Here is a 113,608-nt window from a genome sequence, read left to right as displayed (position 1 = left end):
CGAGCGCAGCGCGCGATAGAGGCTCAGCGGGGACTCGGTGTAGCGCTTCTTCAGCCGCTGGCCGAAGACGATCTGCATGCAGTCGCCGGCGGCGATGTAGGCCTTGGCCTTGTCGACCGACGCGAGGAAATCGGCTTTCGCGAACTCGCGCTCCACCGGATGCGCCTGCGCCCGCGCGACGCGCGGCGCGGCGACCGAGTAGCCCAGCTTGTCCTTCAGTTCGGTGAGGCGCTTCTTCGCCTTGAAGTAGGCCTCGGACTGGCCGGGGTCGGCGTACACGATCAGGTAGAGCTTGCCCGACAGGTTGTCGATGACGGCCAGTTCCTCGCACTGCAGCAGCATCACGTCGGGCGTCGGCAGGCCGCCGTCGGGCGTGGAGTCCGCCAGGCGCGGTTCGATGTAGCGCACCGCGTCGTAGCCGAAGTAGCCGGCCAGGCCGCCGCAGAAGCGCGGCATGCCGGGTCTGAGCGCGACCTTGAAGCGCTGCTGGTAGGCCTCGATGAAGGCGAGCGGATCGCCCTCGTGGGTCTCGATCACGGCGCCGTCTCGGATCACGCGGGTGACGGGGCCTTCGCTCTTCAACACGGTGCGCGCGGGCAGGCCGATGAAGGAGTAGCGGCCGAAGCGTTCGCCGCCAACCACCGATTCCAGCAGGAAGCTGTGGCGGCCCGGGCCGTTGCCGGCGCAGAGCTTCAGGTAGAGCGAGAGCGGGGTCTCGAGATCCGCGAAGGCCTCGCTGATCAGCGGGATGCGGTTGTAGCCGTCGGCGGCCAGGCTTTGGAATTCCAGTTCGGTGATCACGTCGTCAAACCTCTTGTCGAATGCGGCGTGTCGTCAGTGACGCAGGGCATCACGACGCGCGCGCAAGCGCTAACTCAGGTCGCCTGTTGGACCTGCCCCGTACGGTAGGGTGCAGAGGATGTGTGACGGTTCCCGCGTCCGGGGGATAGGGGTGGACGGCGGGCGGCAAGCAGCAGGCGGCTTCAGGTGAAGTCGAACCAGGATCGCCAGGGCCAGGCTCCCCGGTCGTTCGACCCCTTGATGTGCTTGCGCGTGATAAACATGGTGCGGATCAGTGTAGCAGGCGGCGTGGGCAGGAGGATTCCCGGGGGGCCTGCTTCGCATGCCTGGCGGATACTTCGCCCCAGAGTCGACCGTGGAGTCGGCCGACCCCTGGAGGGAAAGAGACAACATGTCCAAGCGCAAAGTCCTGATGGCCGCGGGCGTGCTCGCGGCCGCGACGCTGACGCCCTTCGTGGCGTCGGCCCAATCGACGCCCCCGGCCGCTTCCGCGGCCGCCGCGGCGGCGGTCACGGCACCGATCGAGGTGGCCGGCGTCAAGTACGACGGCACCGCGGAGGTGGCCGGCCAGAAGCTCCAGCTCAACGGCGCGGGGATCCGCTACAAGGCGATCTTCAAGGTCTACACGGCCGGCCTGTACATGAATGCGAAGGCGGCCACGCCGGAAGCGGTGCTGGCCAACACCGGCCCCAAGCGCATCCACATCCAGATGCTGCGCGACATCGACGGCGAGGAACTGGGCAAGCTCTTCACCAAGGGCATGGAGCAGAACGCGTCGCGCGAGGAATTCGGGCGTTCGATCACCGGCGTGCTGCGCATGTCGGAGATCTTCGTGCAGAAGAAGAAGCTCAAGACGGGCGAGAGCTTCGGCGTGGACTACATCCCCGGGACGGGCACGGTGGTCTTCGTCAACGGCCAGTTGATCCCCGGCGACCCGATCAAGGGCGAGGACTTCTTCAACGTGCTGCTGAAGATCTGGCTGGGCAAGTCGCCGGCGGACAGCGACCTGAAGGTGGCGCTGCTGGGCGGCGGCAAGGCGGCGGCAGCGGTGACCAGCAACCGCAACGCGGCGGGCAGCAGCCGCTGAGCACGGACCTGATCCCGGTCCCCCGGGGCCGGCACCCGCCGATGCGCCGTTCCGCCTGAACCGGACGGCGCATCGTTGCTTTCAGCCGAGCAGTTCGTCGAGCCGGTCGATGTAGCGCTCGGCGGGCACCTCGCGGATCGGCTGGCCGTGGTTGTAGCCGTAGCTGACGAGGGCGATCGGGCAGCCGGCGGCATGCGCGGCGCGGGCATCGTTGCTGGAGTCGCCGATCATCCAGGTGGTCGCCGGCGCTGAGCCGAGCGCCTCGCAGGTCTTCAGCAGCGGCATCGGGTGGGGCTTCTTGCGCTCGAAATCGTCGCCGCCGAAGACGCGGTCGAAGTAGCGGTCCAAGCCCTTGCGCTTGAGCAGTTCCCGCGCGAACGCGGCGGGCTTGTTGGTCAGGCAGGCCATCGGCAGGCCGAGCGCCTTCAGCGCGTCCAGTCCTTCGACGACACCGGGGAACACGTCGGCGTGTTCGCCGTTGAGCACCTCGTAGTGGCGCTGGTAGAGCGCCCAGGCCTGCTCGTAGTGCTCCTGCGACGCACCGACTTCAGCCAGCACGCTGCGGATCAGGTGCTCGCTGCCCTGCCCGATCGTGTGTTCGACGAAGTCACGTTGCACGGCAGGCAGCGACATGTCGGCCATCACACGGTTCAGCACCGCAACGAAGTCGCCCAAGGTATCGACGAGCGTGCCGTCGAGGTCGAGCATGAAAGCGGTGGGCGTCGGATCGAGTGCGGGCATGCCGGCATCCTAGCTGCGCCTCAGGCCTGCTTCGCCGAGGTCCCCTCACCTTGCGCTTCTACTTCGGCCGCCACTTCCGCCACCAGCGCCCGCAACCACCGGTGCGCCGGATCGTCCCGGTATCTCACATGCCACGCGATCTCCACCGGGAAGGTCCCCAGATCCACTGGCGACGGCAGCACCTTCAGGCGCTTGTCTGAGGCCAGCTTGCGGCAGATCTGCGCCGGCAGCGTCGCGCAGTAGTCGGTCACCGCGACCACCTCCGGCACCGCCAGGAAGTGCGTCACCGACACCGCGACGTCGCGCTTCAACCCCTGCTTCTCCAGCGCCTGGAACAGCCCCACGCGCAGCCGGCCCGGCGGCAGCACGTTCACGTGCTTGAGTTGCTCGTACTGCTTGCGCGTCATCTTCCGGTCCACCGTCGGATGCCCGCGCCGCACGATGCAGGCCAGACCGTCGTCCATCACCTTCTGCACCACGAGGTTGTCCGGCGGCTCCACGACGCGTCCCAGCACCATCGCGGTCGAGCCGGAGACCACGCCCGTCTCCGCCAGGTCCGTGCCGTAGGGCGTCAGCCGCACCGTCATGTTCGGCGCCCGCTCCCGCAGCCGAGCGACGATCGCCGGCACCAGCACCAGCTCGACATAGCTGTTGGGCGCCAGCGTCACCAGTTGCGTCGACTTCGCCGGGTCGAACTCCCGCTGGCCGAGGATCGCCGTGTCCAGGCTCGCCAGCGCGGCGGCGATCACCGGCGCGAGTTCCTCCGCCTTCTGCGTCGGCTGCATGCCGTAGCGCTCGCGGATGAAGAGCGGATCCATCAGCATCGCCCGCAGCCGCGTCAGCGCGTTGGACAGCGCCGGCTGCGTGATGCCCAGCCGCTGCGCCGCGCGGGTCACGCTGCGCTCCTCCATCACCGCCAGGAAGACCGGCAGCAGGTTCAGGTCGTATCGCATCCAGCCATGTTGCCCGAGGCATATCTGTTGTTCAACGGATAAATTGGATGAATGCGACGGCAATGACCAGACTTCGTCCTGTCATCGAGCCGCCGACACGGATCCACAGGAAACAGACGGCTCACCTTGTCCCCGAATCAACGCCCTGAACTCCCTGGAAGGAACCGTCATGTCCGCTCACACCGCCCCCCTCGATCAACCCCTCTTCGCCCCCGGCCGCATCGGTGCGATCGAGGTCCGCAACCGCGTCGCGATGGCGCCGCTGACCCGCTCCCGCGCCAGCTCGGACGGCGTGCCGTCGCCGCTCGCCGTCGAGTACTACCGCCAGCGCGCCTCCGCCGGCCTGATCGTCGCCGAGGCCACCAACATCTCCCGCCAGGGCCGCGGCTACGCCTGGACGCCGGGCATCTACACGCCCGAACAGGTCGAGGCCTGGAAGCGCGTCACCGACGCCGTCCATGCCGAAGGCGGCAAGATCGTCCTGCAGCTGTGGCACGTCGGCCGCATGTCGCATGTGAGCCTGCAGCAGGACGGCGCCGCGCCGGTCGCTCCGTCCGCCCTGCAGGCGGGCACGGTCGTCTTCACCGAGGCCGGTTTCGAGCCGCCGTCGGCACCGCGCGCGCTGGCCCTGTCCGAGCTCCCCGGTCTGGTCGAGGACTACCGCCGCGCCGCCGTCAACGCGAAGCTCGCGGGCTTCGACGGCGTCGAGATCCACGCCGCCAACGGCTACCTGCTGGAACAGTTCCTGCGCGACAGCACCAACCGCCGCACCGACCAGTACGGCGGCTCGATCGAGAACCGCGCCCGCTTCGTGCTGGAGGTGGTCGACGCCGTGACCGAGGTCTGGGGGGCCGACCGCGTCGGCCTGCGCCTGTCGCCGCTCTCCACCGCCATCGGCGACACGCCGGTCGACAGCACGCCGGCCGAGACGCACGGCTATCTGGCCCGCAAGCTCGGTGAGCGAGGACTGGCCTATCTGCATGTGGTGGAAGGTCAGCTGCATGCCGGCAACGGTGCCGACGCCTTCGATGTCGAGGCGCTGCGCTACGCCTTCGGTGGCGCCTACATCGCCAACAACGGCTACGACCGCCAGCGCGCGCTGAAGGCGACCTCGTCCGGCCACGCCGACATGGTCGCCTTCGGCAAGCCCTTCATCGGGAACCCGGATCTCGTCGAGCGCCTGAAGGGCAACCTGCCGCTGTTCGAGGCGCCGCAGTCCGCGTACTTCGGCGGCGGCGCGGAAGGCTACACGCAGTTCAGCGAGCAGGCGGCCGCCTGACCAAGGTGAACCCGATCTCCGTCTTGCCGTCCGACGAATCGACGAAGGTCTCGCCCCCGTGCATGCGGGCCACCGCGCGCACGATGGCCAGACCGAGGCCGAAGCGGTCTCCCGCCTTCGAGCGCGACGATTCGCCGCGCCAGAAGCGGTCGAACATGCGCCGGCGGATCTCGTCGGGGATCGGGTCGCCGGGGTTGACGACGATGACCTTCGCGCCGTCGACATCGTCCCCGCCGCCCTTGACGCCGCCGCCGTTGCTGCCGTCGCGCAAGTCCTGACCCTCCGGCACACGCTCGATCCGCACCGTCAGCGTCGCGCCTTCCGGCGCGTGCCGCGAGGCGTTGGTCAGAAGATTGACGAGCGCGCGACGCAGCAGCGCGCGGTTGACCGGCAGCCGATGGTCGCCCTCGACCGCCAGGCGCTGGTGCTTCTCGTCGAGCAGGATTTCGACGAACTCGCCAACGCCCAGCGCCTCGTCGCGCAGCGACAGCTCGACGAGGTCGGCCGCCGCGTCGCCCTGGTCGGCGCGCGCGAGGAACAGCATGTCGTTGATCATCGACGCCATGCCGCGCAGTTCCTCCAGATGGGACTCCAGCACGTCGCGCATCTCGGCCTCCGGCCGGTCCCGCGACAGCACCACCTCCGCGCCGTTGATCATGATCGCCAGCGGCGTGCGCAACTCATGCGCCACATTGGCGTTGAAGCCCTCGAGCTGGTGCCAGGCCTCCTCCATCCGCGACAGCACCTCGTTGAAGCGCTGCGCGAGTGGCATCAGCTCGGCGCTGTCCTCGGGCAGCGTGAGCCGGCGCGACAGCGCGCCGGGCTGGATCACCTCCGCCTCGCGCGACAGCGCCGACAGCGCACGCAAGCCGCGCCGCGTCGCGAGCCACGCCAGCGCGATCGTGCACAGCACCCCGGCCAGGCCGACCATCAGCCCCGCGTCGTCGTAGGTCGCCAGCATCTGCTGGCGCGGCCGCGGGTCCATGCCGATGAGCACCTGCGCGTCGGGGAAGACCGCGTGATCCGGCAGCAGGAAATGCGCGCCGCGCAGCTCGACGCCGTCCTGCCGACGCAGCCAGACCTTGTCGCCGTCGCGCTGCACCGACGGCGGCATCGGCTCCGCGCCGTACAGCAGCGCGCCGTCCCGCCCGACCAGCCACACGTTCCAGCGGAAGCGCCCGCCGACGCTGGTCGCCGCCAGATGGCGGCGCAGCATCGGCAGGTCGTCCATCGAGCGCGCTTCGCCGATGAAGTGCTTCACCACCTCCGTCTTGCCGAGCAGGTCGGCACGCTCGTCGGCGATCAGGACCTGCTCCAGCGCCTTGTGCAGCAGGAAGCCGGCGGCGGAGAACACCACCACCGCCACCAGCGCCAGCATCAGCACCAGCCGCGCCGAGATCGATCCGAGCCGGCTCACGCTCATCGGGACCCCTTCGTCGACAGGATCGGCTTGACCGGCTTTCTCATGACGCGGGCGCCTCCAGCACGTAGCCCATGCCGCGCACGGTGCGCAGCATCTTGATCTCGAACGGATCGTCGACCTTCGCGCGCAGGCGCCGCACCGCGACGTCGACGACGTTGGTGTCGCTGTCGAAGTTCATGTCCCAGACCTGCTCCGCGAGCACGGTGCGCGAGAGCACCTCGCCGCGACGCCGCATCAAGAGAGCGAGCAGCAGGAACTCCTTGTTGGTCAGATCGATGGACTGCCCGCCGCGGAAGGCCTTGCGCCGCGCGAGGTCGAGCTGCAGGTCGCCGAGCGTCAGCATCGTCTCCGATGCGCCGCCCGTGCCTGTTCCCGCGCCCGATCCCGATCGCACGCCGCGGCGCCGCAGCGCGGTCAGCCGCGCGAGCAGCTCCGAGAAGGCGAAGGGCTTGACGAGGTAGTCGTCGGCGCCTTCCTGCAAGCCATGCACGCGGTCCTCGACGCCATCGCGCGCGGTCAGCATCAGCACCGCCACGTCCTTCTCCGCCTTGATCGCCTTCAGCACGCTGAAGCCGTCGATGCCCGGCAGCATCACGTCGAGCACGATCAGGTCGTACTCGCCGTTCAGCGCCAGGTGGCGGCCGTCGATGCCGTCGGCGGCCACATCGACGACGTAGCCGTTCTCCGTCAGCCCCTTGCGGAGGTAGCCCGCGAGCTTCGGTTCATCTTCGACGACGAGGACACGCATCTCTGCTCCTTGGACGCCGCCGCCGGGCGCCATGCCCTGTGGCGGCACGGACGTCACGTCGCGGATTATCGGCAGCAAGTCAGCGCTGGCCCTGAGCGGCCTTGACGATCAGGTCGGCGACCGCCTGCGGCTGCGACAGCAGCGAGACGTGGCTGGCGTTCAGCTCGATCGTCGCGGCGCCCATGCGCTGCGCCATGAAGCGCTGCAGGTCCGGGTTGATGGTGCGGTCCTGCGTCGACACGGCATACCAGCTCGGCTTCACGCGCCACGCGGCGACCGTCGTCTTGCCGCTGGCCACGGCGCGCGCGAAGGGCTGCTGCACGGCGAAGTAGCTGAGCGCTTCGCTGGCGGGCAGGTCACCGGCGAAGTCCTTCAGGAAGGCGTCCTGCGACAGGCTGCCCCAGTCGCCGTTCCACTTCAGGCCGGCGGCGGCGGGCGCGGTCGGGAACTTGCGGGTCAGCGCGGGATAGTCCTCGCCGGCGTCCGGCGCGCGCGCCGCGATGTAGACCAGGCCGCTGACCTTGGGATCGGCGCCGGCCTCGGTGATCACCATGCCGGCGTACGAGTGGCCGACGAGCAGCGTCGGACCGTCCTGCTGCGCCAGCGCGCGCTTCACGGCGTCGGCGTCGTCCTGCAGGCTGGTCAGCGGGTTCTGCACCGAGGTCACGTGCAGGCCCTTGGCCTGCAGCAGCGGGATCACCTTGCCCCAGCTGGAGCCGTCGGCGTACAGGCCGTGCACCAGCACGACGTTGTGGACGGCGACCGGCGCGGACTTGGCCGAGACCGGTGTCGACTGCGGCGCGGACGGCGCGGCATCGGTGTCGGCATGCGCGGCACCGATGGACACGGTGGCGAAGAAGGCGGTGGCCATCAGCTGGCCGAGGAAGGTCTTGCGGTTCATGAGGCTCTTTCGCGTGGAGGGAGCGCCGCCATGGGCGTCCTGGTTATCGGGGAGACCCGGGGAGATCCGGGAAGGTCCGCAGCGGCTGGTACCGACTGCTTGGAATGAACTGTAGAAACCGGGCTCCCACGCGAAACGCACAGCCACATTACAAGTTTGAAATCTTCGTCAGGGCGATCCGGTCCCGCCCGCGCCGTTGACGTGTCCCCTCGCATGTCCCGTGTCCATGCGGCATCCGGGCCGTCACCCCCAACTTGGCAGATTGCGGCCCGCCGCCACGAGGCCTAGGCTCAACGCTCCACACAGCGGGAGACCGCCATGCCCTTCGACCATGACGCGCGCACCAGCGGCATCGCGCTGGCACTCTCGGGCGGTGGCTTCCGCGCCGTGCTGTTCCACGTCGGGGTGATGTGGCGGCTCAACGAGCTCGGTGTGCTGGGCAAGCTGGCCCGCATCTCCAGCGTGTCGGGCGGCTCGATCGCCTCGGGCTTGCTGGCGGTGCGCTGGCCGCGGCTGGCGTTCGGCGACGACGGCCGCTCCGCGCATTTCGAGGCCGAGGTCGCCGCGCCGCTGCGCGAGTTCTGCTCACGCAACATCGATGTCGCCTCGGTGCTGTCGGGCGCGTTCAACCCGTTCCGCTCCGCGGGAGAGGCCGTCGCCGACGAGTACCGCAAGCGCCTGGGTCTCGACGCCTCCTTGCAGTCGCTGCCGGATGAACCGCGCTTCGTGTTCAACGCGACCAATTACGCGACCGGCGTCAGCTTCCGCTTCTCCAAGCCCTACGCCGGGGACTACCGCATCGGCCTGATCCCGAAGCCGCGCTTCGACGTGGCGACGGCGGTCGCCTGCTCCAGCGCCTTCCCGCCGGTGCTCGCGCCCATCGAGCTGGACGTGCGACCCGAGGACTTCACGCGGGTCGAAGGCGCCGATCTCTACGACCAGATCGACTATCGGCGCCGGCTGATGCTGGCCGATGGGGGCGTCTACGACAACCTGGGCCTGGAGACGGTCTGGGGCCGCTACGAGACGGTGCTGGTCAGCGACGCCGGCAAGCCCTTCGACATCGACGCCGGCATCGGCACGATGGCGCCGCGACAGCTCATGCGCACGATGGACATCGGCCTGAACCAGGCGCTGGCGCTGCGCAAGCGCATGCTGATCGCCGCCTACGCCCGCGGCGACGCGAAGGGCGCGTTCTGGGCCATCGACACCGGGATCGCCGACTACCCGGCGACCGAGGAGGCGGCGCTGCCCGTCGACCCGGCACGCGTCGCCGACCTCGCGGCGATCCGCACGCGGCTGGACCGCTTCAAGGAGCAGGAGCAATGCGAGCTGATCAACTGGGGCTACGCCGTCAGCGATGCGGCGGTGAGGTCGCGCTCGCCGCACGTGGCCGTGCGGCATCAGACACCGGCCTGGCCCTATCCGAAGCATGCGCTGAACTGAGATCGAATCTTCGACGCGCCCCCTGACGCCACTCCACTGACGCCGATCCACGGACCTTGCTCGACGCAAGCCGCCAACGAACGCCGCGCGATGGCCGACATCTTCCGCATCGAACTGCTCCCGGCACGCCACGGCGACTGCCTCCTGCTCGAGTACGGCGACGCCTCGCGTCCGCATCGCGTGCTGATCGACGGCGGTCCGATCGGCGCGTACGGCGCGCTGTCGCATCGGCTGGCCGCCCTCCCTGCCGATCAGCGTGAGCTGGAACTGCTCGTCATCACGCACGTCGACGGCGATCACATCGAAGGGTGTCTCAAGCTGCTGAACCACCGCGAACTGGCCACCTTCCGCGACATCTGGTTCAACGGCTGGCCTCACATCGCGCAACCGCTGAAGGAACCGCCGCCGCCGCGGCCCGGCGCCACCAGCGCGATGGGCGCGACCGGTGAGACGGGCGGCCAGGCTGCCGCCGCTGTCAACGCTCAACGCAGCGCGCTGCAGGGCGCGATGATCAGTGTCCGCATCGAGGACCGTCAATGGAATGCGGCCTTCCAGGGCGCGCCGATCTTCGTGCCGGCGATCGGTCCGTTGCCGGTGCGCGAGTTGCCCGGCGGTCTGCGCCTCACGCTGCTGTCGCCGACGCTGGAGAAACTCGAGAAGCTGCGCGCGGCGTGGGATCGCGCGCTGGAGCGCGCCGAGTTGGACGCCACCGATGACGCCGCGCTGAGCGCGCGCCTCGAAGGTCGCGCGGCATTCCGCTCCGGCGGACTGCGCCGGCGCCCGAAACCCGAGGAGATGCTGTCCTCCGCGGCACTGGCGCTCGGCCCGATCGACAACGCCGTGGCCAACGGCTCCAGCATCGCCGTGATCGCCGAGTACCAGGGCCGGCGCATCGCGCTGCTCGGCGACGCGCATGCGCCGACGCTGACCGCCGCGTTGCGACGCCTGGCCGGCGCCGCGGGCGAGCCGCGCCTGCGGCTCGACGCCGTGAAGATGGCGCATCACGGGTCCGCCGCCAACCTGAGCGAGGACTTCCTCAGCCGCATCGACTGCAAGACCTGGCTGGTTTCGACCGACGGCAGCATCTTCAACCACCCCGACGACGAGGCGATCCACACCGTCGTGAGGCACGTGCCGGGCGCGCGGCTGCTCTTCAACTACCGCTCGGCGCGCACGGCGCCGTGGGACGCGCCTGCCCTGCGCGCCGCGCACGGCCATGAGGCGATCTATCCGGCGGACGCGGCGGCGGGTCTCTCGCTCGACCTCATGACAGGGCTCCCGACGTGACCAGCATCGCCGAGGCCCACGCGTTGTCCTGCCCTTCGTAGCGGCGGTAGAGGCGCCGCCGCGCGTGGCCGAAGGCGGCGTCCAGCGAGCGGCTGCGCTGCAGCATCCGGTAGAAGAGCAGCGCCTGCACCGCCGCGGTCCGGTCGTTGACCCGGCAGCGGTAGCCGAGCACGGCATGGATGCCGGCCTCGGCGGCCAGCGTCGCGAAACCGGAGTTGCCACTCTCGCAGCTGCTCAGGTAGACGAAGCGCGTGTCACGCAGATAGCTCAGGATGTCGCCGAAGTCGACGCACTCCGGCTCTTCCTTCGGGCCGACGAACAGGAACCCGGTGCCGCCCAGCTGCCGCGCACCGGCCGGCTGGAAGCAGGTGTGGCCGGCGAAATGGATCAGGTCCCAGCCGCCGTCGCCGAGCGCGGCCACGAGGCTCTCGCGGCTGAGCGGGCCGTCGAGGCCGATGACGGTGACGTTGCGCTCGTGGAAGAGCGGCTGGCCGCTGCGCGGATCGGGCCGCGTCAGCAACTTCTTCACGCGCGAGCATTCGCGACGCACCGCCGTCAGCGGCGCCAGTTGCAGCGCGCCGCCCTTGAGCTGGTCGTCGTAGGCCGTGCCGTGCGTGTCGGCGCAGATCAGCAGCGCGCGGCGGGCCGCCACCGGGCCGGCGAACAGGCTGCTCTGGCTCTCCTTCGAGGCCGCGAGCCGCCGCGACATCGACGCCGCCTTCGCCAGCCAGGGCACTTCCTGCGAGGGCTCGAACATGGCTTCCAGCAGCAGCGGATAGCAGTCCTCCGACACCTCGAAGGTGATGCGGTCCGTCACGTCCTTGCCGGCGTCGCCGAGCTGCTGGAAGGCCTTGAGCCGCGCGTTCTCGCGCTGCAGGCGGAAGCTCTCCTGGTCCTCGCACAGGGCGATGCGGATGCTCTTGCCGATGCGGGAGAACTCCTTGTACCAGTCCGGTTCATGCATGTACTGGGCCTGCCAGTCGAGCCGCGCCGACTTGCTCACCGTCAGCGGCCCCGCGCCCTGGAACTGGAAGTCGATGCCGTGCATTTCGAAGCGCCAGTTGTCCGCGATGGCGGAGACACGGATGTCGAGACACGGATTCGGCGCCGTGATGCGAGCCCGTCCGCTGCGACCTGCCAGCGCGCCGTTCCCGGCGCCGCCGCCGGTGCCACTCGCGTCGGCGTCCGCGCCGGGCGATTCCAATCCGAGCAGTTCGAGCGCGAAGCTGCCCGCCGACGCCGGATCCGCATGCAGCGTCACGCGCAGGCGGATGCAGGCCATGTTCAGCTCGGTGGTCATGGCCGGCGCCAGCAGCATCATCGGCGTGTTGCCGAGCACGCGGACCTCGCGGCAGAACGCCAGGCCGCCGTCCTCGGCGACGACCGCGCCCGCGTCGTCGGCCAGCTGGCTGCCGACGATGATGTAGTCGAAGGGCTGACCGGTCAGCAGCTCCAGCCCGGTCTCGCGGTTGGTCTCTTCCTGGATCGTGTGACGGCCCAGCTGCCGCAGCTGCTTCTTGATCTGCGGGCCGAGGCTGCCCTGCTGCTGCGGGCTGAGCACGAGCAGGATGTCAGCCATGGGCCCTCCTGCGCAGGAAGCTCAGCACGAATTCGGTGTCGCCGTCCGGCAGCACGCCGGCCTTGAGCGCGCCGCCCTGGTTCTTCATCAGCTTGCCGAGCAGCGGATTGGCCAGGCGCAGGTCCGCCTGCGCCGCCTCGGGCGCGGAGAAGCGCTCGCCATGGCGCCGCGCCGGCGGCAGCCGGCCGCGCAGCCGCAGGAAGACGAAGTCCTCGTCCGGCACCAGCGTCAACCGCACCATCGCCGTCTCCGGCGCCGCGCGCAGCAGCACCGACAGCAGGCTCTCCACGACGATGTGCATCTGCATGTGGTCGGCTTCGACCTCCACCTTGCGCGCCGCGGTCTCGAACACGACCTTGCGCCGCTCCGACGCCGCCAGGCTGGCGAGCAGCGCATCGATCTCGCAGTCGAGCCGGATCGTGCTCGCGACACGCGACGCGACGCGGGCCTCGCGGTTGTACATGGCCAGTCGCGTGAACGCGTGCTTCACGCGCCCGAGTTGCCGGAGCACGGTCTGCAGCTCGCGGCCGCGCGTCTGCTCCCGGGCCGCGTCCGAGCGGAACGCGGCTTCGAGCTGATCCTCCAGGCACGACATCGCCATGCCCAGCGGGGCTTGCGTCTCGACGGCCAGTTCGTAGGCGGTCTCCTCGAGGAACTCCAGCTGCACCGAGCGCCGGATCGGCCGCAGGTCACGCGCGATGAAGACGTGACCGCCCAGCTTGCCCGGGAAGTCGCGCCGCGTGATGAAGACCGGTTGCCCGCCGGCATCGGCGCCGGACGCCGCTGCATCGGACATGGCGATGGGCGCTGTGTTGGGCGCCATGTCGGGTGCCGCATCGGGCGCCTCATCGATGGCGGCGCCCAGGCGGCACACACGCATCTCTCCGATGCGGTCGCCGGCCTCGGTGCCGTCGAGCAGGGCCGCCAGCGGCTCCGGGTTCTGGAACAGGTCCAGCAGGCTGCGCCCTTCCAGCGCCTTGCGCCCGGCGCCGAACAGCGCCTCCGCCGCAGGATTGACGCGGCGGATCCGCAGCTTGGCGTCGGTCGCGATGATCGGGTCGGAGACGTTGTTGACGCACTCCGTCATCAGCGTCAGGTCGCTGATGCGCTCCATCGCACCGGCCACTTCCTGCGCGATGTCGGCCAGCTGCCGCACGTGCTCCCGCGAGAACGCGCTCACCCGCGGATCGTCGACATTGACGATGAAGCGCACCCGCTCGCCTTCCGAGAAAACGATCGGCACGGCCAGTTCCGAACGGATGGGCTCGCCGTCCGGCGTCTTGACATACTCGGCGTCGCGCGTCACGTCGGGGATCTTCTGCGGCTGCATCGTCCGCACGACCCGGCCGAGGATGCCCTGGCAGATGCCCTGCGCGTAGTCGCCCCAGGACACGCCGGTGTCCACGGCGAGCCCGTCATCACCGCGGCGGGCCGAGGCCACGCGCACGATCGCGTCCCGCGCGCTGTCGATCCGGAACAGCGAGACGTGCTGCCAGTCGAAGATCTCGACCAGCGCATCGGACAGGCAGCGGCAGGCGCCCTGGATGTCGACGCAGCGGTTGAGCTCGCGGAACATCTTCAGCTGCCGGCGGTCGCGCACGCGCTCCGCGTGGTCCAGGCTGCACAGCACCGCCTCGACCAGCGGCAGCTGGTTGAACAGCGCCAGGTGCTGCTCGTCGTAGGCGCCGCGCTCGCGGCTGAGCAGCGTCATGATCGCGACGGTCCGCTCGTCCTCGCCCTCCCCGCGCGTGATGCGGCGCCACATGCTGGACTTCAGGTCCATGGCGTGCATCTGGCGGCTGATCGGCTCGTCGGCCATGTCCGACCACGGCGGCTCGCCCATCACCGTCTCGAAGTCGTGGACGCCGCCGTCCTGACTCTCCATGAAGGCACGCTGCGCAGCATTCAGCTCGTACCAGGCCGTCGGCACGTCCTGCCGGAACGGCGGGTGGTTGAAGACGATCTCCGACTCCCAGGCGCTGTCGTCCTCGACGACGCGCGACACCAGCATCAGGTCGAACGGCAGCTCGCGGCGCAAGGCCTCAGCCACCAGCGGCAGCAGGTCCGGACGGCCGGCGTGGCTCAGCGTCAGTTCGCGCACCTGGTCGGTCAATACCTGGTGCTGCAGGCTGCGGAAGAAGCCGAGCGATCCGACCACCGTGCCGCGCTCGTCCATCAGCGGCAGGCCCGTGACCTCGACGGCGACCTGCCGTTCCGGATCGTCCTGGCAGGTCAGGGTGACGCGGTAGGCGCCCAGCTCGCGGTTGCGGCGCCCGCGCGTCTCCTCGTCGAGCACCCGGCCGGCCTCGCCGGCGAAGAGCTGGTCCAGGCGCAGCTGGTCGACGTGTTCGACGCCGCTCATCACCAGCGCCGCAGCATTGGCGTAGAGCACGTTGTTGTCGAGGTCGCGCTGGATCACGGCGATGCGCGAGCCGTCGAAGACCGCCCGCTTCATCTGGCCCAGCATCGCGGCCGCCGCCGCCGAGGTGGGTCGTTGTGCGGAGTCTTGCGCGGAGTCATCCATGAGGCCGCCTCCTGGCCATCCCTGGCCCTCGTTCCCTGCCGACATCACTTGCCGGCTTCCCTTGCCGACGGCCTGAAGGCTACGCCGATTGACGGGCCGACGCGCCCGACAACATAGGGGTTCGAGGCCCGGAAGGCCCCATTTCATCGGTATTCCCCCGATGTCGGACGACATCGGACCGGCATTCCGTGGCCGCCGCGCCACGCGATGCTCGCGAACTGTGCTCCTTTCCGCCGGTCCGAACTGCATGCCCCACCGGGTGGTCCCGCTCTTCACCATGGAGGCCGGAGTGCGCAACCGCCTGGAATCCCTGGAGTCCCCGATGAGCAAGATGCCCCCCCGCCCCCGCCGCGAAGTGCCCGGTGTCCGTCGCTACGACGGACCCGCCGGCGGTTGGGGCGCGCTGCGCGCCACGGCGCAGGCGGTGCGCCAGCAGATGGAGATCGTCGAGGCGCCCATCGTCCTGATGCGCACCAACCAGCCCGCCGGCTTCGACTGCCCCGGCTGCGCCTGGCCGGACAAGGAGCACAAGTCCACCTTCCAGTTCTGCGAGAACGGCGCCAAGGCCGTCACCTGGGAGGCCACCAGCAAGCGCGTGACGCCGGACTTCTTCGCGCGGCACACGGTGTCGTCGCTGCTGGCGCTGTCCGACCACGAGCTCGAGAACTTCGGCCGCCTGACGCACCCGATGGCCTATGACGCGGCCACGGACACTTTCCGCCCCGTCGAATGGGACGCCGCCTTCGCGCGCATCGGCGAGGTGCTGCGCGGCATGGACTCCCCGGACCGCGTCGAGTTCTACACCTCCGGCCGCGCGTCCAACGAGGCCGCCTACCTCTTCCAGCTCTTCGCCCGCGAGTACGGCACCAACAACTTCCCCGACTGCTCCAACCTGTGCCACGAGGCCACCAGCGTCGGCCTGCCGAGGTCCATCGGCATCGGCAAGGGCACGGTGTCGCTGGCGGACTTCGAGTCGACGGAGCTGATCCTGTCGATCGGCCACAACCCCGGCACCAACCACCCGCGGATGATGGGCACGCTGCACGAGTGCGCCCGCCGCGGCGTGCCCATCATCGTGCTGAACCCGCTGCGCGAGCGCGCGCTGGAGCGCTTCGCCGATCCGCAGGACGTCGTCGAGATGGCGACCTACCGCTCGACCGACATCGCGTCGACCTACCTGCAGGTGAAGGCCGGCGGCGACGCGGCCGCGCTGAAGGGGATCATGAAGGCGCTGCTCGCGCTGGACGCCTGGGCCGGCAAGGGCGCTGGCATCCTGGACCGCGACTTCATCGCCGAGCACACGAGCGGCTTCGATGCGCTGGTCGAGGACCTGTACGCGACGTCCTGGGCCGAGATCGAGGACGAGTCCGGCCTGCGCCGCGCCGACCTGGAAGCGGTGGCGCAGGCCTACGCGAAGTCGAAGGCGACGATCGTCACCTACGGCATGGGCGTGACGCAGCACAACACCGGCACCGCCAACGTGCGGCTGATCGCGGACCTGCTGCTGATGCGCGGCAACATCGGCAAGCCCGGCGCCGGGATCTGCCCGTTGCGCGGACATTCCAACGTGCAGGGCAATCGCACCGTCGGCATCACCGAGAAGCCGTCCGAGGACTTCCTCGATCGGCTCGAGGACGTCTTCGGCTTCACCCCGCCGAAGGCGCACGGCCACGATGCGGTGAAGGCGATGCAGGCCATGGAGACGGGCAACGCGAAGGCGCTGATCTGCCTCGGCGGCAACTTCGCCGTCGCGCTGCCCGACCCGGCGCGCTGCTTCCCGGCGATGAAGTCGCTGGCCCTGAGCGTGCACCTCGGCACCAAGCTGAACCGCTCGCACCTGCTCGTCGGCAAGGAGACCTTCCTGCTGCCGGTGATCGGCCGCACCGAGCTCGACCTGCAGGCGGGCGGCCCACAGTCGATCACGGTCGAGGACTCGATGTCGATGGTGCACGCATCGGCGGGACGGTTGCGGCCGGCGTCGGCGCAACTGCGCTCGGAGCCGGCGATCGTCGCGGGCATGGCGCGCGCGACGCTGCCGCACAGCAAGGTCGCGTGGCACGCGCTGATCGAAGACTACGACCGCATCCGCGACCTGATCGAGCGGACCATCCCCGGCTTCGACGACTACAACGCCCGCATCCGCACGCCCGGCGGCTTCCGCATGCCGCTGCCGCCGACCGAGCGCCGCTGGCCGACGCCGACCGGGAAGGCGATGTTCTCGGTCTTCCGCGGCGTGCGCGAGCGCTACGAGCCCTGGGCCGAGCACGCGCTGCGCCTGGTCACGATCCGCAGCCACGACCAGTACAACACGACGGTCTACGGCCTGGACGACCGCTACCGTGGCGTCTTCGGCCGGCGCGACGTGCTCTTCATGCACCCGGACGATCTCGCCGCGCAGGGCCTGGAACACGGCGACGTCGTCGACATCGAGACCGTCGCGGAGGGCCGCTCGCTGCGGCTGCCCGGCATCACGGTGATCGAGTACGAGATCGCGCGCGGCTCGGTCGCCGCCTACTACCCCGAGGCCAACGTGCTGGCACCGCTGGACTACATCGACCAGGACAGCGGCACACCGTCGTACAAATCGATCCCGGTGCGGCTGGTGAGGACGGCGACGGTGCTGGCCGCCATGACGCCCGCGACGTCCGCAGCGCCGGCGATGTCCGCCGCGTCGGCGGCTTGAACAGAGCCCCGCGATGATCATCCGACCCAAGCAGAGCTGGTTCCGGCTGCTGTTCGTGTGGCACGGCTCGGTACTGCCGTCCATCCTGCCGCAGCTGGGATTCATGGCGGCGGTGAGCGTGCTGGCCGTGGCGACGCACGGCCAGGTCTTCGGCGAGAAGATCCCGCTGAACGCGACGCTGATGACGCCGTTCGGACTGACACTGGCGATCTTCCTGGGCTTCCGCAACAACGCGAGCTACGAGCGCTTCAACGAGGCGCGACACCTCTGGGGCAACTTGCTGATCGCCTCGCGCGCGCTGGTGTCGGAGCTGCTCTGCTACCTGCCCGACAAGGCAATGGCACAGCCGGCGACCGATCGCCTGCTGGCGGCGGTCTACGCGCTGAAGCACGAGCTGCGCGGAACGGACCCCGAGGAGGACCTGGTGCGCCTGGTCGGCCGTCGCGAGGCCTTCCAGCTGCGGCGCGATCCGCAGGCCTCCAGCGCGGCGCTGCACGCGGTGCGCGAGCGGCTTTGCGCGCTGCAGGACGAAGGCCACCTCACCGACGCGCGCTTCTGGACGCTGGACACGCAGCTCACCGAGATCGGCAAGGCGATCGGCGGCAGCGAGCGGATCGCGTCGACGCCCATCCCCTTCGCCTACGGCGTGCTGCTGCATCGCACGGTCTACACCTACTGCTTCCTGCTGCCTTTCGGCCTGGTGGATGCGACCGAGTTCTTCACGCCGCTGCTGTGCGTGTTCCTCTCCTACACGCTGATCGCGCTGGAGGCGGTGGCCAACGAGGTCGCCGAGCCCTTCGGCCTGGCGCCCAACGCGCTGGCGCTCGATGCGATGGCGCGGGGCATCGAGCGTTCGGTGCTGGCGCTGAGCGGGCGCGCGATGCCGGAGCGGGTCACGCCGACCGAGGCCTTCCAGTTGACCTGACCGACACGTCTGTCAGAGCTGCGCGACATGCCTGGCCTGCGGGCATGTCAAGGCGGCCTACCGCCGGGCCCGGCGGCTCAGCACTCCTGTCGTGCGCAGGTTGCTGCGAGCTTGCCGACGGTGATCACCGCCTGCTCGATGTCCTTCGACCACGGCGTGCTGTAGTTCAAGCGGATGAAGTGCCGGTAGCTGTTGCTCACCGAGAACATGTAGCCGGGGCCGATCGTGATGCCGCGTTCGAGCGCCAGCTCGTAGAGCCGCAGCCCGTCGATGGCTGGCGGCATCTCCACCCAGAGCACGTAGCCGCCGACGGGCGTCGAGACGCGCGTGCCTGCGGGAAAGAAGCGCAGCACGATCGCGCGCATCAAGTTGGCCTGCTGCGCGAAGGCCTTGCGCAGGCGGCGCAGGTGCGCCTCGTAGCCGTCGCGTTCGAGGAAGCGCGCGATGGCGACCTGCGGCAGCGGCGGCGTCGTCAGCGTGTTGAGGAACTTCAGCTTCTCGACCTCGTCGCGGTAGCGGCCCGGCAGCGCCCAGCCGATGCGGAAGTTCGACGCCAGCGTCTTCGAGAACGTGCCGCAGTGCAGGACCAGTCCGCGCGTGTCGTAGGCCTTGAGCGTGCTCGGCGGCACGGCGCCGTAGTAGAGCTCGTTGTAGACGCCGTTCTCGATCAGCGGCATGTCCAGCCGCGTCGCGAGCGCGACCAGCGCGCGCTTGCGCTCGTCCGGCATCTGGAAGCCGAGCGGGTTCTGGAAGTTCGGCATCACCATGCAGGCGGCGATCGGCTGCGCCGCGGCGATCGCCGCCAGCGCGTCCACATCCAGGCCGAGCACCGGGTCGGTGGGGATCTCCAGCGCGCGCATCCCCAGCCGCTCGATGGCGTGGAGCATCGCGTAGAAGGTCGGCGTCTCCACGGCGATCACGTCGCCGGGTTTCGCCACGGCCTGCAGGCAGAGGTTGAGCGCCTCGGTCGCGCCCATCGTGATGAGGATCTCGGCCGGATCGACGGCCTGCCCCTTGTCGAGGTAGCGCCGCGCGATCTGTCGGATCAGCAGCGGATGGCCGGGCGGCAGCGCGTCCTTGAGCGTGCGCAGCGCCGGGTCTTGCCCGGCGGCGAAGGCGTAGCGGTTGAGCTTCTCGAAGGGGAAGCTGCCGGTGTCCGGATAAGGCGAGCCGAGCGGCACCGCGTCATGCGCGGCGATCGAGCGCAGCGTCGACAGCACGAGCCGGCTGACGTCGACCGAGGACGAGACGGCGATCGGCTGAGGCGTTGACGGCGCGTCGACCTCCGCGTCGCCCGGCTTGAGTTGCACGTAGTAGCCGGACTGCGGCTTGCTGACGATGAGTCCGCGGCTCTCGAGCAGCACGTAGGCTCGGATGACGGTGGTGACGCTGAGCTGGCGCTGCTTGCTGGTCTCGCGCACGGACTGGAGGCGGTCGCCGTGGCGGAAGACGCCGCCGCGGATCTGGCGTTCGATGTCGTCGGCGAGCGTCTCGTAGAGCTTCATGGAGCGCAGTTGAGAGTGTCCACCGCAGGTTTCGGTGGGTGCGCTAGTTTATGAGCGGCAGTGCCGCTTGAAAGTCCACCAATCCGAGAGCGCTCCGTCGCTGGCGTGGCGAGTCCGGCCCCCATAGAGTGACTGCCCTCCCCGCGAAATTCCGCAGTGGAGCAGCCACCCAGAACAGAGCGATTTCAATGCATAACTTTTCCCAAGTGATCCGACGCGGACTCAACCGGGCGGCGCAGGCGGACGACGAGCGCCACAAGATCGCTCGCCTGTTCGAGGCGATCAACAGTGCGATCCGGCATGAAACCGGCGGTCTCGTGGAGCTGCATCTCGATCAGTCCGACAACGAACCCTTCAGCGAGCTTCACAACAACCTTGCGTGCAGGACCAGGATCACGGTCAGGTCGGTGGCCGAGCCTTCCCGAACGACCGTGCTGGCTCGTGGCGGCGCAGCCGCGGATGGCGGCCTCCCCTACGAGCTGTCGCTGGAATATGAGTGCGTCTATTGCAGCGATTTCGGAGCGCTGGAGTCCCGCCTCTGCGAGGTGCTCGGCTCCGCAGAGGCAGGAAAGGCGATTCGCGATCTGATGCATTGAAGCCCATGGGCGGCGGCCCCCAAAAGACGAAGGCGGACATCCTTTCGAATGTCCGCCTTACCCATTGACGTCCGGCTTGCGCCTCTGCGGATCCACCACCAAGAAACCCTGGACCGCATGAACGAAAGAATACGCAGCGTCACAGGACCCCGAAAGGCGGGTTCACCCCATCGCGGCTTCGGTGGATCACTGATGCGCGCGTGAGGCGATGCCCTACGCGGGCCCATACCGCTTTGCCCTGCGCTGCTCTACACGTCGGACGACCTGAGCAGCCGGTACAGCGTGTTGCGCCCGATGCCCAGCCGTCGCGCGGCCGCGGAGTGATTGCCTTCGCATTCTTCAAGGACGCGTCGTGCGTGCACGCGGGATTGGTCTCGCAGCATCGCGGGCGCGGAATCCGTTGCGGCCGTCCTCTGCGACGACGGGCCCGATCGGCCCGGTGCCGAGGTCGAGGCCGTCGTGCGCGCCTGGATCGGAATGAGGACCGGGATGGCCATCGGTTCGTTCTGGTCCAGCTCCTCCACAAGGTCGTCCGGCAGGTGTCCGCGGCGGATCACCGACTCGCCAGGCTCCATCAGCGCGCAGGCGATGCGCAGCGCCTGCTCCAGCTGGCGCACATTGCCGGGCCAACGGTAGGCCGACAGCTCGCGCGCCAGCGGCGGATCGAGCATCACGCGCCGCCGCGGCTCCAAGGCCGCGAGCAGGCGCTCGACCAGCAGGGGCAAGTCCTGACGCTCCCGCAGCGGCGGCAGGCTCAGCGTCAGGCCGTTGAGCCGGTAGTACAGGTCCTCGCGGAACAGGCCCTGCGCGACCAGCGGCCGCAGAGGACGGTGACTCGCGCCGATCAGTTGGAAGTCCACCGGCACCGACGGTCCGCCGCCCAGCGGTTGGACCAGCCGGTCCTGCAACACGCGCAGCAGCCGCGCCTGCAGTGGCAAGGGCATGTCGCCGATCTCGTCGAGGAACAAGGTGCCGCCGTGCGCCTCGCGCAGTCGCCCTTGCGCCCCTTCGCGAGAAGCGCCGGTGAACGCGCCGGGCCGGTAGCCGAAGAGCTCCGCCTCGATCAGCGTTTCGGGCAGCGCCGCGCAGTTCACCGCCACGTAGGGTCGTCCGCAGCGCGAGCCGCTGTCGTGCACCGCGCGGGCGAACAGATCCTTGCCGACGCCCGACTCGCCTTGCAGCAGCAGCGGGATCGGCTTGTCGAGCACCCGTCGCGCGCGGAGCACCGCCTGGTGCATCGCGGCGTCGCCGAGATCCAGCGCCTGCAATGCATCTTCCACCGCCGGCGCGCAGGGCGACAAGCTCGGCAGGACCTCCGCTTCGACGATCGTCGAATACGAGCTCGAGCTCGTGCTCGTGTTTGCGTTCGACACGGGCGGCGCGGGACGGCGCCAACCGCGCGGCGCATCCAGCCGCAGCCACAGCGGCGGCGCGTCCTCGCGATGCAGCAGCCGCGCGCCTTCCCCGTCCTGTCGCGCCCAGTCCATCAATTCGGCCCACCGCAGCGGCAGCACCGATTCGAGCGGACTCGGTCTCGCCGCGTCCGTGCCAAGCCACGCCTGAGCCGCCGCATTGCAGCCGAGGATCCAGCCGTCCTCGCTCAGCGCGAGCAGTCCCTCGGTCGGTGTTCCCAGCCCCTCGGGCTGGACGTGGATCTGCAGGCGCAGGCCATCCGCGTGGCGCGTCTGGAACAGGCGATGCTCCACCATCCGCGCCGCTGAGCGCACCAGCGCCAGCGTGTGCCGCTGGAAGCCACGCTGCTCACCGGAGATGTCCAGCACGCCCAGCACGCGTCCCTGCGGATCGCGGATCGGCGCCGCCGTGCAGCTGAGGAAGGCATTGCGCTCCAGGAAATGCTCGCCGCCGAGCACCGCCACCGGCCGCTGCTCCGCCAGCGCGGTGCCGATCGCGTTCGTGCCCCGCCAGCGCTCGTCCCAGATCGCGCCAGGCCGCAGCGCCACGCGCTGCGCGCGGTCGACGAAACGGCCATCGCCGAGCGCCCCCAGCAGCAGCCCCTGCGCGTCGGCCAGGATCACCAGGCCATCGCCGTCGCGCGTCTGTTCGAAAAGGTCCTCCATCACCGGCCGGGCATGGGCGACCAGTTCATGCTGGCGCTCCAACGCCCGTTGGAGCTGCGCGCCCGATGCATGCGGCGCGCCGGGCGGTCGCCCGACGGGGCTCAAGCCGAAATCGCGGCTGCGCAGCCAGCTGCGGCTCAGCCCTTCGTCGAGCGTCTCGACGCTGAGCCGGCCGGTGTTCAGCAGCTCGCGCCGCGCGGCGCGCAGCAGTCGCGGCGCCAGTGCGGCGCCGCTCGGGGTTTTCACCATGCCGTTGTCTCCTTGGCATTTTTCGTGGACGTCACCGGCCCTTCGCGGGCTCTCGATCGTCTCGGCGGGTGATGCCCGCCGGGTTGAACCGGATTCAGCACCGACGTGTTCCATTCCGGAACACCTGTCCCCCTGTCCAGGCGTGTGGTCCAGCGTGGACCGATCCTGACCAACTCTGCCGCCGATGGGAAGAGGCTTTCCGCCCGGCAAACAGGGTCTTGCGTCCGAAGCCGGCGTTGGCACGGGCCATGCAATGAGGTCCTCGGCGTCCCTCGCCTCAACAACACGGAGACAACACCATGATCTACGCCAAGCCCAACGCGGCCGGCGCACCGCTGGCCTTCAAGAAGCGTTACGACAACTTCATCGGCGGCCAGTGGACGGCGCCGCGCGACGGCCAGTACTTCGACGTGATCACGCCCATCACCGGGCAGGTCTTCACGCAAGCGGCGCGCTCGACCGCCGCGGACATCGAACTCGCGCTGGACGCCGCGCATGCCGCTGCGGAAAAGTGGGGCGCCACCTCCGCGGCCGAGCGCGCCAACGTGCTGCTGCGCATCGCCGACCGCATCGAGCAGAACCTGGAACTGCTCGCCTACGCGGAGACCGTCGACAACGGTAAGCCCATGCGCGAGACGCTGAACGCCGACCTGCCGCTGGCGGTCGACCACTTCCGCTACTTCGCCGGCTGCCTGCGGGCGCAGGAAGGCGGGCTCAGCGAGATCGACGCCAACACCATCGCGTACCACTTCCACGAGCCGCTGGGCGTGGTCGGCCAGATCATCCCGTGGAACTTCCCGATCCTGATGGCGGCCTGGAAGCTGGCACCGGCGCTGGGCGCGGGCAACGCGGTCGTGCTCAAGCCGGCCGAGTCCACACCGGTCAGCATCCTGGTCCTGGCCGAGCTGGTCGCGGACCTGCTGCCGCCTGGCGTGCTCAACATCGTCAACGGCTACGGCAAGGAAGCCGGCATGCCGCTGGCGCAGAGCAAGCGCATCGGGAAGATCGCGTTCACCGGCTCCACGGCGACGGGCCGCGTCATCGCGCAGGCGGCGGCGACCAACCTCATCCCTGCGACGCTGGAACTCGGTGGCAAGAGCCCGAACGTCTTCTTCCCCGACATCGCCGCGCAGGACGACGACCTGTTCGACAAGGCGATCGAAGGCCTCGTGCTCTTCGCATTCAACCAGGGCGAGGTCTGCACCTGCCCGTCGCGTGCGCTGATCCATGAATCGATCTACGACAAGTTCATCGCCCGCGCGATCGACCGCGTGAAGGCGATCAAGCAGGGCAACCCGCTCGACACCGAGACGATGATGGGCGCGCAGGCCTCGTCGATGCAGCTGGACAAGATCCTGTCGTACTTGGAGATCGGCAAGCAGGAAGGCGCGCAGTGCCTCATCGGCGGCGGACGCGCGCAGCTGGGCGGCGATCTGGCGGGCGGCTACTACATCGAGCCGACGCTCTTCAAGGGCACCAACGACATGCGGATCTTCCGCGAGGAGATCTTCGGCCCGGTGCTGGCGGTCACGACCTTCAAGACGGAGGAGGAGGCCCTGCGCATCGCCAACGACACGCCGTACGGGCTGGGCGCGGGCGTGTGGTCGCGCGACATCAACACGGCCTTCCGCATGGGCAAGGGCATCAAGGCCGGCCGCGTCTGGACGAACTGCTATCACGCCTACCCCGCACACGCGACCTTCGGCGGCTATAAGGAGTCGGGCATCGGTCGCGAGACCCACAAGATGATGCTGGACCACTACCAGCAGACGAAGAACCTGCTCGTCAGCTACTCCCAGAAGAAGCTCGGATTCTTCTAACGGAGTCCTAAGCCCCAAGGCCCGCAGGCAGTGAACGCGGGTGGGGCCGGAATGTCGCTGGGGGTTCCCGGAGGGATGCCCCCTGCGACGTGGAGTGCCCGCGCTTGGCCATCCGGAGTCGGTCGTCGCCCTGCTCCATCGCCGAAGCCCGAGAACAATACAAATGTTCAATTAAAAGACATTTGTTTGTATCCACGGCGAATTCTCTCTAGAATCCGCCGCCATGACGCCCCCCAAGGAACTCTCCTCGAAGGAACAGCTGCTCTCGCTCGTCGAGGCCAACCCCTTCATCGGCCAGCAGGAGCTGGCGGACCAACTGGGGCTCTCGCGCTCCGCCGTGGCCGGCCATCTGGGGCAGTTGACGCGGGAAGGCCGCATCCTCGGCCGCGCCTACGTGCTGCCGCAGCGCCAGCCCATCGTCTGCATCGGCGGCACGAACCTGGACCGCAAGCTGCGCGCCGTCGGCCCGCTGCGGATGGGCAGCTCGAATCCGGCGCAGCAGCATGAGTCCGCAGGCGGCGTCGCCCGCAACATCGCGGAGAACCTCGCGAGGCTCGGCCTGCCGGTGCACCTGTTGACCGCTGTCGGCCGAGATGCGGCCGGGCAGACGCTGCTGGCGCAGTTGCAGGGGCTCGGTGTCGATTGCGCGGGCTGTCTGCAGGCCGCGGACGCGGCGACGGGCAGCTACACGGCCGTGCTCGATCCCGACGGCGAAATGGTGCTCGCGCTCGCCCACATGGAATTGACGGATCGGCTGGACCCTGCCTTCCTGCGCCAGACCGCGCCGCAACGCGCGCCGGCGCGCTGGCTGGTCGCCGACCTGAACCTGCCGCGCGAGACGCTCGACGAGCTGCGCGCCGAGGCGCGTCTGCGCGGCCAGCGCCTGCTGCTGGTGGCCGTGTCGGAACCGAAGATGGCGCGGCTCGGCGCCGACCTGCGCGGCGTCGAACTGCTGGTGCTGAATCGCGGCGAATTGCAGGCGCTCGTGGGCCGGGCCTTGCCTGATGACGACGCCTTGCGCGCCGCGTGGCGATCGCTGCATGAAGCGGGACTGCAACGGCTCGTGATGAGCGACGGCGCCGAAGGCGTCCGTTTCTCCGAAGGCGGCGAGCTTGTCCTGCTTCCGCCACCGCGGCTGGAACCGGCCTCGATCCGCGAGGTCACCGGCGCCGGCGATGCGCTGACCGCCGGCATCGCCGCCGCGCTGCACCGCGATCCCGACGACCTGCGCGGCGCCTGCGCGCTCGGCCTCCAGCTGGCAGCGCTGACGCTGCAGAGCGACGCCACCGTCAGCGAAGCGCTCAGCCCGGCGCTGCTCGTCTGATCGCGATCGACGCAGACCCGCATCCGTATCCGTATCCGTATCCGTATCCACGACGGATCAAACACGAATCCAAGAGAGACCCCATGACCACGCAAGACCTGATCGACCAGAACCTCATCGACTTCTCGCCCGAAGTGGCCAAAGCGCGCGCCGAGGGCCGCCCGCTGGTGGCGCTGGAGTCCACGATCATTTCGCACGGCATGCCCTATCCGCAGAACGTGCAGACGGCGCGCGAGGTCGAGGCCATCGTGCGCGAACACGGCGCGGTGCCCGCGACGATCGCAGTGCTGGACGGGAAGATCCGCATCGGCCTGAACGACGCGCAGCTCGAACTGCTGGGCCAGTCGCCCGACGCGATGAAGCTGAGCCGCCGCGACCTGCCCTTCGCGCTGGCGACGGGCCGCGTCGGCGCCACGACGGTGGCCGCGACGATGATCTGCGCGCGTCTGGCCGGCATCGAGGTCTTCGTCACCGGCGGCATCGGCGGCGTGCATCGCGGCGCGGAGACCTCCTTCGACATCTCCGCCGACCTGCAGGAGCTGGCCCGCACGCCGGTGGCCGTGGTCTGCGCCGGCGCGAAGAGCATCCTCGACCTGGCATTGACGCTGGAATACCTGGAGACGCACGGCGTGCCGGTGCTGTCGGTGGGCCAGGAGAACTTCGCCGCGTTCTACACGCGCGACAGCGGCTTGAAGGCGGACTTCCGTATCGACGCGCCAGCGGATCAGGCGCGGTTCCTGCGCACGAAGTGGGCGCTCGGACTGGGCGGCGGTGCGGTGATCAGCAATCCAGTGCCGGCGGCGCATGAGATGCCCCAGGCCGTCATCGACGGCTTCGTCGAGCAGGCGCTGAAGGAAGCCGCCACGCAGGGCATCAGCGGCAAGGCGGTCACGCCCTACCTGCTCGCCCGGATCAAGGACCTCAGCGGCGGCGCCAGCCTCGTCACCAACATCGCGCTGGTGAAGCACAACGCCGTCGTCGGCGCGGCGCTGGCCAAGGCACTGGCCCTCTGACGCCTCCCGGAAACGCTCGTTCACGCTCCAATCGCACAGGTTTTCCTCCCGCTCGCGCAGGATTAACCTGAACGAAACAATCATCGAAAGAGCCGGACTTAACCTTCCGCGCCCTCAGGGAGCTTTGCAAAGCGCTCCCTGGATGACCTGTCGTTGGAGAACGTGTTCATGCGCCGCAAGCCCCTTGTCCTGTCATTGATCGTCATCCTGCTCATCGCGGGAGGGGGATGGTGGTGGAAGTCGCGCGCTGCCTCGCGTGACGGCGGCGAAGCCGGCCCGGCGGCGGCCGCGCGCGGCGCCTCGGGCCCCGCCGGCGCCCAGACGGTCGGCGTGGTCACGGCGCAGCGCCGGGACGTCCCGGTCACCGTCGAGGCCTCCGGCACCGTCACCCCGATCAACCAGGTCGACCTCCGCGCCCAGACCACGTCGACCATCCGCGACGTGCTCGTCCACGACGGCCAGACGGTCACCAAGGGCCAGGTCCTGTTCCGCTTCGACGAACGCGCGGACCGCGCCAACCTCGACAAGGCCAAGGCCCAGCTCGCCCGCGACAAGGCCGCCCTCGGCGACCTGCAGCGCCAGTACGAACGCGCCAAGGACCTGCTGGCGCAGAACTTCGTCGCGCAGAGCGCCCTCGACACCGCGCTGGCCAGCCTGCAGGGCGGCCGCAGCCTCGTCGACGCGGACGCCGCCGCCGTCGAATCCGCGTCCGTCGCGCTCAGCTACAACGAAATCCGCGCGCCCTTCGCCGGCCGCGCCGGCGCCGTGAACGTCTGGCCCGGCAGCCTGGTCCAGGCGAGCGCGACAGGCACGCCGCTGGTCAACATCGTCCAGATCGACCCGATCGCCATCAGCTTCAACTTGCCCGAGACCGAGCTCGCCCCCGTGCTCGACGCCATGCGTCCTGGCGCCACCGGCGCGCAGGTCACGCCACCCGAGGTGCAGGTCGTCCTGCCGACCATCGAGGGCGGCCCTTCCCGGAAAGACAGCAAGGGCGGCAAGGCCGTCGAATCGGTCGCCCGCGGCAAGCTGACCTTCGTCGACAACCTCGTCGACGCGACCACCGGCACGATCAAGCTGAAAGCCGAGTTCACGAACGACGCGCAGAAGCTCTGGCCCGGCCAGTACCTGCGCGTGCGCATGACGCTGCGCAGCATGAAGGACGCGGTCGTGATCCCGCAGGCCGCGATCATCCTGCGCGGCAACGACCGCCAGGTCTACGTCGTCGGCCCCGACAAGACCGCCCAGCTCAAGCCGGTGAAGCTGCGCTACACCTTCGGCGAGATGGCCGTCGTCGACGGCGTCGACGCGGGCGCGAGCGTGGTGCTCGACGGCAAGCAGAACCTGCGCCCCGGCACGCCGCTGCGCACGCAGCCCGCCGCCGTCGATCCGGCCGCCGCCGCGCGCCTGGCCGCGGCCTCGGCCGCCGCGGGCGGCGGCGCCTCCGGCAACGACGTCGCCGCGCCCTGATCCCGGCCTTCCGGTCCACGCCTTCGACGCCTTGATGCTCCGAAGCCTTCAGCCCTCGCGGAAGCTGCCATGAATCTCACCGAACTCTTCATCCGCCGGCCGGTCATGACCGTGCTGCTGAACGTCGCGCTGGTCGTCGCCGGCATCGCCGCCTGGAGCCGCATCCCGGTCGCCGCGCTGCCCAGCTTCAACACGCCGGTCATCAACGTGCAGGCCACGCTGCCCGGCGCCAGCCCCGAGACGATGGCCTCGTCCGTCGCGCTGCCGCTGGAGAAGCAGTTCTCCACGATCGCCGGCATCACGACGATCTCCTCGACCAACACGCTTGGCAACAGCTCGCTGACGCTGGAGTTCGACTCCGCGCGCGACATCGACGCCGCCGCGGTCGACGTGCAGGCCGCGCTGTTCCGCTCGCTGCGGGCGCTGCCGGTCGAGATGACGACCCCGCCGTCCTACCGCAAGGTCAACCCGGCCGACGCGCCGGTGCTGCTGGTGGCGCTGACCTCGCCGTCGATCAACCTGTCCGAGCTCAACGACTACGCCGAGAACCTGATCACCCCCAGCCTGTCGACCATCGACGGCGTGGCGCAGGTCTCCATCTACGGCCAGAAGCGTTTCGCGGTGCGCATCAAGGCGCGCAACGAGCTGCTCCAGCAGCGCAACATCACGCTCGACGAGCTGCAGGCCGCCGTCAAAGGCGCCAACGCCAACACCCCCGTCGGCACGCTGGACGGCGCGCGCCAGACGCTGACCATCCAGGCCAACAAGCAGCTGCGCGACGCCAACGCCTTCGGCAGCATCGTCGTGGCCACGCGCAACGGCGCGCCGGTGTTCCTGCGCGACGTGGCCGATGTCCAGGACAGCTACGAGACGGTCAAGTCCTTCTCCAACTTCAACGGCGAGCGCTCCATCGTGCTGGCCGTGCAGCGCCAGCCCGATGCCAACACGGTCAAGGTCGTCGACGCGGTGAAGGCGATGCTGCCGCGCTTCGCCGCGCAGCTGCCGGCCTCGGTGCAGATGAGCACGCTCAACGACCGCTCGGTGTCGATCCGCGAAGGCCTGCACGATGTCTACTTCACGCTGGCGCTCACGGTGGCGCTGGTCGTGATGGTGATCTTCCTGTTCCTGCGCCGCATGGTCGCGACGCTGATCCCGACGCTGTCGCTGCCGATCTCGCTGATCGGCGCGGTGACGCTGCTGTTCGCGCTGGGCTACAGCCTGGACAACATCTCGCTGCTGGGCATCACGCTGGCCGTGGGCCTGGTCGTCGACGACGCGATCGTGATGCTGGAGAACATCTACCGCCACGTCGAGGACGGCATGGCGCCCTTCGACGCCGCGATCCGCGGCGCGCGCGAGATGGCTTTCACCATCATGTCGATCTCGATCTCGCTGATCGCGGTGCTGATCCCGATCTTCTTCATGCCGGGCGTGATCGGGTTGCTGTTCCATGAGTTCGCCGTCGTCGTGTCGCTGGCGATCGGCGTGTCGGCCGGCGTGTCGCTGACACTGGTGCCCATGCTGTGCAGCCGCTTCCTCAGCAGCCATCACGAGGTCGAGGAGAACGCGCTCGGCCGCACCTTCGAGGCCGGCTTCGGCTGGGTGTTGAACAAGTACACGGCGTCACTGGACTGGGCACTGGCGCGCCGCTGGGTCGTCGGCGTGGTGGCGCTGGCCACCTTCATCGCCAGCGCGTGGCTCTGGATCGTCATCCCCAAGGGCTTCTTCCCGGAAGAGGACATCGGCCAGATCCAGGCCAGCACCGAGGCGGCCGAGGACATCTCCTTCGCCGCGATGACGGTGCTGCAGGAACGCGTCGCGCAGATCGTGCAGGACGATCCGTCGGTGTCGTCGGTGTCCGCCGCGGTGGGCGGCGGCGGCGGGGGCGGCAACGTCAACACGGGGCGCCTGTTCATCAACCTGAAATCGCGCGGCGAGCGTCCGCCGATGCCGCAGGTGCTGGAGCAGCTGCGCAAGAAGCTGCGCGGCGTGCCCGGCATCGCGGTCTACCTGCGGCCGGTGCAGAACCTGCAGCTCGGTGGCCGGCAGTCCAAGAGCCGCTACCAGTTCACGCTGCAGTCGGTCAGCACCGGCGAGCTCAACACCTGGGCCGTGAAGCTGCAGGACAAGCTGCGCAACGACCCGGTGTTCCGCGACGTCACCAGCGACTCGCAGCTGCGCGGGCTGCAGGCCAACCTCGTGATCGACCGCGAGCGCGCCACGCTGCTGGGCGTGCAGATGCAGGACCTGCGCAACGCGCTGTACTCCGCCTTCGGCGAGCGCCAGGTCTCCAGCATCTACGCGGAGAGCAACACCTACCAGGTGATCATGGAGGCGACCGACAGCGACCGCCTCAGCGAGGACGCCTTCGACAAGATCTATCTGCGCGGCAAGAACAACACGATGGTGCCGCTGACGGCCTTCGCGAGCGTGAAGCGCGAGCTGGGCCCGACGGCGGTCAACCACCAGGGCCAGTTGCAGGCGATCACGCTGAGCTTCAACCTCGCGCCGGACGTGCCGCTGGGCACGGCCACGGGCAAGATCGACCAGTTCACCAAGGAGATCGGCCTGCCGCCGTCCATCATCACCAGCTACGGCGGCGACGCGGCGGTGTTCAAGGACTCGCAGGGCGGACAGCTGCTGTTGATCGTGCTGGCGATCGCGGTGATCTACGTGCTGCTGGGCGTGCTCTACGAGAGCTACATCCATCCGCTGACCATCCTGGCGGGGTTGCCCTCGGCGGCGGTGGGCGCGCTGCTGACGCTGCAGCTTGCGGGCATGGAGCTGACCATCATCGCGACGATCGGCATCCTGATGCTGGTGGGCATCGTGAAGAAGAACGCGATCATGATGATCGACTTCGCGCTCGACGCGCAGCGCAACGGCGGCATGACGCCGCCGCAGGCGATCCGCGAGGCCTGCATCCTGCGCTTCCGCCCGATCATGATGACGACGCTGGCCGCGCTGATGGGCGCGCTGCCGATCGCGCTGGGCCTGGGCGCCGGCGCGGAACTGCGCCAGCCGCTGGGCCTGGCGGTGGTCGGCGGTCTGATCCTGTCGCAGGCCGTGACGCTCTACATCACGCCGGTGATCTACCTGGCGTTGGACCGGTTCAGCGGGAAGGGGCCGGATACACGGGAGGTGGAGGAGACGCGGCTCACGGAACACCCGGCGCATCCGGTGGCAGGCAGCGCGGACTGAGCGCATGACGAGGCGCACGACGGAGCGTCTGTACATCGAACTTTGAACGCTTTCGTCGCGGCATGAACTCAGTTGTCATGCCGATCGAAACTTCCTTCTGCGCTTCATCCTCCCTGTCGCCGTCGTCGTCCGCATTCGATGTGGAACCGACAGCGCCATGGCCCACTCAACAGGCCTTCGAAGAGCAGCTGCTGGCGCTGAGTCGCCTCCCCATCGGGGCAGGCGGCTCTCCGTCCGAAGCTGCGGAGGCCGAACGCCTCTACGACCTGGCATCGCCCATCAAGCGCTTGCTGGACGACACAGCGCCGTACCCTGACGATTTCACCCTGCGACACAGGGTGGCAACGATTGGGGCCGCTGTCGACTACGGGCGCTTGCCTGTGGAACACGCTCGAAGGCTCCTGGTACCCGACGAACCGTCTTGGTTGACCAGCCTGAACACCTGCCGGCGCGTCCGTCTGGCGCATGACACGCTCCAGACCCTTGCCAAGGGCTTCATGTCGAGAGAAGACGGGGTCGTCACGGATGCCGGCAAGTCGCTGTTCCTGCAGATGCTCGAAGTCAAGGGCGATTCGCCGAGCCAGGTCCTGCTCAGCATGGAGCTGTTCCATCCGGCGGTCCACTGGTTGCCAAGCCTCGATCGGGACAAGGCCAAGTTGGCCGGTCGGCTGCTCGACTTGATGGACCAGATGCAATTCACCGACGCTCAGATGGATCAGGTTCGCGACGTGCCTCGCAAGCAACCGCCTCCGGCGCCCGCAGGGTTCCTTGACCGGCGCGCATGACCTGACCCCCTGCGGCGTTTGAAGGCCGTCTTCAGCGTCGCTGCCTGGCCCCGAATGGGCTGCCCCCTACACCCCGCTCACTCCTTATGCCGATCGACTTCTCGAGCCGCGCGTGCTCGTCCGTGTCCCTGTCATCGCCTGGGTCCGAACCCGACCTGGCGCCGCCAACGTCCTGGCCTGCAGAAAAGGTCTTCAACGAGTTGCTGCAGCAGCTGCGTGACCTTCCCGTCCCAGCGCGACGCCCGCTCCCGGCGGGCCCGTCGGCGGCCCCGTACGACGCGCGGCTCGGGAGCATGGATCGAGCTGCTTCAGAGGCCGAGCGCATCTATGACCTCGCCTCCCCCATCAAATGCCTGCTGGACGAGTCCGTGCCCTTCCCCAATCCCCCCTACACGACGTGCCGCAGGCTGCAGACGATCGTGTCGGATTTTCAACAGGGACTTCTGTCTGAAGGACACGTCCGACGACTGCTGGTGCCGGGCGAGCCTTCCTGGCTCGACCAGTTGAATACGCCACGACGGATCAAGTTGGCGTCGGTCCTGTTTCACGCGTTCCGAAGTCTCAGCATCAGTGAGCCCTTCGCGGACGCCGACCGATCGTTGTTCCGCTGGCTGTTCGGGATCGAGGGCGACTCGCCGAGCCGCGTCGTACTCAACATGGACCTGATCGCGGAGCCTTTGTTCTTTCAGACCGGCATGGACCGTCAGAAGGCCGACTTGGTCGATGACATGACCCGCAACATGGACAGGTTTGGATTCACTAGCGACGAGATCTTCAAGGCGCTCGGTGTTCCCCTCAGGCAAACGCCTACCTCGCTATCGTTGTCAGGTTCCTGACCTTCCCGTCGAGCTTCCTGCGGGACGCCGATGCCGCCGCCGGTCGGGCGGCGCTCCGGCAAGTGCTAGAGATCGTCCTGACCCCCTTGCGTCGCCGCGCTGGCTCAGCGCGGCGGCGTGAAACTCCGGCGCGCCAGCGCCGCCGCATCGCGCCCGATGCACCCCGGCGCGTGATCGTTGATCAGCCCCATCGCCTGCATGAACGCGTAGACCGTCGTCGGGCCAACGAACTTCCAGCCGCGCTTCTTCAGTTCCTTGGAGAGCGTCACGGACGTCTCCGACGTCGGCCGCACATCGCCGCCCTCCTCTGGATCCTCGTAGCGCCAGAAGAACGCGGCCAGCGAGCCGGCCTCCTTCTGCAGTTCGAGCGCGCGGCTCGCGTTGTGGATCGCCGCCTCGATCTTGCCGCGGTGGCGCACGATGCCCTCGTCCGCGAGCAGCCGCGCGACATCGGCCTCGCCGAATTTCGCGACCTTGGCGATCTCGAACTGGCGGAACGCTTTCCGGAAGTTCTCGCGCTTGGCGAGGATCGTCCGCCACGACAGCCCCGACTGGAAGCCCTCCAGGCAGAGCTTCTCGAACAGCCGCCGATCCTCGTGGACGGGGTAGCCCCATTCCTTGTCGTGGTAGTCGCGGTACATGTCGAAGCCGGGCGCCTCGCACCACTTGCATCGCCACTGGCCGTCCGGCCCTTGCGCCAATCGATCGCTCATCGCCGCCCTCCCAGGCGTGTCATGGACGCGCGATTCTGGCCCGAACGCCGCCCCGGCCTTGGCAGCAGTTCAACCGCCGGCCGTCTTGTGGAAGACCGCTTCGTCCCCCGGCCACGTGTGCACGCGCGCCTCGATCAGGTCGAGGACGTGCACGAAGGCGCTGCCCGCGCCGTAGTACGGGTCGGGTACCTCGTCCAGGCCCAGTCCTGTCATCCCGGCGAGGAACAGCCCCAGCTTCGCCGGAGAGACCGCCGGACGCACCACCTTCAGGCCGCGCAGCACGTTGCGGTCCATCGCCAGGATCAGGTCGTAGCGATCGAAGTCCTCAGTCTTCACCTTGCGCGAGCGCCAGCGCCGGTCCATGCCGTAGCCGCGCTGCTCCAGCACCGCGAGCGCGCGCTTGTCGACCGGGTGCGCGCGCGACGAGGCGAACACGCCGGCCGAGTGCACCTCCGTCAGGCCGAGTTCTCCGGCGCGCAGCCGCAGCACGGCCTCGGCCATCGGCGAGCGGCACAGGTTGGCCGCGCAGACCAGCAGCAGTCGGGTCACCGGGGCGACGCTTCCGGGCTCAGAGCGCCAGTTCGGCGCGCATGGCGTCGATGACGCCCTTGTAGTCGGGCTTGCCGAAGATCGCCGAGCCCGCCACGAAGGTGTCCGCGCCCGCGGCCGCGATCTCGCGGATGTTGTCGACCTTCACGCCGCCGTCGATCTCCAGGCGGATGTCGCGGCCGCTGGCCAGGATCATCGCCTTGGCCTGCTGCAGCTTCTTCAGCGCGCCGGGGATGAAGCTCTGGCCGCCGAAGCCCGGGTTGACGCTCATGATCAGCACCAGGTCGACCTTGTCGATGACCCACTCCAGCACGTCCAGCGGCGTGGCCGGGTTGAACACCAGGCCCGCCTGCGCGCCTTCGGCCTTGATCAGCTGGATCGTGCGGTCGACGTGCGCGCTGGCCTCGGGGTGGAAGCTCACCAGATTCGCGCCCGCGCGGCAGAAGGCCTGCGCCAGGCTGTCCACCGGCTGCACCATCAGGTGGACGTCGATCGGCGCCGGCGTGCCGTCCGGCTTCACGGCGTGTTTCTTCAGCGCCTCGCAGACCATCGGGCCGAAGGTCAGGTTGGGCACGTAATGGTTGTCCATCACGTCGAAGTGGATCCAGTCCGCGCCGGCGGCCAGCACGTTGCGGACTTCCTCGCCGAGCTTGGCGAAATCGGCGGACAGGATGCTGGGGGCGATGCGGTAGGTGGGCGGGTTCATGGCAGGGCGGGCGCGGAGCCGCTGGCGGGGAAAGTCGACGATTGTAGAAAGGCGGCGGCATGCCTGGGCGCCAGTGCCTCCTGCTCAACGGTAACGTTCGGCGAGCCGCGCGATCTCCCCGGAAGCGCTCAGCTGGCGCAGGCGGTCGGTCAGGCGCTCCACCACCGCCTCGGGCAGCTGGCGCGAGACGACGACGTACTGGGTCTCTTCCTCGAAGACCTGGGGCCCGATGCGCACGCGGGACTCCAGGCCCGCGCCGCGCGCCGCCTGGCGCAGGTTGAAGTCCTGGCCGTAGACCCCGCCGGTGCGGCCACGCACCAACATCTGCAGCGCTTCCTTGTCGCTGCGCGCGGATTCGAGGAAGGAGACGTCCGCCTCCTGCAAGGTGGAGGCCAGCTTGGTCCCCTGCGCCAGCAGCAGCGGCTGGCGCCGCGAGAAGGCGCGCAGCTCGTCCCAGGTGCGCGGAGCCCGCTCGTCGCCAGCGCGCACCGCCAGCACATGCGAGATGCGGTACAGCGGCACCGGCAGATAGCGCATCAGCGCATGGCGATGCTCCGACTTGAGGAGGCAGAAGAACACGTCCAGGTCGCCGTTGCTCAGCATCAGCTCGAGCCGCCGCAGCGGGACCGACTGGTTCAGGCCCTCGATGTGCAGGTCCGGATCGGTCCGCATCACGGCCTCGGCGATCTCGCCGCACAGGCCGGGGCGTTTCGGATCGCCCGAGGCGTACTTGGCCGGCGCGCCGGCCTGCGCAGCGCTGCGCAGCGTCAGCGGCCCCGTCGCGCCCGCGCCCGGCACGGCGGGCACCGCGGGTCCGGACGGCGCCGCCAGCGCCGAGTTCGCGGCCACCAGGCCGACGTCGACGACGACCGAGGCGACCACGCCGACCAGCGCGCAGCCGCGCGCCATGGCCTGGCGTCGATTGGGACCGGAAACTGCCAACGGGTGTCCTGCCCTTGTCTCCATGACGGATGGCGTCCGGTGCGTGCCGGTCGCGTGTGGTGGTCCGTTCGAGCGGGTTCTGTTTTTTTGCTCTGTGCGGTAGCCAGCATAGCCCACGTGGGGCTCCGCAGATTCCCTAGAATCGGTCGATGGCACATCCGCACTTCCATTGCAGCGTCGCCGTCGAGCCGCTCGCCGACCAGACCTTCCCGGACCGCAACGAGTTTGCGTACGCCTACACCGTGACCATCGAGAACCGGGGCGACGTCACCGCCCAGCTCATCGGCCGCCACTGGACCATCGTCGACGGCAACGGCAAGGAGCAGGAAGTGCACGGGCTGGCCGTCGTCGGCCACCAGCCGCTGCTGCAGCCGGGCGAGCGTTTCCAGTACAGCTCCTGGGCGCAGATCGCGACCCGCCACGGCACGATGAGCGGCCGCTTCCTGTGCGTCACGGACAAGGCCGAGGTCTTCCACGCCGATGTGCCCGAGTTCCTGCTGGCCGATTCCGGCTCCCTGCATTGATGTTCCGTCGCCAGGGCTGGGACCTCACCGCGCTGCTCAACGCGGCGCATCCGCAGGCGCCGCTGGCCGAGCGCAACCTCTGGCTGGTGCGATTGATCGAATGGCTGCGGCACGCGCCGCTCAAGGATGACCGGGCTCCGGCGTCCGCATCGGCGGCGCCGGCCGCGGCCGCCGCGACAAACCCGTCCACGCTCGGAGACGAACCGGCACCGCCCGCGGTGACGCCCGCGGCGCCCTCCGCCCCGCTGCCGATCCGCCGCCTGAAGTACCTGCTCCGCATGCTGGAGCGCCACCCCGACCATGCAAAGGCCTTCGCCGCGGTCATCGCCAGCGTCTGGGCCGACGTCGACGCGATCAGCCTGTTCGCCGAGGTCGGTTTCGCACCGCGCATGGCGCTGTGGAACGAGTTCCTCGGCCGCCTGCGCCGGCGTCTGCTGCCGCTGAGCGCGGACACCAAGGACCTGTCCGAACTATTCGAACTGCTGTTCCCGCACGAGGCCGACGAGCAGTGGATCAACGCCGTCGACGACGAACTGCTGGAGCGCCTGGGCCTGCTCTTCGCCGGCGCGCCCGAGGGCGACTGGCGCGAGGAGATGCGCGCTGCGATCACGGTGCTGGTGAGTTCGGTGCGCTCGGCCGGCCTGTCCGGCGCGCTGCGCGTGCGCATGGATCCGCAACTGCTGGCGCGGCGTCCGTTCCGCAATCTCGCGACCGCATGGGAGCAGGTCGAGCACGCGCTGGTCGAGCACGACCGCGCCGCGCTGCCCGGCCGGCTGCAGTACCTGCGCGGCCTGCTCGATGAATGCCGCGCAGCAGTGCGCTCCGTGCCGGACCACCTGGAGGAACACGGCGTCTCGGTGGATCTGATGTTCGGCGTCGAGCAGATGCAGGCGCGGCTGCGCCGCGTCGAGGATCTCCTCGCGGTGCTGCTGGCGGATCATCCGCAGCGCGAGCTGCTGCGGCTGGTGGCGGCCCTGGTGGCCGTCGTGCACGACCGCCGAAGCATCCGGACGCTGTTCGCGCGGCATTACTCGCTGCTGGCGCGCAAGGTCGCCGAACGCAGCGCCGAGACCGGCGAGCACTACATCACCCGCAACCGCGAGGAGTACGGCGACATGCTGCGCCGCGCCGGCGGCGGCGGGCTGGTGATCGCGGGCACGACCTTCATGAAGTTCGCGATCATGGCGCTGGGGCTGTCCGCGTTCTGGGGCGGCTTCTGGTCGGGCGTGAACTACGCGGGCAGCTTCGTGCTGATCCTGCTGTTGCACTGGACCGTCGCGACCAAGCAGCCGGCGATGACTGCGCCGGCATTGGCCGACAAGCTCCGCCACATCGACAGCGACGCGGGCCTGCAGGCCTTCGTCGACGAGGTCGCGCACCTGTTCCGATCGCAGACGGCGGGGATCATCGGCAACCTCGCGCTGGCGGCGCCGATGGTGCTGGTCGTGCAGTTGGCGGCGTGGCTGAGCTTCGGCAAGCCGCTGGTCGGCGTGAAGGAAGCCGAGCATGTGCTGCACTCGCTGACCGTGCTGGGCCCGTCGCTGTTCTTCGCCGCGTTCACCGGGGTGCTGCTGTTCGCCTCCAGCCTGATCGCGGGCTGGGTCGAGAACTGGTTCGTCTTCCACCGGCTGGACAGCGCGATCGCATGGAACCCGCGCATCGTCGCGCGGCTAGGCGCGAGCCGCGCGGGGCGCTGGTCCCGTTGGTGGCGCGACAACATCTCGGGGCTCACGGCCAACATCAGCCTGGGACTGATGCTCGGCCTGGTGCCGGCGCTGCTGGGCTTCTTCGGCCTGCCGATCGAGGTGAGGCACGTGACGCTGTCGACCGGCCAACTGGCCGCGGCGGCGGGGGCGCTCGGGTTGGACGTGCTCAAGCACTGGCCGTTCTGGCTCTGCGTGATCAGCATCCTGGGCACCGGCGTGCTGAACGTGGGCGTCAGCTTCTTCCTGGCGTTCAAGGTGGCGTTGCGCTCGCGCGGGATCCGGCTCGCGGACCAGAAGCGCGTGCGCGCGGCGATCTGGACGCGGATGCGCCGTCAGCCGATGAGCTTCCTGGTGCCGCCGAAGGGCTGAGGCCCGGACGCTGGCGCCGGTATGCGGCGCCGCTCAGGCGGCGTCGCGGTCGTCGGGCCGCTCGCCGCCCTTGCGGCCGGAGAACATCGTCCACCAGACGATGAAGACGAGCAGCGCGAGGGCGCCGAGCGCCTCCAGCAAAATCACGCCCATGATTCGTGGTCCGATCCGTAGCAGAACTCGCCGCTGGAGCGCGGCGCTGGCGATTCTAGGCGCGCTGGGCGCAGGCACCGCGGCCCTCGTGGCGCCCGTCGCGTCCGCCACCGGATTGCCGGTCGATCCCGAGAAGCTGCTCAACGGCGAGGACGACACCGCCGGCCGGCACGTGCTGCAGCGCGAGCGCGCCCGCTGGGTCGCCGCCGCGTGGAACGAGTTGCCCGGCTGGGGCCAGGACCGCGCGCTGGAATGGTGGCCCGCGATGCTGCGCGGCTGCGAGAAGCCGATGCCCGGCTGGGCCGCGATCTGCACGCAGGCCCGCAGCTTCAAGCCGGGCGGCGACTGGGACGCGATGGTCTGGCTGATGAAGCGCCTGCAGCCCTACCGCGTCGAATCGCCCGAGGGTCAGCGCGAAGGCGTGGCGACCGGCTACTACGAGCCGGAACTCGCCGCGCGCCGCCTGTCGCAGGGCGACTTCCGCGTGCCGCTGCTGGCGCCGCCGCAGGACTTGGCGCAGCGCAAGCCCTACGACACGCGCCAGCAGATCGAGAGCAACGCGTCGCTGGCCCGGCTGAGCCTGGCCTGGGTGCAGGATCCGCTGGACGCGCTGGTGATGCAGATCCAGGGCAGCGGCCGGCTGCGCGTGACCGAGCGCGACGGCACCAGCCGCTGGGTGCGGCTGTCCTTTGCAGCCCACAACGAGCAGCCGTACCGCTCGATGGGCCAGTGGCTGATCGCCCAGGGCGAATTGCGGGCGACGGAGGCCTCGTGGCCGGGCATCAAGGACTGGGGGCGGCGCAATCCGCAGCGGCTCAAGGAGGCGATGTGGGCCAACCCGCGCTACGTGTTCTTCCGTGAGGAACCGCTGCCCGATCTGGCGGTCGGACCGCGCGGGGGTCAGGGCGTGCCCCTGACGCCGGGGCGTTCGATCGCGGTGGACAAGGCCAGCATTCCCTACGGCACGCCGGTGTGGCTGGACACGACCGAGCCGCTGTCGACGACGCCCATGCGGCGGCTCGTGATGGCGCAGGACACCGGCGCGGCGATCGTCGGCGCGGTGCGGGCGGACTACTTCTGGGGCTGGGGCGAAGCGGCCGAGGCGCAGGCCGGCCGCATGAAGCAGCCGCTGCGGCTGTGGGTACTGTGGCCGAAGGCGCCGGGACCGGCCCGGACGGCCGGCTCTGCGCTCGGCCGGGCTGACGGCGGCACGGTCACTCGGTGACCTGGACGCCCTTCCAGAAGGCGACGCGGTCCTTGATCTCGGCGGCGGCCTCGGAGGGTTCCGGGTAATACCAGACGGCATCCGGGTTCATGTCGCCGTGGACCATCAGGCTAAAGTAGTGCGCCTGACCCTTCCACGGGCAGGACGTGCGGTGATTGCTGAACGTGGTGAACTCGCGCTTCAGCGAGGCGACGGGGAAGTAATGATTTCCCTCGACCACCACGGTGTCGTCGCTTTCGGCGATGACTTCGCCGTTCCAGATTGCCTTCATTCCAACTCCTCGTGCTCAAACGCTATTTCGCCCATCGGGGCAAGGACATCTTCGTCACCGCCGGCTCCGCGAGAGACCTCGCTCCCGGCAGTTTCGGGATCTGTGCGATCGGGGGCGGCGCGGAAGGCTGGTCCGTCGTCCACGTCGGCCCGGATGGCGATGCCGCCGACCTCGGCGGGGAGTACTACTTTGCCACCTCCGAGGAAGCCCTGGCGTTCCTGAAGGAACTGATCGACCTGATGGTGGATGGCGGGGAGCCGGAAGGGCTCCAGGAGGACTGAATCCGCCCGTGAGGCGATTAGGCGGCTTAATCGAATCAAATTTGATGCGATTAAGCCGCCTGAGGCGATTGGAGATTGAAATCGCATCAAATTTGAGGCGATTAATCACTACAATCGCCTCAAGATGGCAGACGACCTCCCGCTGATCTGGCAGGCCTCCAACTGGCCGCAACTTCATGTCGACCTGGAGCAGATCCAGGAAGCCTATTCACGCGCACGCCGATCGCAAGGCCTCGTGGAGGGAAGACTGGCGTTGATCGGCTTCGAGCATCGACGGGCCTTGGAAGCGGAGGCGTGGAGCCAGGACGCCCTGGCCACGGCTGCCATTGAAGGTGAACGCTACGACCTCGCCTCAGTCCGTTCATCCATCGAGCGTCGACTGGGCTTCGGCGAGGCCAATGCGCACGAGGCACCGCGCAACGTCGAAGGTCTTCTGGACATCATGGACGACGCCGTCAGGCGTGCCGCCAAGCCGTTGACACATGAACGCCTGCATGCCTGGCAAGCGGCGCTGTTCCCGACGGGCTACTCCGCCATGCGCAAGATCCTGGTCGGGGCCTACCGGACCCACGAGGAGCCGATGCAGATCGTCAGCGGTGGGCCAGGGCACGAGAAGATCCATTACGAGGCGCCCCCGTCCAATCGACTCCCAGTCGAAATGGAAGCCTTCGTCACCTGGTTCAACGGCACCGTCGGCAAAGATCCTTTGGTCACCGCTGCGATTGCTCATCTCTGGTTTGAAATCATCCATCCCTTCGAAGACGGCAACGGTCGCGTCGGCCGGGTGGTGATCGATCTGGTGCTCGCTCGGGAAATGGGTTTCAGCAGCCGTCTCATTCGCATGTCTCAACGGTTACTGGACAAGCGTAAGGAGTACTACGCCGAACTTGAAGCGGCACAGCACGCCTCCGTCGACGTCACGCGCTGGGTGCAATGGTTCCTGGAGCAGGTCCAGGTGGCGTGCGAAGACGCTGTGACCGTCATCGACAGCACCCTGAGCAAGGCTCGCTTCTGGACGGAGCATGAGAGCCTTGACATCACGCCTCGTCAGCGCAAGGTGCTCAACGTGCTGCTCGACGCGGGTCCCCATGGATTCGAGGGTGGGATGAGCGCGCGCAAGTACGTGAGCATTGCTTCAACATCGAGTGCGACTGCATCCCGGGAACTGCAGGACCTGGTGGAGCGCGGTTGCTTGCGACAGCTGGGAGCAGGTCGATCAACGCGGTATTACGTGGCCATCGATGGCTGGGGGCCCATGGCCGATACCGAAGGGGAGAACGCTCCCGCCTGAGGACTCACAACGGCTTCAGATCCTCCCCCACCACCCGCACCAGCAGGCCCTTGCCTTCGGGCGTCACGCGGAACTCGCCGTACTTCGCCGGCTGCCAGCGTTCGGCCTCGCCTTCCTTGAAGAACCAGGCGTCGGAGACGAAAGTCCACTGGCCGCCCTTGGGGGCCAGCTCCAGCACCTGCGCGCCGGCCGGCACCGCCTCTCCGGGCGCGAGCAGCTTCGGCGAGTGCGCGATGCCGCGCTCATCGAGCAGCACGGCGATGCGCGGACGCGCGCCCCAGAGCAGTGAAGCGTCCGGGTCGGAGCGGGAACGCCAGCCCACGCTCGGCAGGTCGTAGTTCAGGCGCATGTAGTCGCCCTGCATCAGCGAACGCGGATCCACCGGCGCCAGCTTCACGAAGACCGGGCGGCCGTCGGCGATGAGTTGCTCTCGGCTGGCGATCAGGACGTTCACCAGAACCAGCGCCAGCACGCCCGCGCCGAGCAGCAAGGCCACGCCGCCGCGAAGCGCGAGCGTCGGCCGTTTGCCCTCGTCGGATGAAGGCGCCGCCGGATGCCACGCCAGCCAACGCACCCACGCGGCGAGCGCTGCGCCCATCACGACCAGCGCCAGCGACTTGTGCGCGAGCGGCAGTTGCCATTCGTAGTACAGCGCGCCGATCGCCCACACCGCCGCCACGCCGGCGAGCGCGGCCAGCCGCCAGCGTCGCGTCGACGCCATCAGCGCGAGCACCAGCAGGATCCCGCCGAGCGCCGGCATCAGCGCGGAGAGTGCCGCCAGCACCAGCACCGGTGGCAACAACCTCGCGGAGCCGGTGGGACGCCAACGGCGCAGCAGCCACAGCGCGCCGGCCAGCGCGAACAGCACGGACAGCATCCGGCTCGCGCCGAGCAGGAACATCCGGGCACTCGTCAGCTCGTTGGCGACAACGCGCATGAAGCCACCACTCGAGAACGCGCCGACCGCCGTGAACGACCAGCCCGCCGCCACCGCATGCATCACCAGCACGGCCACCCACCAGCCCTTCAGCGCGGATTCGAGCGCCGCGGCCGCAGGCGCGGTGCGCGCCTCACGGCCCAGCCGGTCCTGAAGCACCCACAGCAGCCCGCCTTCCGCCAGCAGCAACGCTGCGGCGGTCAGCGACAGGCCGCCGTCGTGCTCGTACCAGGCCCTCGGCGCGATGCCCTCGACCCCCAGATGCCCGAGGTACCCCGCCAGCGCCGCCATGCCGACGCCGAGCAATCCCCGCAACCATCCCTGCTTCAGCAGCACGATCAGCGCCGCGACTATGGCCAGGTCGATCCACGCCGCGCCGGCATTCGAGAGATCGCGCTGCAGTCCATAACCGAGGCACACGAGCCCCGTCGGCAGCAGCGGCACCGCCGCCTGCTCCAGGAACAACGGCGTGGCGCGGCCTCGCAGCAGGACGACGGACAGGGCGATCAACGCGATGCCCTCGACGTACGGCATCGGGCCGCGGTTCCAGTCGCCGCCGAACAGCATCGCGAACAGGACGATGAACGGAGGCACCGCCAGCCAGGCGCCCAGCGCCGTCAGCAGCACCACCGGCCAGGGCCGCTCGGGACTGTCGACCTCGACGGGCACCAGGCCCTCGGCGCGCGCCTGCGCCATCCATTCCTGCGCGCTCATGCCCTCGCCTCCAGCGCGCGCACCCGCCGCATGATCAGGCTCACGCTGACCGCCAGCAACGCGCAGGCGACAAGGCCGATCAGGAAGACGCCGCCGATGTCGCCCTTGGTGTCGATGACCACGCGCGCCAGTCCCACGACCAGCAGCGTGTCGACCGCCAGCGCCAGCGCGCTCATCGCGTAGACCTCGCCGCGCCGCCACGCCAGCACGAGGCCCACGGCAATCACACCGAGTCCGAGGTAGTACTGCGGCGCCACATCCTTGGCGAAGAGCCCGCCCAATGCCGTGCCCGAGATCGCGATCACCGAAGCCAGCACTGCCACCCGCCACGCCCAGGGCTGCGACGTCGCGTCGGGTCGCATCGCCAGCCCGACGCACAGCACGCCGTACGCGACGAAGCCGATCGCATGCACCGGCACCGTGGACGCGTCGAAGCGCCACGAATGGCCGCCGAAAGTCTCCATCCACAAGCCGATTCCGGTCGCGACCACGAGCGCCCATGGCGTCCATGCCAGGTCCGAGCGCGCCGCCCAGGCGATCGGCAATCCGAGCGCTGCCCAGAGCGCGAAGAGCTGCCACGGATCAGCGCCGGTCTGGTAGGTCTGCCCGAAGAACGCCAACAGTCCGCCCAAGGTCAGGAAGGCCACCAGCGCCAGCGGCGCGCGCCACGGTCGCAGCATCGCCGCCGCGATCAGGCTCACGGCGAGCACCGCCTGCAACAACCCGAAGCGCATGACGCGGCCGAAGTCGTCCCAGTTCGCCGCGACCCACAGGATCAGCCCGAACCCGATCAACCCTGCCGCCAGCGCGCCCGCGCCGCGGCGCAACGGCGTCCACGGATCGCCCGGCGGATCATCGATCCCGCTGAGCACCCGCAAGCGCCGTGCGCTGGTCGCATCCAGCCCCTGCCGGGCCGTCCATTGGTACAACTGCTCGTGCAGACTCACGGGTTCCTCCCTCAGGATGCGACCGCCCGCAGGCGTCGCCGGTGATGTTCTTCGAGGGAGCCGATTCTTCCTCTCATCCTTCGTTCTCGCACTGGGAGTTCCACATGGGACAGATGATCGATTTCGTACGCCCTGACGGCGGCACCACCGCCGGCTACCTCGCCAGCGCCGGCGACGGCGCGCCGGGCATGATCCTCATCCAGGAATGGTGGGGGCTCAAACCCCACATCAAGGAGATCGCCGAGCGCCTGGCCTCCGCCGGCATCACGACGCTGGCGCCCGACCTCTACCGTGGCCGCATCGCCGCCACCGCCGACGAGGCCAGCCACATGATGGACGGCCTGGACTTCGTCGACGCCACCACGCAGGACCTGCAGGGCGCGCTGACGCACCTGCGCGAGCACCTCGGCTGCGGCCCCGTCGGCGTGATGGGCTACTGCATGGGCGGCGCGCTGACCATCCTCGCGGGCGTCAACCTCAAGGACCTGCAGGCGGCGGTCTGCTACTACGGCATCCCGCCGGCCGAATTCGCCGACCCGGCGAAGATCGCCGCCCCCTTCCTCGGCCACTTCGCGACGCGCGACGACTGGTGCACGCCGGAGAAGGTCGATGCCCTGGAGGCCCGCATGAAGGCGGGCGGCAGGCACCCGGTCATCCACCGCTACGTCGCGGACCACGCGTTCTCCAACAAGACCCGCGCCGAGGTCTACGACGAGGCCGCCGCCGAGCTGGCCTGGTCGCGCACCCTGGACTTCCTCAAGCAACACCTCGCCTGATCGGCTGAATCCATGACCCTCCTTCGCCGCCGCCTGATCCCCACCGCCGCCGCTGTCTGGGCGCTGATCGCTTCCTCCGCCATCGCACAGACCACGCCGGCCTCGGGGCCGGCGTCGGCGACGGCGCGCGCCGCCTCCGAGACCTCCGCCCCGCCGCTGGATCCGCGCGTCGCGCCGATGCTCGCGGACATCTCCGCCGAACGCATCGAGTCGACCATCCGCAAGCTCGCCGCCTTCGGCACGCGTCACACGGCGTCGGACACGAAGAGCGACACGCGCGGCATCGGCGCGGCCCGGCGCTGGATCGAGCGGCAGCTGAAGGATTGCAGCGCGAAGACCGGCGGCCGGCTGCAGGTCACGATGGACGCCTTCATCGAGCCGGCGGGCAACCGCCTCTCGGCACCCACGGAGCTGGTGAACGTCGTGGCCACGCTGCCCGGCGCGTCGGCAGGCACGCCGCGCGAGCGGATCCTCGTGGTGAGCGGGCATTACGACTCGCGCAACAGCGACGTGATGGATGCGCAGGGCGAGGCGCCCGGCGCGAACGACGACGCCTCCGGCACGGCGGCCGTGATGGAGATGGCCTGCGCGGCGGCGAAGCAGCGCTTCGACGCGACGCTCGTGTTCATGGCCGTTCCCGGCGAGGAGCAGGGCCTGCTCGGCGCCCGCCACTGGGCCCGCCGGGCGCGGGCGCAAGGGCTGAACGTCGAAGGCATGATCACCAATGACATCATCGGCAGTTCGCGCGGCGACAAGGGCGAGCACGATCCCAAGCGGCTGCGCCTCTTCGCCGACGGCTTCGATCCGCTGCTGCGCCTGCTGGTCAACGCGAACGCCAACAGCCCGGCCAACGAGGACGAGATCAAGACCAACGCGGCGATCCGCGCGCAGCTGCAGCCGCTGGCGGTGGCCGGCGGCACCGAGGAATTGCCGACGCAGCAGTTCGGCCGCCACCTGAAGGCCGAGGGCGAGCGCTACCTGCCGGACTTCCACATCGACCTGATCCAGCGTCGCGACCGCTACCTGCGCGGCGGCGACCATCTGCCCTTCCTGGAGCGCGGCTACGCGGCGGTGCGTTTCTCCGAACCCTTCGAAGACTTCCGCCACCAGCACCAAAACCTGCGCACCGAGGGCGGTGTCGTCTACGGCGACCTGCCGGAGTTCGTCGACTTCGCGTACGTGGCCGACGTGGCGCGCGTGAACCTCGCGGGCCTCGCGACGCTGGCCTGGGCGCCGTCGCCGGTGAAGGGCGCGCGCATCGATGCGCGCGAGCTGACCAACGACACGACGCTGCTGTGGACTGCGAGCGTCGATCCGGAGCTGGCGGGTTATCGCGTCGTCTGGCGCCGCAGCGAATCGCAGGCGTGGGAAGGCGCGAAGGATGTCGGCAACGTCACCAAGGTCACGCTGCCGCTGTCCAAGGACAACCTGATCTTCGGCGTGCAGGCGGTGTCGAAGTCAGGCCATGCGAGTCTGGCGAGTTATCCGTTGCCGCTGGCGCGATGACCAAGGCCCGAGCGCCTCGGTGTCCCGGTCGGCGGGAGCCGGGGTGCCCCCGGGCGATTTAGCGGAGCCTGCCGAGCGTATGAGCCCGGGGGTGCCCCGGCTCCCGGCGACCTGCTCGGTCCGACGCAGGACTCACCGCAGCACACCTTTCCCCAGCCACTGCCCCCAGATCTTCATCGTGACGCGTTGGTCCACGAGTCCCGGGTATTCGGCCATGGTCTTGCGCAGGGCCGTCTCGTCGGTGCCGCGCGAGAACACGACCTCGCCGATCGGTCCGTCCTCCAGCGAGTACCAGGCGCCGATGACGCCTTCGTCGAGAGCCCGCTGCAGGAAGATCGGGACGGCGTCCTTGTCCTTCGCCTCCGCGCGGCTGAACAGCACGATGCGGTTCTCCTCGATGCCGTTGGGATCGATGCCGGTGTGGTGCAGCGCCTGGTGCACCGTCGCCGGCTGGGCGTTGACCACCATGTAGCCCTCGCGGATGTACTGGTCGGGCTCGAAGTAGCTCAGCAGGATCTGCCGGTTCGGCGCCTTGACCACGACGATCCCGAGCTTCTGCTTCAAGGGATCGCGCATCGGTCCGGCCGCGAAGAGCTTCTCGTCGGCGAAGAGCCGCTTGAAGTTCTCAAGGTGCCCGGTCTGCATCGCCGCGACAGCGGCCTTGTCGTCGGGCACCGGCTTGCCGGTCTCGAGGAAGATGAACCAGTACTGTTCGGCTGCGATCATTGGAGGACGGGTCTGTGCACGGGCCGGCAGCGCCGCCAGCGCGGATAACGCAGGGAGGGCCGCCGCCGAGGCGATCAGGGAACGTCGTTGCATCGGAGTCTCCTTTGTCGTTCACCGGGATCGTCGACGGACCCCGGCGTCGATGGACGACTCTACTCCCGGCCGCCGCCCGTGCCGAGCACCTGCAGCGAACGCAGCATCAGCCGGCTGCTGGTGACGTTGGTGGCGCAGGCGACGTTGTGGACATCGCAGGCGCGGACCAGCGCGTTGATGTCGGGTTCGTGCGGCTGCGGCGTCATGGGGTCGCGCAGGAACACGACCGCGTCGACCAGCCCGACCGCCAGACGCGCGCCGATCTGCAGGTCGCCGCCGTGCGGACCGGACAGCATGCGCTCGACCGTCAGGCCGACCTCGGCCGCCAGGCGCGAGCCGGTCGTGCCGGTCGCCACCAGCTCGCAGCCGCCGAGGAATCCGGCGAACTCGGTGGCCAGCATCACCATCTCGTCCTTCTTGCCGTCGTGGGCGATCAGGGCGATGCGCAGACGCACGGGCGCAGCGGTCGCCGTCGCAGAACCGGCAGAAGGAATGGGAGAAGGGGCGGGAGCGGTGGAGGCAGTCATGCCCGCGATCGTAGGCCCGGTGGATAGCTGTGCGAGTTACCGGCGCGGTTCTTTCTGCGTGGCCAGCGGCACGTTGCCCACGCCCCGGTTCATCGCATTCAGCAGGTCGCCGTTGTCCTGGCTCAGTTCCCAGGCGAAGACGCCGGCCAGACCCTGGTCGCGCACGAACTGACCCTTGGCGAGCACGGCACGCGGATCGTCGTAGCCCATCCAGAGCTTCAGCTTCGGATTGAAGAGCGACCACGACTGCGTCACCGGATCCCAGACGGACTGGTAGCCCGCGCGGCCGTTGCCCTTCGCATCGAGGATGCGACCGGCCATCTCGCGATAGCCCTGGGCGCCCTCGCCGCCCGGATAGGCGCCGGCCTTCGCGGTGCCCGCCTTGGTCTCGCTCACGCCGGTGAAACCGCGGCCATACATCGCGACGCCGGCCACCAGCTTCGAGCGCGGCACGCCGGCCTTCTCCAGGTTGGCCACCGCGCGCTCCAGACTGTCGTCCGCCTGCGGCGACGACGCGCGCAGCGTCGTGTGATGCCCTGCCACCGGCGACCACATGCCGTAGAAGTCGTAGGTCATCATGAAGACGAGATCCAGCGGCTTGGACGCGTCCTTGAAGTTGATCTTGCCGACGATCGAGTCCATCGGATTCACGGCCGTCGTCAGCAGGTAGGGACGGCCCGTCTCCGCCGTCAACGCGTCCAGCGCCTTGCGCAGATCGGCCATCAGGTCCGCATAGGACTGGCCGTCCTGCGGACTGCCGAGTTGCACGCCATTGGCCGCGCCGTTGTTGCCGGGATGCTCCCAGTCGATGTCGATGCCGTCGAAGGCCGGATGGTCGCGCAGGAACTGCTGCGCCGAGGCCGCGAACACCGCGCGCTTCGCCGGGTCACCGACCAGGTGGAAGATCGGATCCGACCCGCCCCAGCCGCCCACCGACGCGACGATCTTCAGGTGCGGCGCGCGCTGCTTGTAGCGTTGGAACGCGGTGTTGAAGCGCGCATCGATCGGACCGGTGCCGATCTCGAAATCCTTCTTGCCGACGCACTTGGCGGCGTCCTTCTCCAGCTGGCCGGGACCGCACAGGCGCAGGAAGGCATAGAGCACGTGCGTCAGGTTCTGCGGCGGCACGCGCTCGATCAGCTCGACCGGCTCCCAGTTGGGCACGTAGATGCCGACGATCTTGCCGCCGGTGCGTTCGAACTCGACCGGCTTCGCGCCGAAAAGCGCATAGCCCGGCGCTTCCGCCTTGGCTTCGGCGGCCGGCGTCGCGGCGATGGCGGCCGAAGCCGCAATGGCACCCAGCGCGGCGATCGCGGCGGTCAGCGGGCTCGGGATGCGGGACAGGACTCGAACGGACATGCGGGCCTCCAATGGACGCCGCAGCTTAGCGGAACGAGTCAAAAATTAACACCAGTCAAATACCAATTCGACCGATACGGCAGGTTCGGAGAAACCTTTATGGAGCCACTTCGTCCTACGGCGCCACGTCGACCCGAAGCTGAAGTTCGCGAAGCTTCTGCACCTCCGCGTCCCGCGTGCTGTAGGTGTTGCGGCTGGCGCTCGAGCTCACGCTGCCCGTGCGTGCGATCGTGACCCAGATGCCGAGCGGCGCCTGGACGGTGCTGAGGACGTCGGTGCTCGGGCGCTGCTGGCCATCGGGCAGCGACGTGCCGTAGGCGCCGCCCTGCGGCATCTGCGCCTGATCGGAGGCCCGGACTTCGATGTCCACCGGGCTGCGTCCGCCCGGCCACTTCGGACGGACGACGATGCCCCGCACGCGCTCGGCCACGCCCTGGCGCGGCACGACGACCACGCGATCGCGCTCACCCTGCTGGCGGTCGAGCGCGACGTCGACCCATTGGATCGGTGTCGATTCGGTCATCGTGAATGAAGCCTGCGAGCCGTTGAGCACCAGCAGGCGCGGGAACAGCTGCTGACGCTGTTCGCGGTTCTCGGTGGAGAGCGCCACGCCGCCGCGCGCCGACACGGAGCCGCCGGTGCTGACCACCGTGCTGCCGTCGCGGATGCCGGCGACCGTCGAGCCGCTGAGTTCGGATTCGACCCAGCGCATCTCGACCTGCAGGTTCTGCTTCGGTCCTTGGGCGTGGACCGGCGTCAGCACGGAAGCGCCGACACCGAGCACGGCGGCAGCAAGAACGACGAGGCGGCGGTGGGAGTTCATCGCGCCAGCATACGCCGCGAGGACGTCAATCACGACCCCGTCACGGGCTCGCTCAGGACGCCGCTCAGGACGCTGCCTGGGACGTCACTTGTTCAACGCTCTGCAGCGGTCGATGTCGCAGGCGGTGGGCAGCATCGAGCGGTACTCGACGACGCTGCCCCAGCTCTTCGGATCGCGCAGTGAGCAGCGTTCACCCTTGCCGTTGTCGTAGTAGGACATCGTGTCGACGCAGCGCTTCGAATGCGCCATCAAGCCGAAGAAGTGGCCCATCTCGTGCGAGAGCACCATCTGCAGCGTCTGGTCCGCCGGGTGCTTGGGGTTGCGCTCGCGCAGCAGCGCGAAGAGACCAGGACCGATCGACAGGCTGCGCGCGGTCACGTTAGCCAACGCGAACTGGCCGCGGCTGCCGACGTCGCTCCAGAGGATCTGGATGGCATCCTCCGGCGGCACCTGGCCGACCGGCACCGCGATGACGGCGAGCTTCAGCCCACAGGCGGTCCAGGCTTCGGCGGAACGCTTCACCAGCGCCATCACCTGCGGCTCGCTGAACCACGGCGGCGCGTTGTCGTGGCGATACGCGAAGCGCAACGAGCGCGTTGCGATCGCACGGTCGCGTCCGTCGCCCCAGGTCTGCACTTCGCCAGGGAGGCATTGGGCGATCTCCTGGTCGCGCACGGAGGGAATGGTCGCGGGCGCCTTGCCCTTTTCCGGCGGGACGAACTGGGCGCTCGCACCAAAAGGCGTGAGCGCCCCGGACAGCGCCAGGACCATCGCCGCAAGAGCACCGGTGAGCCTGCGCTGGACGCTCATGCCGATGCCCATGTCGATGCGTTTGCCGAGACTCGGGCTCATGCCTTCGCGGTCCGCAGCGCGCCGCGCACATGCGGCCACAACAGGTTGATCGCGAGCCCGCTGATGACCAGAGCCGCGGCGATCAGCTTCCACGGCGGCAGGCCTTCGCCGAGCAGCAGCGCGGAGCAGCTCATGCCGAACACGGGGACCAGCAGCGCCATCGGGACGATGGTCGCGGCGGGGTGGCGAGACAGCAGGAAGCTCCACGCGCCGTAGCCGAAGAGCGTGTTGCCCACCGACTGCCAGAGCACCGCGCCCCACGCGCCGACGCTGGCGTTCTGGATCGCCTCGCCCATCTGCGCGGGACCTTCGACGATGAAGGACAGCGCGAACAGCGCGGGTGCGGCGAAGGCGCTGCTCCAGACCACATAGGCCAGCATGTTCACGGCGCCGGCGCGCTTGCCGACGATGTTGCCGCTGGACCAGCAGAGCGCGGCCAGCAGCACCATCCCGAGACCGAGCACGGTCGTCGTGCCGTCGGTGTGCGAGGCGATGACCCCGATGCCGGCGGCGGCCGTGATCAGCGCGAGCCACTGGAAGCCCTGGACGCGTTCGCCGCTCATGCGCATGGCGAGCAGCAAGGTGAAGAAGACCTGCGTCTGGATGACGAGCGAGGCGAGCCCCGGCGAGATCTGCGAGCGCATCGCCAGGTAAAGCAGCGCGAACTGCCCCACGCCGACGAAGGCGCCGTACGCGGCGAGGTTGCGCCAGCCGACCTTGGGACGCGGCAGCAGCAGCATCGCGGGCAGCGCGGCGAAGGTGAACCGCAGCGCCGCGAACAGCAGCGGCGGAAAGGCGTTCAGGCCCCAGCGGATCACGACGAAATTGCTTCCCCAGATGGCGACCACGGACAGCGCGAGCAGGAAATGTCGGAGCGGTAGCGTCATGGCGGCCGGGGAGCGAGGGGGGACCGTCGACTATGCCTGCTGGGCTCCGCGCCGACCCGGTACAGGGGATTGGGTGTGCGACCGGTACAGCGCGAAGGACTTCAGCCCTTCGGCTTCAAATGCCCCAACGGCAAAGCCCCGCCCGCCTTCACCTCTCCGAGCGAGAAGCTCGTGTGGATGTCCTTCACGTTCGGCAGGTTCAGCAGCGTTTCGATCGAGAACCGGCTGAATGCGTCCAGGTCGGTGGCCATCACCTCCAGCTCGAAGGTCCCGGCGCCGCTGATGTAGTGGCAGGCGATCACCTCCGGCAATTGCCGGATCGCCTCCTCCAGCTGCTTGGTCGCCGCGCCGTTGTTGCGGTCCGCGTCCACGCGCACGAACGCGAGAACGCCAAGACCCAGCCGGCGCCGGTCGATCTCGGCGCGGTAGCCGGTGATGAACCCCTGCTCCTCCAGCCACCGCACCCGCCGCCAGGTCGGTGCCGGCGACAGCCCGATCCGCGTCGCCAGCTCCGCATTCGACAGGCGCGCTTCGCGCTGCAGCTCGCCCAGGATCGCCACGTGGTACCGGTCGAGTTCGCCGCTTGCCGGGCCACCGGATCCGCCCGCGTCTTCGCCCCGATCGGCGCCCCGGTCGACCCCCTCGTCGCCGCCCGCAGAACCCGTCGTCGCCCTCATGGTTTTCCCTGATGTCCCGTTTTTCGATGCCATTCGAATCCCTTTCGTCATTCCGGGAAAGATTCTTGCTCAAACGACCACCACCGGCGCAGAACTAGCAAACACTCGCCGGGCATTGTTTCCTACACTGTTCTCTGCGTTTTCCGCGCGCCGCCATACTTGGCGCGACGGCAGCCAAGGCACACGGCCCCGCCACAAGCGGGGCCCGAGGTCAGCCACCCATCAGGAGACTCCCCGCATGAACGCCCCCTTGCCCGAACACATCCTGCGCGCCCTGGAGAAGGTCACGCTGGATGACAAATACGCACTCGACGAGGGCCGTGCCTTCATGAGCGGCGTCCAGGCGCTGGTCCGCCTGCCGATGCTGCAACGCACCCGCGACGCCATCGCCGGCCTCAACACCGCCGGCTTCATCTCGGGCTACCGCGGCTCCCCGCTGGGCGGCTACGACCAGGCCCTGATGGCCGCGAAGAAGCACCTCGCCAAGCAGCACATCGTCTTCCAGCCGGGCGTCAACGAGGAACTCGGCGCCACCGCCGTCTGGGGCACCCAGCAGCTCGCGCTCTTCCCCGAGAAGGCGAAGTTCGACGGCGTCTTCGGCATGTGGTACGGCAAGGGCCCCGGCGTGGACCGCTCCATCGACGTGTTCAAGCACGCCAACATGGCCGGCACCTCCAAGCACGGCGGCGTGATCGCCATCGCCGCGGACGACCACATCGCCAAGAGCTCCACCGCCGCCCACCAGAGCGACCACGTCTTCAAGGCCGTCGGCTTCCCGGTCTTCTTCCCGAGCAGCGTCCAGGAGATCCTGGACATGGGCCTGCACGCCTTCGCGATGAGCCGCTTCTCCGGCCTGTGGTCGGGCATGAAGACGATCCAGGAGATCGTCGAGTCCTCCAGCAGCGTCAGCGTCGATCCCGACCGCGTCGAGATCCTGATGCCCGAGGACTTCCAGATGCCCCCGGGCGGCCTGCACATCCGCTGGCCCGATCCGCCGCTCGATCAGGAGGCGCGGATGATGGACCACAAGTGGTACGCCGCCCTCGCCTATGTCCGCGCCAACAAGCTCAACCACAACGTCATCGCCACGCCGCATGACCGCATCGGCCTGATCGCGTCGGGCAAGGCCTGGAACGACACCCGCCAGGCGCTGCACGACCTGGGCCTGGACGACGACAGCTGCCGCCGCCTGGGCATCCGGCTGCACAAGGTCAACGTGGTGTGGCCGCTGGAAGCGACCATCACCCGCGACTTCGCCACCGGGCTGCAGGAGATCCTCGTCATCGAGGAGAAGCGCCAGATGATCGAGTACCAGCTCAAGGAAGAGCTGTACAACTGGCGTCCCGACGTCCGCCCGAACGTGCTCGGCAAGTTCGACGAGACCGACGGCGACCGCAGCGGCGGCGAGTGGAGCCACCCGAACCCGAGCAGCAACTGGCTGCTGCGCCCGCAGGCCGACCTGACGCCGGCCATCATCGCGCGCGCCATCGCCAAGCGGCTGAAGAAGCTGGGCGTGGACGCCGACACCGCCGCGCGCCTGGATGCGCGCGTCGCGCTGATCGACGCCAAGGAGCAGTCGCTCAAGTCGGAAGAGAAGACCGCCGGCGGCGCCGACCGCACGCCGTGGTTCTGCTCCGGCTGCCCGCACAACACCAGCACGCGCGTGCCGGACGGCTCGCGCGCCGTGGGCGGCATCGGCTGCCACTACATGGTCACCTGGATGCCGGGCCGCAACACCGCGACCTTCACCCAGATGGGCGGCGAAGGCGTGCCCTGGGTCGGCCAGGCGCCGTTCACCGACGAGAAGCACATCTTCAGCAACCTCGGCGACGGCACCTACTTCCACAGCGGCATCCTGGCGATCCGCCAGTCCATCGCCGCGGGCGTGAACATCACCTACAAGGTGCTCTACAACGACGCGGTCGCGATGACCGGCGGCCAGCAGGTCGGCGAGCGCCCTGAAGGCCACAGCGTCACGCAGATCATGAACAGCCTGGTCAGCGAAGGCGTGGCCAAGCTGATCATCGTCACCGACGAGCCGGAGAAGTACGACGGCAAGCCGCTGGCGCCCGGGGTCACGGTCCATCACCGCGACGAGCTGGACGACCTGCAGCGCCAGTTCCGCGCGATCCCGGGCACCACGGTCATCATCTACGACCAGACCTGCGCGACCGAGAAGCGCCGTCGCCGCAAGCGCGGCAAGCTGGTCGATCCGGCCAAGCGCACCGTCATCAACGAGCTGGTGTGCGAAGGTTGCGGCGACTGCTCGGTGCAGTCGAACTGCCTGTCGGTCGAGCCGCTGGAGACCGAGTTCGGTCGCAAGCGCCAGATCAACCAGAACACCTGCAACAAGGACTTCTCCTGCGTGAAGGGCTTCTGCCCGAGCTTCGTCACCATCGAAGGCGGTGAGCTGAAGAAGCCGAAGAAGGACAAGCGCGTCAGCCCGTTCGACGCGTCGCTGCCGGTGATCCCGCAGCCGACGATCCCGAACGCGGTCGAGGCCTGGGGCATCGTCGTGGCCGGCGTCGGCGGCACCGGCGTGATCACCATCGGCCAGTTGCTCGGCATGGCCGCGCACCTGGAAGGCAAGGGCGTGATCACGCAGGACGCGGCCGGTCTCGCGCAGAAGGGCGGCGCGACCTGGAGCCACATCCAGATCGCCAACACGCCGGACGCGATCCACTGCACCAAGGTCGGCACCGCGGAAGCCGACCTGGTGATCGCCTGCGATTCCATCGTCGCCGCCAACAAGACGACGCTGGCCGTGATGCGCGAAGGCCGCAGCTTCGTCGCGCTGAACACGCACGGCTCGCCGACCGCGACGCTGGTCAACGACGCCAACTGGTCCTTCCCCGGCGCCGCCTGCGAGGCCGCCGTGCAGAAGGCCGTGGGCGCCTCGCACCTGGGCATGTTCGACGCGGAAGAGGTCGCGGTGAAGCTGCTGGGCGACTCGCTGTACACCAACCCGCTGATGCTGGGATACGCGTGGCAGAAGGGCCGCGTGCCGCTGAGCCACGCCGCGCTGATGCGCGCCATCGAGCTCAACGGCGTGCAGGTCGACAACAACAAGGCTGCCTTCGAATGGGGCCGTCGCTGCGCGCAGGACCTGGCTGCGGTGCAGTCGCTGTTCGCGGCGCAACAGGTCATCAATTTCGTCAAGCGCCAGGGCGTGGACGAGCTGATCACCAAGCGCGTCGAGTTCCTGACCGACTACCAGAACGCCGCCTACGCCGAGCAGTACCGCGCCTTCGTCGAGAAGGTCCGTCAGGCGGAAGCCTCGGTCGGCGGCACGCGCCTGACGGAGGCGGTCGCGCGCTATCTGTTCAAGCTGATGGCCTACAAGGACGAGTACGAGGTGGCCCGCCTGCACACCGACACGAAGTTCCTCGACAAGATCAAGGGCCAGTTCGAAGGCGACTTCAAGGTCGTGCATCACCTGGCCCCGCCGATGCTGGCGAAGAAGGACGGCCAGGGCCATCTGCAGAAGCGCGCCTTCGGCGCCTGGGTCCGCCCGGCGATGGGCGTGCTGGCCAAGATGAAGGGCCTGCGCGGCACCGCGTTCGATCCGTTCGGTCACACCGAGGAACGCAAGATGGAACGCCAGTTGATCACCGACTACCGCGCGACGATCGAGGCGATCCTGGCCAAGGGCCTCAGCACAGAACGCCTGTCGACGGCGGTCGAGCTGGCACGGATCCCGGAAGACATCCGCGGCTACGGCCACGTCAAGGAACGCCACGTGAAGGCGGCGCGCTTGAAGTGGGACCAGTTGGCCAAGCAGTGGAGCGAGGTGGCCTGACCTTCCCCGGTCGCTGCTGACGAGTGGCCAAGCGCGGGCTCTCCGCAGGGCATGGGGCCTCGCGTCCGCGAACCCCAAGCCCTACTCCGGCCCCACACTCGCTCGCTGACTTCGAATGCCCTCCCGCTCGCTGCCTGCGGGCCTTGGCAAACGGATCGATACAGCCCGCCCCGGGTGACCGGGCGGGCTGTATGTCTTTGGTCACTGCTCAGGCTTTTTGATGCCCCCGGATGGGGGAAGTTCGGCTTTCCCGACGATCTGCATCGATAGACTCGCACCCTTCGGCCCGCCAGAGGCCAGGTTCGACACACCATTTCGAGGGAATTTCAATGACCGCCACCCCCTTCGCCCGCTCGATGCGGGCCTTCATCGGCGCGCTTGCCGGCGCGATGTTCATCGCGGCCGCGCCCGCCTCGGCACAGACGGGCGAGAACGAGTTCGCCAAGGTGCTGACCGCCGCGCAGAACGACATCGTGAAGGGGCCGCAGGACGTGAAGCTGTCCAGCCAGGCGGTGCTGCATCTGCCCGAAGGCAAGGTCTACATCCCGCAGCCGCATGCGGCCAAGCTGATGCGCGCGATGGGCAATCCGGGCGACTACGGCGACCTGGAAGGCGTGGTGTTCCCGCGCGGCGACGCCGACTGGTTCGCGACGCTGCGTTTCGAGAAGTCCGGCTACATCAAGGACGACGACGCGAAGCACTGGGATGCGGCGGACATGCTGAAGAGCTTCAAGGAAGGCACGGAGGCCGCCAACGAGGAGCGCAAGAAGATGGGCGTGCGCGGACTGGAGATCACCGGCTGGGCGCAGGAGCCGACCTATGCGGCGGACTCGCACCGTCTGGTCTGGGCGATGAAGTCGCGCGAGGTCGGCGCGCAGGCCGGCGAGCCCCAGGGCGTCAACTACAACACCTACGCGCTGGGCCGCGAGGGCTACATGAGCCTGAACCTGGTCACGGGCCTGGACGACCTGCCGAAGTACAAGGGCGACGCGCAGCAGCTGCTGGGCGCGCTCGAGTTCAACGACGGCAAGCGCTACGCCGACTTCAACAGCAGCACCGACAAGGTCGCCGAGTACGGCCTGGCCGCGCTGGTGCTGGGCGTCGGCGCGAAGAAGCTGGGGCTGCTGGCGGTGGTCGGCGCATTCTTCCTGAAGTTCGCCAAGATCATCATCCTGGCGGTGGTCGGATTCGGCGGCGCGATCATGAAGTTCTTCGGCCGCAAGAAGAGCGAGTCCGCGGAGTCCTGAGCCGATGACCAAGCTCCTGTTCCTGCTGTTCTCGGGCGTCAAGCTGAGCAAGCTGCTGTTCAGCGGGGGCACGATGCTGCTGTCGGTGCTGCTGTACGCCTGGATCTACGGCTGGCGCTACGCGGTGGGGTTCATCGCGCTGTTGTTCGTGCACGAGATGGGCCACTACCTCGCCGCGCGCCAGAAGGGCCTGAGCGTCGGCCTGCCGACCTTCATCCCCTTCGTCGGCGCGTGGATCGAGCTCAAGGAGATGCCGCACGACGCGCAGACCGAGGCCTACGTCGGCCTGGGCGGTCCGCTGCTGGGCACCGTCGGCGCGACCGTCTGCTATCTGCTGGCGCGCAGCTGGAACCTGGACTGGCTGCTGGCGGTGTCGTACGCGGGCTTCTTCCTGAACCTGTTCAACCTGATCCCGATGTCGCCGTTCGACGGCGGCCGGATCACGGCAGTGCTGTCGCCGCGGATCTGGTTCGCGGGCGTGCCGGTGCTGGTCGGGCTGTTCCTCTACCGGCCCAGCCCGATGCTGCTGCTGATCGCGCTGCTGGCCGCGCCGCAGTTGATGAAGGCATGGAAGTACCGCTCCGACAGCGAGGAGGCGAAGACCTACTACGCCGTCCCCACCCGCGTGAAGTGGGAGTACGCCGCGTATTACATCGGCCTGGCGGCCTTCCTCGCGGTGATGACGCACGACGTCCACGAGATGCTGGGCGCGGCGCGGCATCTCGGCGGCGACGCCTGACGGCGGCGCGGCCCCGGGGCGTTGCGGCGCGGCGTTCAGTCCGGCGCGCCGGGGGCCCGGTAGAACATCGCGGTCGGCGTCTTGCCGCCCTGCCCGCTCGCCCAGCGGAAGTGCGGGTAGGCCGCCTGGTTGTCGACGACGATCATCTCGTCCGCATTGAGGCAACGCACCACCAGGAAGACGTGGTCCTCGCCGTGGTGCCTCTCCTCGCGGCAGGTGCTGCCGATGTCTCCGCCGCGCTGGCTGCCGGGAGGCACCTCGATCCAGCCGCGCGCCAGCAGCGTCGCCGGCACGTCGATGGCCCAGCAGAGCTCGGGCACGTCGAAGCCCGCCGTCCGCATCAGCACCGACAGCGTCATCGCGCACCCGTCGGCGGGATACGGGGCGCCCTCGGGATCCAGCAATCTGCGCGCGGCGAGCGCCTGCGCGGCGCAGAGCCGGTCCGGGTCGACCGCGAGCGCCAGCAGCCCGGGAATCCGGGCGCGATCCGGGACGTCGCCGCCGGGGCGAGGGGGAAGTTCGGTGAACGGCAGAGGATGGAACAACGGCATGGGGGCCTCGCAGTGACTGAAATGAGGGGGTGCATCCCATGGCCTCGGCATGAGGCTGTGGGTGCGTTCCTCAGTGAAGTCAGTCAACCAAAGCGCTTCAGTCTGGCCTGCGGCGCTTCGACGGCTTGGCGCGCTTCGAGGCCTCGCTGGCGCCCATGAGCTTCACGGCCTTCACGGCCTTGGCCGCCTTCTCCAGCGCCTGTTTCTGGCGGGGTCTCAGCCAACCCAGCGAGAAGCCGGCCCGGGCCGCCGCCGGGACATCGCTTCGCGCCATCGCCAGCGCGAGTTGCTCACGCGCCTGGGACAGGCCGATTTCGAGATCGTTCAGCGCGCCGAGCCGCTGCGCGGCCTCGTGAACACGAGCGAGTTGCCGCGCCCGGCCCTCGATCTCCTTCTTGGACAGCTTGCCGCCGTCGGCGCCGCCAGGGACCGCGAAGCTCAGTTCCATCGCCAGGCGCAGGCGCCGGAGACGGCGTCGCAGGTGATGCCGTCCCTCGACATCGAGCCGGTCGAAGCGCCTGACCTGCTTGTCCGTCGCGGCGCGCCACTGCGCGAGGTGCGTGTGGACGAGGGCCAGGCCTTGCTCCTCCTCGGGCGCATGGTCCGGCGCGGGACGCGCGAGCCAGCCGATGACCGCGAGCATCCAGCCCTGGATCTCGGGCGCGAGCAGCAGGCCGGCGACATCGATGGGCGGTGCTGGCGACACCTCGGAGGCCGCGGACGGGCGCTCGGCGCGCCAGGCGGCGAGCATCGTGACGCGCCAGCCGGCTTCGGCCTGTGCATCCGCGTCGCGCGCGGCGGTGAGCCGTCGCGACAGTTGTCCGGCGCCTTCAGCGAGCGCGTGCAGCGCGACGTCGTCGTCCGCCGCGAGCAGCCGCAAGCCGGCGCGCAGGCGGCGCAATCCGACGCGCATCTGATGCAGGTGTTCGGGCAGATGGCGACCGCTCGCGATCTGCGACGCGTTGCCGATGACCGGCTCCAGGCACTCGCGCAGCAGCACGTGGAGCGCGTCGTCGCGGCTCATGTCGCCGGTCCAGTGGATCGCGTGGGAAGCCGCGACCGGCGCGCAGTCGAGGTGGCGCGCGAGCAGGTCGCCGCGCAGCGCCTTCGTGCGCAGTTCCAGCGACAGCCCGAAGCGCTCGATGGCCCATGAGCGCGCCGTTTCCAGCACGGCCCGGGCCTCGCCGCTCTTCAGCTCGATCTCGAGTTCGGCGACCGGCGTGCTGCGCAGGGAATCCCCCTCACCCGCGAGCAGCGCGCCGTGATCGAGCGCGAGTTCGACGGTCCCGTGCGGCGTGCGCAGCGGGCGCGTGAGGCGCGTGATGTCGGTGCGGAACAGCGCCTGCAGCGCGCCTTCCGGCAGCGTGGCGAGCAAGGCCTGCAGCGCCTGCCCGGCGGGATGGTCGGCATGCCGCGCAACGTCGAGCTGGGGAGTGTCCGCACCAAGTGGCACGTTGTGTTCGAGGCGGGTCATGCCGTCGGGCGCGGCGCCCTTGAGCGTCTGCACCCAGACCTCGCCCTCGCGCCGCAGCCGCAAGGCGAAGCCGGCGTGCGCGAGGTCGCGCTCCGGCGTATCGAAGTACGAGGCCTGCAGACGCTCTTCCGTCGCGACGGACTTGCCCGTCCCCGCGACCCAGCGGCGCACGGCCGGCCATTGCGATTCGGGGATCTGGAAACGCAGTTCGATTTCGGTCATCAGGCAGTGTCGCATGCGAGGGTTGACAGACATCGGGCAGCGGCCGGCATGACTCAGTCAGCAGGCGCTACAGCCTTACCCATCAATGGTCGCTGCCTCGCGACGGACCACGCAAGTTCTGCTTGACCAGCGGCTTTGTTGACGGGGCGCAAGGCGTGAAGGGAACCAACTCGGAAACATGACTGCCCTCTCAATTCCGAGGGTCTTCCTGTCATGCGCATCCCTGTCCCGGAGAGCCATCGCGGCATCGCTTCAGCACACCCGGTCATTACCAAGATCCCCATCGACCAACATTTGGAAGCCATCGCGCCAAGCTTTCGACGCCGCGTCGTCGCGCGTTGCGGTCAGCCGTGGGAAATGAGTCATCTGGATCCGTTTGCGTTCCTCATCGATCCAGGTCTTGGCTTCGACATCGTCGTGGTTGTCCACTTCTCGAGCCATTGCTTCACGCGATCCCTGAAATGGGACGGCAGGCCCATGAAGACGATTCCGCCAGCAGAACTCTTCAACGACGGACAGGACATCCGCGTGCTCTGCGAGCAACGCCATGCACTGTCGTTGAAGTACTTGCCTGGACTCATTCACGAGTTGCCGAAGCGCTTGATCCGCTTCGCTCGCGACTTGCCACAGAACTTCATCACGACCGAGTTGATCGAACCCGGCGCCAACGAGCCTTGCCAACACTACGTGATGTTCTTCGAAGTCAGCCGTGACCCTAAGCGCAAGCGTCGCTTGCTACTGAAGGTCCAATCGGCCTATCTGAAGGAGGCCCTGGAGCCACGGCTGATCAAGGGTCGAAGGGTCAGTTTTTCAACATTGCTGAAAGCGGCCTGCACCCGCCAACGTCTGAAGGGATGAGGCTTCAAGCGGTACAAAAACTGACGGCCACCCGAGGGTGGCCGTCGCACGCAAAGCTCTCTATCGCGTTTCCGCGAACTCCCATTCCAGCTGGGACCCGATCACTCGGGCGGCGCTACCTCTTTCACTCTGCAGAAGGGTAGATCTTGAGGGTGTGAGTCTAGGTGCGCGCCAGATCACACGTCAAGATTTCCAGATGACAACACCCCATCCGGCAAGTCCGAAATTTGACCGGCTCGGTCAAACCAGAGTTCGACATCGCCACCTCGAACTCGGAGCACCGCGAAACCGTCGCCCGGATGATCTGACCACGCGCTGACCACGCATCGCAGGCGTCGGCCCTCCGGTCCGTCGAATTCGAACGCATCGGGCGCGGCCAGCTCCTCGGACGCCGTGATCGCGAACGGCCAGGGGGCGTAGAGCGCGGAGCTGTGCACCGAATGGATCCGCACCGGCGCGCGGTCGTCGCCGTCGACGGCGGAGATCTCCGCGCTCACCCAGCCCGAGCGGTGCTCGTCGCCCGAGAGGAACACCAGGCCTGACGCGCGGTTCGACCACACCGCGCCCAGCAGTTCATGCAGGCTGTGCGGATAACCGTCCCACGCATCGGAACGCAGGCAACTCGCCGCGTGCTCCACCGTCGTGCGACGTCGCGGCAGCGGCAACGAGCCGCTCAGCACGAACTTCGGCCGCGCTGCGCCGCGCGACAGCCACTCGCCGAAGGCGTCGCGTTGCGTGGTCGACCACAGCCGCGCGCTCGACCAGTTCGCGACGCGGCGTGCCTCACGCTCGCAGCGCGCGTCGGCGATGAAGAACGTCGCGCCGCGCCAGTCGAACGCGTGCCACAGCAGGTCCGGACCACCGATGCGCGCGCCGGCTTCCCATCGGTGATGCCAAGCCGCCTGGCGCGCAACGTCGAACCATGGACCGTTGCCGCCATGGCTGGCTCCGGGGCTCGGTTCCCAGTTGTCGACGATCTCGTGATCGTCGATCGCGTGCACGACGCGCGCCACCGTCGGCGGCAGCAGCCGCACCGGACCGGCCTTGAACTCGCCGTAGCCCCGCGCGTAGCGCTCGATGCCGCTGCGCGAATCGGCCAATCCGCCGCTCGCATCCGCATAGATCTGATCGCCGGCGAACAGGACCAGCGAGCAATCCCGTCCCCTCGCCGTCGATCGCGTGAATCGATGCAAGCGCGCCAGCGACGCAAGACCCGGCCCTGCCTGCGACGCGTCGAGCTCCCAGCCGGGGCTCGCATCGAGCAGCCCCGGCGGGTACTGGCACGCGGCAAGCGCGAAACACAAGCCCTCGCCGTCCTTCGCGTCACTGTCGTCGCTCTCGTCGTCCTTTTCCCCTGGAGCCTCGACGTCGATCGCGGCATCAGCGGCCACGTCGGACGCCTCCGGCGACGGCACGAAACCATGCGCCCATCGATGCGGCGGCAGATCGAAGAACTGATCGAGCGCGCCGTCGACCTGGGCGCGCAACTCCTCGTCGCCGAGCTCATGCATCACGCCGCGATGCGCGCCTTCCATGGCGAGCGCGCGCGGCTCCAGGTACAGCGCCACCAGCAGGAGACCGGGGATGTCGATTTCCCGCTCGTCGCCACCATCGGCGTCGGACGACGCATCGCCGGCCGCCTCGCCTCTGCCTTCGGACGACGGCCGAGCCGTTGGTGGAAACGCCTCCACGGCCTGCGAGGTCCGCCAGGGCGCACCCGGCTGCCCCACGCCTGGCGGCACGAAGGGTTCGATCCGCCAGGGCAGCGGCAACGGCTCGTAGTCCCAACCGCCGCGCCACCGCATCGGCACCCACAGCAACCAGTGCGGCCAGCCGCGCTCCGGCCGCAGCGCCGTGAGCAGCGGCACGCGGCCCGTCTCCGGCGGCGCGCGCTCGACGCGATGCCCCGGCGCTTCCGCGCCGATCAGCAGCGCGCTGGCCGCCGTGCCCCGCCGGGCCGCGCGCAGGACGCCGCTCATGGTTGCGGCTCCTCGGCCAGGAAGGCCAGCACATGCGGGAACACCTGCGTCGCGACATGCCGTCCGATCAGGCAGTCCTGATGGCCGTGCCCCGCGATCACCCGGTATCGATAACGGCCCGGCGCGGCCTGGTCGTAGTAGTCCTTCAGCAGCTCGGCGCTGTCGGCGCTGCACAGCCCGTTGTCCTCGCCATGCAGCGACAGGACCGGGAACGCCTTCAGCAGCGCCAGGCTCTTCGCCAGGCTGTCGAGGTAGACGCTCGCGCCCTGCCAGTCGGTGATCTCGTGGCAGCGCGCGAAGTGGATCGCCTGCGCGACCGTGTCCATGTTCAACGGCCCGAAGTGGTCGTCGATGAAATCGAACACGGCGCGATCGACGTTGCCGATCGCGAAGTCGCGGCCGTACAGCAGGTCCATGCGGTGCCGCGTCGCGGTCCACGGCGTGCGCCGCATCCGCCACGGTGGCCACGGCGGCGGGTTCTCCAGATCGAACTCCGCGTCCGGATACGGCAGGCTGGCGAGCAGCCGGTCGAGCAGGTGATCGAACAGCGTCGGCGTGCCCTCCGGCCGGAACACATAGCCGCCCAGCGGCAGATAGGGCCGCAGGTACTGCATCAGCACGCCGCGCAGGCTGTTGGTCGGCGACATCACCATCAACGGCGTGACCTGCGAGATCACCAGCTTCGAGATCCGGTCCTTCAAGGCCGCGCGCAGTGCGAAGCAGCGTTCCCAGGACTGCTGGCGCGGCTCCAGCAACGCCATGTGCAGCATCACCGATCCCATGCAATGCGCGAAGACATGCAGTTGCTCGCGACCGGTTTCCCGCAGCACGCGATCCACCGCCAGCGGGATGTCGTTGAATGCGGCCTCCTCGAAGGTCCAGGGCAGCGTCGCCGTCGGCAGTCCGGCGCTGGTGCGCAGGTCCAGCAGCCAGACGTCGTAGCCGGCGTCCCACAACAGCTTGGCCGGACCGGGCCGCACCGAGTGATGCGCGAAGGTGGTGCCGCTGGCGCTGTAGCCGTGGATCATCAGCACGGGGTCGCCGCCCGGGCGCGCGTAACGCGTGAGGCGGATCAGCACCGGCCGGTCGTCGTCTTCGCGGACCGTGCGGTCGAGGTCCTGGCGCTGCGCGCCTGCATCGCCCCAGCGGCCCGCGGCCATCTCGATCACCACCGGGTCCGGCAGTCCGGGCACCGTGCCCGGCAGGCGCGAGATGCGCCGTGGCGGCGCCTCGTCGGGCTTGCGGAAGCTCCAGGCATGCAGCCCGATCGTCATCCGCGCGATGTAGGCCATCAGCGCGCCGACGTCGCGCGCCGCGGAGGGGATGTCGCGAGCCTGCCGGATGCGCAGCAGCGGCACGCGCTCTCGGGCGAGGTGGTGCATGTCCAGCGTGAGGACGATGTCCCGCGCGCCCGGCGGCGGCGTCATGCCGGCGATCGGCGTCAGCGTCATGCGGCTCAGTTGCGCCCAGGGATTGCCGCGCCGGGTGTAGCTGATGCGCTTGCTGCCCTTCAACGGCTGGTCGCGCAAGGCGGCGGCCCAGTCGGGCAGGTCCGCGGCCGGGTCGATGCGCACGTGGTAGCGCATCACCCGTGCCTCCCCCGCGTGGCCGGCGAGGTGCCAGGCGTTGACGGCGCGCGCGCGCAATCCCGCGCGCGCCGCGCCCGGTGCCTTGGGCGGCGAGCGGCGTCCCGCCCAGTCGATCAGGCCCTGCCAGGAATCCCGCACGCCACGGTTGATGGCCCACGCCCACAGGCCGCGCGCGTGTCGCCGCAGCGATCCCGACGCCTCGCGCTGGAACAGGGTCAGCGCCCCTTCCGCCAACGGCGCGGTGAACAGCGCATGGTCATCGCCGCGTTCCTCGTGGGCCCAGAGCCGGCCGTCGCCCGGCTTCGGGCCGACGATCTCGAAGCATCCGGGCCGTCGCTCGCGGGCCTCGAAGACGCGCAACCGGCTGCCCGGTGCCACGATCAGGCGCCGCTCGGGGCCAGGTCTCAACAACTCCCCCAGCGCCTTCGGACGGAAGACGACGCAGAGCTCCACGTACTTCACCGGCGAGCCCGGCGCGCCGGACCAGCGCACGAAGCCGCCGAGTCGTTCGCGCACCTCGATCACGGTGGCAGTCGCCGCCGCAGCGTCCGGGTCGGCGGTCGCCGCAGTCGCCGCGGTCGCGGCGGCGGCGGCGGGCTGGCGGAAGACGGGACGCTCAGGCTCCCGTCGCAAGATCACCGGCGACGGCGCACCCAGTTGCCAGAGGACGGTCAACTGGTCGAGCGCCCGTTGCGCGAGCGCGCTGATCGTCAACGCCGGATTGATCCCGAGCGAGCTCGGCACGATCGCGCCGTCCAGCACGACGAGCCCGTCGTGCACCGCCTCGCCGTCGTCCGAGAACACCCGCCCGATCGCGTCGACGACGCCGTCGCTGCCCCGGTCTCCCATCGCGCAACCGCCGAGCGGATGCACGCTGGCCATCGGCCCGCGGGCGTCGTTCGTCAGGAAGGCCATCTCCGGCGGCAGCAACTGCCAGAGCGGATTGCGCAGCAGCCGCGCGCCCTGGGCGCGGAGGCGGCGCTCCAGCGCCTCGTGACGTCGTGCGATCGCGGGTTCGTCGCGCAGACCCGGCCAGTCGACCTGCAGTCCACCCGGCTCCTCGAAACCCTCCCTGCGAACCAGCCGGCCGGTGCCGCTGTCCCGGCCCACGATGGCCAGCGCCAGTTGCCGTTCCGTCGCGGAGGGGCGGACCGCGAAGGGGTCATCGAAGTCGGCACGCTCCTCGTGCGGGCCGGGGTTCGCATGCGCCAGCGCGTCCAGCGTTGCCGCCAGCGCAAAGCCTTCCTCGAAGATCGGCCGTAGCGCGCCGGGGATGGCCAGGTCCTCGATGACGTGATCCGGTCCCGCCTCCCAGACGCCGGTGATCGTCGGCCCGACCTGCCGCGCCGCAGGCGGCTGATCCTCGTCGGCGACCGCGTGGACCGCCCGCGGCCATCCATCGCCGACCGCGATCACATCGCCGTTGGCGGAGAACGACTGCCCCAGCATCCGCGACAGCGCCAGCCCGCGGTCCCGCGAGCGCATCAGGATCTCCGTCGACCCCAGGGTGCCGGCGGCGAGGATCACCCGGCGGGCGAGGACCTCGAACGGCTCGCCCTGCCGCTGCTGCAGCAGCTCGTCGGTGTGCTGCAGCGTGACGCGCCAGCCGACGCCGGGCACGGCCGCCACAGCCTCGACGCTGGCGCCGCAGACCAGTTCCGCGCCGTGACGCCAGGCCTGCAGCAGCAGGCCCGTGTCGAGCGACTGCTTGGCCTCGTGGTTGCAGCCCGTCGCGCAGTCCCCGCAGGCGATGCAGGGCTGGTACGCCCAGCCGGCCGCACCGCGCGGGCGCGCGTCCATCGCGACCTGGATCCGCGCCGCGCGCGCGTGTGCCGGATCGAGCGCCTTCAGCGCATCGAGCCGGCGCGGCTTGAAACCGGCGTTCGCGCGCAGCCGCTCGATCGTGTTGTCGCCCTCGGCATCGCGGACACCGAGCAAGCGTTCCGCGCGGTCGAACCAGGGCGTCATGTCCTCGTCCAGGAAGGCCTGCGGCCAGCCGGGCTCGCGGAACACCGACGGATCAGGCCGCTCCATCACCCCCGCATTGATCAGCGAGCCGCCGCCCAGGCCGTTGGCCAGCGCGACGCAGACGTCCGGGCCCAGGCGCAGGTCGAAGAGCCCTTCGCGGCGCCCCATCGGCGCGTCCGCGCCGGGACGTGCGAGCCGCACGTGGCCGGGCAGATCGGCGAAGCGGCTGGGGAAGGCACCTGGCAGGTACTCGCGGCCACGCTCGAGGACGACCACGTTCAGCCGTCGGCCCGCCTCGTCGCGCCGCCCCGCGAGCGCATGCGCCGCCGCCGCGCCGCCATAACCGCTGCCGACGATCAACACGTCCACGGCTGCTGGGCCCGGCTCCGGGACGGTCAGCCGCTCGGCCATCCAATCCTCGAGCGGCCGTGACAGCCAGCGCGTGCCCGAAGGCCTCTGCCGCTGCGTGTCCGTGCCCTCCGACGTCACGCGGGACGTCGCGTCGGACGGCGTTCCAGACCGCGCGTGGGACGAAACGCCGGACGGGGCCTCAGAGGGGACTCTCGGCGCCTCCTCGAACGGTCGAGACATCGGCACCCTCCCTGCGATATTCGGCGAGCGCCGCCTGCATCGCGTTGATGAGCAGCTCCTCGGTGACCGGTTTGTGCAGCAGCATGAGGCCCGCCTCGTGGGCCTCGCGCAAGCGCTCCGGCGCAGTGTCGCCGCTCACGATCAGCGCGGGCAGTCCCGGGAACGCGCTTCGCAGCGAGCGCACGGCGCTGATGCCGTCCTCGCCGCCGCGCAGCCGGAAGTCGGTCAGCAGCAGGTCCGGCTGCTGGCCCATGCTCTTGAGCAGGCCCTCGCGCGTGCTGCCGGCCAGCAGCACCTGGCAGCCGTGCGCCGTCAGCAGCGCGTGCATGGCGACGCGCACCGGCTCCTCGTCGTCGATCACCAGCACGCGCATCGGCGGCAGCGCCGGCCCTTGCGTCGGCGCGGAGCCGGGCCGCACCAGCGCGATGTCGGCGGCGGTCACGTTCAGCATGAAGCTCGAGCCGTGCCCCGGGGTCGAGCGCAGCGCCAGGTGCAGGTCCAGCAGGTCCACCAGCCGCGTCACGATCGACAGGCCCAGCCCCAGGCCCTTGGCGCGGTCGCGCTCCGGATTCCCGACCTGGTAGAACTCGTCGAAGATCCGCTGCTGCTCGTGTTCCGGGATGCCCATGCCGGTGTCGCGCACGGACAGCCGCCAGACCTCCTGGTCCTGGCCGCGGTTGACCTCGATCGCCACCTCGCCGCGCGCCGTGTACTTGAGCGCGTTGTCGATCAGGTTGCGCACCACGCGCTCCAGCAGCACGGGGTCGCTCTCGACACAGGCCTCCGGCGGGCAGTCCAGGCGCAGCAGCAGGTGCTTGCGCAGCGCGGCGGGCTGGAACTCCCGCTGCAGCCGGCCCAGCCAGGGCTGCAGGGCGAAGACCTGGTTGTTGACCGGCACCACGTTGGCGTCGAGCTTGGAGATGTCCAGCAGCGCGTCCATCTGCGAGGACAGCGAGTGCAAGGCCAGGTTCATCTGCGTGACGATGAGACGGCCCTCGTTGTCCAGCGGCCGCTTGTCCAGCGCCGCGCCGAACAGCGACAGCGTGTGCATCGGCTGGCGCAGGTCGTGGCTCGCGGAGGCGAGGAAGCGCGTCTTCGCCGCCATCGCCGACTCCGCCTGCGACAGCGCCTGACGCAGCTGCTGGTTGCTCTTGTTCTGCTGCAGGCGGATCAGGACGGATTCGGCGAAGACGCGGTAGGTGTCGCGCGCCAGGCCGGTCAGGATCAGGCCGAAGAAGACGATCAGCGCCGACAGCACCCAGTCCAGCCAGCGGTGCTCCGCGCCGGGCTCGTGGAACAGCCCCCACGACAGCGCCGTGGCGAGCGTCACCGGCCAGAGGAAGACCTGGAAGACCACGCGGTGCCCGGCCGTCGTCGCGACCGCGCCCGCGCACAGGCCCAGCAGCACGATGGTCTGCACCATGCGCTGGAAATCGCTCAGGTGGGGGGCGGCGATCAGCGAGGCGCTGAAGACCAGCCCGTTGGCCAGGCTCAGCCACACGGCCCAGTCCATGCGCTGCTCGAGCGGGCGGTCCATCTCCGGCAGGCGGCCCAGCACGGCCCAGCGCGCCGCCAGCACCGCATACACGGCGGCCAGCCATCCGTAGGCCAGCCAGGGCGACATCACGCTGGCCGCCATCACCGCCATCATCAGCGCGGCGATGCTCACCGGGTACGGGACGCGGCGGCCCTGCTTGCCGATCAGACGCAGCAGTTCGAGCTCGACGCTCGCCTGCTCGGGGCTGCGCTCACCCGCCATGACCGGAACAGACAGCGCCTGGCCACTGCCGCGAATGGAAATGCATGGGTTGTGTAAGGCTTGTTCTGGGCCGGCAATATATATCGCCGTGCCGGAAACGTGCCGCGCAGATAAAACTATGCCGACCACCGCCACCCTTGCGGGCTTTGGTAGGTCGGCATAGCACTCCTCCCCTTGATCACGACACTGAGGTCCAGGCAGTGCGCGATCGGTACCCAGTATGCAAAGCCACCCGGGGGTCCGATATCCCCCTCAAGAGGGAGACACTCTTTTACATCGATCCATTCCGCATGTGCTCATCTGGAATGCGCCTATGCGGGCCGCGGCTCAGGCGAGGCGGATCCGTTCCGGGAGGTGCGCGTCGCGCAGCAACTCCTCGAGCAGCACCAGGTAGTAACCGAGCGGCGGCGTGCGCATGCCAGGCCGCTTGGCCAGGTCGTCCCAGCGGCGCAGCTGCAGCGAGGCGCTCGCCTGCGGATGGGCCATGAAGAGCAGCCGTTCCTCCGCATTCATCGGCCCGCCCTGCAGCGCGAGGCTGTGGCGCGAGGCGTCCGACAGTCCCGGCCCGTACGCCGGATCCGTGCTGACCAGGTAACGCTTGGCCGCGACGTGCAGGCGGATCGGCTCGACCACGGCCGGGCCCAGTCCCCCCGCGCGCAGCAGCGGCAGCGCGGTCAATTCGTGCTCGTCGTCCCGCAGAGGGGACGCTGGGCCACCGTCCATCAGCTGCCCGATGTCATGCAGCAGCGCGGCGACTACAAGGCTATGCTCCGCGTGGGCCCACTCGGCGAGTTGGGCGCATTGGAGCGCGTGCTCCAGCGCGGTGACGGGTTCCCGGCGCTCGTCACCGTACTGCAGGTGTCCGCGACGGTGAAACACCGCCTCGATCTTGGCGATCAGGTCCATGGCAACTCCTAGCCATCGCTCCAAGGGCGGAGCGGGCGCCAGTCTCGACCCCGCCGATGACGGATCTGTGAAGCATGGCCGGGGCTCCCATTCAAATTGGATGAACAGTGGCCTCAGTTCCGGTGAACCGACGATGTACGGCACACGCGGACACTGCATTCCATTCCGGACCACCCGACGCCCCAGGTCTTCCCAAGGACGCGAGCCCGACATGACAGCCCTCGACAACCAGAACAACGATCCCGACCAGCAGCCCACGCTGCCCGCCGAGACGGCAGACGCCGTGGCGCCTGCCGTGGCGGTGACGTCTGCGGCGACGCCGATGCCTCCGGTCGCGGCGGCATCGGTCGCAGCGGCGCCCGCGGGCAAGACCCGCTACGACGGCCTCGCGATGCTGTTCCACTGGGTGCTGGCGATCGCGATCATCGGTACCTTCTCGGTGGGCTGGTACATGGCCGACCTGCCCTTCTCGCTGACGCGGCTGAAGCTCTTCAACTGGCACAAGTGGGCCGGCGTGACGATCCTGGCGCTGTCGGCGCTGCGCCTGCTGTGGCGCCTGACCAATCGCCCGCCGGCGGACCTGCCGATGCCGGCCTGGCAGAAGCTGGGCGCGCATGCGGTGCACTGGCTGCTGTACGCGGCCTTCTTCGCGGTGCCGCTGAGCGGCTGGGCCTACAGCTCGGCGGCCGGCTTCCCGATCGTGTGGTTCGGCGTGCTGCCGCTGCCGGACTTCGTCGGCAAGGACAAGGAACTCGCCGAATCGCTGAAGCAGGTCCACCAGTTCTTCGCCTACGGGCTGGGCCTGCTGGTGCTTGCCCACCTCGGCGCCGTGGTCAAGCATGTCGTCCTCGACAAGGACGGCCTGCTGCGGCGCATGCTCCCCGGCCGCGCCTGAGCGGCCCGGCACCGGACCATCCAGACAACACCTGACCCCCAAGACCACCGACTTGCAGAGGACCTCATGACCGCACGCATGGCCACCCATCTCTCGATCACCGCGCTGTCGGTGCTGAGCGCCGCCTTCCTCCTGGCCGCGCCGGCGATGGCACAGACCAAGCCCGCGGCGGCTCCCGTTGCCGCGGCGCCGGCCACGGCCGCGCCGAAGCTGGTGCCGGCGCAGAGCGACATCGCCTTCACCTTCCGCCAGATGGGCGTGCCGGTGGACGGTCACTTCAAGAAATTCGATGCCCAACTGGCCTTCGATCCGAAGAACGCCGCGGCCGGCAAGGTGACCCTGTCGATCGAGCTGGGCAGCGCCACGCTGGGCGATGCCGCGACCGACGCGGAGCTGGTCAAGCCCGAGTGGTTCAACGTCAAGAAGGTCCCGACGGCCACCTTCCAGAGCACCGCGCTCAAGGCGCTGGGCGGCGGCAAGTTCGAGGCCACCGGCAAGCTGACCATCAAGGGCCAGGTCAAGGACGTGGTCGTCCCGGTCGCGCTGGCGCAGGCCGGCGGCACGACGACGGCGACCGGCGCGTTCGCGATCAAGCGGCTGGACTTCAACATCGGCGAAGGCGAATGGAAGGACACCTCCATCGTCGCCAACGACGTGCAGGTGAAGTTCAAGCTGGCCATCACCGGCATGGCGCCGTTGTAAACCCCGATTCTTTCCAACCGGTCCGGGTCCCTCGCCCGGTTCCTTTTCCACCCACTGTTCGATAGGACCCACCACCATGATGAAGAAAGCCCTGCTGCTCGCCTCCCTGATCGCCGTCGCCGGCCTGGCGCAAGCCGAGACCGCGACCTACGCGATCGACCCGACGCACACCTACGCCACGTTCGAGATCAAGCATTTCGGCACCTCGACCAACCGCGGCCGCTTCGAGAAGAAGGAAGGCAACGTGCAGTTCGACAAGGCCGGCAAGTCGGGCAAGGTCGAGATCACCTTCGACATGAACGGCATCAGCACCGGTTCGTCGCAGTTCGACACCCACCTGAAGAGCAAGGATTTCTTCGACGTGGCCAACAACCCGACGGCCAAGTTCGTCGGCGACAAGTTCACCTTCTCGGGTGACAAGGTCGCCTCGGTGGCCGGCCAGCTGACGCTGAAGGGCAAGACCGCGCCGGTGACCCTGACGGCCACCAACTTCAACTGCTACGAGAACCCGATGCTCAAGCGCGAAGTCTGCGGCGGCGACTTCGAGACCACCTTCGACCGCACCGCCTTCGGCGTCGACTACGGCATCCAGTACGGCTTCTCGAAGGACATCAAGGTCATCGTCCAGGTCGAGGCGGTGAAGCAGTAATCCCCCCGGGAATACTTCACACCAATGCCGGAAGGCCCGCGAAAGCGGGCCTTTTGCGTTTGTGGAACTGTTACACGGCGGCCGACACGGGGATGCCAGCAGCCATGGATATCAACCGCCCGCTGTTCGCGTGGTCTGCCATGAATGCCGTCACCGCGTGCGTCGTGCAAAGCTTGTTGAACCAGTCCCAACCGAAAGACGCTCGATAGGCGGCAGCAGACTCCGGCGAACACCATGCAAGCAACTGCTGCAGTTCCTCATGAAACTGCCGGAATGCAGCCACCGCATGGCTCCAGTGGCGGCTGCGCTGATGACCACTCGCAAACCAGTGCGCCTTCCAGATGGGTTCGAAGTGGCAGACCCGGTTCCTCAATTGCTGAAGACGCTTCACTTGAAGCAGCACGGGTTGCCTGTTGACGTCCCGGCTCCAATACGGTGGCTTCGAGTGCGGATGATGCGGGAAGACTTCTGTGAACGTCCTGGGCGCGTGTCGATTCGACAAGCCTTCCAGCAGATTCGGCCAGAACCCGAAGGACAGGCACGCCACGACCGCGTCGGGTGACGGCTGCGGTTGCTTGCGCATGGGCGGGTTGCCTTCGGACAGCAAAGATTCGATCCGCTCGAAGGATTTCCCCTTCAGCAAGATCGCGCCGGGCACTGCCCGGTCGTACCAGGCAAAAGATGCACTGGACTGCGCCGACACCTGCATCGAGAGGGAGCGATGAATCGCATTCCGCAGCACAACCTCGACCAGTCCAACGAACGGATGGATGCTCGCACTCAGCGCCTGCGCCCACTGATAGCAGCCCAATGTTGCTGTATCCGATGCCGGCGCAAACGCCGCGCTGTACGGTGTCATCCGGGCAGCGGACAAGCATTTGAGTACCCCGGTTGCCGTCGACTCCGACGCGAACTGCGAGATCGTCAATTGCGGCGCTTCCGCTCGTGGAAGGGTTTGACTCGTCAAGTTCAACTCGCTAATCTCCCGCCCCGTAGGCACTGCGGATCCCACTCCCGCACCTCTTGGCAGGTTCCAAAGCCGGTGATGCCCGCAGCAGCAGTAGAGCAAGACGCCACCTTCGGGTGGCGTTGAGCTTTCTGAGTCGCAGAACGCCGCGCCGCACCAGCCGAAGACGCCTATCGTCCATCGCATACGGTCGCCCGGACGTCAGCCGTGAACGACTTCACGCAGGCGATTTGACCAATTCGGGGTACCCGCCTTCAAAGGGCCGACAAGGCGCCGGCTGGGCCACGTCTCAACGCCCCATTGGCCTCCGGCCTGTCGCCGATCGGTGCAGTCCATCCCGCCGTCCGCACGGCGCGTCGCCCACCGCCCCGGGGGCGCCGGGGTCTTGCGTAAAGTGCGAGCCATACGACAGGTCCTCCCATGAACGCGCCGACTCCCGCCTCCCCCACCCCGCGCCAGCGCTGGCAGAGCTTCATGAAGACTGCCGAGCAGGTCTTCCACGCCTACGGCAACTGGCTGGTCTCCATCACCTGGAAGCGCTTCACGCTGCTGGCGGTGATGCTGATCATCGGCGCCAACATCCTCCAGACCCTCCCGCCCTTCTCCTTCAGCTGGCAACTGCCGGTCGAGACGACCGAAACCATCCATCCGCCCAAGGACCTGCGCCGCGATCGCGACGCCGATCGCGAACGCCGCGAGAAGGAGCGCGCGGCCGACGTGGAGAAGAAGGTGGCCGAGGCGCAGAAGAAGGTGGAGAAGGCCACGCAGCCCGCCGACTCCGCCAACGCCGGGTCCCAGGCCGGGCACGGCGCCTCCGACGCGGTCGAGGGCGAAGGCCTGCGCTACGAAGTCCAGATCGACAGCCGCGGCGTGCGCATCGTGCCGCGCCATCCGGTCGCCGCCGCCGCCAGCGCCGCCTCCGCGGCCGACGCCGAAGGGGCCGTCGATCCGACCCTGCCCTCCGTTGACATCCGCATCCCGAACGAAAAGCAGCGAGACGCCATCCGCGAGGCGGTGAAGTCCGCGGCCGCTGAAGCCAAGCGCGCCCTGGAGGACGCCGCCGAAGAAGCCCGCCAGGCCAAGGCCGATGCCGAGGAAGCGCGCGACGAACTCGAACAGGTCCAGCGCGAGACCTCGCGCAAGACCCGGTACCGCACGGTGCACCTGGGCGACTTCCTCGACAAGCTCGCCGTCCTGGTGGTGCTGGCCTCGGCGCTGCTGAAGGCCACCTACAAGGGTCGTCTGCAGGCCGAAGTGAAGGCGGCCAAGGCCACCGAGACCGCCGAGGCCGAATCTCTGCGCCGCCAGGTCGTCGAGGCCCGCATGGCCGCGATGCAGGCGCAGGTCGAGCCCCACTTCCTGTTCAACACGCTGGCCTCCATCGATCACCTGATCGAGACCGATCCGCCGCGCGCCTCGCAGATGCAGAAGAACCTGATCGCGCTGCTGCGGGCCTCGATGCCGACGATGCGCGAAGCCAACGCCAACGGCGGCGTGCGCGACCTGGGCCGCGAGATGGCCGTCATCCGGCCCTACCTCGAGATCCTCCAGGTCCGCATGGAAGAGCGCCTGGTGTCCCGCATCGAGGTGCCCGACGGCCTGCTGTCCGCCGAGTTCCCGCCCATGATGATCCAGAGCCTGGTCGAGAACGCCATCAAGCACGGTCTCGAGCCCAAGGCCGAAGGCGGCAGCTTGCTGCTGAAGGCCGAGATCGTCCACGGCAAGCTGCAGGTCACCGTCGCCGACACCGGCCTGGGCTTCGGCCGCGCCGCGACCTCGGGCACCGGCGTCGGGCTGGCCAACATCCGCGAGCGCCTCTCGCTGCTCTACGGCAAGGCCGCCAGCGTCACCGTCGCCGAGAACCAGCCGTCCGGCACTGTCGTGATCATCACCGTCCCCTACCGGACGTCCGCCCACCACGCGCCCGAACAAGGCACGCCAGGAACGCAAGGAGCACACGCATGAAAACGCTGTTCAAGACCTTCCTCGTCCTCGGATTCATCCTCGTCGCCGGCTCGTTGCTGCTCGGCTGGGGCCTGATCCACGTGCTCGGCGACGTCCCGGGCGTTCACCTCACCGTCGACGGCGAAGAGGTCATCCTCAGCGGCATGGGACTGGCCGACGCCTTCGGCGCCGGCATCGGCCTGATCGTCGCCCTCGTCGTGCTGTGCCTGGTCGTTCCGCTGGTGCTGCTGCTCGGGCTCGGCCTGCCGCTGCTGATCCTGGGCGCGATCGCGCTGGTGGCCCTGGCCGCGCTGGCCAGCGTCGGCGCGGTGGTCGGATCGCCGCTGCTGATCATCGGCCTCGTCGTCTGGCTGATCGTGCGCGACAAGCCGCGCAAGACGCCGCGGGTGCCGCAGGCCCCGTCGGCACCGGCCATGACGTCCTCGCCGGCCGAACCGTCCCTCCACGCCTGAGTCCGGGCCGGGGTCCACGCCCGGATCGCCTCTCACCTGACCTAACATCGCCTCCCATGAGCGACACCAGCGACACCCCCCAAGGCCCGCGCGCCATCCTCGCGGACGACGAACGCCTGATGCGCGAGCAGCTGCGCAGCCGCATCGCCGAGGTCTGGCCCGAGCTCCAGATCGTGGCCGAGGCCAAGAACGGCCTGGAGGCGGTCGAGCTGGTCAAGGAGCACAAGCCCGACCTGGTCTTCCTCGACATCCGCATGCCGGGACTGACCGGCGTCGAAGCCGCCAAGCAGATCGCGCAGCTGCCCGACGACGACGACTGGCCCCTGCCCGAGATCGTCTTCATCACCGCCTACGACCAGTACGCGGTCGAGGCCTTCGAGCAGGGCGTCTGCGACTACGTGCTCAAGCCCGCGGAGCGGGAGCGCCTGCTGGTCACCGTCGAGCGCATCAAGAAGCGCCTGGCGCTGCGCAGCGGCGAGGTCGAGCCCGAAGGCCCGAGCACCGGCACGCTGCAGCAGCTGCTGCACTCGCTCTCGGCCCGGGTCAACAACACCAGCGGCACGCCGCAGTATCTGCAATGGATCCAGGCCTCGGTCGGCCAGACCATCCAGATGATCCCGGTCGAAGAGGTGCTGTTCTTCATCAGCGACGAGAAGTACACCCGCGTCCAGACGCCCACCGTCGAGGCGCTGATCCGCAAGCCGATCAAGGAACTCGTCGACGAGCTCGACCCGAAGGTGTTCTGGCAGATCCACCGCTCGACGCTGGTCAACGTCAAGGCCATCAACGGCATCAGCCGCGACTTCCGCGGCCGGCAGCTGGTCGGTGTGCGTGGCCTCGATGAAAAGCTCGAAGTCAGCCGCAGCTACACGCATCTCTTCAAAGGCATGTGACGCGGCTCTAGACGCGGCCCCGATTCGGGTGCTGAGCTAGGCGCAAACCGGAGCCATGGCAGCGCCATGGCGAGGATTTGCAACGACGCGCAGCGCCCGAAGCGGGGCCGCGTCGCTTCAACGCGGTGGGCCTTTCAGCTTCACGCCTGCCGCCGCCATCGCGCGGCGGACCTCGGGGGCGTCCTCGAAGGCGGACTCCAGCTCCGGCTGCAAGGTTTCCAGTTCCAGGCCGGAATCGGGATCGCCCGGGCGGTTGGACTTCCGCGACGACGCCCGCAAGCCCAGTCCCAGCGCCATCAGCGCGTAGAACAGGAAAGCGATCCGCGGCGCGTCGATGAGGCTGTCGAACAGCCCGACGATCACGAAGCCCGCCAGCCCGCCCACCACCGCCGGCGCCAGCGGATGGTGGCGTCCCGCGCCGAAGCTCAGGCGCACCAGCGCCGTCACCAGCAGGCTGGTCCAGAGCGCGAGGCCGAACAGGCCCTGCTCGAACAGCACATGCGCCGGCAGGCTCTTCATGTGGAACGGCATGTGGTTGCGGTCGCTCGTGAAGAACCAGCGCGCCAGCCCGTCGCTGAAATCGCCGTTCTGCAGCACCGGACCGTGGACGCTGTCGGCGATCGAGATCGACGCGATCTCCAGCACGCCGCCGCGCCAGTTCTGCGTCACCGACGCCACCAGGCGTTTCGGCGCCCAGGACGAGCCGCCGAAATCGGCCGGCGCCTGGCCGAGCTTCAATTGCACCGGCTGCCACGCCCCGCCCATCGGTTCGACATCGGTCTCGCGACTGACGCAGTGCAACGGGTAGAGCAGGAACTTCTCGCAGACCTCGACCCGCAGGCGCGTCTTGAACTGCGTGCGCAGCGTCACCGTCGCGGCGACCTCGCCGGCCACCGCCGGCACGCGCTGACTGAGCCGGAACATCTCGCCTTGTCCCATCACGTGCAGGCCGCTGGTCAGCGTCACGGTGGGGTGCGGTGAAGGTTCCGTTCCGGGCAGGCCGGACGCGGTCACTTCGGACCGCGCCGGATTCAGTCGATAGTCGCCGACGCGCTCATCGAAGGGCCCGCCGTTGGCGAAGCTCGCCGGGAAACGTCCGCTGCCCTTGCCCAGCAGCCATTCGTCCATGGACTTGAGCAGGCCCAGGCTGACGCGCCAGTGCTCGAGCCGGCCTTCGAAATCCTGTTGCCCGGTCGACATGCGCTGGCCGATGTAGGCGCCGCCGCCCAGCGCCGCGACCAAGGCGCACGCCAGCAGGCAGCCGGTCCAGACCAGGCCGCGGATGCGCCAGCCGGCGGTGCGCAGGTCCGCGCCGACACGCGGCGACCATTGCGTCGCGATCCACGCGATCGCGAGCACCGCCAGCACGAGGGCGATGACCACCGTGTCCCGCCCGCCGCCCCAGTGCGCCGCGACCAGGCCCGTGCCGGCAAGCGTCGCCATCCATACGACCGCCAACGCGAAGGCCTGGGAGGGCTGCGTCAGTCCGCCGCGCCACATCCAGGCCATTCCGAGGCCGAGCAGCACGACGACACCGTCGATCAGGTAGGCGCCCTTGGGCACGATGTCGATCAGCAGGCCGCCGAGCAAGGCCAGCATCAGCGCCGGCAACGGCGACAACGCCATCAGCGCCCGCTGCTGTCCGCGCGGCCAGGCGGCGCGCGAGGCCGGCATCGCCAGCAGCACCGCGACGCTGCCCGCCAGCGCGAGCAACGCGCGGTAACCGCCGGCGCCGAAGAGCACCCAGGCGGCGACTGCGGTCCCGGCGATCACGCCGACGGACCAGGCGAGCGGTACCTTCCCGCCCGCACCGGGGAAGACGTGCGACGACGGCGCCGCATCCTGTCGCGGCGCGTTCCTGTCATCGCGGCGCTGCAGCGCCCACAGCAGCGCGCAGAGCGCCATGCCGAACGGCACCGCCAGATAGACGCCGCGCGAGAACGTCGTCAGCGACGCATAGAACGCCAGCAGCAGCACCGCCAGCGCCGCCACGAAGCGCAGCGGCCGGCGCTCCCGCATCGCCCACAGCATCGCGAACGGCAGGCTCAGCGCCAATGCGCCGTCCAGCGATGCGCCGCCGACGTTCATCTCCCAGAACAGCGAGGTCGTGCGGTAGTCCGACGAGAAGTCCAGCAGCCCGGTGTAGATCCAGCGCTCCCACAGCGCCCCGAGCGAGGTCGTGAGCAGCACCAGCACCCAGGCCGCGCGCGACAGGCGCTGCACCGCCGAGGGCCGCAGGTCCGACGCCTTCTGCCACAGCGGCAGCAGCAGCAGGACCAGGAAGAAGCTCTTGCCCGCGCGCAGGCTGTTCATCGGCTCCTGGAAGCCTTGCCAGAAACCGAAGTCCACACCGCCGGCCTGATCGAAGCCGCGCCAGACGGCGATGAAGGCGGACAGCGCGAACACCGCCATCAGCACCCGCACCGCGGCGCGCCAGCGCAGCGTGCGATAGCGCCAGGCCACCGGCTTGTGCGGCGGCGCGGTCAGCGCGAGCGCGGTGTAGCCGCCGGCGGCGACGGCCAGCACGAGGAGATCGAGCTCCTCGAAGGTGATCCAGCCGGTCCACGGCGCGAAGCCGATCACCGGCACCAGCGCCGGCACCAGCAGCGGCAACGAGCGCCATCCGAAGAAGCTGGCGACCGCGATCGCCACCCACAACGCGGTGGCGGCCGCCGGTTGCACCGGGTAGTGCCTCATGAGCCAGAGCCCGACGGCGGCGCATGCCACGCCGGTGACGAGCGTGGCGAGGGACGAGGGACGCCGGGGAAGGACGAGGTTCATGCGCGGGGCCGTTCCAGGCTGCTGGCGATGCACCACTGCGCCGGCCAATAGCTGGCGAGGACCCAGACGCTGGCCATCTCCATCGGACCGGCGAACTTGTTGATCGCCAGCATCGCGTCGGAGAACACGAACAAGGTGCCGCCCCACGCCGCCCAGCGCGCGAGCGGCTCATCGGGCTGGCCGACGCTGCCGCGCCACCAGGCCCAGGCCTGCGCCGCCATGACCGAGAGGCAGACGACGTAGACGACCACCGGTGCCCGCAGCTCGCCCGGGATGTGCGGCCAGAGCTGTCCCAGCACAGCCGCCGCGATGACGCCGAACATCAGGAAGGGCCAGCGCACCGCGCCCAGCTTCTTGCGGGTGCAGAAGCCGACGACGTAGCAGACATGGGCGGCGAGGAAACTCACCAGCCCGGGCAGGAAGCCCTGCTCCGGCCACAGCAGCGCGACGTCGCCCGCCAGCGAGCACAACAGCCCGGCGCGCAGCCAGCGCGCCAGCCGCGGGCGCTCGGCCCCCCGGGGCCAGGCGTAGAGCAGGATCAGGACCGTCGTCAGCGGCTTGAAGACGAAGGCCAGCGCCGGCGGCAGTTGCGCGGGCTGGGACAACGCGAGGATGGCGGCCGCCGCGCTGAGCAAGGTCAGCAGCGGGAGCACGGCGGCGAGCCTGTTGGCGGACTTGGCGGCGGAGGCTGTCATGCGCCGGCATTTTGCCGTTTGCCGATGACGCCCACCCCCCGGTTCAGGGTGACATGGCAGACCTTACAGGGTAGTTGCCGCTCTCAAGTCTGCTCACAAGTCGCACACAGGTCCGCTCACAAATCCGCCTACAGGTGCGACCAGTGACGGTCGAGCGCCTGCAGGCGTTCGTGGACCGCGGACTCCGGGACGAAGAACTTCTCCGAGAGCCTGCGGGCGCTGACCACGCCCTGGTTCATGAGCCGGTAGATCGCGAAGTCCGGCATCAGCAGGTCCAGCGCGAAGCGGTGGGCTTCCTGCTCGATGCGCCGGGGACTGTGGGTCGACAGGGTGGGCGCGGTCTCCGGCGGCACCGGACCGTGCCCGAGCACGTGATGCCCCAGCGCATGCGCCAGCACGATGCGGCGCCGCATCGGCTCCTCGGCGAGATTGAACTCGATCACCGGGCGCTCATCCAGGTAGAGCAACCGGCCGCGATACGGATACATCGGCTCCTGCGGGCCGCCGCGTTCGCGGACCTCGACGCCGGCGCCCTCGGCCAGCTCGTGGACGTTCAGCGGCTGACTGGCCTGGTCCCAGTGCGCCTTGCGCAGTTCATCGGCGGCGGCATCGATGACCAGGTGTCGCGCCGCGACTTCGGCGGGCGTACGGGAATCTCGAAAGGGAAAGCAGGAAAGGGGGACGGCGGCCATGGTCGGTCTCCTCGGCGGGCGCAGAGGGACCGGATGCTAGGAACGCGCGCGTCGCCGCGAAATGACACGAACCAGTAAGAATCGTTCGCCCACCACCGTCACTCACTGTTCGGGTGACAGGTCTTGCTCAACGGTCGTCCTTCGCCGCCTGCGCCTGTTTCGCCGCGGTATCGGCGGCCTTGGCGGCGAGCTGTTCGCGCATGCGCTTGAGCTTCTCCCGCGGGTCTTCCTTGACGCCGCCCTCGCCCAGTTTCATCTCCGCGATGAACCGGCTCGGCACACCCATGACCGTCTCCCGGTTCTTCTTGCGCCGCCGCAGCGTCGACACCGCCAGCGTGCGCCGCGCGCGCGTGATGCCGACGTACATCAGCCGCCGTTCTTCCTCGACGCGCTGAGGCGTGAGCTCGTCGTTCTCCGCCTTGAACGGCAGCAGGCCCTCGTTGACGCCGGCCAGCATCACGTGCGGCCATTCGAGGCCCTTGGACGCGTGAAGCGTCGTCAGCACGACCTGGTCCTGCTCTTCCTGGCGCTCGGCCAGCGACAGGATCACGCTGATCGTCTGCGCCACTTCCAGCAGCGTCTGCCGCGGGCTCTCGGTCGTGATGCCGCCGTCGGTGGAGATCTCCCCGCCGCAGCGCTTGGCCACCCAGTCGACGAAGTCGAGCACATTGCCCCAGCGGGCCTGCGCGACCTTCTCGTTGTCTTCCTGGTCGATCAGGTACTGCTCGTAGGCGATGTCCTTGAGCCATTCCATGATCAGCGCCTTGCCCTCCTCGGCGCCCACGGCGTGGCGCGCGCGGTACTCGAGGTCGACGACGTAGCGGCCGAACTCGTGCAGCCCGTGCAGCGCCTTGCTCGACAGCGTCGCCTTCAGCGATTCGGCGAACAGCGACTCGAACATCGACAGCTTCCACTTCGCCGAGAACTCGCTCAGGTGGCCCAGCGTCTGGTGGCCGATGCCGCGCTTGGGCGTCGTCACCGCGCGCAGGAACGCCGGATCGTCGTCCTGGTTCACCAGCAGCCGCAGCCAGGCGCAGAGGTCCTTGATCTCGGTGCGGTCGAAGAAGCTCTGCCCGCCGGAGACCTTGTACGGGATCTCGGCGCGGCGCAGCGCCTGCTCGAAGATGCGCGACTGGTGGTTGGCGCGGTAGAGGATCGCGAAGTCGGAGAACTTCGCCGTCGGTTCGTTGGCCCGGATGGACTGGATGCGGGCGACGGCGCGCTCGGCCTCGTGCTCCTCGCCGTCGGCCTCGATCAGCGAGATGGGGTCGCCCTCGCCGAACTCGCTCCAGAGCGTCTTCGGGAACAGCTTCGGATTGCCGCCGATCACGTTGTTGGCCGCGCGCAGGATCGCGCTGGTCGAGCGGTAGTTCTGCTCCAGCGGAATGATCTTCAGCTGCGGGAAATCGATCGGCAGCTTCTTGAGGTTCTCGATCGTCGCGCCGCGCCAGCCGTAGATGGACTGGTCGTCGTCGCCCACGGCGGTGAACATCGCGCGATCGCCGACCAGGCATTTCAGCAGCTCGTACTGGACCGCGTTGGTGTCCTGGTACTCGTCGACCAGCACGTAGCGCAGCGTCTCCTGCCACTTGCCGCGCGCCTCTTCATTGGTCTGCAGCAGCTTCAGCGGCATGCCGATCAGGTCGTCGAAGTCGACCGCCTGGTACGCGGTCAGCCGCTCCTGATACCGCTGCATGACGACGGCGGCGGCGCGCTCCATGTCGTCCTTCGCGTAGGCCAGCGCCTGCTGCGGACTCAGGTTCTGGTTCTTCCACAGCGAGATGGTCCACTGCCAGGACTTCGCCGTCGCCGCGTCGGTCGTGCCACCGGCATCGCGCAGCACCGACAGCACGTCGTCCGAATCGAGGATGGAGAACTGCTCCTTGAGCCCGAGGTGGCGCCCGTCCTGGCGCAGGATGCGCACCCCCAGCGAGTGGAAGGTCGACACCAGCAGCTCCGAGCCCGCCTTGCTGCCCACCAGGTGCTTGGCGCGCTCCCGCATCTCCTGCGAGGCCTTGTTCGTGAACGTGATCGCGGCGATGTTCTTCGGGCGGTAGCCCTCGGACATCAGCTTGGCGATCTTCTGCGTGATCACGCTCGTCTTGCCCGAGCCCGCGCCCGCGATCACCAGGCAAGGCCCTGAGAGGTGATGCACCGCCGCCAGTTGGGCGGGGTTGAGCTGGGCTTTGGACATGGAACGTGCGGGACAGGAAAGCGCGGAGGGGCCGGGGATGATAGCGGGACGTACAGTGCGAACCATGAACACCACCCTCCTCCTCGCCGCCAATGTCGTCGTCGCCCTCGTGGCGCTGATCCACGTCTACATCCTCATCCTGGAGATGTTCCTCTGGACCACGCCCAAGGGCCGCAAGGCCTTCGGACTGACGAAGGAATTCGCCGAGGCGAGCAAGGTGCTGGCGGCCAACCAGGGGCTGTACAACGGCTTCCTCGCGGCCGGCCTGATCTGGGGTCTGGCGCTGGGCGCGGCGGGCGGACCGGTGAAGGTGTTCTTCCTGGCCTGCGTGCTGGTGGCGGGTCTCTACGGCGCCGCGACGGCCAGCCGCAAGATCCTCTTCATCCAGGCCCTCCCGGCGGCGGTCGGCCTCGCGCTCCTGCTGCTGAGCTGAGGACCGCGAGCCGGCTCAGTCCGGCAACACGACGCCGCGCCGGGCGGCCATCTGCTGCAGCTCCCCGCTCGCGCGCAGGCGCTGCATGCCGGCGTCGATCAGCGCCATCCAGGGCTCGCCCGCCGCGTCGCGGCTGAAGGCGAAGTGGCCGCGCAGCTGCGCAAACGGCGGCGTGCACAGCGCGACCTGATCCGACAGCCCCAGGTCCTGGATCACCGGCTCCGAGTTGCGCTGGTTGGCCGCGATCAGGTCCAGCCGCTTGAGCTGCAGCATGCGCAGCGCGGTGGCCAGGTCCCGCACGGCGGTCACGTTCAGGCCCGCGCGCGCCTGCTCGAAGCGGTCGCCATAGACCCAGCCCTGCACCGCGCCGATCTGCAGCGGCTGCAGCGCCTGGAAGTCGCCCCACCAGAGTCCTTCCTCGCGGCGGCGCGCGTAGAACACCAGCGCGTCTTCGTAGAAGGCCTGCCGGGAGAACCGCATCAGCCGCTCCCGCTCCGGCGTGCGGTACGGGCCGACGAGGATCTGCGCGGGGCCGTGTTCGATCATGGCCTGCGCCCGCAGCCAGGGATAGAACTCGTAGCGCGGCTGGTGGCCGGCGGGGATCAGGATCGCGTCGAGCAGGTCGACGGCCAGGCCGCGCGGCTTGCCGCCGTCGGCCGCGGGCTCGAAGAGCCGCGCGAAGGTCGTTCCCACGATGTGCACCTGCGCCGACCGGGGCCGCCCCGAGCCGGGCAGCCCGGGCGCGCCCGCCGACGAGGGCAGCGCCCTCGCCACGCCCATCATGCCCGTCATGCCGACGGCCATCACGCCGAGCGTGGCATCACGGAGCAGGTGTCGGCGGAAGGCGTCCATGGGAGTGCCCATGATAGGCGCGCGCCCCGTGCGCCGGCAGCCCCGCGACGCGGGGTGGCGGAGATCGGGCGATCGGGCGCTTCAGAGTCCGCGGGTCTCCGCGGCGAGGTCCTCGGGCACCAGCACCCCGGGGATGAAGATGGGCATGCGGATGGGATCGCGGCCGATGTCCTCGCCATGGGAGCCGTGGACCGCGAACGCCTCAGCGAGCACCGCGTGCACCTGCCCCATCGCGTCGCAGGACGGCGACGAGCCGCCGGCGAAGAACACCTGCGCCTCGCCGATGCCCAACCCGCACAGGCCGTAGAGCCGGTCGCCGACGCGGGCGCAGAACTGGTCGGCGATCTGGCGGCCGATCAGCGACGGCAGCCGGACCAGGTAGTCGCCGGTCCCCTCGTCCACGGCCCAGCGCACGGCCAGCCGCATCCAGTGCGCGTTCTTGCCGTCGATGCAGCTCTCCAGCACGCCGCGGAGCCAGGGCGAACACTCGGGGTCGGTGACCGAGTCCCGCCAGCAGTTGCGCCAGTCCGCCGCGGACATCGGCCGAATTTCGAAACTCACGCACATCCTCCTCGCGTCGCGCGCCATGGCGACAGAAGGACGATCGTAGGCAGACGGACCCCACTCGGACAATCCGCCTTCATCGACCGATGCGTGACTCTTCCAAGTCGGTCGGAAGCGCGAAGTTGTCGATTCGCAGGGGTGTTTCCGAGGAACCCTGCCTCACCCCTGCGGGAGCACTAGTGCATCGAGGTGGGTCGCCGACTCATCGGCAGAACGGACGCGCGAAGGACTGCGCGGCGCGCTCAAGCGGCCCGCTCACCCGCCTCGCAACAGCAGCCAGGCCACGATCGCCGCCAGGGCCAGGACGAGGGCGAGGCCCGCCAGGCGTTCCGCCCACGACGCGCGGGAGGACGCCGGACGATCGTCGTTCTCGAGCGGCGGCGGCGAGGGCAGCAGCGGCATCGGCGCCGAAGGCGAGCCTGCCGCGCCGGATCCGGGACGTGCGAGCGCGGGGGCGGGCTCGACCTCGATCCAGTCGCGCACCGCCTGCGCCAGCAGTTGCCGGTCGGTGAACGAGCGCCCGTCCATCATGGCCCGGTCCAGCAACTGGTCCAGGCTCTCACGCTGCGCTGCCGTCAGCGACAGCCACGACTGCAGCGACGCCACCGGCGTGGCGCCGGGTTCGGGCTCTTCCTCGAAGCCGTCCTCGGTCGCGTCGCGCCGCGGCAGGCGACCGTTGACGAGCATGCCCAGCAGGCGGCCCAGCGCATGGGTCTCGCTGTTGGCGTCGGGGCGGCCGCCGGCGCGTTGACGCGCGTTGGCCAGGGGCTCGGCGGCGCGCACCAGCGCGGCGGGCGCCTGGCTGTCGCGCGGCGTCAGCCCCTGCCCCAGCCAGTGCAGCTGCTGGGCCGGGCTCAGCCACAAGGTGCCGGGGTCCAGCTCATGCAGCACCAGGCCGTGCACATGGGCGGCGTCGAGCATGTCGATCAGGTCCAGCAGCAGCTGCATGCGCCGCTTCAATGGCAGCGCCATCGCCACCCGCAGCAGCGGCGCGCCTTCCATCGCCGGCACCACGAGGTAGGGCAGGCCGGTGGGGCTGAGCCCGCTGTCCAGCGGCGCGCCGAAGGCCGGATGCCGGAAGCGCGCCAGCGATTCCGAGTCCTCCGCGAAACGCATCAGCACCGCCTGCGCATCGGACTCATGGCGGTAGACCAGCGCGAGGCCGGTCTGCGCGGCGGCCTTGCCGTGCTCGACGCGGAACCACACGCCGGAGGCGCACTCGAAAAGCACCGCCGAGACCCGCCAGACGCCCAGCCGCTCGCCGACGGCCGGCAGCGCCGCGGGCGCCCGGGTGGCCGGGTCGTGCGGTACGCGGGGGTCCTGCGCGTGCGGGGGGTCGATCATGGGCGCGAATCCTAGCGCAGCGATACTTCGACCCCATGTCCTCCCGCGTCCCCTCTGTCGGCGTGAGCCGTCCGTCCGTCGGTGCCAGTCATGCCTCCGACGCCTTCGGCGCCCTTGACGCCATTGACGTCCTGCCCGCGCCGCCGACGCCGCGTCCCTGGATCCAGCGGGCGACCGTCGCCTTGCTCGCGACGGCGCTCTGCGGGCTGGCCGCCGCGGCGCCCGCGCCGTACAAGCAGCCCTCCCAGGCGATCCGCGACCTGCTGGACGCGCCCGCGCTGCCGCGGCTCATCCCGTCGCCGGACCGCGCCGCGCTGGCGCTGGTCGAGCAACGCCGCTACACGCCGCTCGAGGAACTGGCGCGGCCGGGACTGCGCCTGGCCGGCGCGCGTTTCGATCCGCGCAACGCCAGCCAGCAGAACCTGCTCGCCGTGCAGCGCGTACGCCTGCGCGCCCTGCTCGATCCGGAGGGCACGGAACGGGACGTCGAACTCCCCGCCGGCGGCACCTGGCACAACTTCATCTGGGCACCGGACGGACAGCGTTTCCTGCTGTCCCGCCGCACCGACACGGCCGACGAGCTGTGGGCCGGCGCGACGTCCAACGGCCAGCTCTGGCGCATCTACAACGTGCGGCTGAACAACGCCGTCGATGCCGACGACATCGCCTGGCTGAACGCCCGCGAGGCCGTCGTGCTGACGGTGCCCGACGATCGCGGCCCCGCGCCCAGCCGGGCGCAGACCGGACCGGCGATCCAGGAGACGCACGGCAAGGCGTCGCCCGAACGCACCTATCCGGACCTGCTGCGCAACCCGCGCGACGAGGACCTGTTCGAACACTACGCCCGCTCGCAGCTGACCTTGATCGATGTCGCCAGCGGACAGAGCCGCGACATCGGCACGCCGGGCCTCTTCACCAGCGTGTCCAGCGTCGGCACCGGCCAGGCGCTGCTGACCGAGCGGCTCGTGCGGCCCTTCAGCTACAACCTGACCTTCGACGATTTCCCGACCGTGGTCGAGGTCCGCCAGCGCGACGGCAAGGTCATCCGCGAACTGGTCAAGATGCCGCTGAAGCAGGGCGTCGCGATCGACGGCGCGCTGCCGGGACCGCGGGTGTTCTACCCGTCGCCGACGAAGGACGCGGCGATCTACTGGGTCGAGGCGCTGGACGGCGGCAATCCGGCCAACCGCGCGGCATTCCGTGATCGCGTGATGCGGCTGGACCCGCCCTACACCGGCGATCCCTTCGAGGTGCAGCGCATGCCCTACCGCTTCACGCGGCTGCGCTTCCTCGACGACGGCATCCACGGCCTCCTGACGGAAGAGGACCGCAGCCGGGGCTGGTCGCGGACCTACCTGCTGCCGCTCAACGGCAAGCAGAGCCGGCCCTTGTTCGAGCATTCGGTGCGCGAGCGCTACCGGCACCCCGGCTTTCCGTTCATGCGCACGCTGGCGAACGGCCACCAGGTGGCGCAGACGCTCAATGGCGACCTGCTGCTCTCGGGCCAGGGCGCGGGGCCCAAGGGCGACCGGCCCTTCCTGGACAAGCTCTCGCTGAAGGACCTGAGCGCGCAGCGGCTGTTCCAGTCGGCCGAGGGGGTGTACGAGCAACCCCTGGCACTGCTCGAAGATCGCCGGCTGCTGACGCAGCGCGAGACCGAGCATGAGCCGCCCAACCTGGTGCTGCGCGAGAACGGCAAGGTGACGCCGCTGACGCGGATCAAGGACCCGGCGCCGCAGTTGAAGGGCGTGCGACGCGAACTGGTGAGCTTCAAACGCAACGACGGCGTGGAGCTGTCGTTCTGGATGTACCTGCCGCCGGACCAGCGCGAGGGCGAGAAGCGGCCGGCGCTGGTGTGGGCCTATCCGCTGGAGTTCAACGACGCGGCGATCGCCGGACAGTTGAGCGGCTCACCCGGCCGGTACATGAGCTTCTCCGGGATCAGCCCGCTGAACCTGCTGATGGATGGCTACGTGGTGCTGATGGACGCGACGATGCCGGTGGTGGGCGACTCGCGCAACATGAACGACAGCTTCATCGAGCAGATCACCGCGAATGCGCGGGCGATCATCGACAAGGCCGAAGACCTGGGCACGGTGGACCCGCGGCGCGTGGCGATCGGCGGTCACAGCTACGGCGCGTTCATGGCGGTGAACCTGATGGCGCACACGAAGCTGTTCCGTTGCGGCATTGCGCGCAGCGGTGCCTACAACCGGACGCTGACGCCCTTCGGATTCCAGAGCGAGCGTCGATCCTTGTGGGATGCGAAGGACGTCTACCTCAAGCTGTCCCCCTTCCTCTTCGCGAACCAGATCAAGGATCCGCTGCTGCTGATCCACGGCGAGGCCGACAACAACTCCGGCACCTTCCCGATGCAGAGCGAGCGCCTGTACCAGGCCCTGGCGGGCCTGGGCGGCACCGCCCGCTACGTGCTGCTGCCCTTCGAGGCGCACGGCTACACCGCGCGCGAATCCGCGGGCCAGGTGCAATGGGAAATGAGTCAGTGGTTGAAGGGCTGCGTGGGCGATCCGAGGGCCGAGGCCAAGCCTCGCCCGGCAGCCGGATCAGGTGCTTCGCAGTAGTAAGCAGGTGGTGTGGACTCGCTGGGCCGGGGCCGCCGGCGAAGCCGAAGCTTCCACCACTGACCAGGCGCGTTCTGTCTGACCGCAGCGAGCCGAAGGCGAGCGGAGGGAGTTGAGCGCCCGAGCTTCGGCTTCGCCGGCGGCCCCGGCCCAGCGAGTCGCGCTGTCTTCTCAGAGCTGCTTCACCGAGAACGTATCGCAGTCCCGCAGGTCCCCTTGCGCCATCCCCCGCTTGAACCAGCGTTGCCGCTGTTCGCTGGTGCCGTGGGTGAAGCTTTCCGGCACGACGGCGCGGCCGGCGCTGCGTTGGAGGGTGTCGTCGCCGATCTTGGCGGCGGCGTTCAGTGCTTCGTCGATGTCGCCGGCTTCCAGCCAGCCCTTGGACTGCTGGGAGTGGTGGGCCCAGACTCCGGCGAAGCAATCGGCTTGCAGTTCGACGCGGACGCTGGTCGCGTTGGCCGCCTGTTCGGACTGGCGCCGCCGGGCGGCGTCGACCTTCTCGGTGATGCCGAGCAGATGCTGGACGTGGTGCCCGACCTCATGGGCGATGACATAGGCCTGGGCGAAATCGCCCGGCGCGCCGAGCCGGTCGCGGAGGGTCTGGTAGAAGCTGAGGTCGATGTAGACCTTGCTGTCGCCGGGGCAGTAGAAGGGTCCCATCGCGGCTTGCCCGAGTCCGCAGGCGGTGCGCGACTGGCCCTCGAAGAGCGTCAGCGTCGGTGCCTGATAGGTCTTGCCGCCGGCCTTGAAGAGCTGCGTCCAGACGTCCTCGGTATCGGCGAGCACGATGCTGACGAACTTCCCGGGCGTGTCCTGGGGACGGCTGTGCTCGACGGGGCGCTGGGCTGGGCCGGGCGTGGTCTGGACCGCGCTGCCGTCGAGGGCGCTGAGCACCGTCAGCGGATTGATGCCGAACGCCCAGGACGCGAGCAGCGCCACCACGATGCCGCCGATGCCGATGCCGCGTCCGCCGATCGGCAGTCCGCCCCCGCCGCTGCTTCCGCCGCCGCTGCCGCGCAAGTCCTCGACGTTGTCGCTCTCGCGATTGCCTTCCCACTTCATGGTGTGCTCCTGGTGGCTGCTTGGGCTGCTTGGGCTGCTTGAACGCGGTCAGTCGGCGGCCTGGGCCGCCTCCCCCGCCGCCGTGATGTCGTTCGCGGGGAGGATCAGGTGGAATTCTGCGCCACCGCCCTCCCGATTGGCGGCGTACAGCTGACCGCCGTGCATCTCGACGATCCGACGGCTGATCGGCAGGCCCAGGCCCGTGCCGCCGGAGCCGTCCTTGGTCGCGCTGGACTGGACGAAGGGATCGAAGATCCGTTCGAGCTCGTCGACCGGGATGCCCGGTCCCCGGTCGGCGACGCAGAGGTGCAAGGCGCCCTCGGCCGTGCGGCCGCCGCGGAGCTCGATGGTGCCGCCCTGCGGCGCGAACTTGATGGCGTTGGCCAGCACGTTGCGCACGGCCTGCTGGAAGCGCGGCGGATCGACGCGCGCCGGCATCGGCGCGGGCAGGTCGACGGCCAGCGTCAACTGGCGCTTCGCGGTCAGCGGCGCGAGCTCGCGCATCACCGCGTCGACGGGCTCGCGCAGGTCCTCCTCGCGCAATTCCAGCGCCCCCACGGCGTCGAGCTTGGACGCGTCGAGCAGATCGTTGACCAGCGCGAGCATCCGCTGCCCGGAGCCGTGGATGTCCGAGAACATCGCCTGCAGCCGCTCCTGTCCGCCGCTGCGCATGATGCCGAGTTCGGAGAAGCCCAGGATCGACTGCAGCGGCGTGCGCAGCTCGTGGCTGATGTTGGCGAGGAACTCCGTCTTCGTCCGCGAGGCCTCCTCCGCCGCGTCGCGCGCCTGGCGCGTCAGCCGCTCGGCGGCCGCCCGCTCGGTGATGTCGACCGCGCTCCCGGCATACCCGAGCAGGTCGCCATCCCGACGCAGCGGCACCGTCGCGATCTGGTAGCGGCGGGGCGCGCCCTCGCTGTTGCGGATCGTGGCCTCGACGCTGCGCACGCCCTCGTCGCCGCCGAACAGGCTGGCCACCGCGTCGCGGTCGGCCGGCTCCGCGATGTCGGCCAGCCGGCGCCCGACCGCCTCGTCCGGACGGCCGCGATGCAGGGTCGTCCAGCGCGCGTTCACGAAGGTCAGCGTGCCCGCCGGATTGGTCCGGAAGATCACCTCCTGCACGCTCTTGAGCAGCACCCGCATGTCGCGCTCGCGGTCGGCGAGCTGCTCATGCGCGCCCTCGAGCGCTTCCATCGCCTCCGCCCGCGCCTGCAGGCTGCGCCGCACCGTGATCGTCGCCAGCGCGATCAGCGCGAGCGCCAGCGAGCCGATCAGCAGCAGCCATCGCAGCCCCGCGTGCCAGCGCGCCAGCACCTCGTCGATCGACTGCTCGACGCCGACGATCAACGGACGCCGCGGCGCCGCGCGGTAGGCGACGATGACCTCGCCCGGCAGCGCGCCGGCGCCGATGTAGGTGTCGTGCTCGCGGCCGCGCCGCAGCGCGTCGAAGGCGGGATGGCCGTCCAGCCGCTGACCGGGCAGCTGATGCAGGGTCTCCATCGCGGCGAGCAACTGGCCGTCGGTCGACGCAAGCCACGCGGCGCTCCGGCCCGTCGGCAGCGCACGCTGCTGGACCTGCGTCAGCGCATCCGGGTTGATGAGCGCCAGCAGCCAGCGCGGGTCGCCCTCGCGCGTGCCTGGCGAAATGCCCATCGGATTGGGGGCGGACGCGCCGGCGGCGGGTTCCTCGGGCGACGGCGGCAGTTGCAGCAGCAGCGGCAGCATGCCGACCGGCGAGCCACGCGCGCCGCGTCTGCCCGCGAGGTCCGCCAGCCCTCGCCCCGGCCGCAGCGGCAGCAGCAGGTCGCGGTCCGGCGCCGGCAGGCGGCCGAAGTCGTCCAGCGGGATCTCCAGGCCGATCTCATCGGCATTGGTGCTGATCAGCACCCGTCCGCGCGTGTCCAGCAGCGACACGCTGCGGATGAAGGGCAGGCCCACCAGCACATGGCTGAAATGCTCCTCGAGGTGCTTCGCCTCGTGCGGATCGGCAACCGTGCGCGTGAGCCCGTCGCCGATCGCGTGCAAGGACAGCGAGGCGGTCTCGATCGTGCGGCTCGCATCGCTCTCGAGCACCTGCGCCAGCAGCGCGCCGCGCGCGCGCGCCTCGTCGATCGCCTCCTGGCGGCCGACCCAGGCCGGCCCGATCAACCCGGCCAGCGTGCCGACGCCCGCGACCACGCCCGCCCACAACGTGGCGCGACGCAAACGCAGGAGGGATCGGACGGCCGGACCGAGCATCGCTGCGACTCCGTCTCAGGGCACGACGATCGCGCCAAGACCGTGGCGCTCGGCGGCTGCGCGCAGGCGCCCGTCGCGCTTGATGCGCGCGACGAATTCGTCCAGCCGCGCCAGCCACACGGCATCGCCGCGCTTGATCGCATAGGCATACGGCAGGACGTGGAAGGGCTTGGGCGACGCGATCAGCTGCGCCCAGTCGGCGTTGTCCAGCAGCCGGCGGCTGTACGGGTAGTCGGTCATGAAGACGTCGGCGCGGCCGGACTCCAGCTCGCGCTCCCGTGTCGCGGGGGGTTGCACCACCAGCAGCGTCGCGCGCTTGAGCGTGTCGCGCATCACCCGCTCCGTCGAGGTCCCCATCTGCACGGCGACCACCACGCCGGCCTGGTCGATGTCGTCCCAGCGCTTGACGACGCGGCTCGCGCGGCTCGCGATGGCGTAGATGTCGCTCTGCAGGTAGGGCTGGGTGAAGGACAGGGCCACCGCCCGCTGCGGCAGCACGGCGACAGCGAACATCGCGACGTCGCAGCGTTCCGCCTCGAGGTCGGGAATCAGGCGCTGGAACGAGGACTCGACATAGCGCAGGCGCACGCCCAGGTCCTTGGCCAGTTCATTGGAAAGATCGACGTCGATGCCGCTCAGCGTTTCGTCGCGCGGGTGGCGGTAGGTGATGCCGTAGTAGTCCGGCCAGATGCAGACGCGGAGCACGCCGTGCGCGAGGACACGCTGCAGCACCGGGCTCGTCGTGGATGCAGCGGCGGGGGCGGACGCCGCCGGCGGGGCGCTCCGGGCCCCCGGCGCAAACGTCAGCAGGGAGGCCAGCATCAGGCCGGCCGCACCCATCCGGGCCAGCCGGACCGTCGCGGCCTGTCCGGTCCATCGCTTCGTCATCGCATCTCCTCGGCTCCGGATTGCACCAGAGTTCGCATCACCCGATCGCGAGGGAAGGCCCGCCCCACCGAAGTCACACCCGATATCACTTTTATCGCTTATAAATGGGGATATTGCCCACCTACAAGTTTGGTTAATTCGGCAAAATCGACTCATGACTGCTATTGCCCGTACACCTGACGACATGCAAGAGGATTTCAGCACGCGCGAAGTGGCGCAGCGCCTCGGCATGGCCGTCCGCTCGGTGCAACTCATGGTCGACCGCGGCGAGCTGCAGGCCTGGCGGACGCCGGGCGGACATCGCCGGATCCTGCGGACTTCGCTGGACGCGTGGCTCACCGGCCGCGGCCTGGCGCCGACCAAGCCGGCGGACCTGTCGCCCAACGACGGCGTTCCGGCGCGGCTGAAGGCGCTGCTGATCGAGGATTCGGTCCATTACCAGAACCTCGTGATGCTGCTGGCACAGCAGGAATTTCCCGACCTCGACCTGCACACCGCCAATGATGGCATCGGCGGTCTGGTCATGTACGGTCAGCTGCAGCCCGAGATCCTGCTGGTCGACATCCTGCTGCCCGGCATCGACGGCGCGGCGCTGGTGACCAGCCTGCGCTCGCAGCCGCAGTTCGCCAGCAGCGAACTGATCTTCGTGACCGCCCTGGACGAGCAGCAACGGGCGCCCTACGCGTTCGCGCTGGCCGGCCTGCCGCTGGTGCACAAACCCCGGCTCGTCACCGATCTGCCGCCGCTGCTCGGCGCCGCCATCCAGCGCATCCAGGCCCGTCAGCCGCAATTTGCAGGTTGAAGTCGCCGGCTTGATCATGGCGTCCCGCGTCCGGGTCCTCCTGGTGGAGGACGACACCACCCTGCAACGCTTCGTCTCCATGGCCCTGGAGGACGACGAGGTGCGCCTGCAGGCCTGCATCTCCGTCGACGAGGCGCTGCTCGCGCTGGCGACCCAGAGCTTCGACCTGGTGATCAGCGACCTGATGCTGCCCGGGCGTCACGGCCTGGACCTGCTGCAGACGCTCAAGCAACGGCCCGAGCTGCGCGGCAATGCGCGGCTGGCCGTGTTCAGCGCGGGACTGAACCCGGCCGTGCGCGAACAGCTGGAGGCGCTCGGCGTGACGCGTTTCCTGTCCAAGCCCTGCTCGCTGGGTGAGTTGCAATCGTGCCTGGATGGCCTGCGCGACGCGGCGCCGCCGGCCGCGATGCCGTCGATTCACCAGGCCGCCATCGAGCAGTACTTTGGCGGCAATGCCGCGCTGTACCAGGCCTTCCTCGCGCGTTGCCGGATGCAGTTTCCGCTGGACATCGCCAATGGCCGCCTCGCCTGCGACCGCGGCGAGCATGTCAAGCTGCGCCACCTCGCGCACAGCCTCAAGAGCGTGCTGCTGACGCTGGGACACACCGAAGCGGCCGAGGTCGCGAGGCAACTGGAGCTGGATGCGGAGCAGGCCGCGACGGGCTCCGAGGACGCCCTCGCCGCCGCGCGTGCCGCGTGGCCGGTGCTCGAAGAGGCGCTCGGCCGCCTCCTTTGATTCTGCGACTCAGATCGCCAGCGGATCCACGTCCACGGCCCACCGCGTCAGGCCCTTCTGACGGCGCTTGAGCGCGTGCAGCTCGGGCAGCCAGGCGCGCAGGAAGCGCTGCAACTGCGCGCGGTTCCCGGCCTCGATCAGCATCTGGAAACGCTCGCTGTCGGCCACGCGCGCGATGGCCATCGGCACCGGCGGATAGAGCAGCAGCCCCAGCGACAACGGCAGCGCCTGCGCCGCCTCCTGCGCGGCGGTGAGGAAATCGCGCGCGGCTTCGACGCTGCGCCCTTCCGCCCGCACCAGCGCCAGATGCGCGAACGGCGGCAGGTTGGCCGTCATCCGTTCATGCAGCTGGCTGCCGGCGAAGGCCTCGTAATCGTGCTTCTGCAGCGACTGGTAGAGCGCGTGCTCGGGATACCAGGTCTGGATCCACATCTCGCTCGCCGCCGCCTGCGCGGCGTCGCGACCCGCGCGGCCGCCGGCCTGCATCAGCAGCGAGAAGAGCCGCTCCGGCGCGCGGAAATCGCTGCTGAACAGCGCACCGTCCGGGTTCACCGCGGCGACCAGCGTGATGCGGCGGAAGTCGTGGCCCTTGGCGATCATCTGCGTGCCGACGAGGATGTCGACGTCGCCCTCGTGCACCGCCGCGAGCTGCGTTTCCAGGCTGCCCTTGAGCCGGGTCGTGTCCGCGTCGATGCGCGCCACGCGCGCGCCGGGCAACGCCTGCGCGAGCTGCTCCTCGAGCCGCTCCGTGCCGCGCCCCAGCGGCGCGATGTCCGGATTGCCGCAAGACGGGCAGGCGCGCGGCACGCGCGTCGTCACGCCGCAGTGGTGGCAGCGCAGCGTCCGGTCCTCCTTGTGGAAGACCTGGTGCGCGCTGCAATGCGGGCAGTCGCTCTTCCAGTTGCACTGGTCGCAGTGCAACACCGGCGCGTAGCCGCGGCGGTTGAGGAACACGAGGCTCTGCTCGCCGCGCTCCAGCCGCTTGCGCATCGCGTCCAGCAGGGGCACCGACAGCGCGGTCGTGACGCCCTTCTTGCGTTCGAGCCGGTTCATGTCGAAGAGCCGGACCCGTGGCAGCGCGCCCCCGCCGATGCGCTCGGTGAGATCGATGCGCCGGTAGCGGCCGCCGAGCGCGTGCTGCCAGCTCTCCAGCGACGGCGTCGCCGAGCCGAGCACCACCGGCACCTTCTCCAGATGGCCGCGATAGACCGCCAGGTCGCGCGCCGAATAGCGCGCACCGTCCTGCTGTTTGTAGGAGGGGTCGTGCTCCTCGTCGACGACGATCAGTCCCAGCCGCGGCATCGACGCGAACACCGCCAGTCGCGTGCCCAGCACCAGCTGCGCGCGGCCCAGATGCGCCGCGAGCCAGTTGCGCAGCCGCTGCGCGGGCGTCAGCGCGCTGTGCAGCGACACGATCGAACGGCCCGCGAAGCGCTCGGCGAAACGTGCCTCGAGCTGCGGCGTCAGGTTGATCTCCGGCACCAGCACCAGGACCTGCAGCCCGCGCTCGAGCGCGGCTTCGGCGGCGCGCAGGTAGATCTCGGTCTTGCCGCTGCCGGTCAGTCCCCACAGCAGCGCGGGGGGCGGCGCCTCGCGGCCGGCCAGTTCCGCCAGCGCGTCCAGGGCCGCCTGCTGTTGCGCGGTCAGCGCGGGACGCTCCTGCGGGACGATCGGTGTCCCGGCCGCGGTTTCGACCTCCGCCGCAGCCTTCGCCGCTGCCGCGTCCGCCTTGTCGAGTTTCTTCAGCCGCGCCTGCAGCTGTTTCGCGTCGAGGTCCCGCAACTGCGGCGGCAGCACGGCCAGCGCCAATTCGCCGACGCTGCGCTGGTAGTACTGCGCCGCGAAGTCGAGCAGCCGGCGCCAGCGGTCCGACAACGGCGGCAGCGCATCGAGCGCCTCGCCGACGGGACGCAGCTCCGACTCGGGGAGCTGCTCTTCGTCGGGCAAGTCCTGGCCCTCGGGCAGGTCGTCCCAGACCAGGCCCATCACGTCGCGCCGGCCCAGCGTCACGTGCACCAGCGTGCCCGGGGTCAAGTCTTGCGGGCCGAGGTAATCCAGCGGCCCGGTCAGCCCGCTGTGCTGCGGCGCCTCCACGGCCACCCGCACGCGTCGCAGGGACGGAAGCTCGCTCACCAGGCCCCTCCTCTGCGCCGGGCATCCTCAGGCGCTGCGTCCCCTCCGGCCTCCACCGGCCATGAGGAAAGCGCGCCAAGTGCCTGATTTCCAAGGGTGTTCACAACGGGGGCTCGAGCCTGTGGATAACTTTGTGGGAAACGCCCCGGCTTTTCAGGGGCCGCCGGGATTGCCGCCGCGACGGCGCTCGGGCGTCAAATTCCGGGGAAACGCGGACACACCTTTAAAATCAACGACTTACACGCCCATCGGGGAAAGCCCTAGCTCAGATCCCTCGCATGTGCTGCGTTTCGGTGACATGCACGGATTTGGGGATAACTACGCCGTGGCCTTGCGCAGTTTGCGCGAATGCATATGCACTTCGTCGACCAGTTCGGCCACGCTTTCCGGCGGCGTGAACTGGCTGATGCCGTGGCCCAGGTTGAACACGTGTCCACCCCAGCCGCCGTCCGCGCGCTGCGGCGCGCCGAAGCTGTCGAGCACCGCGCGCGCCTGCTCGCGCACCGCGGCCGGCGGCGCGAACAGCACGTTCGGATCGAGGTTGCCCTGCAGGGCCACGCGGTCCTGCACCTGCGCCCGCGCGCGGCCGAGGTTCACCGTCCAGTCCAGGCCCACGACGTCGGCGCCGGCCGTGGCAATCTCGTCCAGCCACAGCCCACCGCCCTTGGTGAACAGCAGCTTGGGAATGCGGCGGCCGTCGTGTTCGCCCTTGAGCTGCGACAGCACGCGGCGCGAGTACGCCAGGCTGAACTGCTGGAACTGGCCGTCGGCCAGCACCCCGCCCCAGGAGTCGAACACCATCACGGCTTGCGCGCCGGCCTCGATCTGCGTGTTCAGGTAGGCGGCCACCGCGTCGGCGTTGATCGCCAGGATGCGATGCATCAGGTCGGGACGCGCGTACATCAGGCTCTTGACGTGGCGGTAGTCGTCGGAACCGCCGCCCTCGACCATGTAGCAGGCCAGCGTCCACGGGCTGCCGGAGAAACCGATCAGCGGCACCCGTCCGTTCAGCGCGCCACGGATCGAGGTCACCGCGTCGAAGACATAGCGCAGCTTGTCCATGTCGGGCACGGCCAGCGCGTTCACGGCGGCCTCGTCGCGGACGACTTTCTCGAACTTCGGGCCCTCGCCCTGCGCGAACGACAGGCCCAGGCCCATCGCGTCCGGCACGGTCAGGATGTCGCTGAACAGGATCGCGGCGTCCAGCGGATATCGCTCCAGGGGCTGGAGGGTCACCTCCGTCGCGTAGTCCTTGTTGGTGGCCAGGCCCATGAAGCTGCCGGCCTTCGCGCGGGTGTCGCGGTACTCGGGCAGGTAGCGGCCCGCCTGACGCATCAGCCAGACGGGGGTGTACTCGGTGGGCTCGCGCAGGCAGGCGCGCAGGAAGACGTCGTTCTGAAGGGGGGCGCTCATGGGGAGGGGATTATGCTCGGACCCCCTGCTCTTGAATTCCTCGACCCGGCACACGATATGCCGCTGCGCACAAGGAGGATCCGCTGATGACTTCGACCCTGTCCCGCCCGTTCGCCACTGCTCGCGCCACGCTTCGCGCCACCGCGGCGGCCGCATTGATCGTGGGCGCGCCGATGGCGCTCACCGGCTGCGGCTACAACGAATTCCAGAGCCTGGACGAGCAGGTCAACGCCAGCTGGTCCGAGGTGCTCAGCCAGTACCAGCGCCGCAGCGACCTGATCCCGAACATCGTCAACACGGTGAAGGGCGAGGCCAGTTTCGAACAGGACACGCTGACCAAGGTCATCGAGGCGCGCGCCAAGGCCACGAGCATCCAGGTCACGCCGGAACTGGCGCGAGACCCGGCCGCGCTGCAGAAGTTCCAGGCCGCGCAGGGCGAACTCTCCGGCGCGCTGAGCCGGTTGATGGTCGTGAGCGAGCGCTACCCGCAGCTGCAAGCCAACCAGGGCTTCCGCGACCTGCGCGTGCAGCTCGAGGGCACGGAGAACCGCATCACCGTTGCTCGCAACCGTTACATCAAGTCGGTGCAGGAATACAACGTGCTGACCCGCCGCTTCCCGTCCAACCTGACGGCGAAGATCTTCGGCTACGAAACCAAGCCCAACTTCACCGTGCAGAACGAGGCCGTGATCTCCGCGCCGCCGACGGTGAACTTCGACAAGCCGGCCGCGCCCGCCGCCACCACGACGCCGGCACCGGCCCCGGCGGCCTCGCCCGCGTCGAACTGAGGCCCCGCGCATGCGGGCGGCCTCGCTCCCGTTGCCGCGTCGGCCTCTGTCACGACCGCTGTCGCGACACGTGTTCCGGCTCCTGACGCTGGTCTTCTTTGGGCTGCTGATGAGTGTCGGCATGCTGCCGCGGGCGCGCGCGCAGGACGTCCAGCCGATCCCGCCGCTGAGCGGCCGCGTCATCGACCAGACCGGCACGCTGAGCGCCGCGCAGCGCGAGGCGCTCGATGCGAAGCTCGCCGCCTTCGAGCGCGAGGCCGGCCCGCAGATCGTGGTGCTGATGGTGAAGACCACCGCGCCGGAGGACATCGCCGCGTTCGCGCAGCGCCTCGGGGACCAGTGGAAGATCGGCCGCCGCGACGTCGGTGACGGGTTGCTGATCATCGTCGCGAAGGACGACCGGCGCATCAACATCCAGACAGCCAAGGCGCTGGAAGGCGCGGTGCCCGACCTCGCCGCCCGGCAGATCATCGAGCGCGACATCACGCCCGCGTTCAAGGCCGGCGACTACGCCGGCGGTCTCAACCGCGCGATCGACTCGCTGCAGGCGCGCATCCGCGGCGAGCACTTGCCGGCGCCAACGCAGCGGACATCAAAGTCCGGCGGCCACAACATCGACATCGGCGAGATCGCCATGATCGCGTTCCTCGCCGTGCCGCTGGTGGGCGCGGTGCTGACCTCGATCTTCGGGCGCAAGATCGGCAGCCTGTTCACCGGCGTCGGCGCGGGCGCCGTCGGCTGGGGGCTGAGCAACAGCCTGCTGCTGGGTGCGGGCGCGGCGGTCGCGTCGCTGATCCTGGTCGGCGTGCTCGGCATCGGCGCGGCGCGACGACGCAGCGCAAGTCCCTCTTACGGCGGCTACCGGCGCAGCGCGCATGGGTCGGGCGGCATTGCGCCACCGATCATCTGGGGCGGCGGCGGTGGTGACGGCGGCGGCAGTTGGGGCGGCGGCAGCGACGGCGGCGGCTTCTCCTCCGGCGGCGGCGGTGACTTCGGCGGCGGCGGCGCCTCGGGAGACTGGTGATGGAACGACCCACCGACCACGACGTCCGCCACGCCGGCGACACGAGCCGGCTCGGGCGCTTCTTCCGCCACCGCTTCTGGGACGAGGCCGACGTGCGGCGCGTGCTGCCATCCGCGGCGCTGGCGCGCCTGTCCGCGCGCGTCACCGAGAGCGAGTTGAGCCACACCGGCGAGATCCGCCTGTGCGTGGAAGCCAGCCTGCCGATCAGCTACCTGTGGCGCGGCCTGACGGCGCGGCAGCGCGCGCTGGCGCTGTTCGGCAAGCTGCGCGTGTGGGACACCGAGCACAACAACGGCGTGCTCATCTATCTGCTGCTCGCGGAGCACGCGATCGAGATCGTCGCGGACCGCGGACTGAACCAGCGCGTCAGCGCGGCGCAATGGCAGCCCATCGTCGACGGGCTGCGGCAGTCGCTGCGGGGCGGCCAGTTCGAGCAGGGCCTGTTGGAAGCGATCCGCGCCGTCGAGGCGTTGCTGGCGCAGCACTTCCCGCCACAGGCCGGCGCGGTGCCGCGCAACGAGTTGCCGGACGCCGTCGTCGTGCTGTAGCGCTCGCTCTTGCTCCCTCTCCCGCTTGCGGGAGAGGGCGGGGGTGAGGGCCCGCGGCGGTGGAAGTGCCAAAGCGCCTTGCGACTTCAGAGGCTCTTGATCGGCTTGAGCTTCCAGTCGAAACGCTCTTCCTTCAGACCGCCCTTCACTGCCGGGAACTTCAATTCCTTCGCCGGTACGGTCACATCCGGCAGGTGGTCCAGCAGATGGCGTATCAGCGTCAGCCGGCCGCGCCGCTGATCGTTGAAATCGACCAAGGCCCACGGCGCCTGCTTCGTGTGCGTGTGTTCGAGCATGCGGTCGCGGGCACGCCCGTAGTCCTCGTAATGCTGGCGCGCCTCGAGGTCGATCGGCGACAGCTTCCACTGCTTCAGCGGATCCTCGGCGCGCTCGGCGAAGCGCTCTTCCTGCTGGTGCTGATCGACCGTCAGCCAATACTTGAACAGCAGCAGGCCGTCATCGACGAGCAGCCGCTCCAGCACCGGCGTCTGCTTGAGGAAGTCCTCCGTCTGCTGTGGCGTGCAGAAACCCATCACCGCCTCGACGCCGGCGCGGTTGTACCAGCTCCGGTCGAAGAGCACGATCTCGCCGGCCGACGGCAGGTGCGTCATGTAGCGTTGGAAGTACCACTCGCCCTGCTCGCGCTCGCTGGGCTTGCCGAGCGCGACGGTGCGGCACTGGCGGGGATTCAGCGTCTCGGAGATCGCGCTGATGACGCCGCCCTTGCCGGCGGTATCGCGCCCCTCGACGATGATCAGCAGCCGCTTGCGCGTGTGCTGCAGCCAGCGTGCGAGGTTGTTGAGTTCGACCTGCATCGGCTGCAGGCGGTCCAGGTAGTCCGACTTCGAGAGCTTGCCGTTCTTGTCGCTGCCCTTGTCACCCGCCTTGTCGCCGTTGCCAGCCGTGGCACCGCGCTTGTCGTCGCCGCGCTTGCCACCGTTCTTGGACTTCTTGTCGGCCATGCTGTCTCCGTGCCGTGAAGGACGGACCAGCTTACCGCGCATCGCCGCCGACGCGGCGATCGCGGCGGCGGGGGTTCAGAGCAGCTCGAGCGTCTGCATCCCCGCCCAGGTCTCACCCGGGGGCAGTTCGATCGGCTTGAGCACCTGCGCGGCCTCGACGCACAGCATCTGCTTCCAGCCGCCTTCGGGCATGTCGGCCAGCGCGTCGCCCTTGGCCTGGCCGGGATTCCAGATCACCGCGTCCGTGAAGCCTTGCTGGCGGATCGCCACGCGGCGATCGCCGTCGCGCAGGGTCAGGTCGTGCTTCGCATCCTGGTAGATGCGGTCCGTCTCGCCATCCAGGCGCAGCAGGTCTTCGTGCTGGGTGCCGGCACGCTCGGCGGCGGAATCCCAGTACGCGAGACCCGACAGCCCCTGCACCGACGCCGACATGATCTGCGTCAGCCGCAGGTAGGTGTGCAACGCGGCCGTGAAGGACAGCGGCGCGTCGCCCTTGTTCTCGCAGGCGAGCTCGATCTGCAGCGCGCGGCCGGCGATGCGGATGCTGATCTCGGCCTCGAAGGCATGTGGCCAGACCATGCGCGTCGCGTTGTCGTCGGTCAGGCGCAGGACGGCGAGCGCGTCCTCCTTGCCCGACTCGGCGCTGACCAGTTGCCAGGGCTTGCCGCGCGCGAAACCGTGGCGCTGCAGCGGACCCCGGGTCGCGAACTGCGGAAAGATCACCGGCACGCCGCCGCGGATGGCCTGGCCCGTGGCGAAGGCGCTCTTGGGCGACAGGAACAGTTGCTCGTCGGCGCCGGCGGGCACCCACGACACCAGATGGGCACCGTGCAGCAGCAGCGTCGCGCGGGCGCCGCCGGGGGCGCGGAGTTCAAGGGCCTCCAGGCCCTGGTGGCGGGTGATGGCGATCGGAGTGGTCATGCTCGAAAAGAAAAAACCCACCGGCGCGAACCGGTGGGTGGTCGACCAGCCGGCCATCGAGGCCGACCGGTGTCGGGGTTCGGGACGAAGCCCTTAGTTTTTCACAACCTGGCGCGCCCGGGGACCCGGCAGTAGGCCATTGGGGGCGTAGACCAGACGGTTGCCCGCCAGACCCGCGATGTCGTAGCTGCGGTCCGTCAGGTTGCTGACGATCTGGTTGATCAGCGCACCGAGCAGGCCCTGGTTGTTGTTCTGCTGTTCGGCGCTCGACGCGCGGGCCTGGCCTTCCCACAGCAGCGCGCCGGTGCGGAGGTCGACCAGCTTGGCCTGCACCTCGACGATGGTTTCGCTCGTCAGCACCTTGTAGACCGACCCGTACTGCTTCACGCCGACATACAGCGCCGCGTCGGCGCCGAAGATCTGGCGCAGCTTGGCGGGGTCGATGTTGTGCGCGTCGGACGGCGTCGTGACGCCGTTGGTGCGCAGGGTCTCGTCGACCAGCGCCACCGGCAGCACGTAGTAGCCGGCTTCAGCCAGCGGCATCGACAGGTTGGACAGCACGCCGTAGGTGGCGTTCACGTCCGGCGTGTCGTTCACCGGCGGCAGCACCAGCAGGGACGCCGGCTTGGCGGCCTTGTACGCGGTGTAGTCGTAGGGCTTGGGCGGCGCTGCGCAGGCGGTCAGCGCGGCCAGCACGGCCACCGCGCCCAGGCGCTTGATCAGGGACATCAGGTTCGTCATGGTGTCGTTCTCCTGCACGCTCAGACGCCGCTCGCGGCCTTGGCGGGCGCGGCGGCCGCTGCGGCGGCGGTCTTCTCGGCAGGCTTCTTCAGCAGGAAATCCACGTAGGCGGCGGATTCCGGGAACAGCGCGCGTTCGGCTTCCAGGTGCGCTCGGGCGGCGTCGTCGTTGCCGACCTTCGCGTACAGCAGCGCCAGGTGGCCGTGCAAGCCCGGAGGCGTCGCTTCGTTCGCGGCCTTGTTCTTGATCAGCTGCGATTCGAGCTGCGTGATCTGGTCGCCGGGCGTGGCGCCGTTGGTCTTGAAGTACTGGTAGACGCTGGTCTGGTAACCGCTCCACTGGTACAGCGGCTTCTGCGGCGTGCCGCAGGCGGTCAGCAAGGCGGCAACGGCCGCGAAGGCGCTCACGCGGAGCGCGCGGGTCATGCGGATGCTCATGATCGGGCTCCGGTTCAGCGCGCGGCTTGCGGCTTCCAGGCGCCGCTGTCGATGCCGGCGACCATCGTGTTGACGGCTTCCTTGATGGCGAGGTCCAGGACCTTGCCGTTCAGCGTCGCGTCGTAGCTGGCGGTGCTGCCGAAGCCGACGATCTCGCGGGTCGACAGTTCGTACTCGCCGGCGCCCTGCGCGGAGTACACGACTTCAGAGGTCTGGCTGTTGACGATGTTCAACGTCACCTTCGCGTAGGCGATCTGCTTCTTGCCGCGGCCCAGCACGCCGAAGAGCGCCTGGTCGCCGACTTCCTTGCGGCCGAATTCGGTCACCGAGCCGGTCACCAGGAAATCCGCGCCCTTGATGGCCAGGTTGCTGTTCTTGAACTTGGCTTCCTGCTGCGCTTCCTCGAGATTGTCGCGGTCCAGCACGCTGAAGCGGTTGGTCTGCTGCAGATGCGCGACGAGGATCGACTTCGACTGGTTGCCCAGACGGTCGATGGCGTCGGCGAACATGCCGCGCATGAAGCTGGAGCGGTTCTCGAACTTGCCCACGGCGATCGGCGCGCGCTGACCCTGGTACTGGGCCGGCGCCGGCGTCGTGGCGCGGGGGACTTCGATGGTGCGGGACTGTTCAGTGGCGGCGCAGCCGACCAAGGCGGTCACGGCGAGCGCGATCGAGGCGCGACGCGCCAGGACGAGGAAAGACATGGGGACTCCCTGAAAGAAATGCCGGCTCTGTGCCGGCTGCCTCTCCGGTTTGGACCGGATGTGCGCAGTGTGCGTCATCGCACAAAGGCGAATCGGCCACGCCGAAAAGAACATCGGCAGGAGTGCGAGTTTTTCGCAGTCCTGCCGATGCAGTGTGATGTCCTCGCCGCACCGGTCGACCGGCGCGATCTAGGGACTGATGGGGTGGGCTCAGCGCTTGGCGCGGAACTTCCGCAGGGCCGCGATCTGCGCGGCCATCGCGGCGAACTCGCTTTGCGCCTTGGCGAAGTCGATGTCGCTCTTGGCGTTCTTCATCGCGTCCTCGGCGGCCTTCTTCGCGGCCTCGGCACGGGCCTCGTCGAGGTCCTTGCCGCGTATGGCGGTGTCGGCCAGCACGGTCACGACGTCGGGCTGAACTTCCAGCAAACCGCCGGCGACGAAGACGAACTCTTCATCGCCGTTGGGACGCTGGATGCGCACGGCGCCAGGCTTGATGCGGGTGATCAGCGGGGTGTGCTTGGGCAGGATGCCCAGCTCGCCGCCTTCGCCCGGCAGCGCCACGAATTTCGCCTCGCCCGAGAAGATCTGCTCTTCCGCCGAGACCACGTTCACGTGGAGGGTTGCCATTGCGTTTCCTTGATCGAAAGGTGGGAAGTCCGTTCGGAGATCAATGGAGCGCCGCTCTCGCGACGCGCCATCGACAGCTCTTTACTGGATCTTCTTCGCCTTCTCGAAAGCCTCATCAATCGTGCCGACCATGTAGAAGGCCTGCTCGGGCAGGTGATCACACTCGCCGTTCACGATCATCTTGAAGCCGCGGATGGTTTCCTTCAGCGGGACGTACTTGCCGGGCGCGCCGGTGAACACTTCCGCGACGTGGAACGGCTGCGACAGGAAACGCTGGATCTTGCGGGCGCGGGCCACGGCCTGCTTGTCTTCCGGCGACAGCTCGTCCATGCCCAGGATCGCGATGATGTCGCGCAGTTCCTTGTAGCGCTGCAGCACCGACTGCACCGAACGCGTCACGTTGTAGTGCTCTTCGCCGATGACGTTCGGGTCGATCTGACGCGACGTCGAGTCCAGCGGGTCCACGGCCGGGTAGATGCCCAGCGACGCGATGTCGCGCGACAGCACGACGGTGGCGTCCAAGTGGGCGAAGGTCGTGGCGGGCGACGGGTCGGTCAGGTCGTCCGCGGGGACGTACACGGCCTGGATCGAGGTGATCGAGCCGACCTTGGTCGACGTGATCCGCTCTTGCAGACGGCCCATTTCCTCGGCCAGCGTCGGCTGGTAGCCCACCGCGGACGGCATGCGGCCCAGCAGCGCGGACACTTCCGTGCCGGCCAGCGTGTAGCGGTAGATGTTGTCCACGAAGAACAGCACGTCACGGCCTTCGTCGCGGAAGGACTCGGCCATCGTCAGGCCGGTCAGCGCGACGCGCAGACGGTTGCCCGGGGGCTCGTTCATCTGGCCGTAGACCATCGCGACCTTCGACTTGCTCAGGTCCTCCTGGTTCACGACGCCCGCGTCGGACATCTCGTGATAGAAGTCGTTGCCCTCACGGGTACGCTCGCCGACACCCGCGAACACCGACAGACCCGAGTGAGCCTTGGCGATGTTGTTGATCAGCTCCATCATGTTGACGGTCTTGCCGACGCCGGCGCCGCCGAACAGACCGACCTTGCCGCCCTTGGCGAACGGGCAGATCAGGTCGATGACCTTGATGCCGGTTTCCAGCAGCTCCTGCGACGGGCTCAGCTCGTCGTAGGCCGGGGCCTTGCGGTGGATGGCGGCGGTCTTCTCGCGCGAGACTTCGCCGCGCTCGTCGATCGGGTTGCCCAGCACGTCCATGATGCGGCCCAGCGTCGGCTGGCCGACCGGGACCTGGATCATGTCGCCCGTGTTGTAGACCTCGCTGCCGCGGCGCAGGCCGTCGGACGAGCCCAGCGCGATGGTGCGCACCACGCCGTCGCCCAGCTGCTGCTGAACTTCCAGCGTCAGGGTCGTGCCTTCCATCTTGAGGGCGTCGAACACCTTCGGCATCTGGTCGCGCGGGAATTCCACGTCCACCACGGCGCCGATGCACTGAACGATCTTGCCCACCGATTGAGTGTTAGCCATTTCTTCGTTCCTTCAATTCAAATCTGTTGCCTGCGATCGATCGCGAGATCAACCGCTGATGGCGGCCGCGCCGCTGACGATTTCCGACAGTTCCTTCGTGATCGCGGCCTGGCGGGTCTTGTTGTAGACCAGCTTCAGCTCACCGATCAGCGTTCCGGCGTTGTCGGTCGCGGCCTTCATGGCCACCATGCGCGCCGATTGCTCGGACGCCATGTTCTCGGCCACGGCCTGATAGACCAGGGCTTCGGTGTAGCGCACCAGCAGCTCGTTGATCACGGTCGGGGCATCGGGTTCGTACAGGTAGTCCCATGCGTGACCCGCGGCGTCCGTCTCCAGCGACTCGGCCGTCAGCGGCAGCAACTGCTGCACCACCGGCTCCTGCTTCATCGTGTTGACGAAGCGCGTGTAGCAGAGATAGACCGCCGACAGCTTGCCGTCCGCATACGCGTCCAGCAGCGTCTTGACCGGGCCGACCAGCTTCTCGAGCTGGGGGCTGTCGCCGAGCTGAGTCGCGTGCGCGACGACCTTGGCGCCGATCCGGTTCATGAAACCGAGACCCTTGTTGCCGATCGCCACCACTTCGGACTTCTGACCCGCGGACTCAACTTCCTTGAGCTTGCCGGTCGCCGCACGAAGCAGGTTGGTGTTCAGACCGCCGCACAGACCCTTGTCCGTCGTGACCACCACGAAGCCCACCGACTTGGCGTCCGGATTCGCCACCATGAACGGGTGACGGTACTCCGGGTTGGCCTTCGACAGATTGGCGGCGATGTTGCCGACCTTCTCCGCGTACGGACGGGCCGCGCGCATCCGATCCTGCGCCTTGCGCATTTTCGAAGCGGCGACCATTTCCATGGCCTTGGTGATCTTCTTGGTGTTCTCGACCGACTTGATCTTGCCGCGAATTTCCTTGCCTGCTGCCATGATTTCTCCTGTGAGGGCCGGGTCTTGCCTGACTTCAGCGAGACCCGGTCATGGTTGCTTAGGCGAAGGACTTCTTGAACGACGTGATCGCGGCGTTCAGTTCAGCTTCCGCGTCCTTGTCCATCGCCTTGTCGTTTTCCAGCTTGGTCAGCAGGGCGGCGTGCGAGGTCTTCAGGAACTGGTGCAGGCCGTGCTCGAACGGCAGGACCTTCTTGACGTCGATGTCGTCCATGAAGCCCTTGTTCGCGGCATACAGCGAGGCGCCCATCAGGCTGATGGACAGCGGGCTGTACTGCGCCTGCTTCAGCAGTTCCGTCACGCGGGCACCGCGGTCCAGCTGCTTGCGGGTCGCGGCGTCCAGGTCGGAAGCGAACTGCGCGAACGCAGCCAGTTCTCGGTACTGGGCCAGGTCGGTACGGATACCGCCTGACAGCGACTTGATGAGCTTGGTCTGGGCAGCGCCACCGACGCGCGACACCGAGATACCGGCGTTGATCGCGGGACGGATGCCGGCGTTGAACAGGTTGGTTTCCAGGAAGATCTGGCCGTCGGTGATCGAGATGACGTTCGTCGGGACGAAGGCAGACACGTCGCCGGCTTGCGTCTCGATGATCGGCAGCGCGGTCAGCGAGCCGGTCTTGCCCTTGACTTCACCCTTGGTGAAGGCCTCGACGTACTCGGCGTTCACGCGGGCGGCGCGCTCCAGCAGACGGCTGTGGAGATAGAACACGTCGCCGGGGAAGGCTTCGCGGCCCGGGGGACGGCGCAGCAGCAGCGAGACCTGACGGTAGGCGACGGCCTGCTTGGACAGGTCGTCGTACACGATCAGCGCGTCTTGACCGCGGTCGCGGAAGTACTCGCCCATCGTGCAGCCGGAGTAGGCCGACACGTACTGCATCGCAGCGGATTCGGACGCGGACGCGGCGACGACGATGGTGTACTCCATCGCACCAGCGGCTTCCAGGGCGCGCACGACGTTCTTGATCGAGGACGCCTTCTGTCCGATCGCGACGTACACGCAGGTCATGTTCTGACCCTTCTGGTTGATGATCGCGTCGATCGCCACGGCGGTCTTGCCGGTCTGGCGGTCGCCGATGATCAGCTCGCGCTGGCCACGGCCGACGGGCACCATCGAGTCGATCGACTTCAGACCGGTCTGCACCGGCTGGTCGACGGACTTGCGGGCGATCACGCCCGGGGCGACCTTCTCGATGACGTCGGTCATCTTGGCGTTGATCGGGCCCTTGCCGTCGATCGGCTGACCCAGCGCGTTCACGACGCGGCCGATCAGCTCGGGGCCGACCGGCACTTCCAGGATGCGGCCCGTGCACTTGACGGTGTTGCCTTCGGAGATGTGCTCGTAGGCGCCCAGGATCACGGCGCCGACGGAGTCGCGCTCCAGGTTCAGCGCCAGACCGAAGGTCTGCGTGCCGTCCGGGGCGACCGGGAACTCCAGCATTTCGCCTTGCATCACGTCGGACAGGCCGTGCACGCGCACGATGCCGTCGGACACGGACACGACCGTGCCCTGGTTGCGCACGTCGGTGGACGCGCCAAGGCCTTCGATGCGGCTCTTGATCAGTTCAGAAATTTCAGCAGGATTCAGTTGCATTGCTTGCTCCCAGCGGCATCCCGCCGAAGCGGGACACCAGGGTGAATCGGGGGGATCTCAGGCAGTCGGGCCGAAGCCTGAAGCCGAGGCTTCAGGCAGTCAGCGCCACTTTCATGCGTTCCAGACGGGCCTTCACCGAGGTGTCCAGCACCTCGTCGCCGACCACCACACGGATACCGCCGATCAGGCCAGGCTCCAGCTCAACCTGCGCTTGCAGCTTGCGGCCGAAGCGCTTCTCCAGCGACGCGACCACGTCGGCCAGCTGGGCCGGCTCGATCGGGAACGCGCTGTAGATGTGCGCATCGGACACGCCGGAAGCGGCGTTGGCCAGTTCGTGGAACTGCTGGACCATCGCCGGCAGCGCCGACAGGCGGCCGTTGGCGATCACCTCGCGCAGGAAGTTCTGAACGCCGGGCACCAGCGACTGCTTGCTCGCCGCGGACACCACCTGGAACACCTGCTCGGTGGTCACCTTGGGGTCTTCGGCGAACTGGCGCAGTTGGCTGTCGCCGGCGACGAGCGCCAGCGCGGCGAGCTGCTCGTTCCAGGTCTTGAGGTCCTGGGAGGACGCGACCTGGAACAGCGCTTCGGCGTAGGGACGGGCAATGGTTGCGAGTTCAGCCATGATTACAGCTCCGTCTTGAGACGGTTCAGCAATTCGGCGTGCACGCTGGCATTGACCTCGCGCTGCAGGATCTGCTCGGCGCCCTTGACGGCCAGCGCGGCGACCTGCTCGCGCAGGGCCTCGCGGGCGCGCACCGACTGCTGCTCGGCTTCAGCCTTCGCAGCGGCGATGATCTTGGCGCCTTCGTCGTCCGCACGCTTCTTCGCTTCGTCCACGATCGCGGCGCCGCGCTTCTCAGCGTCGGACAGCAGCTTCGTGGTTTCGTTGCGGGTCTGCGCCAGTTGCTCGTCGACCTTCTTGTTGGCGTTGGCCAGCTCGGCCTTGGCCTGGTCGGCGGCGGTGAGGCCGGCACGGATCTTCTCCGCGCGCTCGTCCAGTGCCTTCACGATCGGTGGCCAGATGAACTTCATCGTGACGAACACGAGAAGCGCAAACGGGATCCACTGGATGAAGAGGCTAGCGTTGATATTCACGGCACGATCCTTTCAGTCGTGAAAGGGTTCGGGCTCGATCAGCGAGCGACGGTGGCGAGCAGCGTAGCGGCGAACGGGTTGGCGAACGCGAACAGCAGGGCGATGGCGACGCCGATCAGGAAGGCCGCGTCGATCAGGCCGGCCAGGATGAACATCTTGGTTTGCAGTTCGTTCATCAGCTCGGGTTGACGGGCCGACGATTCCAGGAACTTGCCGCCCATCAGCGCGATGCCGATGGAAGCGCCGATCGCGCCCAGACCAACGATGATGCCGCAAGCCAGAGCGACCAGACCGAGGATGTTTTCCATGTTTTGCTCCTGAGAGAGTTAGATAAAAGGGAAAGGGAAAAGGAATCGAGAAACTGAGGGAACGAGGCTGTCCGTCCGGATCAGTGCGCGTCGTGCGCCTGGCCCAGGTAGATCAGCGTCAGCATCATGAAGATGAAGGCCTGCAGCGTGATCACAAGGATGTGGAACAGCGTCCACACCGTGCCCGCCAGGACGTGGCCGATGGCCAGGCCGATGCCGGTTCCGGTGAGGGCCCAGCCGCCACCCATCAGGGCGATCAGCATGAACACGAGTTCGCCGGCGAACATGTTGCCGAACAGTCGCATGCCATGGGACACCGTCTTGGCGATGAACTCGATGACCTGCATGAGGAAGTTGAACGGCCACAGCGCCCAGTGGTCGCCGAACGGCGCGGCGATGAGCTCATGGCCCCAGCCGCCCACGCCCTTGATCTTGATGCTGTAGAAGAACACCAGCGCCAGGACGAAGGTCGACAGGCTCAGCGTGGTCGACAGGTCGGCGGTCGGGACGACGCGCTGGTAGGCGTGGTGCGGGTCGTGACCCGTGGCGCCGACGTACCAGGACCAGGCCGACGGCAGCGCGTCGACCGGGATCATGTCCATGGCGTTCATGAAGAAGATCCACACGAACACGGTCAGGGCGACCGGTCCGATGACGCGGCGGCTCTTCTCGTTGTGGATGACCGACTTGGCCTGGTTGTCCACCAGTTCGACCAGCATCTCGATGGCCGCCTGGAAGCGGCCCGGCACGCCGGCATGAGCCTTGCGTGCGACTCGCCAGAGAAGGAACACGGCGAACAGGCCGAGCACCGTCGAATAGATCAGCGAATCGAAATTGAAGACGCTGAAGTCGACGATGCCCGTCTGCTTCACGTCCTCGAAGGCGAAATTCTTCTGCCAATGCTGCAAATGGTGGGTGATGTATTCACCCGAAGTCGGCGCGTGCCCTTCTGCTGCCATGGTTGTATTTCCGTCTCTATTTTCTGATTCGACCCCGCCGAAGCAGGGCCAGCCAATTTGCCTTCAGGGTCACGACGAGGGTCGAGAGCATTGCCGCCCAACTCAACGATGCGAAACCCACGGCGACCGCCACCAGGATGGCGACCGCCAGAATGATCTTCACCAGCTCCCAGACCGCGAACGTGAGCATCGGCGTGCCCGCGTCCCTGGCTGATTGCCGCGTCATGCCCCACGCCATCAGCGCGTTCGGCACGACGACCGAGACGGCACCGAACAGCGCCGACCAGGTTTTGTCGGCTTGCAGGGACAGCAGACCCCACAGCGCGACCATGATGGCGCCCGCCGCCGCCTGCCAGGTCAACAACGACCAGACCGACATCACCGGGAGCCGGGCTCGCAAGTCCTGCGCTTCTTCTCGCGTCAGGGGCTTGAAAGCCGGTTCGCCACCCGCATCTCCTTCGATTCCATCGTCCCAAGGATCCTGGCTGGCGATGCCACGGTCGTTCGTCGGAACGGGCCGGGGCGGCTCTGCGGGCGCTGCGGGCGACACCAAAGGTGCGCGCGCTGGATCGGGATTCACGGCGTCAGGGGGCGAGCTGCAAAACCACGGGATTATAGGGGTTCTGACCTTACGAACCCTTAACAGGCCGTGGCGCCTGCCCATCCGCGCCGACTTGACAGCCTGTGCGATCCCCGCCTAGGGCTCTCCCGAGCCCTGTTCATCGGCTTTCCCATCACTTCCAGCACCCGCGCTCGCGCGGTGCGCGCGCAACACCTGGCCCCTTCGGGCCGGTTCAGCCGGGCCAATGCGCGAACTGGACTGGCAGTCCAGGCACCGGCACCCGCATCTTCAATACGCACCCGGCCCAGGGCTGGGCGGCGAGCTCCGCCTCGCTGCGCTTTTCCCGTGCAGTGGTGACGAAAAGGGTGCGCAGGTCTGCACCACCGAAGGTCGGCATCGTCGCGCAGCGCACCGGCAGCTCGACACGTGTCAGCACGTCGCCCGACGGCGAGAGCCGCAGCAACTGCTGCCCTTCCATCATGGCGATCCAATAGGCGCCCTCGACGTCGACGGCGGCGCCATCCGGCCGGCCGCCGTAGCTTTCCAGCGACTGTTCCGGCGCGCGCTTCTCGAAGCGGGCGAAAACTTCGCGTGGCCCGACAGTGCCGGTTTCAGCATCGAAACTCAACCGGTAAATCTCATGGGCCTTGGTGTCGGCCCAGTACATCGTGCGTCCGTCGGGGCTCCAGGCGAGGCCGTTGGACACGGTGATGCCGTCCTGTACCTGTTCGAACTGGCCGCCGCGCAGGCAATACAGCGCCGATTCCGGCTGGCGTGCGTCGTCGATGGTGCCGACCCACAGGCGCCCCTTCGCATCGGCCTTGCCGTCGTTGAAGCGGCGCTTGGAGGCGTCGTACGGCGGATCGAGCAGCTTCTCGTAATCGCCGGTCGCCGGGTCGAAGCGCCAGAGCCCGTTGCGTTGCGGGATCAGCAGCTTGCCGTCGGTCAGCGGCACGACGCAACCCGGCTCGTCGTTGAGTGGCCAGCGGGTCGGTTCGTCCGCGCCGTTGTCGAGCCGGAACAACGCCTTGCCCGGGATGTCGACGTAATAGAGGCATTGCTCCAATGGATGCCAGAACGGCGATTCGCCGAGCAGCGCCGGCGTCAGCGACGCGGGCTCGAGACGGAAAAGGTCGTCCGAGGACGTCGTCGAAGCGGCATGGGGCTGTGGGCTCATGCCCCGATGCTATGCCGGTAACCCGGCGAAACCGATCACCCTCGCGACGAATCGACCAGGATCGGATCGCGCGACCGAGCCGGGGCCGATCGGGATCAGCCCAGATCGACCTTCAGGTAATGCGCGCCGGCGATCGGATTGAAGTAGTACGGCGGGATCTCCTCGAAGCCGAGGCTCTCGTACAGATCGCGCGCGGCCTCCATGTCGTCGAGCGTGTCGAGCAGCATGCTGGAGTAGCCCGCCGTGACGGCGCGATCGATCAGCGCCTGCGCCATCGTGCGGCCCAGGCCGAAGCGGCGGAAC

97 protein-coding genes (2 of these 97 only partly in view) are annotated in these 113,608 nt (G+C 68.8%); 38 read left to right on the top strand and 59 right to left on the bottom strand.

The genetic code is table 11. From position 1 onward, the window contains the following. Positions 1–801: the 5' portion of an anthranilate synthase component I gene (trpE, locus tag AC07OZ_RS11720; protein ID WP_495467296.1), read on the bottom strand. 684 nt of this gene lie to the left of the window's left edge; only the first 801 of its 1,485 coding nucleotides appear in the window; its start codon is at positions 799–801; its stop codon lies beyond the left edge, outside the window. Between the two features lie 391 nt (positions 802–1,192). Here trpE and AC07OZ_RS11715 point away from each other — a divergent pair, with 391 nt between their 5' ends. After that, a complete protein-coding gene (locus AC07OZ_RS11715; RefSeq protein WP_495467295.1) occupies positions 1,193–1,888 on the top strand; it encodes a chalcone isomerase family protein in 696 nt (231 codons plus the stop codon). A gap of 81 nt (positions 1,889–1,969) precedes the next feature. Here AC07OZ_RS11715 and gph read toward each other — a convergent pair whose 3' ends face one another. Both gph and AC07OZ_RS11705 read right to left on the bottom strand, forming a co-directional pair. Then, positions 1,970–2,629, bottom strand: coding sequence for a phosphoglycolate phosphatase (gph, locus tag AC07OZ_RS11710; protein WP_495467294.1), 660 nt, complete (start codon positions 2,627–2,629; stop codon positions 1,970–1,972). 20 nt (positions 2,630–2,649) lie between these two features. Further along, positions 2,650–3,582 carry a LysR family transcriptional regulator gene (locus AC07OZ_RS11705; protein ID WP_495467293.1) on the bottom strand — a complete coding sequence of 311 codons (933 nt, stop codon included), beginning with the start codon at positions 3,580–3,582 and terminating at the stop codon, positions 2,650–2,652. A 169-nt stretch (positions 3,583–3,751) separates the two neighbouring features. Here AC07OZ_RS11705 and AC07OZ_RS11700 point away from each other — a divergent pair, with 169 nt between their 5' ends. After that, positions 3,752–4,861 carry an alkene reductase gene (locus tag AC07OZ_RS11700; RefSeq protein WP_495467292.1) on the top strand — a complete coding sequence of 370 codons (1,110 nt, stop codon included), beginning with the start codon at positions 3,752–3,754 and terminating at the stop codon, positions 4,859–4,861. On the opposite strand, the gene AC07OZ_RS11695 is transcribed toward AC07OZ_RS11700, so the two are convergent. The 3 genes from AC07OZ_RS11695 to AC07OZ_RS11685 all read right to left on the bottom strand — a co-directional run bounded on the left by AC07OZ_RS11695 (position 4,839) and on the right by AC07OZ_RS11685 (position 7,933). After that, entirely contained in the window at positions 4,839–6,284 is a 1,446-nt protein-coding gene (locus tag AC07OZ_RS11695; protein ID WP_495467291.1) for a heavy metal sensor histidine kinase, read from the bottom strand. The two genes, AC07OZ_RS11700 and AC07OZ_RS11695, sit on opposite strands and share 23 nt — an antisense overlap. Positions 6,285–6,324: 40 nt before the next feature. Next, on the bottom strand, positions 6,325–7,032 hold the full coding sequence (locus AC07OZ_RS11690; protein ID WP_495467290.1) for a heavy metal response regulator transcription factor: 708 nt from the start codon (positions 7,030–7,032) through the stop codon (positions 6,325–6,327). 79 nt (positions 7,033–7,111) lie between these two features. Continuing rightward, positions 7,112–7,933 (bottom strand): alpha/beta fold hydrolase, encoded by an 822-nt coding sequence (locus tag AC07OZ_RS11685; RefSeq protein ID WP_495467289.1) that lies wholly within the window; start codon positions 7,931–7,933, stop codon positions 7,112–7,114. A gap of 318 nt (positions 7,934–8,251) precedes the next feature. Here AC07OZ_RS11685 and AC07OZ_RS11680 point away from each other — a divergent pair, with 318 nt between their 5' ends. Next, the gene (locus tag AC07OZ_RS11680; protein ID WP_495467288.1) at positions 8,252–9,379 is read left to right on the top strand and encodes a patatin-like phospholipase family protein; all 1,128 of its coding nucleotides are present in this window, start codon (positions 8,252–8,254) and stop codon (positions 9,377–9,379) included. A gap of 90 nt (positions 9,380–9,469) precedes the next feature. After that, positions 9,470–10,666, top strand: coding sequence for a ComEC/Rec2 family competence protein (locus AC07OZ_RS11675; RefSeq protein WP_495467287.1), 1,197 nt, complete (start codon positions 9,470–9,472; stop codon positions 10,664–10,666). Here AC07OZ_RS11675 and AC07OZ_RS11670 read toward each other — a convergent pair. Both AC07OZ_RS11670 and AC07OZ_RS11665 read right to left on the bottom strand, forming a co-directional pair. Then, a complete protein-coding gene (locus tag AC07OZ_RS11670) occupies positions 10,644–12,245 on the bottom strand; it encodes a CHAT domain-containing protein (RefSeq protein ID WP_495467286.1) in 1,602 nt (533 codons plus the stop codon). The genes AC07OZ_RS11675 and AC07OZ_RS11670 overlap by 23 nt on opposite strands. Then, complete coding sequence (locus tag AC07OZ_RS11665) at positions 12,238–14,769, bottom strand: PAS domain-containing protein (RefSeq protein WP_495467285.1); 2,532 nt, start codon at positions 14,767–14,769, stop codon at positions 12,238–12,240. The genes AC07OZ_RS11670 and AC07OZ_RS11665 overlap by 8 nt, the downstream gene beginning before the upstream one ends. A 331-nt stretch (positions 14,770–15,100) precedes the next feature. Between AC07OZ_RS11665 and AC07OZ_RS11660 the strand changes: the two genes are divergently transcribed. Continuing rightward, entirely contained in the window at positions 15,101–17,452 is a 2,352-nt protein-coding gene (locus tag AC07OZ_RS11660; protein WP_495467376.1) for an FdhF/YdeP family oxidoreductase, read from the top strand. A gap of 13 nt (positions 17,453–17,465) precedes the next feature. Beyond that, complete coding sequence (locus tag AC07OZ_RS11655) at positions 17,466–18,377, top strand: bestrophin family protein (RefSeq protein WP_495467284.1); 912 nt, start codon at positions 17,466–17,468, stop codon at positions 18,375–18,377. A gap of 77 nt (positions 18,378–18,454) precedes the next feature. Here the strand turns inward: AC07OZ_RS11655 and AC07OZ_RS11650 are convergent, their stop codons facing one another. Next, entirely contained in the window at positions 18,455–19,882 is a 1,428-nt protein-coding gene (locus AC07OZ_RS11650) for an aminotransferase-like domain-containing protein (protein WP_495467283.1), read from the bottom strand. Positions 19,883–20,070: 188 nt separating this feature from the next. On the opposite strand from AC07OZ_RS11650, the gene AC07OZ_RS11645 reads away from it, so the two are divergent. Beyond that, positions 20,071–20,478, top strand: coding sequence for a hypothetical protein (locus tag AC07OZ_RS11645; RefSeq protein WP_495467282.1), 408 nt, complete (start codon positions 20,071–20,073; stop codon positions 20,476–20,478). A gap of 248 nt (positions 20,479–20,726) precedes the next feature. On the opposite strand, the gene AC07OZ_RS11640 is transcribed toward AC07OZ_RS11645, so the two are convergent. Further along, complete coding sequence (locus tag AC07OZ_RS11640) at positions 20,727–22,805, bottom strand: sigma-54-dependent Fis family transcriptional regulator (RefSeq protein WP_495467281.1); 2,079 nt, start codon at positions 22,803–22,805, stop codon at positions 20,727–20,729. Between the two features lie 299 nt (positions 22,806–23,104). Here AC07OZ_RS11640 and adh point away from each other — a divergent pair, with 299 nt between their 5' ends. From adh to AC07OZ_RS11605, 7 genes are all read left to right on the top strand, one after another. Further along, the gene (gene adh / locus AC07OZ_RS11635; RefSeq protein ID WP_495467280.1) at positions 23,105–24,625 is read left to right on the top strand and encodes an aldehyde dehydrogenase; all 1,521 of its coding nucleotides are present in this window, start codon (positions 23,105–23,107) and stop codon (positions 24,623–24,625) included. Between the two features lie 223 nt (positions 24,626–24,848). Continuing rightward, positions 24,849–25,949, top strand: a complete 1,101-nt coding sequence (locus AC07OZ_RS11630) for a carbohydrate kinase (RefSeq protein WP_495467279.1) — start codon at positions 24,849–24,851, stop codon at positions 25,947–25,949. Between the two features lie 83 nt (positions 25,950–26,032). Then, positions 26,033–26,962: a pseudouridine-5'-phosphate glycosidase gene (locus AC07OZ_RS11625; protein ID WP_495467278.1), complete on the top strand. Its 930-nt coding sequence runs from the start codon at positions 26,033–26,035 to the stop codon at positions 26,960–26,962. Positions 26,963–27,130: 168 nt separating this feature from the next. Next, the gene (locus AC07OZ_RS11620; RefSeq protein ID WP_495467277.1) at positions 27,131–28,432 is read left to right on the top strand and encodes an efflux RND transporter periplasmic adaptor subunit; all 1,302 of its coding nucleotides are present in this window, start codon (positions 27,131–27,133) and stop codon (positions 28,430–28,432) included. A 69-nt stretch (positions 28,433–28,501) separates the two neighbouring features. Continuing rightward, the gene (locus tag AC07OZ_RS11615) at positions 28,502–31,633 is read left to right on the top strand and encodes an efflux RND transporter permease subunit (protein WP_495467276.1); all 3,132 of its coding nucleotides are present in this window, start codon (positions 28,502–28,504) and stop codon (positions 31,631–31,633) included. Positions 31,634–31,710: 77 nt separating this feature from the next. After that, on the top strand, positions 31,711–32,418 hold the full coding sequence (locus AC07OZ_RS11610) for a hypothetical protein (protein ID WP_495467275.1): 708 nt from the start codon (positions 31,711–31,713) through the stop codon (positions 32,416–32,418). Between the two features lie 293 nt (positions 32,419–32,711). Next, the gene (locus AC07OZ_RS11605; RefSeq protein WP_495467274.1) at positions 32,712–33,254 is read left to right on the top strand and encodes a hypothetical protein; all 543 of its coding nucleotides are present in this window, start codon (positions 32,712–32,714) and stop codon (positions 33,252–33,254) included. A 104-nt stretch (positions 33,255–33,358) separates the two neighbouring features. Here the strand turns inward: AC07OZ_RS11605 and AC07OZ_RS11600 are convergent, their stop codons facing one another. The 4 genes from AC07OZ_RS11600 to AC07OZ_RS11585 all read right to left on the bottom strand — a co-directional run bounded on the left by AC07OZ_RS11600 (position 33,359) and on the right by AC07OZ_RS11585 (position 36,164). After that, on the bottom strand, positions 33,359–33,967 hold the full coding sequence (locus tag AC07OZ_RS11600; protein WP_495467273.1) for a DNA-3-methyladenine glycosylase I: 609 nt from the start codon (positions 33,965–33,967) through the stop codon (positions 33,359–33,361). A gap of 69 nt (positions 33,968–34,036) precedes the next feature. After that, positions 34,037–34,516, bottom strand: a complete 480-nt coding sequence (locus tag AC07OZ_RS11595; RefSeq protein ID WP_495467272.1) for a low molecular weight protein-tyrosine-phosphatase — start codon at positions 34,514–34,516, stop codon at positions 34,037–34,039. Positions 34,517–34,535: 19 nt separating this feature from the next. Next, on the bottom strand, positions 34,536–35,222 hold the full coding sequence (gene rpe / locus AC07OZ_RS11590; protein WP_495467271.1) for a ribulose-phosphate 3-epimerase: 687 nt from the start codon (positions 35,220–35,222) through the stop codon (positions 34,536–34,538). An 84-nt stretch (positions 35,223–35,306) separates the two neighbouring features. Beyond that, complete coding sequence (locus AC07OZ_RS11585; RefSeq protein ID WP_495467270.1) at positions 35,307–36,164, bottom strand: substrate-binding periplasmic protein; 858 nt, start codon at positions 36,162–36,164, stop codon at positions 35,307–35,309. A 149-nt stretch (positions 36,165–36,313) separates the two neighbouring features. On the opposite strand from AC07OZ_RS11585, the gene apaG reads away from it, so the two are divergent. The 3 genes from apaG to mltA all read left to right on the top strand — a co-directional run bounded on the left by apaG (position 36,314) and on the right by mltA (position 40,141). Next, positions 36,314–36,688 (top strand): Co2+/Mg2+ efflux facilitator ApaG/CorD, encoded by a 375-nt coding sequence (apaG, locus tag AC07OZ_RS11580; protein WP_495467269.1) that lies wholly within the window; start codon positions 36,314–36,316, stop codon positions 36,686–36,688. Next, positions 36,688–38,763: a transporter-like protein TlpB gene (gene tlpB, locus AC07OZ_RS11575; RefSeq protein ID WP_495467268.1), complete on the top strand. Its 2,076-nt coding sequence runs from the start codon at positions 36,688–36,690 to the stop codon at positions 38,761–38,763. Before apaG ends, tlpB begins: the two co-directional genes overlap by 1 nt. A 151-nt stretch (positions 38,764–38,914) precedes the next feature. Further along, a complete protein-coding gene (gene mltA / locus AC07OZ_RS11570; protein ID WP_495467267.1) occupies positions 38,915–40,141 on the top strand; it encodes a murein transglycosylase A in 1,227 nt (408 codons plus the stop codon). On the opposite strand, the gene AC07OZ_RS11565 is transcribed toward mltA, so the two are convergent. Beyond that, positions 40,131–40,412, bottom strand: a complete 282-nt coding sequence (locus AC07OZ_RS11565) for a DUF427 domain-containing protein (RefSeq protein WP_067279015.1) — start codon at positions 40,410–40,412, stop codon at positions 40,131–40,133. The genes mltA and AC07OZ_RS11565 overlap by 11 nt on opposite strands. Before the next feature lie 11 nt (positions 40,413–40,423). On the opposite strand from AC07OZ_RS11565, the gene AC07OZ_RS11560 reads away from it, so the two are divergent. Both AC07OZ_RS11560 and AC07OZ_RS11555 read left to right on the top strand, forming a co-directional pair. After that, positions 40,424–40,693 (top strand): hypothetical protein, encoded by a 270-nt coding sequence (locus AC07OZ_RS11560; RefSeq protein ID WP_067279018.1) that lies wholly within the window; start codon positions 40,424–40,426, stop codon positions 40,691–40,693. 124 nt (positions 40,694–40,817) lie between these two features. Then, positions 40,818–41,984, top strand: coding sequence for a Fic family protein (locus tag AC07OZ_RS11555; RefSeq protein WP_495467266.1), 1,167 nt, complete (start codon positions 40,818–40,820; stop codon positions 41,982–41,984). A 4-nt stretch (positions 41,985–41,988) separates the two neighbouring features. Here the strand turns inward: AC07OZ_RS11555 and AC07OZ_RS11550 are convergent, their stop codons facing one another. Together AC07OZ_RS11550 and AC07OZ_RS11545 are read right to left on the bottom strand one after the other, a co-directional pair. Further along, positions 41,989–43,635, bottom strand: coding sequence for a GDYXXLXY domain-containing protein (locus AC07OZ_RS11550; protein ID WP_495467265.1), 1,647 nt, complete (start codon positions 43,633–43,635; stop codon positions 41,989–41,991). Next, complete coding sequence (locus AC07OZ_RS11545) at positions 43,632–44,582, bottom strand: DUF2157 domain-containing protein (protein ID WP_495467264.1); 951 nt, start codon at positions 44,580–44,582, stop codon at positions 43,632–43,634. The genes AC07OZ_RS11550 and AC07OZ_RS11545 overlap by 4 nt, the downstream gene beginning before the upstream one ends. Positions 44,583–44,686: 104 nt before the next feature. Here AC07OZ_RS11545 and AC07OZ_RS11540 point away from each other — a divergent pair, with 104 nt between their 5' ends. After that, entirely contained in the window at positions 44,687–45,358 is a 672-nt protein-coding gene (locus AC07OZ_RS11540; RefSeq protein WP_495467263.1) for a dienelactone hydrolase family protein, read from the top strand. A 12-nt stretch (positions 45,359–45,370) separates the two neighbouring features. Beyond that, positions 45,371–46,864: a M28 family peptidase gene (locus AC07OZ_RS11535; RefSeq protein ID WP_495467262.1), complete on the top strand. Its 1,494-nt coding sequence runs from the start codon at positions 45,371–45,373 to the stop codon at positions 46,862–46,864. A 132-nt stretch (positions 46,865–46,996) separates the two neighbouring features. Here AC07OZ_RS11535 and AC07OZ_RS11530 read toward each other — a convergent pair whose 3' ends face one another. From AC07OZ_RS11530 to AC07OZ_RS11500, 7 genes are all read right to left on the bottom strand, one after another. Then, entirely contained in the window at positions 46,997–47,683 is a 687-nt protein-coding gene (locus AC07OZ_RS11530; protein ID WP_495467261.1) for a YciI family protein, read from the bottom strand. Positions 47,684–47,742: 59 nt separating this feature from the next. Next, positions 47,743–48,138, bottom strand: coding sequence for a methylglyoxal synthase (locus tag AC07OZ_RS11525; protein ID WP_495467375.1), 396 nt, complete (start codon positions 48,136–48,138; stop codon positions 47,743–47,745). Between the two features lie 108 nt (positions 48,139–48,246). Further along, positions 48,247–49,569, bottom strand: a complete 1,323-nt coding sequence (locus tag AC07OZ_RS11520; RefSeq protein ID WP_495467260.1) for a glycoside hydrolase family 18 protein — start codon at positions 49,567–49,569, stop codon at positions 48,247–48,249. Positions 49,570–49,684: 115 nt separating this feature from the next. Then, positions 49,685–50,392 (bottom strand): hypothetical protein, encoded by a 708-nt coding sequence (locus AC07OZ_RS11515; RefSeq protein ID WP_495467259.1) that lies wholly within the window; start codon positions 50,390–50,392, stop codon positions 49,685–49,687. A gap of 84 nt (positions 50,393–50,476) precedes the next feature. Next, entirely contained in the window at positions 50,477–51,244 is a 768-nt protein-coding gene (locus AC07OZ_RS11510; protein ID WP_495467258.1) for a zinc metalloprotease, read from the bottom strand. Beyond that, the gene (locus AC07OZ_RS11505) at positions 51,241–52,131 is read right to left on the bottom strand and encodes an EamA family transporter (protein ID WP_495467257.1); all 891 of its coding nucleotides are present in this window, start codon (positions 52,129–52,131) and stop codon (positions 51,241–51,243) included. Before AC07OZ_RS11505 ends, AC07OZ_RS11510 begins: the two co-directional genes overlap by 4 nt. A 101-nt stretch (positions 52,132–52,232) precedes the next feature. Beyond that, a complete protein-coding gene (locus AC07OZ_RS11500; RefSeq protein ID WP_495467374.1) occupies positions 52,233–52,808 on the bottom strand; it encodes an Lrp/AsnC family transcriptional regulator in 576 nt (191 codons plus the stop codon). Between the two features lie 238 nt (positions 52,809–53,046). Between AC07OZ_RS11500 and AC07OZ_RS11495 the strand changes: the two genes are divergently transcribed. The 3 genes from AC07OZ_RS11495 (at position 53,047) to AC07OZ_RS11485 (ending at position 58,593) form a co-directional block, all read left to right on the top strand. Further along, complete coding sequence (locus tag AC07OZ_RS11495) at positions 53,047–56,607, top strand: indolepyruvate ferredoxin oxidoreductase family protein (RefSeq protein ID WP_495467256.1); 3,561 nt, start codon at positions 53,047–53,049, stop codon at positions 56,605–56,607. Positions 56,608–56,936: 329 nt separating this feature from the next. Further along, complete coding sequence (locus tag AC07OZ_RS11490) at positions 56,937–57,854, top strand: DUF2167 domain-containing protein (protein ID WP_495467255.1); 918 nt, start codon at positions 56,937–56,939, stop codon at positions 57,852–57,854. 4 nt (positions 57,855–57,858) lie between these two features. Further along, positions 57,859–58,593 carry a site-2 protease family protein gene (locus AC07OZ_RS11485; RefSeq protein WP_495467254.1) on the top strand — a complete coding sequence of 245 codons (735 nt, stop codon included), beginning with the start codon at positions 57,859–57,861 and terminating at the stop codon, positions 58,591–58,593. A 35-nt stretch (positions 58,594–58,628) separates the two neighbouring features. Here AC07OZ_RS11485 and AC07OZ_RS11480 read toward each other — a convergent pair whose 3' ends face one another. Continuing rightward, complete coding sequence (locus tag AC07OZ_RS11480; protein ID WP_495467253.1) at positions 58,629–59,144, bottom strand: hypothetical protein; 516 nt, start codon at positions 59,142–59,144, stop codon at positions 58,629–58,631. A 97-nt stretch (positions 59,145–59,241) separates the two neighbouring features. Beyond that, positions 59,242–60,840 (bottom strand): CYTH domain-containing protein, encoded by a 1,599-nt coding sequence (locus tag AC07OZ_RS11475; protein WP_495467252.1) that lies wholly within the window; start codon positions 60,838–60,840, stop codon positions 59,242–59,244. Between the two features lie 213 nt (positions 60,841–61,053). Here AC07OZ_RS11475 and AC07OZ_RS11470 point away from each other — a divergent pair, with 213 nt between their 5' ends. After that, positions 61,054–61,698, top strand: coding sequence for a YjaZ family protein (locus tag AC07OZ_RS11470; RefSeq protein WP_495467251.1), 645 nt, complete (start codon positions 61,054–61,056; stop codon positions 61,696–61,698). A gap of 176 nt (positions 61,699–61,874) precedes the next feature. Here the strand turns inward: AC07OZ_RS11470 and AC07OZ_RS11465 are convergent, their stop codons facing one another. The 4 genes from AC07OZ_RS11465 to AC07OZ_RS11450 form a co-directional block, all read right to left on the bottom strand. Then, a complete protein-coding gene (locus tag AC07OZ_RS11465; protein ID WP_495467250.1) occupies positions 61,875–63,677 on the bottom strand; it encodes an alkaline phosphatase D family protein in 1,803 nt (600 codons plus the stop codon). Beyond that, a complete protein-coding gene (locus AC07OZ_RS11460) occupies positions 63,674–67,645 on the bottom strand; it encodes an alpha/beta fold hydrolase (RefSeq protein WP_495467249.1) in 3,972 nt (1,323 codons plus the stop codon). The genes AC07OZ_RS11465 and AC07OZ_RS11460 overlap by 4 nt, the downstream gene beginning before the upstream one ends. Before the next feature lie 139 nt (positions 67,646–67,784). After that, a complete protein-coding gene (locus tag AC07OZ_RS11455; protein ID WP_495467248.1) occupies positions 67,785–69,584 on the bottom strand; it encodes an ATP-binding response regulator in 1,800 nt (599 codons plus the stop codon). Between the two features lie 327 nt (positions 69,585–69,911). Next, a complete protein-coding gene (locus AC07OZ_RS11450) occupies positions 69,912–70,490 on the bottom strand; it encodes an HD domain-containing protein (protein ID WP_495467247.1) in 579 nt (192 codons plus the stop codon). Positions 70,491–70,812: 322 nt separating this feature from the next. On the opposite strand from AC07OZ_RS11450, the gene AC07OZ_RS11445 reads away from it, so the two are divergent. The 3 genes from AC07OZ_RS11445 (at position 70,813) to AC07OZ_RS11435 (ending at position 72,736) form a co-directional block, all read left to right on the top strand. Further along, positions 70,813–71,385 carry a cytochrome b gene (locus AC07OZ_RS11445; RefSeq protein WP_495467373.1) on the top strand — a complete coding sequence of 191 codons (573 nt, stop codon included), beginning with the start codon at positions 70,813–70,815 and terminating at the stop codon, positions 71,383–71,385. Positions 71,386–71,532: 147 nt separating this feature from the next. Beyond that, complete coding sequence (locus AC07OZ_RS11440; RefSeq protein ID WP_495467372.1) at positions 71,533–72,087, top strand: YceI family protein; 555 nt, start codon at positions 71,533–71,535, stop codon at positions 72,085–72,087. A 79-nt stretch (positions 72,088–72,166) separates the two neighbouring features. Continuing rightward, a complete protein-coding gene (locus AC07OZ_RS11435) occupies positions 72,167–72,736 on the top strand; it encodes a YceI family protein (protein ID WP_495467371.1) in 570 nt (189 codons plus the stop codon). Between the two features lie 70 nt (positions 72,737–72,806). On the opposite strand, the gene AC07OZ_RS11430 is transcribed toward AC07OZ_RS11435, so the two are convergent. Then, entirely contained in the window at positions 72,807–73,664 is an 858-nt protein-coding gene (locus tag AC07OZ_RS11430; protein ID WP_495467246.1) for a hypothetical protein, read from the bottom strand. Between the two features lie 459 nt (positions 73,665–74,123). Between AC07OZ_RS11430 and AC07OZ_RS11425 the strand changes: the two genes are divergently transcribed. From AC07OZ_RS11425 to AC07OZ_RS11415, 3 genes are read left to right on the top strand one after another with little or no spacing between them, the layout of a single operon-like run. Next, positions 74,124–75,668 carry a sensor histidine kinase gene (locus AC07OZ_RS11425; protein WP_495467245.1) on the top strand — a complete coding sequence of 515 codons (1,545 nt, stop codon included), beginning with the start codon at positions 74,124–74,126 and terminating at the stop codon, positions 75,666–75,668. Next, positions 75,665–76,120, top strand: a complete 456-nt coding sequence (locus AC07OZ_RS11420) for a hypothetical protein (protein WP_495467244.1) — start codon at positions 75,665–75,667, stop codon at positions 76,118–76,120. The genes AC07OZ_RS11425 and AC07OZ_RS11420 overlap by 4 nt, the downstream gene beginning before the upstream one ends. Before the next feature lie 56 nt (positions 76,121–76,176). Then, positions 76,177–77,013 carry a LytR/AlgR family response regulator transcription factor gene (locus tag AC07OZ_RS11415; RefSeq protein WP_495467243.1) on the top strand — a complete coding sequence of 279 codons (837 nt, stop codon included), beginning with the start codon at positions 76,177–76,179 and terminating at the stop codon, positions 77,011–77,013. A gap of 117 nt (positions 77,014–77,130) precedes the next feature. On the opposite strand, the gene AC07OZ_RS11410 is transcribed toward AC07OZ_RS11415, so the two are convergent. From AC07OZ_RS11410 to AC07OZ_RS11395, 4 genes are all read right to left on the bottom strand, one after another. Beyond that, a complete protein-coding gene (locus AC07OZ_RS11410; protein ID WP_495467242.1) occupies positions 77,131–79,794 on the bottom strand; it encodes a hypothetical protein in 2,664 nt (887 codons plus the stop codon). Continuing rightward, the gene (locus tag AC07OZ_RS11405) at positions 79,791–80,489 is read right to left on the bottom strand and encodes a lysoplasmalogenase (RefSeq protein WP_495467241.1); all 699 of its coding nucleotides are present in this window, start codon (positions 80,487–80,489) and stop codon (positions 79,791–79,793) included. Before AC07OZ_RS11405 ends, AC07OZ_RS11410 begins: the two co-directional genes overlap by 4 nt. Before the next feature lie 128 nt (positions 80,490–80,617). Further along, the gene (locus AC07OZ_RS11400) at positions 80,618–81,181 is read right to left on the bottom strand and encodes an ImmA/IrrE family metallo-endopeptidase (RefSeq protein ID WP_495467240.1); all 564 of its coding nucleotides are present in this window, start codon (positions 81,179–81,181) and stop codon (positions 80,618–80,620) included. 127 nt (positions 81,182–81,308) lie between these two features. After that, the gene (locus AC07OZ_RS11395) at positions 81,309–83,375 is read right to left on the bottom strand and encodes an ATP-dependent helicase (protein WP_495467239.1); all 2,067 of its coding nucleotides are present in this window, start codon (positions 83,373–83,375) and stop codon (positions 81,309–81,311) included. Positions 83,376–83,439: 64 nt separating this feature from the next. Between AC07OZ_RS11395 and AC07OZ_RS11390 the strand changes: the two genes are divergently transcribed. After that, complete coding sequence (locus AC07OZ_RS11390) at positions 83,440–83,808, top strand: DUF1304 domain-containing protein (RefSeq protein WP_495467238.1); 369 nt, start codon at positions 83,440–83,442, stop codon at positions 83,806–83,808. A 15-nt stretch (positions 83,809–83,823) separates the two neighbouring features. On the opposite strand, the gene AC07OZ_RS11385 is transcribed toward AC07OZ_RS11390, so the two are convergent. From AC07OZ_RS11385 to AC07OZ_RS11375, 3 genes are all read right to left on the bottom strand, one after another. Continuing rightward, entirely contained in the window at positions 83,824–84,672 is an 849-nt protein-coding gene (locus tag AC07OZ_RS11385; protein ID WP_495467237.1) for a substrate-binding periplasmic protein, read from the bottom strand. Between the two features lie 69 nt (positions 84,673–84,741). Further along, a complete protein-coding gene (locus tag AC07OZ_RS11380; protein ID WP_495467236.1) occupies positions 84,742–85,221 on the bottom strand; it encodes a hypothetical protein in 480 nt (159 codons plus the stop codon). 258 nt (positions 85,222–85,479) lie between these two features. Continuing rightward, complete coding sequence (locus tag AC07OZ_RS11375) at positions 85,480–86,568, bottom strand: hypothetical protein (RefSeq protein ID WP_495467235.1); 1,089 nt, start codon at positions 86,566–86,568, stop codon at positions 85,480–85,482. Positions 86,569–86,603: 35 nt separating this feature from the next. Here AC07OZ_RS11375 and AC07OZ_RS11370 point away from each other — a divergent pair, with 35 nt between their 5' ends. Beyond that, positions 86,604–89,150, top strand: a complete 2,547-nt coding sequence (locus AC07OZ_RS11370) for an alpha/beta hydrolase family protein (RefSeq protein WP_495467234.1) — start codon at positions 86,604–86,606, stop codon at positions 89,148–89,150. A 171-nt stretch (positions 89,151–89,321) separates the two neighbouring features. Here the strand turns inward: AC07OZ_RS11370 and ypfJ are convergent, their stop codons facing one another. From ypfJ to AC07OZ_RS11355, 3 genes are read right to left on the bottom strand one after another with little or no spacing between them, the layout of a single operon-like run. Continuing rightward, positions 89,322–90,212: a KPN_02809 family neutral zinc metallopeptidase gene (gene ypfJ / locus AC07OZ_RS11365; RefSeq protein WP_495467233.1), complete on the bottom strand. Its 891-nt coding sequence runs from the start codon at positions 90,210–90,212 to the stop codon at positions 89,322–89,324. A 48-nt stretch (positions 90,213–90,260) separates the two neighbouring features. Beyond that, complete coding sequence (locus AC07OZ_RS11360; RefSeq protein WP_495467232.1) at positions 90,261–92,447, bottom strand: sensor histidine kinase; 2,187 nt, start codon at positions 92,445–92,447, stop codon at positions 90,261–90,263. Between the two features lie 15 nt (positions 92,448–92,462). Then, the gene (locus AC07OZ_RS11355; protein ID WP_495467231.1) at positions 92,463–93,335 is read right to left on the bottom strand and encodes a substrate-binding periplasmic protein; all 873 of its coding nucleotides are present in this window, start codon (positions 93,333–93,335) and stop codon (positions 92,463–92,465) included. 154 nt (positions 93,336–93,489) lie between these two features. Between AC07OZ_RS11355 and AC07OZ_RS11350 the strand changes: the two genes are divergently transcribed. Together AC07OZ_RS11350 and AC07OZ_RS11345 are read left to right on the top strand one after the other, a co-directional pair. Beyond that, the gene (locus AC07OZ_RS11350) at positions 93,490–94,137 is read left to right on the top strand and encodes a helix-turn-helix domain-containing protein (RefSeq protein ID WP_495467230.1); all 648 of its coding nucleotides are present in this window, start codon (positions 93,490–93,492) and stop codon (positions 94,135–94,137) included. A gap of 16 nt (positions 94,138–94,153) precedes the next feature. After that, positions 94,154–94,873: a response regulator gene (locus AC07OZ_RS11345; RefSeq protein ID WP_495467229.1), complete on the top strand. Its 720-nt coding sequence runs from the start codon at positions 94,154–94,156 to the stop codon at positions 94,871–94,873. A gap of 9 nt (positions 94,874–94,882) precedes the next feature. Here AC07OZ_RS11345 and AC07OZ_RS11340 read toward each other — a convergent pair whose 3' ends face one another. After that, positions 94,883–97,006 (bottom strand): primosomal protein N', encoded by a 2,124-nt coding sequence (locus AC07OZ_RS11340; protein ID WP_495467228.1) that lies wholly within the window; start codon positions 97,004–97,006, stop codon positions 94,883–94,885. A 318-nt stretch (positions 97,007–97,324) separates the two neighbouring features. Continuing rightward, positions 97,325–98,419, bottom strand: coding sequence for a uroporphyrinogen decarboxylase (gene hemE, locus AC07OZ_RS11335; protein WP_495467227.1), 1,095 nt, complete (start codon positions 98,417–98,419; stop codon positions 97,325–97,327). Positions 98,420–98,505: 86 nt separating this feature from the next. Between hemE and AC07OZ_RS11330 the strand changes: the two genes are divergently transcribed. The 3 genes from AC07OZ_RS11330 (at position 98,506) to AC07OZ_RS11320 (ending at position 100,779) form a co-directional block, all read left to right on the top strand. Next, on the top strand, positions 98,506–99,207 hold the full coding sequence (locus tag AC07OZ_RS11330; RefSeq protein ID WP_495467226.1) for a LemA family protein: 702 nt from the start codon (positions 98,506–98,508) through the stop codon (positions 99,205–99,207). Between the two features lie 109 nt (positions 99,208–99,316). Next, a complete protein-coding gene (locus AC07OZ_RS11325) occupies positions 99,317–100,231 on the top strand; it encodes a TPM domain-containing protein (RefSeq protein ID WP_495467370.1) in 915 nt (304 codons plus the stop codon). After that, positions 100,231–100,779 (top strand): TPM domain-containing protein, encoded by a 549-nt coding sequence (locus tag AC07OZ_RS11320; RefSeq protein ID WP_495467225.1) that lies wholly within the window; start codon positions 100,231–100,233, stop codon positions 100,777–100,779. The genes AC07OZ_RS11325 and AC07OZ_RS11320 overlap by 1 nt, the downstream gene beginning before the upstream one ends. An 86-nt stretch (positions 100,780–100,865) precedes the next feature. On the opposite strand, the gene ppk2 is transcribed toward AC07OZ_RS11320, so the two are convergent. From ppk2 to AC07OZ_RS11240, 16 genes are all read right to left on the bottom strand, one after another. Beyond that, positions 100,866–101,741 carry a polyphosphate kinase 2 gene (gene ppk2 / locus AC07OZ_RS11315; protein WP_495467224.1) on the bottom strand — a complete coding sequence of 292 codons (876 nt, stop codon included), beginning with the start codon at positions 101,739–101,741 and terminating at the stop codon, positions 100,866–100,868. Positions 101,742–101,816: 75 nt separating this feature from the next. Next, complete coding sequence (locus AC07OZ_RS11310) at positions 101,817–102,662, bottom strand: D-hexose-6-phosphate mutarotase (RefSeq protein ID WP_495467223.1); 846 nt, start codon at positions 102,660–102,662, stop codon at positions 101,817–101,819. 93 nt (positions 102,663–102,755) lie between these two features. Continuing rightward, the gene (locus AC07OZ_RS11305; protein WP_495467222.1) at positions 102,756–103,403 is read right to left on the bottom strand and encodes a DUF799 domain-containing protein; all 648 of its coding nucleotides are present in this window, start codon (positions 103,401–103,403) and stop codon (positions 102,756–102,758) included. Positions 103,404–103,423: 20 nt separating this feature from the next. After that, positions 103,424–103,840 (bottom strand): DUF4810 domain-containing protein, encoded by a 417-nt coding sequence (locus AC07OZ_RS11300; RefSeq protein ID WP_495467221.1) that lies wholly within the window; start codon positions 103,838–103,840, stop codon positions 103,424–103,426. A 14-nt stretch (positions 103,841–103,854) separates the two neighbouring features. After that, complete coding sequence (locus tag AC07OZ_RS11295) at positions 103,855–104,544, bottom strand: CsgG/HfaB family protein (RefSeq protein WP_495467220.1); 690 nt, start codon at positions 104,542–104,544, stop codon at positions 103,855–103,857. A 210-nt stretch (positions 104,545–104,754) separates the two neighbouring features. Next, positions 104,755–105,171 carry a F0F1 ATP synthase subunit epsilon gene (locus tag AC07OZ_RS11290; protein WP_088405913.1) on the bottom strand — a complete coding sequence of 139 codons (417 nt, stop codon included), beginning with the start codon at positions 105,169–105,171 and terminating at the stop codon, positions 104,755–104,757. Positions 105,172–105,252: 81 nt separating this feature from the next. Next, positions 105,253–106,665 carry a F0F1 ATP synthase subunit beta gene (gene atpD / locus AC07OZ_RS11285; RefSeq protein WP_495467219.1) on the bottom strand — a complete coding sequence of 471 codons (1,413 nt, stop codon included), beginning with the start codon at positions 106,663–106,665 and terminating at the stop codon, positions 105,253–105,255. Positions 106,666–106,713: 48 nt separating this feature from the next. Continuing rightward, a complete protein-coding gene (atpG, locus tag AC07OZ_RS11280) occupies positions 106,714–107,589 on the bottom strand; it encodes a F0F1 ATP synthase subunit gamma (RefSeq protein ID WP_297530792.1) in 876 nt (291 codons plus the stop codon). 58 nt (positions 107,590–107,647) lie between these two features. Beyond that, a complete protein-coding gene (gene atpA / locus AC07OZ_RS11275) occupies positions 107,648–109,201 on the bottom strand; it encodes a F0F1 ATP synthase subunit alpha (RefSeq protein WP_495467218.1) in 1,554 nt (517 codons plus the stop codon). 91 nt (positions 109,202–109,292) lie between these two features. Continuing rightward, positions 109,293–109,826 carry a F0F1 ATP synthase subunit delta gene (locus AC07OZ_RS11270; RefSeq protein ID WP_495467217.1) on the bottom strand — a complete coding sequence of 178 codons (534 nt, stop codon included), beginning with the start codon at positions 109,824–109,826 and terminating at the stop codon, positions 109,293–109,295. Positions 109,827–109,828: 2 nt separating this feature from the next. Beyond that, positions 109,829–110,299 (bottom strand): F0F1 ATP synthase subunit B, encoded by a 471-nt coding sequence (locus AC07OZ_RS11265; protein ID WP_495467216.1) that lies wholly within the window; start codon positions 110,297–110,299, stop codon positions 109,829–109,831. Positions 110,300–110,337: 38 nt separating this feature from the next. After that, complete coding sequence (gene atpE / locus AC07OZ_RS11260) at positions 110,338–110,607, bottom strand: F0F1 ATP synthase subunit C (protein ID WP_067066400.1); 270 nt, start codon at positions 110,605–110,607, stop codon at positions 110,338–110,340. A gap of 80 nt (positions 110,608–110,687) precedes the next feature. Continuing rightward, positions 110,688–111,566 carry a F0F1 ATP synthase subunit A gene (gene atpB / locus AC07OZ_RS11255; protein ID WP_495467215.1) on the bottom strand — a complete coding sequence of 293 codons (879 nt, stop codon included), beginning with the start codon at positions 111,564–111,566 and terminating at the stop codon, positions 110,688–110,690. Positions 111,567–111,582: 16 nt separating this feature from the next. After that, the gene (locus AC07OZ_RS11250) at positions 111,583–111,945 is read right to left on the bottom strand and encodes an ATP synthase subunit I (RefSeq protein ID WP_495467214.1); all 363 of its coding nucleotides are present in this window, start codon (positions 111,943–111,945) and stop codon (positions 111,583–111,585) included. A gap of 415 nt (positions 111,946–112,360) precedes the next feature. Continuing rightward, on the bottom strand, positions 112,361–113,305 hold the full coding sequence (locus AC07OZ_RS11245; protein WP_495467213.1) for an SMP-30/gluconolactonase/LRE family protein: 945 nt from the start codon (positions 113,303–113,305) through the stop codon (positions 112,361–112,363). 95 nt (positions 113,306–113,400) lie between these two features. Further along, positions 113,401–113,608 carry the 3' portion of a GNAT family N-acetyltransferase gene (locus AC07OZ_RS11240; RefSeq protein ID WP_495467212.1) on the bottom strand. The gene runs 215 nt beyond the window's last position, so the window shows 208 of its 423 coding nt (coding positions 216–423); the start codon falls outside the window, past its right edge; it ends in the stop codon at positions 113,401–113,403.

The sequence above is a fragment of the Roseateles sp. GW821-FHT09G03 genome (genome assembly GCF_059416045.1).
The sequence above is the reverse complement of the archived record's forward strand: the minus strand, read 5'-3'. Positions and strand labels throughout refer to the sequence as shown.

Excerpts from the sequence above, each read along its gene's own strand:
- AC07OZ_RS11715 (WP_495467295.1), top strand. The coding sequence starts at position 1,193 with ATGTCCAAGCGCAAAGTCCTGATGGCCGCGGGCGTGCTCGCGGCCGCG.
- gph (WP_495467294.1), bottom strand. The coding sequence starts at position 2,629 with ATGCCCGCACTCGATCCGACGCCCACCGCTTTCATGCTCGACCTCGAC.
- AC07OZ_RS11705 (WP_495467293.1), bottom strand. The coding sequence starts at position 3,582 with ATGCGATACGACCTGAACCTGCTGCCGGTCTTCCTGGCGGTGATGGAG.
- AC07OZ_RS11700 (WP_495467292.1), top strand. The coding sequence starts at position 3,752 with ATGTCCGCTCACACCGCCCCCCTCGATCAACCCCTCTTCGCCCCCGGC.
- AC07OZ_RS11695 (WP_495467291.1), bottom strand. The coding sequence starts at position 6,284 with ATGAGCGTGAGCCGGCTCGGATCGATCTCGGCGCGGCTGGTGCTGATG.
- AC07OZ_RS11690 (WP_495467290.1), bottom strand. The coding sequence starts at position 7,032 with ATGCGTGTCCTCGTCGTCGAAGATGAACCGAAGCTCGCGGGCTACCTC.
- AC07OZ_RS11685 (WP_495467289.1), bottom strand. The coding sequence starts at position 7,933 with ATGAACCGCAAGACCTTCCTCGGCCAGCTGATGGCCACCGCCTTCTTC.
- AC07OZ_RS11680 (WP_495467288.1), top strand. The coding sequence starts at position 8,252 with ATGCCCTTCGACCATGACGCGCGCACCAGCGGCATCGCGCTGGCACTC.
- AC07OZ_RS11675 (WP_495467287.1), top strand. The coding sequence starts at position 9,470 with ATGGCCGACATCTTCCGCATCGAACTGCTCCCGGCACGCCACGGCGAC.
- AC07OZ_RS11670 (WP_495467286.1), bottom strand. The coding sequence starts at position 12,245 with ATGGCTGACATCCTGCTCGTGCTCAGCCCGCAGCAGCAGGGCAGCCTC.
- AC07OZ_RS11665 (WP_495467285.1), bottom strand. The coding sequence starts at position 14,769 with ATGGATGACTCCGCGCAAGACTCCGCACAACGACCCACCTCGGCGGCG.
- AC07OZ_RS11660 (WP_495467376.1), top strand. The coding sequence starts at position 15,101 with ATGCCCCCCCGCCCCCGCCGCGAAGTGCCCGGTGTCCGTCGCTACGAC.
- AC07OZ_RS11655 (WP_495467284.1), top strand. The coding sequence starts at position 17,466 with ATGATCATCCGACCCAAGCAGAGCTGGTTCCGGCTGCTGTTCGTGTGG.
- AC07OZ_RS11650 (WP_495467283.1), bottom strand. The coding sequence starts at position 19,882 with ATGAAGCTCTACGAGACGCTCGCCGACGACATCGAACGCCAGATCCGC.
- AC07OZ_RS11645 (WP_495467282.1), top strand. The coding sequence starts at position 20,071 with ATGCATAACTTTTCCCAAGTGATCCGACGCGGACTCAACCGGGCGGCG.
- AC07OZ_RS11640 (WP_495467281.1), bottom strand. The coding sequence starts at position 22,805 with ATGGTGAAAACCCCGAGCGGCGCCGCACTGGCGCCGCGACTGCTGCGC.
- adh (WP_495467280.1), top strand. The coding sequence starts at position 23,105 with ATGATCTACGCCAAGCCCAACGCGGCCGGCGCACCGCTGGCCTTCAAG.
- AC07OZ_RS11630 (WP_495467279.1), top strand. The coding sequence starts at position 24,849 with ATGACGCCCCCCAAGGAACTCTCCTCGAAGGAACAGCTGCTCTCGCTC.
- AC07OZ_RS11625 (WP_495467278.1), top strand. The coding sequence starts at position 26,033 with ATGACCACGCAAGACCTGATCGACCAGAACCTCATCGACTTCTCGCCC.
- AC07OZ_RS11620 (WP_495467277.1), top strand. The coding sequence starts at position 27,131 with ATGCGCCGCAAGCCCCTTGTCCTGTCATTGATCGTCATCCTGCTCATC.
- AC07OZ_RS11615 (WP_495467276.1), top strand. The coding sequence starts at position 28,502 with ATGAATCTCACCGAACTCTTCATCCGCCGGCCGGTCATGACCGTGCTG.
- AC07OZ_RS11610 (WP_495467275.1), top strand. The coding sequence starts at position 31,711 with ATGCCGATCGAAACTTCCTTCTGCGCTTCATCCTCCCTGTCGCCGTCG.
- AC07OZ_RS11605 (WP_495467274.1), top strand. The coding sequence starts at position 32,712 with ATGGATCGAGCTGCTTCAGAGGCCGAGCGCATCTATGACCTCGCCTCC.
- AC07OZ_RS11600 (WP_495467273.1), bottom strand. The coding sequence starts at position 33,967 with ATGAGCGATCGATTGGCGCAAGGGCCGGACGGCCAGTGGCGATGCAAG.
- rpe (WP_495467271.1), bottom strand. The coding sequence starts at position 35,222 with ATGAACCCGCCCACCTACCGCATCGCCCCCAGCATCCTGTCCGCCGAT.
- apaG (WP_495467269.1), top strand. The coding sequence starts at position 36,314 with ATGGCACATCCGCACTTCCATTGCAGCGTCGCCGTCGAGCCGCTCGCC.
- tlpB (WP_495467268.1), top strand. The coding sequence starts at position 36,688 with ATGTTCCGTCGCCAGGGCTGGGACCTCACCGCGCTGCTCAACGCGGCG.
- mltA (WP_495467267.1), top strand. The coding sequence starts at position 38,915 with ATGATTCGTGGTCCGATCCGTAGCAGAACTCGCCGCTGGAGCGCGGCG.
- AC07OZ_RS11565 (WP_067279015.1), bottom strand. The coding sequence starts at position 40,412 with ATGAAGGCAATCTGGAACGGCGAAGTCATCGCCGAAAGCGACGACACC.
- AC07OZ_RS11555 (WP_495467266.1), top strand. The coding sequence starts at position 40,818 with ATGGCAGACGACCTCCCGCTGATCTGGCAGGCCTCCAACTGGCCGCAA.
- AC07OZ_RS11550 (WP_495467265.1), bottom strand. The coding sequence starts at position 43,635 with ATGAGCGCGCAGGAATGGATGGCGCAGGCGCGCGCCGAGGGCCTGGTG.
- AC07OZ_RS11540 (WP_495467263.1), top strand. The coding sequence starts at position 44,687 with ATGGGACAGATGATCGATTTCGTACGCCCTGACGGCGGCACCACCGCC.
- AC07OZ_RS11535 (WP_495467262.1), top strand. The coding sequence starts at position 45,371 with ATGACCCTCCTTCGCCGCCGCCTGATCCCCACCGCCGCCGCTGTCTGG.
- AC07OZ_RS11530 (WP_495467261.1), bottom strand. The coding sequence starts at position 47,683 with ATGCAACGACGTTCCCTGATCGCCTCGGCGGCGGCCCTCCCTGCGTTA.
- AC07OZ_RS11520 (WP_495467260.1), bottom strand. The coding sequence starts at position 49,569 with ATGTCCGTTCGAGTCCTGTCCCGCATCCCGAGCCCGCTGACCGCCGCG.
- AC07OZ_RS11515 (WP_495467259.1), bottom strand. The coding sequence starts at position 50,392 with ATGAACTCCCACCGCCGCCTCGTCGTTCTTGCTGCCGCCGTGCTCGGT.
- AC07OZ_RS11510 (WP_495467258.1), bottom strand. The coding sequence starts at position 51,244 with ATGAGCCCGAGTCTCGGCAAACGCATCGACATGGGCATCGGCATGAGC.
- AC07OZ_RS11505 (WP_495467257.1), bottom strand. The coding sequence starts at position 52,131 with ATGACGCTACCGCTCCGACATTTCCTGCTCGCGCTGTCCGTGGTCGCC.
- AC07OZ_RS11500 (WP_495467374.1), bottom strand. The coding sequence starts at position 52,808 with ATGAGGGCGACGACGGGTTCTGCGGGCGGCGACGAGGGGGTCGACCGG.
- AC07OZ_RS11495 (WP_495467256.1), top strand. The coding sequence starts at position 53,047 with ATGAACGCCCCCTTGCCCGAACACATCCTGCGCGCCCTGGAGAAGGTC.
- AC07OZ_RS11490 (WP_495467255.1), top strand. The coding sequence starts at position 56,937 with ATGACCGCCACCCCCTTCGCCCGCTCGATGCGGGCCTTCATCGGCGCG.
- AC07OZ_RS11485 (WP_495467254.1), top strand. The coding sequence starts at position 57,859 with ATGACCAAGCTCCTGTTCCTGCTGTTCTCGGGCGTCAAGCTGAGCAAG.
- AC07OZ_RS11480 (WP_495467253.1), bottom strand. The coding sequence starts at position 59,144 with ATGCCGTTGTTCCATCCTCTGCCGTTCACCGAACTTCCCCCTCGCCCC.
- AC07OZ_RS11475 (WP_495467252.1), bottom strand. The coding sequence starts at position 60,840 with ATGACCGAAATCGAACTGCGTTTCCAGATCCCCGAATCGCAATGGCCG.
- AC07OZ_RS11470 (WP_495467251.1), top strand. The coding sequence starts at position 61,054 with ATGCGCATCCCTGTCCCGGAGAGCCATCGCGGCATCGCTTCAGCACAC.
- AC07OZ_RS11465 (WP_495467250.1), bottom strand. The coding sequence starts at position 63,677 with ATGAGCGGCGTCCTGCGCGCGGCCCGGCGGGGCACGGCGGCCAGCGCG.
- AC07OZ_RS11460 (WP_495467249.1), bottom strand. The coding sequence starts at position 67,645 with ATGGCCGAGCGGCTGACCGTCCCGGAGCCGGGCCCAGCAGCCGTGGAC.
- AC07OZ_RS11455 (WP_495467248.1), bottom strand. The coding sequence starts at position 69,584 with ATGGCGGGTGAGCGCAGCCCCGAGCAGGCGAGCGTCGAGCTCGAACTG.
- AC07OZ_RS11450 (WP_495467247.1), bottom strand. The coding sequence starts at position 70,490 with ATGGACCTGATCGCCAAGATCGAGGCGGTGTTTCACCGTCGCGGACAC.
- AC07OZ_RS11445 (WP_495467373.1), top strand. The coding sequence starts at position 70,813 with ATGCCTCCGGTCGCGGCGGCATCGGTCGCAGCGGCGCCCGCGGGCAAG.
- AC07OZ_RS11440 (WP_495467372.1), top strand. The coding sequence starts at position 71,533 with ATGGCACAGACCAAGCCCGCGGCGGCTCCCGTTGCCGCGGCGCCGGCC.
- AC07OZ_RS11435 (WP_495467371.1), top strand. The coding sequence starts at position 72,167 with ATGAAGAAAGCCCTGCTGCTCGCCTCCCTGATCGCCGTCGCCGGCCTG.
- AC07OZ_RS11425 (WP_495467245.1), top strand. The coding sequence starts at position 74,124 with ATGAACGCGCCGACTCCCGCCTCCCCCACCCCGCGCCAGCGCTGGCAG.
- AC07OZ_RS11420 (WP_495467244.1), top strand. The coding sequence starts at position 75,665 with ATGAAAACGCTGTTCAAGACCTTCCTCGTCCTCGGATTCATCCTCGTC.
- AC07OZ_RS11415 (WP_495467243.1), top strand. The coding sequence starts at position 76,177 with ATGAGCGACACCAGCGACACCCCCCAAGGCCCGCGCGCCATCCTCGCG.
- AC07OZ_RS11410 (WP_495467242.1), bottom strand. The coding sequence starts at position 79,794 with ATGAACCTCGTCCTTCCCCGGCGTCCCTCGTCCCTCGCCACGCTCGTC.
- AC07OZ_RS11405 (WP_495467241.1), bottom strand. The coding sequence starts at position 80,489 with ATGACAGCCTCCGCCGCCAAGTCCGCCAACAGGCTCGCCGCCGTGCTC.
- AC07OZ_RS11400 (WP_495467240.1), bottom strand. The coding sequence starts at position 81,181 with ATGGCCGCCGTCCCCCTTTCCTGCTTTCCCTTTCGAGATTCCCGTACG.
- AC07OZ_RS11395 (WP_495467239.1), bottom strand. The coding sequence starts at position 83,375 with ATGTCCAAAGCCCAGCTCAACCCCGCCCAACTGGCGGCGGTGCATCAC.
- AC07OZ_RS11390 (WP_495467238.1), top strand. The coding sequence starts at position 83,440 with ATGAACACCACCCTCCTCCTCGCCGCCAATGTCGTCGTCGCCCTCGTG.
- AC07OZ_RS11385 (WP_495467237.1), bottom strand. The coding sequence starts at position 84,672 with ATGGGCACTCCCATGGACGCCTTCCGCCGACACCTGCTCCGTGATGCC.
- AC07OZ_RS11375 (WP_495467235.1), bottom strand. The coding sequence starts at position 86,568 with ATGATCGACCCCCCGCACGCGCAGGACCCCCGCGTACCGCACGACCCG.
- AC07OZ_RS11370 (WP_495467234.1), top strand. The coding sequence starts at position 86,604 with ATGTCCTCCCGCGTCCCCTCTGTCGGCGTGAGCCGTCCGTCCGTCGGT.
- ypfJ (WP_495467233.1), bottom strand. The coding sequence starts at position 90,212 with ATGAAGTGGGAAGGCAATCGCGAGAGCGACAACGTCGAGGACTTGCGC.
- AC07OZ_RS11360 (WP_495467232.1), bottom strand. The coding sequence starts at position 92,447 with ATGCTCGGTCCGGCCGTCCGATCCCTCCTGCGTTTGCGTCGCGCCACG.
- AC07OZ_RS11355 (WP_495467231.1), bottom strand. The coding sequence starts at position 93,335 with ATGACGAAGCGATGGACCGGACAGGCCGCGACGGTCCGGCTGGCCCGG.
- AC07OZ_RS11350 (WP_495467230.1), top strand. The coding sequence starts at position 93,490 with ATGACTGCTATTGCCCGTACACCTGACGACATGCAAGAGGATTTCAGC.
- AC07OZ_RS11345 (WP_495467229.1), top strand. The coding sequence starts at position 94,154 with ATGGCGTCCCGCGTCCGGGTCCTCCTGGTGGAGGACGACACCACCCTG.
- hemE (WP_495467227.1), bottom strand. The coding sequence starts at position 98,419 with ATGAGCGCCCCCCTTCAGAACGACGTCTTCCTGCGCGCCTGCCTGCGC.
- AC07OZ_RS11330 (WP_495467226.1), top strand. The coding sequence starts at position 98,506 with ATGACTTCGACCCTGTCCCGCCCGTTCGCCACTGCTCGCGCCACGCTT.
- AC07OZ_RS11325 (WP_495467370.1), top strand. The coding sequence starts at position 99,317 with ATGAGTGTCGGCATGCTGCCGCGGGCGCGCGCGCAGGACGTCCAGCCG.
- AC07OZ_RS11320 (WP_495467225.1), top strand. The coding sequence starts at position 100,231 with ATGGAACGACCCACCGACCACGACGTCCGCCACGCCGGCGACACGAGC.
- ppk2 (WP_495467224.1), bottom strand. The coding sequence starts at position 101,741 with ATGGCCGACAAGAAGTCCAAGAACGGTGGCAAGCGCGGCGACGACAAG.
- AC07OZ_RS11310 (WP_495467223.1), bottom strand. The coding sequence starts at position 102,662 with ATGACCACTCCGATCGCCATCACCCGCCACCAGGGCCTGGAGGCCCTT.
- AC07OZ_RS11305 (WP_495467222.1), bottom strand. The coding sequence starts at position 103,403 with ATGACGAACCTGATGTCCCTGATCAAGCGCCTGGGCGCGGTGGCCGTG.
- AC07OZ_RS11300 (WP_495467221.1), bottom strand. The coding sequence starts at position 103,840 with ATGAGCATCCGCATGACCCGCGCGCTCCGCGTGAGCGCCTTCGCGGCC.
- AC07OZ_RS11295 (WP_495467220.1), bottom strand. The coding sequence starts at position 104,544 with ATGTCTTTCCTCGTCCTGGCGCGTCGCGCCTCGATCGCGCTCGCCGTG.
- AC07OZ_RS11290 (WP_088405913.1), bottom strand. The coding sequence starts at position 105,171 with ATGGCAACCCTCCACGTGAACGTGGTCTCGGCGGAAGAGCAGATCTTC.
- atpD (WP_495467219.1), bottom strand. The coding sequence starts at position 106,665 with ATGGCTAACACTCAATCGGTGGGCAAGATCGTTCAGTGCATCGGCGCC.
- atpG (WP_297530792.1), bottom strand. The coding sequence starts at position 107,589 with ATGGCAGCAGGCAAGGAAATTCGCGGCAAGATCAAGTCGGTCGAGAAC.
- atpA (WP_495467218.1), bottom strand. The coding sequence starts at position 109,201 with ATGCAACTGAATCCTGCTGAAATTTCTGAACTGATCAAGAGCCGCATC.
- AC07OZ_RS11270 (WP_495467217.1), bottom strand. The coding sequence starts at position 109,826 with ATGGCTGAACTCGCAACCATTGCCCGTCCCTACGCCGAAGCGCTGTTC.
- atpE (WP_067066400.1), bottom strand. The coding sequence starts at position 110,607 with ATGGAAAACATCCTCGGTCTGGTCGCTCTGGCTTGCGGCATCATCGTT.
- atpB (WP_495467215.1), bottom strand. The coding sequence starts at position 111,566 with ATGGCAGCAGAAGGGCACGCGCCGACTTCGGGTGAATACATCACCCAC.
- AC07OZ_RS11250 (WP_495467214.1), bottom strand. The coding sequence starts at position 111,945 with ATGTCGGTCTGGTCGTTGTTGACCTGGCAGGCGGCGGCGGGCGCCATC.
- AC07OZ_RS11245 (WP_495467213.1), bottom strand. The coding sequence starts at position 113,305 with ATGAGCCCACAGCCCCATGCCGCTTCGACGACGTCCTCGGACGACCTT.